Source organism: Wolbachia endosymbiont (group A) of Trypoxylon clavicerum (assembly GCF_947251665.1).
Lineage (GTDB): Bacteria > Pseudomonadota > Alphaproteobacteria > Rickettsiales > Anaplasmataceae > Wolbachia > Wolbachia pipientis.
In genome coordinates this window covers 230,687-346,029 of the sequence record NZ_OX366374.1, presented here as the reverse complement: position 1 = coordinate 346,029, position 115,343 = coordinate 230,687, and the positions used below count along the sequence as shown (strand labels likewise).

Here is a 115,343-nt window from a genome sequence, read left to right as displayed (position 1 = left end):
GATAGCAATGCCTTTGTTACAAGTCTTGAAGACAAGGGATGTACAGTAGTTATTCCGCCAAAACGGAATCGAAAAGTGCAAAGGTATTACGATGAGCATATCTACAAAGAACGTCATTTGATTGAGTGTTTTTTTGGTAAAATTAAAAATTTTAGGCGCATTTTTTCCAGATTTGATAAAACTGCTGAGGTTTTTATTGGTTTTCTCAATTTTGTTGGAGCTCTTGTATGGCTTCTCTAAAATTTTGTCCACAGAGCCTAAAATATCATTCAAAAAATGTATGAGAATATTCTTATTTTTTTCAGTGCCAAATATTTTTTTGAAGGTCAAGTCCAGCTTAGGGTCGAGAAACTTAAGACCTGCTGCAAAAGGTGATTGAAAAAATGATGTGAGAGGGGTAGAAGAAGAATAAGCAGATCAAGTAAGGAAAAAAAATGAGCTTTAGTTACTATAATATGAAAAAACACCCAAGAAACTTTCGTAATATAACAGGTTTAAGTATAGAGGAGTTCGAAAAAGTAGTAGAAAAAGTGAGGTCTGGATGGAAAAAACTTGAAAAACAGAAAAAGTGTCATGGTAGAAGATCAAAACTACCAACTCTGGAAGATAAGTTGTTTTGCGTAATTTTGTACTATCGCACTTACATAACACATAGATTTTTAGGATGCCTATTCAATGTGCACAACGCAAATGTATGTAGGTTACTTAAGAGAATAGAGCCATTACTCGCCAAAAAAGTGACTATAACAAAAGATAGAAGTATGACGCCAGAAAAAATACTGAAGATTTTGGCTGATGTTACAGAACAGCAAATACAGAGGCCAGAAGATAGTAAAAAACGGAAGAAATCATATTCAGGAAAAAAAAGAACCAACACTATGAAAACTGAGATTATTATCGAAGAAGGAGGAAGAATTTTATCAGTGTCAAAGTCATACCGTGGTAGAATTAGTGATTTTCGCATAAGGAAACAAGAAAAATATTTACCACTTGATAGCATAAAACATGCTGATTCTGGATATCAAGGTTGGCAAAAATTGCAAAGCAATGTTATAATTCCATATAAAAAGTATCGTAAAAAGCCATTAACTCCAGAGCAGAAAGAGCATAATAGAAGGTTAGCATCATTTAGAATGAGAGTAGAAAATAAGATCCGAGAGATAAAGATATTTAAGATTATGTCGAATGTTTATCGCAATTTTCAGAAAAAATATAACTTGAGGTTCAATATTATTGCTGGTATTGTAAATCTTAAGCACGCCTTTTAGTTAACCTTGATTTTATTCACCCTCCTTTCCTTTTTTTTATCGCTTGATTCGCAGCAGGTCTTATGTTATTTATTGTGATGTAACCGGTAAATAACAATACAATTAAGAACCAACCTATGTACTTTTGCTGAGTATCATTCATAACGTAGTACCTCCGCAGGATCTTGTGCAGCTGCCTGCAATGCAGGAGCAATTGTCGCTAAAAATGATAAGAATAATGCAAGTGCAGAAATGTTCACTACATCTTGAGGAACTAATATCATTGGCAAACTTGAAAAAAAGTATATCATAGGATCAAACAGCTTGACGTTAGTAATGTTTTCTAAAAACACTCTAATATTTTCGATATTGAGAGAAAAAACGACACCTATAATACAGCCAAGACAAGTTCCCGTAAAACCGATTAATAGACCACAAGCGCAAAATATACGCATAATGCTTCCACTTGTTGCACCAAATGTACGCATAATTGCAATCGTGGATTTCTTTTCTTGCACTATCATCATTAAATTTGAGATAATATTAAACGCTGCTACAACTATAATCAAAGTGAGAATTAAAAACATCACATTTCTTTCAGTTTTTAAAGCACTAAAATAATGGCTTTGCTGTGATTGCCAACTTTCAGCTTCCATTCCTATTTCTTTTTCTATAGCATCTGCCAGCTTATCAGCTCTAGTAACGTCGTCTACAAGTACTTCTATATTTTTTATGCTATTTTTATAATTAAAAAAGGCTTGTGCTGATTTTAGAGGCATATATATCAAGGTATTATCATACTCAAACATACCCATATCAAATATTGCTATAACTTTATATTTTTTCATTCGCGGTATTTCACCAAGTAATGCATCAAATTCTTCAGATGATATAAACGTAATTTCGTCGCCATAGTCAACGTTCAAAGCTTCTGCCAATCGTGCTCCTATTATTATCCCTTCATCAAATTTTTTTACATCACCTATAATTACATTATTTATAACGGCAGTACTATCAAGCAAATCTTTAGTTGACATACCTCGCACTACGCTACCTGCAATTTTACCATTTGCTACAATAATAACTTGATCATTGGTCATAGGAGTAGCTTTTAATATACCAGGAATTTTCTCAATAGATTTCGAAACTGTGCAGTAATCTGAATTTATGTTCCTATCAAAATAAACATTAATATGGCCATCAATGCCAAGTATTGAGTCAAGCAACTTTGCTCTGAATCCGTTCATCACAGACATCACCACTATTAGTGTTGCAACTCCAAGGGCAATACCGATAATAGAGAACAAAGTCATTATAGAGCAAAATCTGGCATTTTTCGCTCGCAAATAGCAAGCAGCCATAGTAATTTCAAAGGCAATGGACATTACAAAATATTTTGAGGTTAAACATTATATTTTTGAAACTTCGTATAATTGTAGACTTTTCTTTATTTGAAAACTAGGCTCTGTGGACAAAAAATATGAAAAGAGAGAAAAAGATGGTAGTTTAGCCTAATAGGTAAAAAATGGAGAAACTACCATATGCAATATTACATCAAAGAGGAAAATTGGAAACAAATTTTAGAGTTCATAAAAAGCGTAAAAGGAATGCACAGCAAAGATGAAAAACGTTTAAGAATATTCATAGAGGCAGTGTGGTACATAGTGCGAAGTGGTTGCCAATGGAGACTTTTATCAAAAACTTATGGTAATTACAGGAGTATACATAAGCGATTTAAAAGATGGTGTGAAAGAGATGTCTGGAAAAAATTGCTTGAATATACTAAACAAGAGCCTGATTTAGAAGTTGCTATAATCGACGGTATGATCATCCGAGCCCATCCATGTTCATCTGGATATACAAAAAACTCCAAGGATCAAGAAGCTTTAGGGAGGAGCAAAGGTGGCTTTACAACTAAAATACATGCGCTTGTCGATGCACTTGGAAATCCACTTAAATTTACTCTGACTCCTGGTCAAAGAAATGAAATTACGCAGGCACAAGTGTTGACCGAAAGTATCTATAACTCTACTGTAGTAGCTGACAAGGGCTACGATAGCAATGCCTTTGTTACAAGTCTTGAAGACAAGGGATGTACAGTAGTTATTCCGCCAAAACGGAATCGAAAAGTGCAAAGGTATTACGATGAGCATATCTACAAAGAACGTCATTTGATTGAGTGTTTTTTTGGTAAAATTAAAAATTTTAGGCGCATTTTTTCCAGATTTGATAAAACTGCTGAGGTTTTTATTGGTTTTCTCAATTTTGTTGGAGCTCTTGTATGGCTTCTCTAAAATTTTGTCCACAGAGCCTAAAAAGGACACATTTTAGACTTCTTTGTTGAAATAAAACAGAAACAAAAGTGCTGTTTATTGCAGCTTTTGGGTAATTTAATGGTAAAAATTTTAGAGAGAAATTTTATACACAATCTCTGACATTTTTCCTTAAGTTGACGCCATTGTCTGAACGGATACAACTTAATTTTTAATCTGCAGGAGTCAAGTTGAGAATGTCCAATTTTCCACTTTCTTTATAGCATAACATACTTCAGCGCCTCTTGCTCCTCTTGAAGTCCAATGGGCTTACCACTTATGTGTAAATTAATCGTTAATGTTGTACACGTTCTTTTCTTTTTCTACTCTCTCTTGCTCTTCAATACAATATATAGCAAGCGGATTAGCTTTAAGTCTTTCGACTCCTATTTCTTCTCCTGTTCCATCGCAGTAACCATAAGTGCCTAATTTTATTTTTTCTAACGCCTCCTTAATTTTTTCTTTTCTATCTTTTCGACGCTTGATTAATTCCTCGTTTCCACTATCTCCATCAGAATAGTATGTATCAATACTATTCTCTTCTAGTTCTTGTTTCTCCAGCTCAGCGAGTATTGGCTGTAACTTTAAGCTGAAGTATTCCAGTTGTTTTACGCTCATATATTCTTCATCTTCTGAAGAAGTGTAATCTTCTGGTGACTTTATTTTTGGTAACTTTTCCATAATTGCATTATCAAAAAAATAATAAAACCTATATAATTTATGAACAAAAAATTATACTACCTCAAAGTAAACACTATAATTTATAATAAACATTTAAAAGCCTAGTATGATCGACTCAGTAAAAAAATTAGTAATAGATGATAAGAACTTTACCTATATAGTATGTATTTTTATCATAATGTTAAGTTTGTCTTCATTTACACTTGAAAACAACAATAAACAAGAAGTTATGTTAACATTAACATGGATATGTGCTACATTTGTTTTGCAGATTTCTACAAATAATTTGTTTACATCTGATTATCATGATGGAATATTAGAGCAAATCTTTGTACAGCCACTCTCTTCTAGGCTTATAGTTGCTTATAAAATTTTCGCTCACTGGTTATTATTTGGGTTACCGATTTCAGTAATTTCTTCCATATTCAGCTTTGCAATTCTAGGCAATAGTATTGAACACTCAATAGCAGTTGGAGTGTCTTTATTATTTAATACGCTGATAATCATTAATATTTCAGCTACTGGAAATGCATTGATGATTGGTCAAAACAACTTAGCATCAGGAGTATCGCAAATTCTTGTTTTGCCAATGATAATGCCAACCTTTGTGTATTTTAAAATGCTAACTCAATTTGAAAATTTATCCTTGAATATTTATACACTACTAATCACCATCTTAGTTTTTGTTATTTTGATTGTTAACAGCACCATAACTACTCACATGGCACTAAAATTTGCTGTGGAACAGGATTGAAAAATCTTACTGTTATTCAGTAGACTTCTTGCATAACCTAGGCTCTGTGGACAAAATTTTAGAGAAGCCATACAAGAGCTCCAACAAAATTGAGAAAACCAATAAAAACCTAAGCAGTTTTATCAAATCTGGAAAAAATGCGCCTAAAATTTTTAATTTTACCAAAAAAACACTCAATCAAATGACGTTCTTTGTAGATATGCTCATCGTAATACCTTTGCACTTTTCGATTCCGTTTTGGCGGAATAACTACTGTACATCCCTTGTCTTCAAGACTTGTAACAAAGGCATTGCTATCGTAGCCCTTGTCAGCTACTACAGTAGAGTTATAGATACTTTCGGTCAACACTTGTGCCTGCGTAATTTCATTTCTTTGACCAGGAGTCAGAGTAAATTTAAGTGGATTTCCAAGTGCATCGACAAGCGCATGTATTTTAGTTGTAAAGCCACCTTTGCTCCTCCCTAAAGCTTCTTGATCCTTGGAGTTTTTTGTATATCCAGATGAACATGGATGGGCTCGGATGATCGTACCGTCGATTATAGCAACTTCTAAATCAGGCTCTTGTTTAGTATATTCAAGCAATTTTTTCCAGACATCTCTTTCACACCATCTTTTAAATCGCTTATGTATACTCCTGTAATTACCATAAGTTTTTGGTAAAAGTCTCCATTGGCAACCACTTCGCACTATGTACCACACTGCCTCTATGAATATTCTTAAACGTTTTTCATCTTTGCTGTGCATTCCTTTTACGCTTTTTATGAACTCTAAAATTTGTTTCCAATTTTCCTCTTTGATGTAATATTGCATATGGTAGTTTCTCCATTTTTTACCTATTAGGCTAAACTACCATCTTTTTCTCTCTTTTCATATTTTTTGTCCACAGAGCCTAGAGCCAAACTGTTGTATAATTTACTAAAGTTATCTTTTTTTGGCCCAACCTCAGGCAATTTATCCCCTAAATTTTTAGATAAACTTTTCACTGTTTTTCCTGCATCAATCGCACCTTCTTTTATTTTTCCCCCTGCCTTTCCTATACCTATTCCTACATAACGTGCTCCAATAGCTACAAGCGCTATTAATGTAGCAAGCACAATAAGCGGAGAAAATGCTACTCCTAATACCATTCCAGCAGAAGCTATTCCTATTTTTTCATTTGCAGATGCTGATTTAAAATAATTGACTAGATTATCCAGCGGACCTTTATTATTATTTATAACATTACTTATTGCTTGTTGGTTAACAGATTCTAACGCCTCTTCTATTATTTTTGAGTCAACGGTTTCAGAAGTTAACCCTTTAAGTGCTTCTTCAATGAGTTTTATAAATAATTCTTTATTTACCTCCTTTTGCAAGCCTTGGTCATTAATTGCTAAACCTAAATCTTTGAGGTTCATCTCTCTAACTTGTTCTGATAGGGCTTCAAACAACTTCCCTTTTTCTTCCTGTGGGAACTGTGCAATGCTTTCTATTATATCTGAAATAGCTTTTCTTAGTTCTGGGTAGTCAGTGTCAAAAAACGTACTGTTTGTAGGTGCCATATTCAACTTCATCAACTATCAATATGCCTAATTATATATACTAATTATTAATTATATTATAATAAATATGAGATAATTAATATAATAACCTCTTTCCAAATATAGAATTTGTATTAAAATATCTAGATTACATGAAATTAAGGTACTTTATGGGTGAAAAAAAATTAAAAGCTGCTGTGGTTTTATCAGGGTGTGGTCACCTTGACGGTGCAGAGGTAAGAGAAGCGGTTTTAAGTCTGCTTGTGCTTGATCAGCAGGATGTGGATGTTAAATGCTTTGCACCTGATATCAATATCACACAAGTTATGAATCATAAAACAAAGGAGGCAGTGAAAGAAAAAAGGAATGTGCTTGCAGAATCAGCAAGAATCGCAAGAGGCGAAATATATGACTTAAAAGAAGCCAAAGCTGAAAATTTTGACATGCTAGTTGTACCTGGTGGATACGGGGTTGCGAAAAATTTATCTGACTTAGCTGAAAGTAAAGACATGGTGACAGTAATGCCTGAATTTGAAAGATTAGTTTCAGAATTTTTTGTTACAAAAAAGCCAATAGGAGCGATATGCATATCTCCAGCCATCATTGTTTCAATTTTAAGTAGCAAGATAGGTAAAGAAGAAAGTAAGGTTAAGGTAACTATAGGAGATGACAGAGAACAGTTGATAGAAAGGCTTGGCGGCGAGCACATAAAATGCGATACAGAGTTATCAATAGAAGACGAAGAACATAATGTATTTTCCTGTTCTGCTTATATGCGTAGCGACGAAAGTACGTACTCTGTATATCAAGGGATAAAGCATATGATTGACAGCATGGTAAAAAAGATTAACAAAAAAACTAAACAGCCATTCCTCTAAGATATAGTAATTTAGACTTCCTTACACAATTAACTGTTGAATTTTACATTCTTAGCTGTATTATAGCTAAAGTGCTCTAGGTTTACTGACTATAACGGTATGGCGTAGGGCTTTAGCTCTTTTTTTATAAACGTAAGGTGTTTTATATGTCAGACCTTTTCTATATTGAAACTACGTGTTGTGTGGACGGTCAGTGTGATGTCTATACAGGGGAAGTGAGTTTTAATGATGTCATGTTAGGCAAGTTCAGTCTAAATTCGTGCAGCGGGAAAGAAGCTATGATAAATCTAGACATTATTACATTCGATATTAATATCGCTATTGATGGTCAAAATGGAAAGACAATAAAAAAAGACCTTAAAGGTCTTGAATTTGTAACTAAAGATGATGGTTCTTGGTATATTAATAAGGATTTTGGTGATGATAAATTTGAAGTTGTAGTAAAGCAATCATAATTTTACATCTCAGGTGTAACATTTAGTATAGGCGCTATTCTATTTATAATGTTCTTTACTATAGGCGCAGCAATTATTCCCCCGGTATGGTGCATCCCTTGAGGCTCATCAATAGCAATTAGCACTATGTACCTTGGGTCAAGCATAGTTAGCACTCCTATAAATGATGCTATGTTTGCATCTTTGCTATATTTACCATCTACAACTTTTTCCGCCGATCCAGTTTTTCCTCCTATTGAATATGCCTTTATTTTTGCTTTTCTGCCAGTGCCATCTGTTACTGCTGCGCGTAATAATTTTCTCATTTCCCTGGAGGTTTTTCTTGAGATAATTTGCTCTCCTATGCTTCTTTTATTCAATATCAAGGTTGCGTTATGAAATATTCCATTGTTGATTAATGCTGCTGCAGTTTGTGCAAGATGTATAGGAGTTACAGCTATGCCATAACCATAAGATGCTGTTATTAAAGTGTTTTCACTCCATTTATCCGGGATTATCGGTGTAGATTTTTCTGGTATTTCTATTTTCAAAGGAGAAAATAGCTTCATAGCTTTAAAGTATTCTACCTGTTTTTCAATACCTAGTTTGACTGCAATTTTTGCTGCACCAATGTTGGATGATTTTACAAATATATCTTGCACAGTAATTTTTGGAATTTTAGATTTATGAAAATCCTGAATTTTATACTTTCCAATGGTGATTGGTGTTGATACGTCATATAAATCGCTAGTTTTTGTAGCGTTCGCATCAAGCGCTGCGGCTATTGTAAAGTATTTTAATACCGACCCCATCTCATATACCCCAAGACTGGCGCGATTAAACTTTTGTACGTCTTCTGCCTTATTCTGTAAGTTGGGATTAAAATCAGGTAGGCTGACCATCGAGATAACTTCACTATTTCTCACATTTAAAACAATTCCTACTCCGCCAAGTGCCTGATATCTGCTTACAGCTTTAGTTAGCTCTTCATGCACTATGCTTTGCACTCGTGTATCTAAGGATAGTTGAACATATTGATCAGCAGAGCGTGACCATCCCTGTTGGATGACAGAAGATTGTGCAGAAGCTTGGTCTGGTGTCATTCCAGTGCACTGACACTGGAATCCAGTTTTATGCGCAATTTCATCACAAACATTGTTTTTGACATATGTTTCTGGAATCCGTTGTTCATCACGTAATTTGTCAGTATTTTTATATCTGGATCCCAGTGTCACGCACTGGATCTGTTGTGTGGGGAGTTGCTGTGTAGGAATTGCTTTCAAGTTGCAACATTCATACAACTGTATATCAGGTACTTGGATAACAGAATGTTGTTTGTTTTTACTTATATATGCCTCAACTCCTGCAATACCGTTGCCATCTATGTCAGTGTAACCAAGCACGTGTGAAAATAAATTACTGTGAGGATATATACGTTTTACATCGTTATAGAAGTTTATTCCTGGCACGCCGGCGTTTTTTATTGCTAACAGTTCTTTTGGAGTTAAGTGCCGCTTTATCCAAGCAAATTTCTTTTCTGAAGTAAGTACTCTATATAAGTTCTTGTATTCGAGGTCATGCAAAGTAGAACACAGTTGTGCTGCTATACTTTCCGGATTCTTTACTTTGGTTGCATCTATATATAATGATGTTGTGGGCACATTTGTTGCTACTACCACTCCATTTCTATCTAAAATATCGGGTTGTTTATGTACTATATTATCTTTTCTAAAATTTTCTGAAGTAGTAAGTTGATCAAATGTGAAAGAGAATATGCGAAAAATAATTATTATATAAAATATAAATAGTGGTACTATAAAATATAGTGAGCGGAGCTTATTTTTAAGTAATGCTTGCATATTTACTTGATTTGACAAAAATGGAAATCATTTTAGCTGAACCACGAGGTTTTTGTGCCGGGGTAAAAAGAGCTGTGGACATATTAGCTATTACTTTAGAAAAATACAAAAACGAGCGCCAAGTTTATGTGCTACACGAAATTGTTCACAATAAATATATAGTAGAGGACTTTAAGAGACAAGGAGTGGTTTTTGTGAACAGTATCGAGGAAATTGAAGATAATGGAGGAATACTGATCTTCAGCGCGCACGGAGTATCAAAAAATATAGAAGATGAGGCAAAAAGAAAGGGTATTCAAGTGATTGATGCAACATGTCCTTTAGTCAGCAAAGTGCATAAAGAGGCAAAAAGGTATGAAAACGGTGGTAAAGAACTAATTCTCATTGGGCATGAAAACCATCCAGAAGTTAAGGGAATTAGAGGAAGAGTAAATAATCCTATCATTTTAGTGCAAACTGTGCAGGACGTACGCAATTTAAAAGTTAAAGATCCAGATAATTTATCTTATGTTACACAAACCACGTTAAGCATCGACGACACCCGTGAAATTATTGTTGCTCTGAAGCTCAGGTTTCCAGGCATAACAGGTCCAGATTTAAAGGACATATGCTATGCAACGCAAAACAGACAAAATGCTGTTAAAAAGCTAGCTGAAATTGTAGACATGGTGTTAGTTGTAGGAAGTAAAAATAGCTCAAATTCAAACCGCTTATTAGATCTGTGCACTGCCAGAGGAAAAAAAGCCTACTTGATTGATAATTATAGCTGTGTGAATAAAAGCTGGTTTCAGGGCGTAGAAAAGATAGGAATCACCGCAGGTGCTTCCGCTCCTGACATATTAGTTGATGAATTAATAGACTACCTAAAAGTAAACCTGAGTGTAAAAATTTCAGTTATGCCAGGTGGTATTACTGAAAATGTTCAGTTTAAAATACCAAATCTGGTTTAAAACACAACTTATCTACTAAGCTTCTCTTGAAATCACACAAATCAGCATCTATAGCTAAGACGTCACACCGCGATTCATTAGACCTCTTGCATAACCATATAACAAACTTTTATTGGGAATAGAAACGAAAAAATTACTTTACAAGCTTCGCCAGCCCCCTTATCATTGTACTGAAGGTATTCAGTTATCTTCATCTGTGCAGATTAAACAGCAAGAAAACAACGTAGTTGGCGTCTTATTTTTAATTTTTTGCACTATGTGCACCTTATGTCTTCACAACATTTCTGGGTTTTTACCTATATAAGCTGAAACGCGCTTATAAGTCGTTTAAGACAGTATAGTACGCCAGTTTGCAGGATTAGAGAGTGAACACTAATTACCACGGGGTTTCTTTTGCCTTTTTTTCTGCTTAGTAAATTTCTTAAACATTTAAGCTAAGGTTAGTTGCACTTAAAAGCAGCTAAATTGCAGCGTTTAAGACTTAAAAAAACGCCAATACAGAAAATAGACAATGACCAGGGCTTCTTTTGCCTTTTTTTTCGTTTGGTAAATTTCTTAAATGTTTACGGCTAATATGAAGCTAAGTACGAACTTTGTTAAACACAACAAATGGTGTCATTCCAGTCTGGAATCCAGGAAAAAGAATGGTGTCATCCCAGTGCCCAAACACTGGGATCCAGTTTTCTTTACAAATTCACCAAAAGTGTTTCATTCTATAACATAAAACCCATACTCACCAAATCCAATGCATTACTTGCAATTAAGTTTCCTGGATCTCAGTGTCTGGGCACTGGGATAACAAAGGAGGACGTTATTCCAGTGCCAAGCACTGACCATTTCTGGTCTCTTAAATTGCAACTAATCTAAGTATTAAAAAATTTACCAAGCGAAAAAAAAGGCAAAAGAAGCCCGATGGTTGGCTAGGCTCTGTGGACAAAAAATATGAAAAGAGAGAAAAAGATGGTAGTTTAGTCTAATAGGTAAAAAATGGAGAAACTACCATATGCAATATTACATCAAAGAGGAAAATTGGAAACAAATTTTAGAGTTCATAAAAAGCGTAAAAGGAATGCACAGCAAAGATGAAAAACGTTTAAGAATATTCATAGAGGCAGTGTGGTACATAGTGCGAAGTGGTTGCCAATGGAGACTTTTACCAAAAACTTATGGTAATTACAGGAGTATACATAAGCGATTTAAAAGATGGTGTGAAAGAGATGTCTGGAAAAAATTGCTTGAATATACTAAACAAGAGCCTGATTTAGAAGTTGCTATAATCGACGGTACGATCATCCGAGCCTATCCATGTTCATCTGGATATACAAAAAACTCCAAGGATCAAGAAGCTTTAGGGAGGAGCAAAGGTGGCTTTACAACTAAAATACATGCGCTTGTCGATGCACTTGGAAATCCACTTAAATTTACTCTGACTCCTGGTCAAAGAAATGAAATTACGCAGGCACAAGTGTTGACCGAAAGTATCTATAACTCTACTGTAGTAGCTGACAAGGGCTACGATAGCAATGCCTTTGTTACAAGTCTTGAAGACAAGGGATGTACAGTAGTTATTCCGCCAAAACGGAATCGAAAAGTGCAAAGGTATTACGATGAGCATATCTACAAAGAACGTCATTTGATTGAGTGTTTTTTTGGTAAAATTAAAAATTTTAGGCGCATTTTTTCCAGATTTGATAAAACTGCTGAGGTTTTTATTGGTTTTCTCAATTTTGTTGGAGCTCTTGTATGGCTTCTCTAAAATTTTGTCCACAGAGCCTAGGAGATCCAGTACCTACATCAACTAACGAAATCCCTGGACAAGAAGATGGTACTCAAACTACCACCAGGCAGCAAGAACCGAATCCAATTCCAACACCTACACCGGTGCCAACGCCGAACCTAACACCAACACCGAATCCAATTCCAACACCTACACCGGCGCCAACGCCAGGACTGACACCGGATCTAACACAAGATCCAATTCTAACACCTACGCTGGTGCCAACACCGAATCTAACACCAACACCGAATCCAGTGCCAACACCAGAACCAGTGCCTTCAGTAGCTAACAACAAATCTGAGCAGGTGAATGATACTCAAACCAATGGCGGGTTGCCTAATAATTCAGGCAAAAATAATGCTATTCCACAAAATACAAAAAGTAGTAAGCTGCCTGTTATAGCTGCTTCTGCACTTGCAATAGCTGGTATTATTTCAGGGGTGGCTGTTGCAGTTTACTTGGAAATGTTAGCGGTAGGAATAGCAGTTGGAGCTGGTTGTCTTATTGTAGCTATAGTTACCTACTGCTATAGGCCTAAAACCTTAATTGAAAACGATAAGGTCGAAAAGGTTGATGATATGCAAAAAAGTACACCTTGCTGTAGCTGACGATGAATAAATATAGTAGTCTATCGTTTAATAATTTATTATAATTATGTTAATTATTAGTGAATAAAAACTTGGTAAACTACGAAGAAATATTCTTGAATAAAATAAAAGATATAAAAGATGAGGGGCGCTACCGTGAATTTACGCACTTTGCGTCATTACCAGGTAGGCTCCCCCACATTATGGACTATGAAAGAAATAGGGAAGTAATAGTCTGGTGCAGTAATAACTATTTGGGAATGTCACAAAATGAGAGTGTAATTGCCGCTATCCAAAATTCATCTGTTGGTGCTGGAGGAACAAGAAATATATCTGGTACAACAAAAGAGGTTGTCGAACTTGAAAAATCCTTAGCTTGTTTGCATAAAAAAGAGGCTGCTTTAACTTTTGCTTGTGGCTACCTCGCTAACCAGACAACACTTAGCACTTTATCGTCTGTTATTCCGGGCGTAGTAATTTTTTCAGACGAGAAGAACCATTCTTCGATGATAGAAGGCATAAAATCAGGAAAAAGGCCAAAACATATATTTAAACACAATGATGTTAATCATCTAGAGCAGTTACTCAAGTCTATAGACAAAAAGACACCAAAAATAATAGCACTTGAATCCGTATATTCAATGGATGGCGATATAGCGCCGCTTGAAGCGATATGTGATCTTGCAGATCAACATAATGCAATTACCTATTTGGATGAGGTGCACGCAGTTGGCATGTATGGTTCACATGGTGGCGGAATTGCAGAAAGAGAAGGTCTGATGGATAGAATAACCGTTATTCAAGGTACACTATCAAAGGCTTTTGGAGTGATGGGTGGGTATATAGCGTCTTCAAAGAGCTTGGTAGATGTAATAAGAAGTTCCGCTCCAGGATTTATTTTTACCACTGCTATGTCGCCTGTTTTAGCAGCGGCAGCAAAGGCAAGCGTTGAGCACCTAAAATCGAGCAACATTGAAAGGGAAAAGCAAAAGCAAGTCGTTGAAAAAGTAAAAAACTCACTGAGAAATGCAGGAATTAACTTCATTCCAACAGAAACTCATATAATTCCAATAATAATTGGCAACTCAGAGTTATCCAAAAAAGCATCAAAATTATTATTTGATGAGTATGGAATATATGTTCAACATATAAATTACCCGACAGTTCCAAGAGGAACTGAGCGTTTCCGTATTACCCCTACACCTTATCATACCGATGAAATGATAGAACATTTAACAGAGTCTCTTGTAAAAGTTTTCGAAAAGCTGTCTATTTCTGTAGCCTGTTTGCAATATCATCAGCAATAATTAACCCATTATTTTCTGTTAACCTTCCACCGCTTTCTTGCAGGAAAAGCTTACCGAGTAAAGCCTTATATTGATTAATTCCAGAGTAAATTATTCCACTGTGCCTTCCTGCCGCAAGGTATGCAAAGCCTAAAATTGTTGAACCTATGGAGCGTACATTACTATTGCCAGGCAGCAATTTATTTAACAAATTACCACTTACATCTATTAGACCCCCTTCACGGCTTTTCACTCGCATTTTTACATGACGAGATCTAAAATCCTCAAGAAAAGCACCTTTCTTTTCTTCTGCCCAAAAAGTTTCTCTAAGAGCCGGAGCATCAATTACAGCTGCCACAACTTTATTTTTATGAATGAGACAGACTGATACTGCAAAATAAACCATGCAACTAGAAAAGTTCTCCCTGCCCTCTATAGGCATAATAAACCAGGTATAAGTGTTATCTTTTACTTCTTGATCAGTATCATCTTCAAAAATAAAACCATAGTCTCGTTTGTAGTCGTGCAAGCAATCGTATATGGTTTGCTTGGATTTTGAATAAGTTTTATTAATAAAGTCTGCTGATTTAACATTAGAAATTTGCAATTCATTAAAATCGCGCATAAGCTGCTTGGAAGCATTACGCACAGAATCAAGCATCACATTAATTCGTGGTGATGAGAGGGACATTCTTCCTTTTACTCTTTCACTCTTTCATAATAGCTGTCACCTGGAGTATATACTACAATTTTATCCTCTTCTTTTATAAATTGAGGCACGTTAACGCGCATTCCGTTTTCCAAAATTGCAGGCTTATAAGAAGCAGTAGCAGTTTGTCCTTTAATAACAGACTCTGTTTCTTTCACAGCAAGTGTAACATAATCAGGCACATGCGCAGAAATTATTTTGTCTTGATAAGCTACAACTTTAATTTTCATGTTATCCTGTAAATAAATTTTTTTTTCTCCCAATAAGTCCAAATTTATAGTGATTTGCTCGTAATTACTTGGATGCATAAGATTTACAATGTTTCCTTCAGTGAAAAGGTAAACATATTCCTCTTCATCTAAAATTGCCCTTCTGATTGTTGCATCAGAACGAAATCTTTCATAGTGTTTTGCTCCGGTCTTGATATTTTTCATTTCAGCTTGTATGTATGCACCACCTTTACCAGGTTGAGTATGCATAATACCTACAACCAAAAATAATCCGCCGTTATGTTCCAACACCTGACCTGGTCTAATATCGTTAGCTCTTTCTGCCATAATTACATTTTTAGTTTGATCTTACAATTATAAATAGCTTTATATAAATATCAAAGTCTTTATTAGTCAATAAATTCTGGTATATTTAATACTATATACCTCCCCTTTATATTTATATGTGGAAATATCTCTTTAGTGAAAGACAGCATAATACGTTTTTTTGTGCTGATAACTAAAATTTCTAATATATCCCCTGAGCCGAAATTATACACAGATTTTACATAGCCATATAATTCATTACTTTTCAGCCTTACTTCCATATCTACAAGGTCACTTTGGTAAAATTCATCCTCATCATTTAGCTCTGGTAACTTGCTTCTTTCTATATATAGCTTCTTATTCCTTAAAAGCTCTGCTTCATTACGGGAATTTACTCCGCTTATTGTAGCTATTACTAAATTATCACCTATGACGGATACTGAGTCTATTTTATAATTCTCATCACCACTTATTAGCTTACCATATAAGGAGATATTTTCAGGCTTTTCAGTAAAGGTTTTTACTTTAACAGCTCCTTTAATTCCGTGAGGAGAGGTAATAATTCCTAAGCATACCAGATTGTCGTTCATATTAATGCAAGTATCTAATCAGAAGATTTCTCAGATAAATATTGAGTCAAAATCTCGATGCCTTCATCAATCTCTTTTTCGGTGATAATGAGTGGAGGTAAAATTCTCACAACGTTATCTGATGTTACCCCAACAGTAAGCAAGCCGCGATGACTTAACTCTTCTGCAAACTTTTGATTGTCTGCTTTCACTTTTATTCCAAGCATTAACCCTTTCCCTCTTACTTCCTCTATTATTGGAAATTTACTTGCTAAGTCTTCTAGTTTATTTTTTAAGTATTTACCTCTAATTTCAACATTTTTCAAAAAGCCGGGGCTGAGCAATTCTTCGAGCACAGCATTACCTACTGAGGTTGCAAGCGGATTGCCACCAAAAGTGGAACCGTGCATACCAACTGCCATATATTTAGCAGCCTTTTCAGTTGCAAGACAAGCCCCCAGCGGAAACCCCCCGCCTATTCCCTTTGCAAGAGCACATATATCAGGTTCCACTCCTATATGTTCGTATGCGAATAATTTTCCTGTCCTACCAGCACCGCATTGTACGCAATCAAAAAATAACAATATGTCATTTTCATCACACAGCCTTCTTAGTTCTTTCATAAAGACTTCATTCATTACTTTGATACCACCTTGCCCTTGTATTGGTTCTATTAATATAACGCCTATACCACTTGAAATTGCTTTCTTTACGCTCTCAATATTGGGCTCGATGTTATCACACCAATCAATGTAGGGATTTAGTAATTCAGAAAATTTCTGTTTATCGTTTGTAGCACAAGTTAAAAAGGTTCTTCCATGAAATGCACCATGAAATGTTAAAATTCTGTGACGATTTTTATTGCCTTTTCCATTTTGATAGATCCTAGCAATCTTAAGTCCACATTCTACTGCCTCTGATCCAGAATTTGAGAAAAATACAGTGTCAGCGAAACTATTGTTTATTAATTTTTCTGCAAAATTATTGGCAGCAGGTATATTATAGGTATTTGATATATGCCATAATTTTTCTCCTTGCAATTTAAGAGCACTAATTAATCGCGAATTAGTGTGACCTAAGCTACTAACGGCTATTCCGGAGTGAAAATCTACGTAGCGCTCACCATCAACATCATATAGGTAGATACCTTTGCCATGAGAAAAATTTATATTAACAGGAGAATAAACTGGCAAAATAGGAGAAATTGTCATAAAATATTATATGCTAAATTTTATTATTAATAACATAAAAACCGTTGTTTCACAATAAGAAGGATATGTATAAGCTAGGTAAATTGATGTTTTCTGCGTTGAAGAAAAACAAATACACAAAAGTTATTGTATTACTCTCATCGATCTTTATGATTTTATTCAGTGTGATATATTGTAATCATTTACTAAGGAGTAATTTCCTTTCTTCTTACCGTGATTCAAGTGTAAACTTAAAAAGCGTACTGGAAAATGGCATAATAAAAAAATACCATTATTTACTAATAGAAAAGCATCACATTAAATACAAAAATTTTGACTACATAAACCAACTAGTAAAACTACGTGCTGAATTATTACAATCAGTGAGCAAAGTAAAGGATTTCAGCTTAATACTGTATGATCAAAACGGCAGAATAATATTCAGTAATTTTAACACTCAAGATTATGATTATGAACAGTTACTTACAAACGATGAAATTGATAAACTATTAAGTAACCAAGAAATATTTTATACTACAGGAAATACATCAACTTCTATTTTCCCTATATTCCATGAAAATAGCGTTAAACCGTCGTTTTTTTTGAAGATTCTTCGAAACTACAATAATTCTTATGTTATAGCATATGGCCTGTTTTTAACATTTTTGGGCCTATTATTAATAATCTTAATATTAATAATGTTCTATTTGCACTTTTCTAATACCCAAATGCTAGCCAAGCAACATAAAACTAACATTGAATTACAGCAGATAAAAGAGACATTAGAGCAAGAAAATGCAAACAAGCTAAAGTTTTTTGCAAGCGTTACACATGAATTACGCACACCTCTTAATGCTATTATTGGATTTGCGGAGTTGATCAAAAATAAAACTTTAGGTTCAATGGATAATTCTCAATACAAGGAGTATGCAGACGATATATATAATGCAGGAACACACTTACTTACCTTAATTAATGATGTGCTCGATTTTTCTAAAGCTGAATCAAGTAGTTTAACAGTAGAAAAAGTGAAGTTTAACCTGAACAAAATAATGGATTCATGCGTAAATATGCTATTACCTAAATTAAAAGAAGCCGGGATTAATTTAAAAAAAGAGATGACTAATAAACAATTATTAGTCATTGCAGATCCCAAGAGAATGAAACAAGTTATAATAAATTTATTATCAAACTCAATCAAGTTTACTCCCAAAGATGGTTTAATAAGAATGGTGATAAAAGAAAATATAGAAAAAAACTTATTAACTATTGAGTTTCATGACAATGGAATAGGAATAATGCAGCAGGACATATATAAAGTTATGTCTGTTTTTGGCCAAGCAGATTCGGGGTATAGAAACGAAGGTACGGGCATCGGATTACCGCTAAGCAAGAAATTAGTAGAGTTAATGGGTGGAACTTTTGACATTAAAAGTGAAGCGAAACTTGGTACTACGATAACATTGAACTTCTTTTATGAAGAACAAACATGTGAAGATTCGATTGATTTTTAATAGGATCTATTTGATATGGCCTTACATCAGACGAAAACCACACTTTATCAAAAGCGGCAAGCCGAGAAGGTAGGCAGAAATTCATCAATAAGCCCCCATCAAGAATCTTATCTGTTAGCTATATATAAAATTTGATACTCTGACTACAATATACTACTATAGATGGAAGTGTTATTAATGGAGCAAGGTATGGAATTAGCAGTAGGAAATAATGCACCCGATTTTAGCTTGCCAGCAGATTCTGGTGAAAATTTATCACTGAGTGAATTTTTTGATAAAAAAAATGTAGTTCTTTATTTTTATCCTAAAGACGATACTCCGGGTTGTACAATGGAGGCAAAAGGCTTTAGAGATAAAATAGATGATTTTTCTTTCCTTGACACAGTGATAATTGGTGTATCAAAAGATAGTGTTAGATGTCACACTAACTTCAAAGCAAAATATTCTCTGCCGTTTTCTTTAGTTTCTGATGAGAATGCTGAAATGTTGGGAAAATATGGTGTTTGGGTAGAGAAAAGTATGTTTGGCAAAAAGTATATGGGAATAGAACGCACTACTTTTTTAATAGATAAAAAAGGTAAAATAGTGAAGATCTGGAAAAATGTAAAAGTTAGTGGACATGTTGATGAGGTTCTGGAAGAAGTAAAGAGAATATAAACTAAAGAATAGGTTAATGGCTACCCATTGCTACATAAAAAAGCTGAAATTACATAATTTTCGTAGCCACTCAAACTTTGAACTGGATTCAGATGATAGCTCAGTTGTAATAACTGGCAAAAACGGTATTGGTAAAACTAATATACTTGAAGCAATCTCGTTGCTTGCTAAAAGCAATGGAATGAAAAAAGCAAAAGCCAGTGAGATACAAAATAGATTCAGTAATGAAGATTTGGTAGTGCACTATGATTTTTTTAATGGGATGGATTTTAATTCAATTGGTATCGCAAAGAGTTTTGATAAGAAACTAATACAAATTGATGGAAAAACGCAATTGAGTTATTCATCTTTGTATAAGATATCCAATGTAATATGGCTGATTCCACAAATGGACTATGTTCTTCTTAATTCTCCAAGTGACAGATTAAAATTTTTAGACCGTATAGTCTCACTGTTTGAGGAAAATTACACTTGCTGCTACATGAAACACAGAAAAGCTAAACGTGAGCGAAGTAAACTGTTGAGAGAGAACACCTTGGACGAAAATTGGCTCTCTAGTCTTGAAAACATAATGGCCGTTAATGCAGTTAGTATTTTACGTATGCGATCGTCTGTTTTAAAGACACTACAAGACACAATTGATAACCATTCCAGTGAGTTTTTTCCGAAGGCAAGTTTGAAATTCAGCAGCCAGCTAACTTTGGACGATACTGCAGAATATTTTCAGAATCGTCTAAAGGAAAACAGAGAAAAAGATTCATTGACTGGTGGAGTAACCTTTGGTGTGCATAACGATAATTTTCGGGTTTTTTGTCAAAAAAGAAACGTACCAATAAATCTATGCTCCACTGGAGAACAAAAGTTATTACTGCTTTCTATTATTTTATCCAGTGTAAAAGCAAGGTGTATTCATTACAATAAGGCACCACTTCTTCTACTTGATGATATAATGTCTCATCTGGATAAACATTACAGAAAGGCGTTAATGGAGGAAGTGTTAAGTATTCAATGTCAAACTTGGATAACTGATGTAAATCAAGATAATTTCAATAGCTATCTTTATTCTTTCAAGTTTTTTGAATTATCAAATGAATAGTACCTCTTTCAAAGCTCATACAGGCAACTCCCAATTGTAAATTCCGGCAATTAAACCTCAAACCAAAACATTTCTGTTTTTTTTACTTTAAATTAAATGCAAAAGTTACTTTACAAACTTCGCCAGTCTCCTTATCATGAAACTGAAGCTATTTATTTATCTTCGCAATCTCTGCAGTGGATTAATGACAAAAAACTTAATGTATTTGGCGTAAATCATGCTTAATTTTTGCACTATGTGCACCTCATGTCTTTATAAAACTTCTAGGTTTCTACCTATATAAGCTGAAACGCGCTTACAAAGCGTTTAAGACAGCAAAAAACGTCAAATTGACAAGGGAGAATTTGAATGCTAGTCACCCTAGGCTCTGTGGACAAAAAATATGAAAAGAGAGAAAAAGATGGTAGTTTAGCCTAATAGGTAAAAAATGGAGAAACTACCATATGCAATATTACATCAAAGAGGAAAATTGGAAACAAATTTTAGAGTTCATAAAAAGCGTAAAAGGAATGCACAGCAAAGATGAAAAACGTTTAAGAATATTCATAGAGGCAGTGTGGTACATAGTGCGAAGTGGTTGCCAATGGAGACTTTTACCAAAAACTTATGGTAATTACAGGAGTATACATAAGCGATTTAAAAGATGGTGTGAAAGAGATGTCTGGAAAAAATTGCTTGAATATACTAAACAAGAGCCTGATTTAGAAGTTGCTATAATCGACGGTACGATCATCCGAGCCCATCCATGTTCATCTGGATATACAAAAAACTCCAAGGATCAAGAAGCTTTAGGGAGGAGCAAAGGTGGCTTTACAACTAAAATACATGCGCTTGTCGATGCACTTGGAAATCCACTTAAATTTACTCTGACTCCTGGTCAAAGAAATGAAATTACGCAGGCACAAGTGTTGACCGAAAGTATCTATAACTCTACTGTAGTAGCTGACAAGGGCTACGATAGCAATGCCTTTGTTACAAGTCTTGAAGACAAGGGATGTACAGTAGTTATTCCGCCAAAACGGAATCGAAAAGTGCAAAGGTATTACGATGAGCATATCTACAAAGAACGTCATTTGATTGAGTGTTTTTTTGGTAAAATTAGAAATTTTAGGCGCATTTTTTCCAGATTTGATAAAACTGCTGAGGTTTTTATTGGTTTTCTCAATTTTGTTGGAGCTCTTGTATGGCTTCTCTAAAATTTTGTCCACAGAGCCTAGAGAGAAATTTTATACACAATCTCTGACATTTTTCCTTAAGTTGACGCCATTGCCTGAACACTTACCTAATGATGAAGCTATCGAAAACATAGCAAAGAGACTTCAAAAATCTATAGACGATGCAAAAAAGCACAAGGTCATGTTTAGTGTTGATGTATTCCAAGGAGAAAAAAGTCATCAATAATAGATTATTCGATACTGATCTTATACCACCTCATGGAGCAAGATAAAAATGTTACTGAGACTGGAAAAGAAAAACTACGGCCTCTTATGTTAAGACCTGCTGCGAATCAAGCGATAAAAAAAAGGAAAGGAGGGTGAATAAAATCAAGGTTAACTAAAAGGCGTGCTTAAGATTTACAATACCAGCAATAATATTGAACCTCAAGTTATATTTTTTCTGAAAATTGCGATAAACATTCGACATAATCTTAAATATCTTTATCTCTCGGATCTTATTTTCTACTCTCATTCTAAATGATGCTAACCTTCTATTATGCTCTTTCTGCTCTGGAGTTAATGGCTTTTTACGATACTTTTTATATGGAATTATAACATTGCTTTGCAATTTTTGCCAACCTTGATATCCAGAATCAGCATGTTTTATGCTATCAAGTGGTAAATATTTTTCTTGTTTCCTTATGCGAAAATCACTAATTCTACCACGGTATGACTTTGACACTGATAAAATTCTTCCTCCTTCTTCGATAATAATCTCAGTTTTCATAGTGTTGGTTCTTTTTTTTCCTGAATATGATTTCTTCCGTTTTTTACTATCTTCTGGCCTCTGTATTTGCTGTTCTGTAACATCAGCCAAAATCTTCAGTATTTTTTCTGGCGTCATACTTCTATCTTTTGTTATAGTCACTTTTTTGGCGAGTAATGGCTCTATTCTCTTAAGTAACCTACATACATTTGCGTTGTGCACATTGAATAGGCATCCTAAAAATCTATGTGTTATGTAAGTGCGATAGTACAAAATTACGCAAAACAACTTATCTTCCAGAGTTGGTAGTTTTGATCTTCTACCATGACACTTTTTCTGTTTTTCAAGTTTTTTCCATCCAGACCTCACTTTTTCTACTACTTTTTCGAACTCCTCTATACTTAAACCTGTTATATTACGAAAGTTTCTTGGGTGTTTTTTCATATTATAGTAACTAAAGCTCATTTTTTTTCCTTACTTGATCTGCTTATTCTTCTTCTACCCCTCTCACATCATTTTTTCAATCACCTTTTGCAGCAGGTCTTTAGAAATGTTTAATCTAGTTTCAACAGGCACTGATGTGAGCCAAGAAGTTCGGAGATTATTGCCAGAAGATATACTGAAAGAACGCGGCGAATATTTGTCACGTCTAAAACAAATTGTAAGTGATAGTATTGAAAATGACAAAAAAAAAGAAATTGTAGTAGAAAGAGATAATAAATTTTATTATGTACAGTGTCCAGAAAAAAAGTGTGATCACTCCTGCAAAATTTATGAACTCCCCGGAATTTAAGGACTTAGAATATGGTGCATTGCGAATAGGAGAAGGAGATAATCTAATCTGAATAAAAAGCTGGCAATATCATGATATGCAAGGCAAAGTAAAAATGACCTTTAGGGTAGGCGATGAAAAGATCGAAATGATTTTATCTTCTGAAAAAGCTGAAAGTTTTGGTAAAATAATGGTACATATGGATGACAAAAGTTGTGAAATCTTCTCAAAGTAACTAAAAGAGCTAGAAAAAGAACCTCGTATAAGCAAGGTTGTTGAAGCTGCTAAAAGTTTTGCACAAACGAAAAGCAGTGCAGTTAGTCCACCTCTTTCTAATATGAAAAGTGTTGACACATCGCAACATTTTCAAAGTAGTGACCATGAATCACCAGAGCATTAACAATTATCATACATACATTGTTGCATATAGCAATAGTGTATGTGTATAGTTAGTAGGGTTTGTAAACTTAATAAAGTCTACAACTAATTTGAAAACTACTTTATTGTATGCAAGACTTTAAAATACTAGAAAATCTAAAAACCAAAGCACTAGAAGCTGAAAAAGGAGGCGGTTCTGACAGGATTACCAAACAACATGAAAAAGGGAAATTAACTGCTAGAGAAAGGCTCAGTATATTGCTCGATGAAAGTTCTTTTGCAGAATATGATAAATTCGTAAAACATCATGCAAATGATTTTGGCATGCAAAATGCTAATTTTTTAGGTGATGGGGTAGTGATTGGTCATGGTACTATTTATGGCAGAAAAGTTTTTGTTTATTCTCAGGATTTTACTGTCTTTGGTGGTTCACTTGGTGCGTCACATGCAAAAAAAATATGCAAAATTATGGATATGGCAATTAATGCCAGAGTTCCAATTATCGGACTAAATGATTCTGGTGGAGCCAGAATTCAGGAAGGAGTAAATTCTCTTGCTGGTTATGGAGAAATTTTTCAAAGAAACGTAAATGCATCGGGTGTTATACCACAAATTTCTTTAATTATGGGCCCATGTGCAGGAGGTGCAGTTTATTCCCCAGCATTAACTGACTTTACTTTCATGGTGAAAAACAGTTCATATATGTTTATAACCGGGCCAGATGTAGTAAAAAAGGTTACCTACGAAGATGTAAGTTTCGAAGACCTCGGTGGAGCAAAAATTCATACAAGCAAAACAGGAGTAGCGGATTTTGCATTCAATAATGATGTTGAAATGCTGCTAAAAATGCGTGAATTCTTTACTTTCTTACCAGCAAATAATCAAGAATCACCAAAATCTGCACCAATCTGTAATGATGTTGACGACATTGATGAATCCTTAAACACTCTAATTCCTACCAATCCTAATACTCCTTATGATATGTATGAACTCATTGAAAAAGTTTGTGATGAAAGGAATTTCTTTGAACTGAAACCTGATTTTGCTCGTAATATCATAACTGGTTTTGGTAGAATTGGAGGAAATACTGTCGGTATTGTTGCAAATCAACCTATGCACCTTGCAGGATGTTTGGATATTGATTCTTCAAGAAAAGCTGCGAGGTTTGTAAGGTTTTGTGACGCATTTAACATTCCGATCATCACACTTATTGATGTTCCAGGATTTTTGCCGGGTACAAATCAAGAATACAATAATATAATACAACACGGAGCGAAACTGCTTTACGCTTACGCTGAAGCGACCGTGCCGAAAATTAGCCTTATCACTAGAAAAGCGTATGGTGGTGCATACATTGTTATGAATTCGAAACATCTAAAAGGTGATATAAATTATGCCTGGCCAACTGCTGAAATAGCTGTGATGGGCCCTGAAAGTGCAGTTGAGATTATATTTCGACACGAAAAAGATCAGCAAACGTTAATTAAAGAATATAAAGAAAAATTTGCTAACCCATTTTTTGCTGCATCATATGGATACATTGATGACATTATAGTGCCAAGTAAAACAAGGTATCACTTTTGTAAAGCATTAGAGCTACTTAAAAACAAGAAGGTAGAAAGGATATGGAAAAAGCATGACAACTTACCTCTGTAACTTTCTTCTAAGCCTTGCTTGCAAGTTATGCGATATTATAAGAGTGTGCCGTTACCAAGACTCGAACTTGGGACCTCGTCATTACCAATGACGTACTCTACCACCTGAGCTACAACGGCAAGTTTATATATTATGATAATGAATAACACAAAAAAGAATAAGGAAAAAGAAGAGGAGAAAAAAAGATTAGCGAAAGCTTTAAAGCAAAATATTTTGAAAAGAAAAAAGCAGCAACAGAGTAGACAGAGAACCCTTTCAAAACTCGTTTGTGGTGAGGAATTTTTAGGAGAAAGCACCGCAGAATACTCGAATGTATTTGAGAACGACAAAATTACCATCAGAAACTTAAGTTTTGAAGGAGGTATCATGCCAGAACTACCGGAAGTGGAAGTAATCTCTAATTTTTTGCTTGATAAAATTAAAAACAAGCAAATCAGTAATGTTATAGTGAATAATTGGAATTTACGTGCCCCAATAACAAAAAATATTGATGATATGCTAAAGGGCAAAGTCATACGCAACATCAAGCGTAGAGGTAAGTATACCATCTGGAATACAGATGGTAGTGTGGCTGTAATCATACATCTTGGCATGAGCGGAAAGCTTATATATGCTGACCACGATCAAATGCGGAATAAGCACGATCACGTGGTATTTTTATTTTCTGACAATACTTCAATAATTTTTAATGACCCAAGAAGATTTGGATTAGTTATCATTTTAAATAAAGAACAAGAAACGGATTTTTTTAGCGATTTTGGAATAGAGCCCCTCACGGATGAATTCAGTGGAGACTATTTACAGGAGTTGCTGAAAAACAAAAAAGTGAATATCAAATCAGCGTTAATGGACAATAAATCAATAGTTGGCGTAGGCAACATATATGCTTCTGAGAGCTTGTTTAGAGCCCGTATATCACCACTCAGGTCAGCAAAAAACTTGACCTATAGAGAGTGCGAAAAACTTGCTGCTGAAATAAAAAATACTCTGAGTGATGCAATTGCTGCAGGCGGTTCAACACTGAAAGATTATGCACAGCCATCTGGATCTGCTGGATACTTTCAAAATAACTTTTACGTATATGGTAAAGTTCAAAAACCTTGCAAGATTTGCAATAATATCATAACACTTATACGACAAAATGGCCGTAGCACTTATTTTTGCAACGCGTGCCAGAATTAAGATTTTATTTTTTGATATGATATTTTCACTTGAAAAAGATCCATTTGATTTGTTTTCAAAGTGGTACAAAGCAGTACTTAATTCTCCGTGTGAACAACCAACTGCAATGACGCTAGCAACTTGTAGCAAAGACTGTATTCCATCTGCAAGAGTGGTATTACTAAAGGAATATAGCAAAGAAGGTTTTGTGTTTTTCACTAACGTAAACAGTAAAAAAGGGAAAGAATTGACTGAGAACCCCAAAGCTGCGTTAGTGTTTCATTGGATAGAATTTGCTAGGCAAGTGCGAATTGAAGGAGAGGTTAAACTTCTAAACGATGAAAGAACTGACAAATACTTCTCTTCTCGAGCGCTGGGTAGTCAAATTAGCGCATGGTGCTCAAAACAATCGAGCATTCTGAAAGATTGGCAGGATTTTGAGCAAGCTATAAAATTGAAGGAAAAAGAATTTCACAATACACAAGTTTCTCGTCCTGATTTTTGGGTGGGATTTTGCGTAATCCCAAAAGTAATTGAATTCTGGCAAGAAGGTGAATATAGGAAGCATATTAGATTTAGATACACCCTTGTTGAGGGAAGCGATTGGAAAGTGGAACAATTATATCCCTAGGCTCTGTGGACAAAATTTTAGAGAAGCCATACAAGAGCTCCAACAAAATTGAGAAAACCAATAAAAACCTCAGCAGTTTTATCAAATCTGGAAAAAATGCGCCTAAAATTTTTAATTTTACCAAAAAAACACTCAATCAAATGACGTTCTTTGTAGATATGCTCATCGTAATACCTTTGCACTTTTCGATTCCGTTTTGGCGGAATAACTACTGTACATCCCTTGTCTTCAAGACTTGTAACAAAGGCATTGCTATCGTAGCCCTTGTCAGCTACTACAGTAGAGTTATAGATACTTTCGGTCAACACTTGTGCCTGCGTAATTTCATTTCATTGACCAGGAGTCAGAGTAAATTTAAGTGGATTTCCAAGTGCATCGACAAGCGCATGTATTTTAGTTGTAAAGCCACCTTTGCTCCTCCCTAAAGCTTCTTGATCCTTGGAGTTTTTTGTATATCCAGATGAACATGGATGGGCTCGGATGATCGTACCGTCGATTATAGCAACTTCTAAATCAGGCTCTTGTTTAGTATATTCAAGCAATTTTTTCCAGACATCTCTTTCACACCATCTTTTAAATCGCTTATGTATACTCCTGTAATTACCATAAGTTTTTGGTAAAAGTCTCCATTGGCAACCACTTCGCACTATGTACCACACTGCCTCTATGAATATTCTTAAACGTTTTTCATCTTTGCTGTGCATTCCTTTTACGCTTTTTATGAACTCTAAAATTTGTTTCCAATTTTCCTCTTTGATGTAATATTGCATATGGTAGTTTCTCCATTTTTTACCTATTAGGCTAAACTACCATCTTTTTCTCTCTTTTCATATTTTTTGTCCACAGAGCCTAAGACCTGCTGCGAATCAAGCGATAAAAAAAAGGAAAGGAGGGTGAATAAAATCAAGGTTAACTAAAAGGCGTGCTTAAGATTTACAATACCAGCAATAATATTGAACCTCAAGTTATATTTTTTCTGAAAATTGCGATAAACATTCGACATAATCTTAAATATCTTTATCTCTCGGATCTTATTTTCTACTCTCATTCTAAATGATGCTAACCTTCTATTATGCTCTTTCTGCTCTGGAGTTAATGGCTTTTTACGATACTTTTTATATGGAATTATAACATTGCTTTGCAATTTTTGCCAACCTTGATATCCAGAATCAGCATGTTTTATGCTATCAAGTGGTAAATATTTTTCTTGTTTCCTTATGCGAAAATCACTAATTCTACCACGGTATGACTTTGACACTGATAAAATTCTTCCTCCTTCTTCGATAATAATCTCAGTTTTCATAGTGTTGGTTCTTTTTTTTCCTGAATATGATTTCTTCCGTTTTTTACTATCTTCTGGCCTCTGTATTTGCTGTTCTGTAACATCAGCCAAAATCTTCAGTATTTTTTCTGGCGTCATACTTCTATCTTTTGTTATAGTCACTTTTTTGGCGAGTAATGGCTCTATTCTCTTAAGTAACCTACATACATTTGCGTTGTGCACATTGAATAGGCATCCTAAAAATCTATGTGTTATGTAAGTGCGATAGTACAAAATTACGCAAAACAACTTATCTTCCAGAGTTGGTAGTTTTGATCTTCTACCATGACACTTTTTCTGTTTTTCAAGTTTTTTCCATCCAGACCTCACTTTTTCTACTACTTTTTCGAACTCCTCTATACTTAAACCTGTTATATTACGAAAGTTTCTTGGGTGTTTTTTCATATTATAGTAACTAAAGCTCATTTTTTTTCCTTACTTGATCTGCTTATTCTTCTTCTACCCCTCTCACATCATTTTTTCAATCACCTTTTGCAGCAGGTCTCTAGAAGTTTTATAAAGACATAAGGTGCACATAGTGCAAAAAATTAAACATGACACGCCAGATATACTAAGTTTTTTTGTCGTTTTATCTGCACAGACTGAAGATAAATAAATAGCTTCAGTTTCATGATAAGGGGACTGGCGAAGGGTGTCATGTAAGTTTTTTCGTTTCTAACGGTTGTTAACGTGTTGCCAAAAACTATGCAAGAAGTCTATTGAAATAGCGTATATCAATCGTTGTAAAATCACACAATTGCTCTGTAGAGCTATGCCCTGTAATAATTACTATACCATTTTGCTCAGAGCGTATTGAGATTAAGTTCAGCACTAATTCATACGTTGCACTATCAAGATTACAAAATGGTTCATCTATCAGCCAAACGTTTGCATTAGAAATCAAGAGGCGAGCAAGCGCAACTCTCCTTTTCCAGCCTGCAGAAAGTTCGCCATATCTAATATTAAGTACAGGTTGCAACTGCAAGCAACAAATAGCTGCCACAATCAATTCTCTAGTATTTCGTATTCCTGCCCAGAATTCTACGTTTTGAGCAACAGTTAAGCTATCTTTACAGGCATTCTTATGGCCTATATAGACCATAGAAGGTATATAGGATTTTGGATCATCATATATATCTTTTCCGCAGTGCCTTATATTGCCTGATACCGGCGGTAAAAGTCCAGATAAACTTCTAATTAAGCTGGTTTTACCACTACCATTTGGACCAGTGATTAGAATCTTTGATTTTAGCTCAGCTTTAAAACTGAGATTCTTAAATAGTACCTTATTATTACGAGCGCAGGATAAATTTTCACATTCAAGCATGGATTATCTGCCCTTCCCCTTATGTTTACCTTGAGTTGAAGCCTGAGCTTTTACAAACAGCTCCCAAAATCCTTTCTGTCCGCCTTCTCTATGTATCAATTGTGCAAAACGCTGCATTAAACCATTACCCATCATAACCATCTTTGTCCATTTACCTACCGGTTTTGCTATGTCAACTATTTCTGGATCTTCTTTATAAACTTGCACATCTTTTTGTTTCTCGCGTAGCGTTTCTTGTTGTTTCATCAACTCTTTTTGCTTATTTTTTTGATATAATTCATTGAATTTTCTGTCTTCTTCCCACTCTTCTTTAAAAACTTTTCTAGGAAATATGATTTTTCTAATGCGATTTTTGTATATTTTTCTCAAAAAGAGAAATACTGCAGCTACAGCAAGTAATGTTACGCTATATGTTATGATCTGTGTAAGTGGCATTTCCTGTATCTAATTCATTAAAAATACCCTTGTTATTATACCATAATTATAGAAATTGTGCAATTTTTTTGCGGGTAAAGACAATATAAAAGCAGTACTGCTCTATTTCGAAAATTGCGCAAATATCTGACGAACGGGCTTGTATGTAATAAGGTTTATTTCTATACTTCTTAAAGAATTTAGAAGTAAAACAAATATGAACTGCTATAAAACTCATACGTGCAATGAACTGAGGAAGAACGACGTAGAAAAGGAAGTTACCCTTTCTGGATGGTTATATCGTAAGCGCGACCATGGTAACCTAATTTTTGTTGATTTAAGAGACTTCTACGGAATCACTCAGCTAGTATTTAATAATGACAAAGACTTTTTTGATGAGATATCAAATTTAAAATTGGAGAGTGTAATTACTGTTACAGGAATAGTTGAAGCTAGAACTGAAGATACGGTAAACAGCTCTATTTCTACCGGAGAAATCGAGGTGATAGTCAACAATTTGCGCGTTGAGTCGGAAGTTGAGTTCCACTTTGATGAAGAAATAGCAAAAGAAGAAAGAAGTATATTGGCAAGCATTACCGGCGAGCAAGAATACCCAGAAAACATGAGATTTAAATATCGATTTCTTGACTTAAGACGTGAAAAAGTCCGCAACAATATTATTTTGCGCTCACAAATTATTGCAGAGCTCCGCAAGCTCATGATAGAGCGAGGATTTTTAGAGATTCAAACTCCAATACTCACTGCTTCCTCTCCTGAAGGAGCACGCGACTACCTAGTGCCAAGCAGGCTAAATCCTGGCAAGTTCTATGCATTGCCACAAGCTCCGCAGATTTTCAAACAGTTGCTCATGGTCTCAGGGTTTGATAAATATTTCCAAATCGCACCGTGTTTTCGTGATGAAGATGCAAGGGCTGACCGCTCTCCTGGGGAATTTTACCAGCTAGACCTTGAAATGTCTTTTGTGACTCAAGAGGACATATTTGACGTTATTGAATCTGCTTTATATAAAGTGTTCGCCAAATTTTCTCGCAAGTCTGTCGATAAAGATTTTCCACGCATTACATACAAAGAGGCAATGCTTAAGTATGGTTCTGACAAGCCAGATTTGCGTAATCCACTATTAATCAGCGATGTTACAGAAATTTTCCGTGATTCAGGGTTCAATATTTTCAAAAGCAATATTGAGCGTGGTATGGTAGTGAGAGCCATTCCTGCACCTAAAACAGCAGAGGAACCACGCAGCTTCTTTGATAAAAAGATAGAACATGCGCAAAAAGAATTCGGTGCTAAGGGTCTCGGATATATAACGTTTGATAAAGATGGAACTGCGAAAGGCCCAATTGCTAAATTTCTTGATGAAAATAGGCTAAACCACATAAGAGAAGCAACAAACATAGAGCCAGGAGATAGTGTATTTTTTGCTTCTGACAAAGAGAATGAGGCGGCAAACATTGCAGGAAAAGTACGCACTCTTTTAGGGTCAGAACTCAGTCTTATAGATGATAATATCTTCAAGTTTTGTTGGATCATTGATTTTCCATATTTTGTATATGACGATAAAAGTAAAAAAATCGATTTCTTTCATAACCCATTCTCCATGCCACACGGTGGTCTGAAAGATTTAGAGGACAAAAATCCACTGGATATCCTTGCTTACCAATATGATCTTGTTTGCAATGGAATAGAACTGTCAAGTGGGGCGATTCGTAATAACAAACTGGATATCATGTATAAAGCTTTTGCCATTGCAGGTTATAGCCGGGGAGAAGTTGATACAAGATTCAGTGCACTTGTACGTGCATTCAGATTTGGTGTTCCTCCTCATGGTGGAATAGCACCAGGAGTTGATAGAATAGTTATGCTGCTTGCTGATGAGCCAAATATTCGTGAAGTAATCTGTTTTCCTATGAACCAGCAAGGTGAAGATGTTCTAATGGGTGCTCCTTCCAAGGTGGAGGATAAGCATTTACGTGAGTTGTCTTTGCAGATCATTGAGTGAAAAATCTTATAGCAAGGAGCACCGGTTAATGATATATTAGGTTATATTAAATCGAAAGATTATGACTAACATCCAAAAGGCAATACTATCGGGCATAATCTGCAACATGATTATATGGTATGAATTAACTCTATTTGGAGTTTTAACACATATAATAAGCAATGTTTTTTTTCCTTCAGAAAGCGATTATTTAAGCACAATCAAATTTCTTGGTAGTTTTGCAATTGGATTTGGATTTAGACCACTTGGTGCATTTATTTTTGGTTACATTGGAGATAAATACGGCAGAAGGAAAATTTTGCTGACTTCCGTAATATTAGCTTCGATATCATCTACTGCAATTGCGATTATACCAAGCTTTAAAGAAATAGGAATATTTTCTCCTATACTGCTTCTGCTTTGTAGAATAACACAAGGAATGGCAGCAGGTGGAGAAACAAGTATCAATTCAGCTTTTTTAATAGAGCATTCAAGCGATAAAAAAAATCTAGGCTTTTTAGGTAGCATGAAAGCTTTTAGTGGTGCTCTTGGTTCTATTACATGCTTTGTAATGATAGCTGTTTGCAAAAAGTTTACAGGTGAAAATTATGAAATTTGGGGCTGGAGGTTGCCCTTCTATTTCTGCTTCATTATGGGCATAATAGGCTTTTTAACAAGATATATAATGGAAGAGAGCTTAGCATATAAAGTGCACGATCAAAATAAAAGCTTATCTAATTCTCCATTTTTAGAGTTAATCAGGGACTATAAAAAAGCATTTGTGATAGCAATTGGACTTGGTATTGCTCAAAATGCAATCGTTTATTCAGCAATCATGTTTTACAACATATCTGTAAAAGAATTTACCCTGTCAGGCATCGATATTAAAAATGTAGTAAGAATTATAAGCGAAATTATATTTGGAACATCTGCAGTGTTGTTCGCAACGTTATCTGATAAAGTTGGGAGGAAAAACGTGATGGTTCCTGTACTAATAGTATTAGCTTGCGCTAGCTTACCGGCATTTTCGCTACTGTCCTATGATAACCACTATGTTATAACGCCCACTTATTGGCTAATAACCATACCAATAAGTGCATCTTTTGGAATATATAATTCTCTTGCTTGCAAGTTATTTCCAACGAAAGTTAGGTGCACGGGCTTTAGCCTCGCACATAACATATCTGCAGGAATATTTGGTGGCCTTTCTCCATCCATATGCATGTGGCTTATAGAAAAAACCGAAACAAAACTTGCAGCAGGCATTTATCTTACTGCCTGCGCATTAATTAGCCTAATATCTGTGCTTCAAATTAAAGCCAAAGACAGAAAAGTTGATTGGTGAAATCGTTTCAGTCGAAAAATAGCGCTTCAATGGATTTTTCGATGTGTTTAGTGATAGGAGCGGTGATAGTGATTTCTTTATTGTTTGGCAGTTTTAAAGATAAAGAATGCGAATGAAGGTGAATTTTATTTGCTATCCCATCAATAAAAGCTTTTTTACCACCATATTTACCGTCACCAAGAATAGGGCAATTTATATGAGCTAAATGTGCACGTAACTGATGGGTTCTGCCGGTAATTGGTTGTAATTTTAAATAAGCAACATTGTGTTTGGATTTTGCTATAATTGAAAAATGCGTAGTGGCATTCTGAGGTGAATTTTCATCAACGACCACTTTTTCTTGACCTGAAACATATTTTTTCACCAATGGATAGTCTATTGTTCCACTATCCTTGCTCGGTATGCCAGAAGTTAATGCTAAATAAGTTTTTTTTACTCTTCGTCCTTTAAATTCTTCCATAAGGTATCTGGCAACATTAGCGTTGCGTGCGAATATTATCACTCCACTCGTATCTCTATCTAGCCTATGGACAATTTTAAATGTTTCTCCCTCTCTTATTTGGTCAAGCAAATCACTCATGCTAATCTTTACTTTTACGCCACCTTGAACGATGACCCCTGCGGGTTTGTTTATAGCTAGTATATATTCGTCTTCATATAATATGTTCTCTCTTAGTAGATTCACTAACTTTTCATTATATTTGCGATCAGAATTAGCGTTTTCAATATAATTCAAGTGCTTCAGCGTTATAGTTTGCCCAGAATTTACTCTATCACTGGACTTTGCTTTGCAATCATCAACTTTGATTAATCCTTTCCTTAAAGATTTTTCAATTACAGATTGCTTTAAATCAGGAAAGATTCTTCTGATGTACCTATCCAGCCTAACGTTATCGTCTTCTATTAATATGGTTTTTATACTTTGTAGCATTCCATTCTTTATAATGAATATCTAGGCTCTGTGGACAAAAAATATGAAAAGAGAGAAAAAGATGGTAGTTTAGCCTAATAGGTAAAAAATGGAGAAACTACCATATGCAATATTACATCAAAGAGGAAAATTGGAAACAAATTTTAGAGTTCATAAAAAGCGTAAAAGGAATGCACAGCAAAGATGAAAAACGTTTAAGAATATTCATAGAGGCAGTGTGGTACATAGTGCGAAGTGGTTGCCAATGGAGACTTTTACCAAAAACTTATGGTAATTACAGGAGTATACATAAGCGATTTAAAAGATGGTGTGAAAGAGATGTCTGGAAAAAATTGCTTGAATATACTAAACAAGAGCCTGATTTAGAAGTTGCTATAATCGACGGTACGATCATCCGAGCCCATCCATGTTCATCTGGATATACAAAAAACTCCAAGGATCAAGAAGCTTTAGGGAGGAGCAAAGGTGGCTTTACAACTAAAATACATGCACTTGTCGATGCACTTGGAAATCCACTTAAATTTACTCTGACTCCTGGTCAAAGAAATGAAATTACGCAGGCACAAGTGTTGACCGAAAGTATCTATAACTCTACTGTAGTAGCTGACAAGGGCTACGATAGCAATGCCTTTGTTACAAGTCTTGAAGACAAGGGATGTACAGTAGTTATTCCGCCAAAACGGAATCGAAAAGTGCAAAGGTATTACGATGAGCATATCTACAAAGAACGTCATTTGATTGAGTGTTTTTTTGGTAAAATTAAAAATTTTAGGCGCATTTTTTCCAGATTTGATAAAACTGCTGAGGTTTTTATTGGTTTTCTCAATTTTGTTGGAGCTCTTGTATGGCTTCTCTAAAATTTTGTCCACAGAGCCTAGGCTCTGTGGACAAAAAATATGAAAAGAGAGAAAAAGATGGTAGTTTAGCCTAATAGGTAAAAAATGGAGAAACTACCATATGCAATATTACATCAAAGAGGAAAATTGGAAACAAATTTTAGAGTTCATAAAAAGCGTAAAAGGAATGCACAGCAAAGATGAAAAACGTTTAAGAATATTCATAGAGGCAGTGTGGTACATAGTGCGAAGTGGTTGCCAATGGAGACTTTTACCAAAAACTTATGGTAATTACAGGAGTATACATAAGCGATTTAAAAGATGGTGTGAAAGAGATGTCTGGAAAAAATTGCTTGAATATACTAAACAAGAGCCTGATTTAGAAGTTGCTATAATCGACGGTACGATCATCCGAGCCCATCCATGTTCATCTGGATATACAAAAAACTCCAAGGATCAAGAAGCTTTAGGGAGGAGCAAAGGTGGCTTTACAACTAAAATACATGCGCTTGTCGATGCACTTGGAAATCCACTTAAATTTACTCTGACTCCTGGTCAAAGAAATGAAATTACGCAGGCACAAGTGTTGACCGAAAGTATCTATAACTCTACTGTAGTAGCTGACAAGGGCTACGATAGCAATGCCTTTGTTACAAGTCTTGAAGACAAGGGATGTACAGTAGTTATTCCGCCAAAACGGAATCGAAAAGTGCAAAGGTATTACGATGAGCATATCTACAAAGAACGTCATTTGATTGAGTGTTTTTTTGGTAAAATTAAAAATTTTAGGCGCATTTTTTCCAGATTTGATAAAACTGCTGAGGTTTTTATTGGTTTTCTCAATTTTGTTGGAGCTCTTGTATGGCTTCTCTAAAATTTTGTCCACAGAGCCTAGTGAAATGTCAATTATTGGTGTCATTCCAGTGTCAAGCACTGGAATGACACCGAAGGGGCTACTGCCGTCATAAAGGAACCAGTGTCAGCTACTCGGATGACAGGAGAAGGAGACTACTGAGATGACAGCTAGCCTGACAACCGTCATCCCGCTGCTTGTTAGCGGGATCTAGAGATACCGCGAATGAATCGCGGTATGACGGTTCGCGGCGGCATGATGTAGAGCTTGCGTTAGCTATACTTTTATACTCACCAACTCAGCTGGATCCAAGTAGTTAGAGCACTGGGATGACAAAAAAAGGAGGGCACTTGGATGACGGGAGAAGGAGCTATTTGGATGACATCATTTACTATACAATGTTTGTACAGTTCTGGATAAAAAAATTAGCTAACAAATTTATAAATATCAGTATACAGCTCATCAACGCTTGGTTCTTTACTATTTTTGGCAAAATCTTCCGACTTTTTTACTAAATCACGTATTTCCTTATCAATTACTTTGCACTCTTCTTCTGAAGCCATTTTATTATCTGTCATGTATTTCTTTAAAGTGCTTATAGGGTCATGATTTTGCTTCATATCTTCAACTTCTTCTTTTAAGCGATAAGTAGCAGGATCTGACATTGAGTGACCGCGATATCGATATGTCTTCATTTCAAGCAGGATAGGCCCTTTTCCGCTGCGTGTGTGTTCCGCTGCTTCGCTTGTAGCCTCATAAACAGAGAAAAAATCCATTCCATCAACTTGTTTTCCAGGAATACTAAAACTTTCTCCTCTTTTATATAACTCTGTTACTAAAGTTGATCTTTGCACGGAGGTTCCCATTGCGTATTCATTATTTTCTATGATGTAAACCACAGGCAACTCCCACAAAGATGCCATATTAAACGATTCATATACTTGTCCTTGATTTGCAGCACCGTCGCCAAAATATGTAAATACCACATTATCTTTTTTCTTATATTTATTAGCAAATGCTATTCCTGTGCCAATTGGAACTTGTGCTCCCACTATTCCATGCCCGCCGAAGAATTTTTTTTCAACGTCAAATACGTGCATCGAACCACCTTTACCTTTCGAGCATCCTGTTTCTTTGCCGGTAAGCTCTGCCATTACAACATTTGGATCAGAATCACATGCGAGCATTAAGCCATGGTCTCTATAACTTGTGATAAAAGCGTCACCTAATTTTGATGCAGCTTGAGTTCCAACTGCAACTGCTTCTTGTCCTATTGATAGGTGACAGAACCCGCCTATTAATCCCATCCCATATAATTGTCCTGCTTTTTCCTCAAATCTGCGTATGAGTAGCATTTTCCTGTAGAATCCAATTATCTGTTCTTTAGTGAAATTTTCTGCTTTCATATCGATTTCTTTTTCATTAAACTAACACAATACCAGGAATTTTAAATTTTTGCTAATGAACTATTACCACTGGCTTGAGGCTTTTCACGTTATCTCTGTTATCATGTGGATGGCAGGTATGCTTTATTTACCCAGGCTTTATGTCTACCATGCAACTGTAAAACCGGGATCGGAAAATGATAGCTTGCTTCAAACAATGGAAAAGAGGCTACTTAGATATATCATAAACCCTGCAATGCTTTTCTCACTTGGTCTTGGAATTACACTAATGGTTATTAGGGAAGCATATCGTGAAGGATGGTTTCATGTAAAAGCATTTGCAATACTTTTGATGTTAATTATTCATATGCTACTTGCAAAATATAGGAAAAATTTTGCAATGGGTTCGAATAAGAAGTCACATATTTATTTTCGCGTTTTAAATGAAGCAGTTACAGTATTGATAATAGTTATAGTTACTATGGTTGTTGTAAAACCTTTTTGACTGACCTTACCCAAAAAAAGCAGAAAGCTCGTACCTGTTCAGATGCATGGCTAATGTACAATACTGAAATAAAAATTCCAGTGCTCCCTTTCTTGTCATCCCAGTGCTTGACACTGGGATCCAGTTTTTCGTATAATTTTGTCAAAATCTATTGTGCTAGCAAGTTCACTAGCGTCACGCGCTGGTCTGTTAGACATTTACGTGTAGGGTGAAGAAATTTTGAAAAAGACATACCAAATATGAAAGGCCTATATATTAAAACTTACGGCTGTCAGATGAACGTTTATGACTCCGTTTTAATGGAAAATGTAATTAAACCTTTGGGGTTCAACGTTGTTAGTGATGCAGGGAAAGCCGATTTAGTGATACTGAATACTTGTCACATTAGAGAGAAGGCAGCAGAAAAACTTTACTCAGAGCTTGGGAAGATTCATTCGTTACGAAAAGAAATGACTATAGTGGTGGCTGGGTGTGTAGCGCAAGCAGAGGGAGAAGAAGTGTTCAGAAGGGCTCCTTTTGTTGATATTGTTGTTGGTCCGCAGAGTATCGCTATCTTACCGGAGCTGATAGTCAAAGCAAGCAGAAGTAAAGGTCATGTAATAAACACTGATTTTCCTGAAGTTGCAAAGTTTGATAAATTGCCAGATGAATGCTATGGCAATAGCCAGGGGTCTTCTGCATTTCTTGCCATACAAGAGGGTTGTGATAAATTTTGTACGTTTTGTGTAGTGCCCTATACTCGTGGAGCTGAGTATTCACGGCCAGTAAATGAAATATTTCGTGAAGCATTGAAATTAGTTGCAAATGGGGCAAATGAGATCAATTTGCTTGGTCAGAACGTCAATGCTTACCATGGGGAGTGCGAAGGGGAAGTGTGGGATTTAGGAAAATTAATTAGTCATATTGCTAAAATTGAAAAGCTAGAGAGGATTCGTTATACAACTTCTCATCCAAGAGATATGCATGAATCTCTCTACTTGGCACATGCGGAAGAGCCAAAGCTCATACCGTTTGTTCACCTGCCTGTGCAGTCTGGTTCGAATAAAATATTGCACGCGATGAACAGGAAACACACTGCAGAGGAGTATTTGGAAATAATAGACAGATTTCGCAAATTGAAACCTGAAATCGAATTTTCTTCTGATTTTATTGTTGGTTTTCCTGGAGAAACCGAAAAAGATTTTGAAGAAACTATGAAATTAGTAGAAAAAGTTAGATATGCTCAGGCTTATAGTTTTAAATACAGCCCAAGACCAGGCACACCGGGAGCAGAAAGAAAAGATCAAGTACCAGAAGAGGTTAAAACAGAGCGCCTTCTTCGTTTACAGAAATTAATTAGTAAGCAACAACTTGAGTTTAACCAGAGTATGGTAGGCAAAACTATACCTGTTCTATTTAGCGATAAAAAAGGTAAACACCAAAACCAAATTATTGGTAAAAGCCCATATATGCAATCAGTGTGCATTGATGACCCTGAAGATAAATACAGGGACAAAATAGTAAATGTGAAAGTGTTGGAAGCTCGGCAGAGTAGTTTGCTGGGGTGTGCATTTCACTGATTTTAAGCAGCGTTAAATATAAGTCTTAAGCAAAGAGCATTGAAAAAATGCAATCATAATCTTTTTCAAAAGTTACAAAGTTTAATTGCTACCTCTGCTGAACGGGTACCTTAAACCTAGGCTCTGTGGACAAAATTTTAGAGAAGCCATACAAGAGCTCCAACAAAATTGAGAAAACCAATAAAAACCTCAGCAGTTTTATCAAATCTGGAAAAAATGCGCCTAAAATTTCTAATTTTACCAAAAAAACACTCAATCAAATGACGTTCTTTGTAGATATGCTCATCGTAATACCTTTGCACTTTTCGATTCCGTTTTGGCGGAATAACTACTGTACATCCCTTGTCTTCAAGACTTGTAACAAAGGCATTGCTATCGTAGCCCTTGTCAGCTACTACAGTAGAGTTATAGATACTTTCGGTCAACACTTGTGCCTGCGTAATTTCATTTCTTTGACCAGGAGTCAGAGTAAATTTAAGTGGATTTCCAAGTGCATCGACAAGCGCATGTATTTTAGTTGTAAAGCCACCTTTGCTCCTCCCTAAAGCTTCTTGATCCTTGGAGTTTTTTGTATATCCAGATGAACATGGATGGGCTCGGATGATCGTACCGTCGATTATAGCAACTTCTAAATCAGGCTCTTGTTTAGTATATTCAAGCAATTTTTTCCAGACATCTCTTTCACACCATCTTTTAAATCGCTTATGTATACTCCTGTAATTACCATAAGTTTTTGGTAAAAGTCTCCATTGGCAACCACTTCGCACTATGTACCACACTGCCTCTATGAATATTCTTAAACGTTTTTCATCTTTGCTGTGCATTCCTTTTACGCTTTTTATGAACTCTAAAATTTGTTTCCAATTTTCCTCTTTGATGTAATATTGCATATGGTAGTTTCTCCATTTTTTACCTATTAGGCTAAACTACCATCTTTTTCTCTCTTTTCATATTTTTTGTCCACAGAGCCTACAAATTTGAGCTTACCTATATCAATTTTTTGTGCAAGATGAGTTAGTAACAACTTTATGTATAAAATTGAAGAAGAATAAAAATACAATAACGAGCATTAAATTAAATATTCCCACCTTTAAAAAACCCTCTTTATATATTTCTAAAGATTCTAAATAATTTATTTTACCATTTACTGAAGGAACTGACATAAATTTTGATATTGCAACTCCGGCTAGGTTAGAAAACGCTAATGACAGCATTACTATACCCATCACTACTCCTCTAAGGTTTTTGGGGGCTAGTGTAGTTGCTTGTTCTTGGACTAATGGAGCAATACATAATTCTCCCAGTCCCATAAAGGAGATAGCAATTATTAAATATAAGTATTCTACTTTACCTTCAATGTTAGAGTTTAAACATCCTATGTACAGTGTGAAAAAACACATAGCCATTGTCAGAAGGCCAAGGGTAAACATGGAAGTTGCATATTTTTGCTTAAACTTCATGTATGTTCCAAAAAGAAAGCCAAATATTATAATTGACAAAGGATTTATGGCTTGAGAAACTGAAGCTGGAATTGTTATACCTAATACATTGTTAATAACGTTTCTTTCGGTGAATAAGTTAACCAAAGAGCCAAGCTGCATTTCTAAAGCAAAAAAACACAAGAAAAATACCACAAGAATAGATAATGCCACTAATTTTCGTCTTTGTTCTGCTGATAATTTAGATATTATATAAGTAAATATGCCCAGAGCTGTTATTCCAACAAATATGAGCATATTAGTAAAAAATTCACTATGTATAAGCATTTTAGCAATTATTGATGATGACAGAAAGCTTCCTATCAATACTATACCAAAAATTTTAATCCCTAATATGCGCTTATTCATAAGCTCTGGGTAAGGAGAAAGGCCGCTATCTCCTAAAAGATTCTGAAATTTGAGAAAAAAGATTAGCCCTATAGACATCCCAATACCAGCTAAACCAAAGCCGTAGTGCCAGCCAAACAAGTGGGCTACATAACCACATGAAATAGAAGCCAATATTGCTCCAATATTCACGCCTACGTAAAATAAAGTAAAGCCTCTGCTACGTTCAGGATCGTCTTTGCCATAGCATGAACTAAGTAAGTTAGTTACGTTCCCTTTAAACATACCAGTACCTATGGCTATTAGAGATAAACCTAAATATAATAAACCTGGTTCAAAGTCAACTAATGACATGCAAGCATGACCTGCTATCATCACTATCCCTCCAAGCAACACCATGTTGCGGAACCCCATCAACTTATCAGCTAAAAAACCTCCAAGTATTGGTATAGCATAACCTGTTGCAGCAAATAATGAGTAAATAGTAAAGGCCCTCTCATCAGTGAAACCTAAGTGAGAAGTCAAAAATAGGACCAAAAGTGCCCTCATTCCATAGTAAGAGAAACGTTCCCACATTTCAACAAAGCACAACATTTTTAAAAATTGTGGAAACTTATCTGTCTTCTGATCCATAAAATACCCCTAAAGCTTGGGTTAATGTTAAGTAAAACAATAAAAACTGCAAGTAAAACTTAAAAAAAGGTATTGGAAGCTCGGCAGAATAGTTTGTTGGGGTGTGAGCTACGGAAATATTTTTGAATTTGTAATTTTTCAGAAAGCCCTATATTCTTTAGTTTTACATAGCGAACATGAAGTCAAAGCATTATCCTGATACAGTAAGTAGTCCTGATTTTTCATCGTTAGAAAAGGAAATCATAAAATTTTGGCAGGAAAACAAAGTTTTTGAGCGGTCAGTTGAAGAACGTTCCAAGGATAATTGTTTTGTCTTTTACGATGGGCCTCCGTTTGCAAATGGACTTCCGCATTATGGACATTTACTCACTGGTTTCATCAAAGACGCATTTGCAAGATATCAAACTATGCTTCAAAAAAGGGTTGAACGTAGATTTGGCTGGGATTGCCATGGATTGCCGGCTGAGATGGGAGCAGAAAAGGAACTTGGAATATCTGGTAGAACTGAGATAGAGAAGTTTGGTATAGATAAATTTAACGATCATTGCCGTACTTCTGTGATGAAATTTTCATCAGAGTGGGAGAAGTATGTAAATAGGCAAGCAAGGTGGGTAGACTTTCACAATGACTATAAGACTATGGATAAATCATTCATGGAGTCGGTCATGTGGGCATTCAAGCAGCTTTATGATAAGGGTCTGGTGTATGAATCAGTGCGCGTTGTACCATATAGCTGGGCATGCGAAACTCCATTATCTAATTTCGAAACAAGGCTTGATAACGCGTATAGAGAAAAAGTTAGCAAAGCTGTAACTGTTGCATTTGAGCTTTTAGAAAACCCACAGCAATTTAAAAGTGTTAAACGAAAGTGTAAATTACTTGCTTGGACTACAACTCCTTGGACGTTGCCGAGCAACTTGGCTTTAGCAATAGGAAAAGATATTAAGTATTGTGCAGTGTCAGTCCACCCTTTGATGTCATTCCAGCGCGTGACGCTGGAATCTATTTCTGGATCCCAGTGTCTGGGCACTGGGATAAAAGGGAGTAGTGAAGGAAGTTCAATGAATGGTGAAATATACATTTTTGCTGAAAGCTACTTAGAGAAATTTATCAGCCACTCTGAACAAAGCAATATTCCATATGAAAACTGCAATATAAAACTTAAAGCGAATGATCTTGCAGGTCTTTCTTACAAACCACTGTTTGACTATTTTAAAGACACAAAAAATGCATTTCGCGTTTTTATTGCTGATTATGTGACGGAAGAAGATGGTACTGGCGTTGTGCACACTGCTCCTGGATTTGGTGAGGAAGATTTTTACCTTTGCCAAAGCCATGATATTCCAGTTATTTGTCCAATTGATAACAGTGGAAAATTTACTGCTGAAGTTTCGGATTTAGCGGGAGTTCATGTTTTTGATACCAATGATACAGTAATAAAAAAATTGAAAGAACAAGGAAACTGGTTCAAAACTGAGCAATATATTCACAATTATCCACACTGCTGGAGAACTGACACTCCTTTGATCTATCGCACTATGCCTTCTTGGTATGTTGCTGTTACAAAATTCAAAAGCAGAATGGTAGAGCTAAATAAGAGAGTTAATTGGATACCAAACCACATTAGAGATGGTCAATTTGGAAAATGGCTTGAAGGGGCACACGACTGGTCAATTTCACGCAATCGATTCTGGGGTACGCCGATCCCTGTATGGAAATCAGACGATGCGAGATATCCAAGAGTAGATGTATATGGTTCAATAGAAGAACTGGAGAGAGATTTTAATGTTAAAATAGACGACTTGCACAGACCATTTATCGATACTTTAACAAGACCAAATCCTGATGATCCAACAGGAAAATCAGTTATGCGCCGTGTACCTGACGTGTTTGACTGCTGGTTTGAATCTGGCTCGATGCCATTTGCGCAAGTCCACTATCCGTTTGAAAATAAGGAGTGGTTTGAATCTGCGGATTTTATCACTGAATACATAGCGCAAACCAGGGGGTGGTTTTATACGCTCTTTGTATTGTCCACTGCTTTGTTTGATAGGGAACCATTTAAGAACTGCATATGCCACGGTGTTGTTTTGGATGTAAAAGGGCAAAAATTGTCCAAACGTTTGAATAACTATGCAGATCCAATGGAGGTTTTTGATAGATACGGTTCTGATGCACTGCGTTTTCTTATGCTTTCTGGATCCATTGTTTGTGGTGGTAATTTGCTACTCGATAAAGAAGGAAACTCAATACGAGATGTTCTGAAAAACGTAATAAAACCTATGTGGAACAGTTATCACTTTTTTACTATGTATGCAAATGCAGATGGAATTAAAGCTGAAGTGTGTAAGGATTATCAAAGTACTATTGATCGCTACACGATTTCCAAATGTTTTGAAGCTGTAGAAAGTATCCAAGCTTCTATGAACAGCTATAACTCCCAAGAGGCTTGCAAAATTTTAATGAACTTTTTTGAAGTGCTAAATAATTGGTATATTCGTCGCAGTCGCGAGCGTTTTTGGAAAAGTGATTTGGATCAGGATAAAACTGATGCTTATAATGTTCTATATACGGTTTTTTATTACATACTTCGTGCTGCAGCTCCTTTGTTGCCACTTATAACAGAGACTATATGGCAAGGGCTTAAGTACGAAGAAACATCTGTTCATTTGGCTGATTTCCCACAATTAGAGAAGTTTGATAGTCAGCTCATTGCCAAGATGGATTTGGTGAGAGAGATGTGCAACTCTGCACTCTCTATTAGAAACACTTTTAATATACGTATCAGGCAGCCACTTGGCAGTATGAGGATTTATCATCAGTCTTCCTGCGGTTTTCTTGAAGATGAATATCAAGAGATGATAAAAGATGAGGTAAATGTAAAAAAACTGGAGTTAGTAAACAGACTTGAAGATATTGCATCACTAGAGTTAAAACTCAACTTCCCTATGCTTGGAAAGAGAGTTCCGGAGAAGATTAAGACACTGGTTCAATATGTTAAACAAGGAAAGTGGAAACAAGTTGAATCCGGTGTCATCCGAGTAAATGACACTGGGATCCAGACGCAGATTCCAGCGTCACGCGCTGGAATGACAGAAAGAGGTCTCATATTTTTGGGGGACGAGTCAGAAAATTACATCATAGAAAAAGGCGAATATGAACTATTATTAAAAGCAAACAGTGAATTTTCCTCCGTGTTTGATACCAACAAAGGGATTGTGATTCTGAACACCACTTTAAATGATGAATTGATTCTAGAAGGGCTTGCAAGAGATGTTGTGAGGCTCATTCAGGAAACCAGGAAACAAGCTGATTTTCATATGTCCGATAGAATCAGAGTAATAATCAAAACAGGAGATGAGAAAATTAAGGAAGCAATAAATACGTGGATTGAATATATAAAAGAGCAGACCCTTACCTTATCTTTGGACATTAATACAGAAATTGGAACTAACTTTTATTCTAAAGAATATCAGGATTTAAGTGTTGGTATTAGGTTAAATTATTAGTAGTTGAAAGTTGTCATTGTTTATGCTATACTTAGGTTACTTGAGGTAAGGTTATAATATGAATAAGGCTGTTGCAGATGATTATGGAAAAGTTGTTGATTTGAATAACAATAGTGATGATTTAGGTAAAGTAGAACCTGTTGCTACTTTGGAGGAGGAAGAAGAGTTTTTTGATGCTATGGAAGAACAGGAACCTGTTTCTAATGTAGAAGAAGGGAATAATTTAGGTCTTGCTACTTCAGAAGAGGAAGAAGAATTTTTTGATGCTGTGGAAGAACAAGAGCCGTTAGCTAATTTTAACGTTCCACTCAGTATATTTCATTATAAAGATTATAACTCTGATTTTTTTACTTCTTGGTATAATATATCAAGTAGAATATTTAAAGAGGTAAATCGAGCTTGCCCAGAAAAGAAAATATTAAATTTAGCTCTATCAGTTTTAATGTTTCCTTATATAGTTTTCACTGCGTTAGGATTAGCCGTATATAATAAATTAAAAACAAATGATAAGACACAAATCAGTTCAGAGGAGAATAAAACAAAAAAAAGTGAAGTAAGTGAAAGTACAGCAAAAAGATTGGCATATGGTGTTCTTGCTGCAATAGCAATTTTTGTTAATATGGCTGTACTTGTAGCCTTAGTTGTTCCTGCAACAATTGCTTTGGCTACTTTTTATCTTTTAAATAGAGATTTATCTCACTCTTTAGTTACTGCTCTTAAAATAAGTATGGGGCGGTATTCTAATAAGCATCAAAATATTGAGGTGTCTTTTCATGAAAAGGAAGTTACTGGACCAAATATTGCGTGGGATATGGAAATAGAATTTCCACCGCAATTTAAACGATTGCTTAGAGATTTGTATGAAAATGAAAATAACAAGTGGTTTGATGTGACGCGGGATTCAGAGCATAGCATCGTACTGAAATTGTCAACTAACATCAATTTAAAAAATGGTCTTAAGCCCTTACGCAATGAAATCAAGGATGTGCTTGCAACTTCTATTCAGGAATTTGCGAAGACTATGGAAGAACTGATAAAGCTAGAAAAGAAAGAGATTACATATGATAAATTGAAGGAATTGTTGGACGAATTCAGGTTAAAAGTGGTAAGTAGCATAGATTTTAAGTTGACAACTCACTTAATATACAACGCCTATCAAGTTGCCTTTATACAAGCAGTTAGGTTTCATCTGGATAGACGGAAAGAAGGTTTTTCACTGGAAGATGAGATAAAAAATTCTTTAGTGAGACAGGAATTAGAGAGTCAAGGTAAGGAATTACCAGGTGAGAAAGAAGTGATAATAAGAGATCTGAAAAAAGCAGGAGCAAAAGTACCGGATGTTTTAGATGATAGTGAGCTTCCTATATTTAAAGCAGAATGGAAGCGGCTTAAAGAAGAAGGGAAGATAGCTAAGAGAACAATTATTGATGTTTATAAATATATACATAGTAGAGAAACAGAGACAGCTCTAGGTAATGCTAAAGAAGAGATTGATCTTTTAAAAAAAGAAGGACAAAAAAGATATATTAGGATACATGAAAAATTGAAAGAAATATATGGAGATGTAAAAAAGAATAATTTAGCAGGTGATGTTTTAAGAAGAAGGTTAGAAGGTCTTTTTAAGTTCGAGTATGATGATCAAGAAGTTGAGCAAAGGCTAGTAAAATCAGTAATGAAAAAAGCCAAGGGTGAGTTAGGCCTATTAGGCATGCTCAGCTTAATAGACCAGTTTCGGGATTTAGAAAAGGAGATAAAAGGTTCTTTGAGTGAGAATTTAAAAGAAGCTTCAGATAAAGTAAATGCTTTTGTAGCAAACATATATTTAGAAATAACGAAATGCAACATACAAAATGTACTCAAAGGCCAAGCAAAGGGTATAGAGGATTCATGTAAGCTGTTAGAGGAAAAGGAGCCAGATTTAGTACAGAGGATTAATGCGCACCGAGCGGAAATTGCAGAATGCTTAGAGCAACCTATATCGTTAAGGAAAGTAATAGAAGAAAATGAGGATTTAAACAAATATTTAGAAGGTGAGCGAAATAGGAAAGGAGAACAGCATCCAAGTACAATATTAATAGAGAAGCATTTGAAAAATAACCAAGAAATTCTCAAAGCATTAAAACAGTTAGAATTAGAAGAAAAAGGATTGTTGATAAATGAAGAAACAAAAAATGATTATATAGAAGAACTAGAATCTCGCGAAAAAATAAAGTTTGCAATAATAGAGGATGATTTACTGAAGGAGTTCGAGCGTGAAACTTTTAACACAGAAGCAGTTAAGAAGTTGTTAGAGGAAGCGGAACTTGAATACTATTTGGCAGAAAAATGCATAAAAAGTCCTGTGATAAAAACAAAAAATAATATCAAGCACTTTTATCAAGGTTTATTGTCTCCTTTGATAGATAATTTGACAAAAGATATAATAAATAATATACCAGGAAATAGTGAAGGTTGTATACAGAAAGTTAAGAACTGGAGTAAAGTTATGTTTGGTGCAATAAAGATTGGAGCATCAAATGCTTATAAAGAGACTACAGAGAGAAAAGCGTTAAATGTGGCACATAATACTTATAAAGAAGGAGAGACATTTCTTCAATGTTTTCAGTCAAATTATGAAGGTGTTGGAGCCTTTTTAGGTGATTTATTTTCTGATGATGGGGTAACATTTAAAAATGATGTGTGGCCTAAAATAGAAAAGCATTTGCATGGAATGTGGGATAGATTTTTCAAGGATATTGAATTCAATATTGGAAATAAATTGGATGAAGTAAGTGTGACACAGCAACGGCAGGAAACTATGATTGTGACTCAACGATAAGTTCTCAAAGTTCCTCCGGTATTTTCACATACTAAATTAACTATAGCACTTGATTCTTTTTGGATCTCTTTTTCAGTTAAAGTGTGAGTTGGAGAGCAGAAAGTAACTGACAATGCTATAGACATCTTATTCGATTCTATATTATTTCCATGGTGTACGTCAAATACTAAAACTTCTGTGATGAGCTCTGAGCTTTTTTTTACCACATTGATTATGTTACCTACTTCCACATCCTTATTTACAATAAATGCGAAATCACGTTTTACACTTTGGTATTTATAATCGATAAATTTCTTTCTACTTACAGGTAAATTTCCGATATTTTCTAATATTACCTCAAAGCCTACAACTTTTTGTTTGATATCAAAAAAATCCAGTATACTTGGATGCAGTTCTCCAAAATAACCAACTATTTTACTTCTAAAAGATAAGGTGCCTGACTTTCCTGGATGATAATATTCTTTTTCTGCTCTCTCTATCGTTAAATTATCGCAATTGACGTTAAAAAACTCCAAAGCTGCTATGCAATCAGCCTTTGCGTCAAAAACATCTACTTTCCTATCAGTATTATAATGGTTTCGCGGTAAATTATTTCCTGTTCTTATTCCACTTAAGACATGTTTAGACTGAGCTTCACCATCGTAAATCGGCCCGATTTCGAAGATTGCAAGATCAGATATTCCATGGGCAATATTATCAGCAGTAACTTGCAATAAATTTGGCATAATACTTGGTCTCATTATATTAAAGTTATTGTTAAACGGATTATCGATGATAAATAACTTATTCGAGTAACCAAATTTTTCAGCTGTTGATTCACTCATAAACGACCAGGTTAGCACTTCATGAAACCCTCTGTTTGTCATCAAAATACGCAAATTGTCGTATGTACTATCTACTTCTTCAACATTATTTGGTAGTGGTTCTTCTTTTATTTTGTCATAGCCGTATATCCTTGTTACTTCTTCGATTAGGTCAGCCGGTATTGTCACGTCCGGTCTCCAGCTTGGTACTTGTACATTCCAATTGCCTTCGGTTTTTTTATCAATACTAAACCCTAGTTTCGTTAAGATATCAAGCACCTCATCAGGCGATACAGACACACTTCCAAACTTGTTCACATCCTGATAATCAAAGCTCACCTTGGTGTCAGCACTATCTAAACTGCCAGCAGACACTACGCTTGAGGTTTCTCCACCACATAAGTCCAGAATCATTTTAGCTGCAAGGTTGAGTCCATCAAAAGTAAATCCAGGATCAACTGAACGTGCAAATCTGTAACTAGCGTCTGTGGAGATGCTCAGCTCCCTTGAGGATTTAGCAATAGAGATTGGATCGAGCAAAGCTAATTCCAAAAAAATATTGGTAGTTTCAAAAGTACATTCACTGCACTTACCACCTATAATTCCAGCAACTCCATGAATATTTTTATCATCAGAAATAACGCTCATGTCTTTGTTTAATAAGTATTCTTTACCGTTTAAACCAGCAAATTTTTCTCCGTCGTTTGCTTTGCGTACTGTGAGCTCTCCTTCTATTTTTTTTGCATCATACGCGTGCATTGGGCGGCTGAAAGATATCATAATATAGTTCGTGATATCAACTATTGCAGAAATGGAGCGCATTCCTATCGATTCCAGCCTATCTTTTAACCATTTTGGGCTTTCTTGATTTTTTACATTGGCGATGTATATTCCACTAATAAAACTTTCCCCGTCAGTAACTTCAACATCGATTGGTGAATTTATGGAGCTGGTAAGTTGTGGAATGCTTAAAGTCTTTAATGTCCCAATTCCAGTTGCAGCAAGGTCGCGAGCTATTCCATAAATGCCTAAGCAATCTCCACGGTTTGGGGTAACATTTATATCAATTACAGGGTCACAATTGAAAAATTTATCCCCTACTTTATAATCATCGGAAAGCTCGATTATTCCTTCACTTTCCTCTTGAACCAGCGCAAGTTCAGAAGCAGAGCAGAGCATCCCTTCACTTAGCACTCCTCGTATTTTTGTGGGCTTGATTGTGAAATCACTTTCTGGCAATGTGCTACCAAGAGATGCAAGCACAGTTTTCATACCTTCTCTAACATTGTTTGCTCCGCAAACTATTTGTAGAATTTTACTCCCGTCATCTACTTTACATAATTTTAATTTATCAGCATTTGGATGCTGTATCACCTCTAATACTTCTGCAACAATAAGACCAGCTAATTTGGTATTGTCGATCACATCTTCTACTTCCAACCCTATGTGAGTTAACTTATCGGTAATTTCTTCTAAACTAGCATTGGTTTCTAAGTGTTCTAATAACCAAGATAATGTGAATTTCATGAACCTTTAAAGAAATAAAAGAGTTATTGTAATATAAAATGTAGTGCTTTTAAAGCTTGTTGTAATGGAATAAAAGGTAACTTCTGTATCACAAGCACAACTGTACGAACATTGTGATACAAGAAACTAAGAAAGATGTCATCCCAGTGCCCTGACTACTTGGATCCAGAAAACTTAATTTTAAATGAGTACACCAGGTGGTTGTACAATAAAAACTGGATTCCAGTGTCAAGCACTGGAATGACACCACCTACTACGCAAATTATCTACAAATTGCAATGTTTGTACACTAGAGCATTACAAGCAACGATGTAGAAGCTTTTGTAACTTTATATCTTCTTGTAAAGAGAAAGAATTTTTTCTATGTCACCTTCTAGGCTCTGTGGACAAAAAATATGAAAAGAGAGAAAAAGATGGTAGTTTAGCCTAATAGGTAAAAAATGGAGAAACTACCATATGCAATATTACATCAAAGAGGAAAATTGGAAACAAATTTTAGAGTTCATAAAAAGCGTAAAAGGAATGCACAGCAAAGATGAAAAACGTTTAAGAATATTCATAGAGGCAGTGTGGTACATAGTGCGAAGTGGTTGCCAATGGAGACTTTTACCAAAAACTTATGGTAATTACAGGAGTATACATAAGCGATTTAAAAGATGGTGTGAAAGAGATGTCTGGAAAAAATTGCTTGAATATACTAAACAAGAGCCTGATTTAGAAGTTGCTATAATCGACGGTACGATCATCCGAGCCCATCCATGTTCATCTGGATATACAAAAAACTCCAAGGATCAAGAAGCTTTAGGGAGGAGCAAAGGTGGCTTTACAACTAAAATACATGCGCTTGTCGATGCACTTGGAAATCCACTTAAATTTACTCTGACTCCTGGTCAAAGAAATGAAATTACGCAGGCACAAGTGTTGACCGAAAGTATCTATAACTCTACTGTAGTAGCTGACAAGGGCTACGATAGCAATGCCTTTGTTACAAGTCTTGAAGACAAGGGATGTACAGTAGTTATTCCGCCAAAACGGAATCGAAAAGTGCAAAGGTATTACGATGAGCATATCTACAAAGAACGTCATTTGATTGAGTGTTTTTTTGGTAAAATTAAAAATTTTAGGCGCATTTTTTCCAGATTTGATAAAACTGCTGAGGTTTTTATTGGTTTTCTCAATTTTGTTGGAGCTCTTGTATGGCTTCTCTAAAATTTTGTCCACAGAGCCTAGCTATACAAGCTGAAACGCGCTGTTCAAGACATCACCCAACGTCAAATTTTAAAATAGAGAGTGAATAACTAGCACGGGTTTTCTTTGCCTTTTTTTCATTTGGTAAATTTCTTAAATATTTATGGCTAAACGACAACCGTCATCCCGCTACTTGTTAGCGGGATCTAGAGATACCGCGAATGAATCGCGGTATGACGGTTAATTATTCTGCGGCGGTATGACGTAGAGCTCGCGTTAGCTATACTTTTATACTCACCAACTCAGTATCCAACCTGGATCCAAGTAGTCAGCTACTCGGATGACATCTTTGTGTTTGAAGCAAAACCAGCTATAACATTTCTTCGCAAACAAATGTTCGTACAGTTGTGCGCGTGATGCTGGAATCTAGACAACAATTAGATCCTATTGTCAAGCAATAAGCTACATGTGCTATTTATTTAGTAGATTAAATATGAAGTTTAAAACTCTGCTATTGACTTCCTGTAGAACTAGTGAAAACTAAACTTGCTTAAAACCACTTAATTAGTTATAGTTATAAGTTTAGGTACAGTAAAATGACAGCTTTTGTCCCCTTGATTATTTTTTTAATCTTGTATCTTGGAAGTGGTGCTTATTTTTCTTTTATCGGAACTGATAATCCACTTCATCAGGTTTCACCAGTAATCTGCTTATTGCCAGCACTATTTTTTGCTGTCTCACGTGGTACAAATAAAATTCAGCATAACATCGATACTGTTATCAAGGGCATGGGTGACAAAAACACCCTTACTATGTGTTTAATTTTTTTATTTTCTGGAGCATTTTCTGCGGTGACTCAATCAATCGGTAGCGCAGACACTGTTGCTAATTTAATTCTTAATTTCCTTCCAGCAAGATTACTGCTGCCTGGAGTATTTTTGGCTTCTGCTTTTATTTCAACTGCAATTGGCACATCTATGGGAGTTGTTGCGCTGATGGTACCTATAGCTGTTAATCTGGCAAAAAGTGGAGCTTTTGGTCTCGAAATAGGAACTGCAACTGTAGTAGGTGGTGCCGTGTTTGGCGATAACCTTTCGATGATATCTGATACCACCATTGCATCTGTTTCTTCACAGGAAGCTTCAGCAAAAGATAAACTTAAAATGAACTCTAAAGTTGCACTTATTGCCAGCATTATAACACTCATCTACCTAGCAGTTGCCTCAAATAGTACAAAAATTATTTCTATATCAAATTTAGATTATTATTCTATAATAAAAATTATTCCTTACATTTCTTTAATAATCATGGGGCTGCTTGAAGTCGCCACTTTAGTAACAATAACTATAAACATAATTATTGCTGGTGTGCTAGGAATAACTTTTTTTGACTATGCTATCATTCAATTTCCTCATGACGTGTATGACGGTTTCAAAAAAGTAAACGAAATAGTGATATTTGCTCTATTTATCGGTGGATTGAGCCATATAATGTACAAGCAAGGTCAAAAAGCGTTGCATAAACTCATCGATGAAAGCAATATCACAAAAACTAAAGCTGAATTTGTGATAGCAGGAATTGCGTCTATGTTTACTACCTTAGTTGCCAATAATACCATTGCTATTTTACTAAGTGGTGGCATTGCAAAAAGGCTTGCACAAAAACACAGTATTGCGCCACATCGCAGCGCATACTTATTAGATGTTTTTGCTTGTGCTACAAAAGGTATCTTACCTTATGGTTCCCAACTATTGCTAGCAGGTAGCATCGCCTCTGTATCACCTATTTCTTTATTAACACAGGTATATTATTGCTTTATTCTAGCGGCAGTTACAATAGGCGAAATAATCATCAACAGCAGAAAAGAGAAATATTGTGCGGCTGCAACTTAGAGTTTCTCTTTTTTTACCCATAAGGAACGGAATTACTTGACACCCTTCGCCAACCCCCTTATCATGAAACTGAAGCTATTTATTTATCTTCTCTGTACAGATTAAATGACAAAAAAACTCAACGTATTTGGTGTCTCATGTTTAATTTTTTGCACTATGTGCACCTCATGTCTTTATAAAACTTCTAGCTATACAAGCCGAAACGCGCTGTTCAAGACATCAAAAGACGTCAAATAGAACAAGGGAGAATTTGAATACTGGCTACCCTGGGGATTCTTTGCCTTTTTTCCTGCTTAGTAAATTTCTCAAACACTTGCGGTGTAGGTTAGTTGCAAGTTAAAAGCAGCTAAATCGCTTTTAATCAAGCGTTTTAGAATAAAAAAAACGCCGATATTTTAGGCTCTGTGGACAAAATTTTAGAGAAGCCATACAAGAGCTCCAACAAAATTGAGAAAACCAATAAAAACCTCAGCAGTTTTATCAAATCTGGAAAAAATGCGCCTAAAATTTTTAATTTTACCAAAAAAAACACTCAATCAAATGACGTTCTTTGTAGATATGCTCATCGTAATACCTTTGCACTTTTCGATTCCGTTTTGGCGGAATAACTACTGTACATCCCTTGTCTTCAAGACTTGTAACAAAGGCATTGCTATCGTAGCCCTTGTCAGCTACTACAGTAGAGTTATAGATACTTTCGGTCAACACTTGTGCCTGCGTAATTTCATTTCTTTGACCAGGAGTCAGAGTAAATTTAAGTGGATTTCCAAGTGCATCGACAAGCGCATGTATTTTAGTTGTAAAGCCACCTTTGCTCCTCCCTAAAGCTTCTTGATCCTTGGAGTTTTTTGTATATCCAGATGAACATGGATGGGCTCGAATGATCGTACCGTCGATTATAGCAACTTCTAAATCAGGCTCTTGTTTAGGCTCTGTGGACAAAATTTTAGAGAAGCCATACAAGAGCTCCAACAAAATTGAGAAAACCAATAAAAACCTCAGCAGTTTTATCAAATCTGGAAAAAATGCGCCTAAAATTTTTAATTTTACCAAAAAAACACTCAATCAAATGACGTTCTTTGTAGATATGCTCATCGTAATACCTTTGCACTTTTCGATTCCGTTTTGGCGGAATAACTACTGTACATCCCTTGTCTTCAAGACTTGTAACAAAGGCATTGCTATCGTAGCCCTTGTCAGCTACTACAGTAGAGTTATAGATACTTTCGGTCAACACTTGTGCCTGCGTAATTTCATTTCTTTGACCAGGAGTCAGAGTAAATTTAAGTGGATTTCCAAGTGCATCGACAAGTGCATGTATTTTAGTTGTAAAGCCACCTTTGCTCCTCCCTAAAGCTTCTTGATCCTTGGAGTTTTTTGTATATCCAGATGAACATGGATGGGCTCGGATGATCGTACCGTCGATTATAGCAACTTCTAAATCAGGCTCTTGTTTAGGCTCTGTGGACAAAAAATATGAAAAGAGAGAAAAAGATGGTAGTTTAGCCTAATAGGTAAAAAATGGAGAAACTACCATATGCAATATTACATCAAAGAGGAAAATTGGAAACAAATTTTAGAGTTCATAAAAAGCGTAAAAGGAATGCACAGCAAAGATGAAAAACGTTTAAGAATATTCATAGAGGCAGTGTGGTACATAGTGCGAAGTGGTTGCCAATGGAGACTTTTACCAAAAACTTATGGTAATTACAGGAGTATACATAAGCGATTTAAAAGATGGTGTGAAAGAGATGTCTGGAAAAAATTGCTTGAATATACTAAACAAGAGCCTGATTTAGAAGTTGCTATAATCGACGGTACGATCATCCGAGCCCATCCATGTTCATCTGGATATACAAAAAACTCCAAGGATCAAGAAGCTTTAGGGAGGAGCAAAGGTGGCTTTACAACTAAAATACATGCGCTTGTCGATGCACTTGGAAATCCACTTAAATTTACTCTGACTCCTGGTCAAAGAAATGAAATTACGCAGGCACAAGTGTTGACCGAAAGTATCTATAACTCTACTGTAGTAGCTGACAAGGGCTATGATAGCAATGCCTTTGTTACAAGTCTTGAAGACAAGGGATGTACAGTAGTTATTCCGCCAAAACGGAATCGAAAAGTGCAAAGGTATTACGATGAGCATATCTACAAAGAACGTCATTTGATTGAGTGTTTTTTTTGGTAAAATTAAAAATTTTAGGCGCATTTTTTCCAGATTTGATAAAACTGCTGAGGTTTTTATTGGTTTTCTCAATTTTGTTGGAGCTCTTGTATGGCTTCTCTAAAATTTTGTCCACAGAGCCTAAAATATCGGCGTTTTTTTTATTCTAAAACGCTTGATTAAGAGCGATTTAGCTGCTTTTAACTTGCAACTAACCTACACCGCAAGTGTTTAAGAAATTTACTAAGCAGGAAAAAAGGCAAAGAAACCCCGTAGTAGCTAGCATTCAAATTCTCCCTTGTCAATTTGACGTTTTTTGCTGTCTTAAACGCTTTGTAAGCGCGTTTCGGCTTATATAGGTAAAAACCTAAAAATTTTTAAAGACATGCGATGCACGTAGTGCGAAAAATTAAACATGAGACGCCAAATACCCTAAGTTTTTTGTCATTAACCTGCACAGATTGCGAAGATAAATAAATAGCTTCACCACCATGATAAGGGCGCTGGCGGAGTTTGTCAAGTGGTTTTTTAGCCACGTTTCCCTGTTATAATGTTCGTTTACTTGACCTAAGATCCAGGAGTATTTAAACTGAACCCTACATAGTACTAAAAATGATAGGAAATCTAAGCGGAATAGTTGATGAAGTGCGTGGTGATCACATAATCCTGAATGTAAATGATGTTGGCTATATGGTGTATCTTTCAGCCAAAACTCTAAATGCATGTTCCATCGGAAGTAGAATCAAATTACTTATCGAAACCTATGCAAATAACAGAGAAAACACTACTCAGCTATATGGTTTTATAAGCAAAGAAGAACAACAGTGCTTGAGGTTGCTAGTTAAAGTAAGCGGTGTTAGCTATAAAACTGCAATGTCAATTTTGAGTAAATTAACTCCAGAACAGCTATTTTTGGCAATTATGAATGAAGATAAAGTAACACTCAAGATGAGTGGACTTGGCCTGAAACTCATAAATCGAATCATCACTGAATTAAGTGGCAAAGTGAGTAAACTAGAAATAAATAACAATAATTTTCATCCAATCAATGAAGATGCACTTTCAGCATTGATCAATCTTGGGTATGAAAAAATGAAAGCTTATGATACGATAAAAAAAATACAAGACAAATCGTCAAACCTGGACACTAAGGATATTATTCGCATGGCGCTTAAAACACTATGAAATCAATATCGTGCGATAAAGAATATACTGAAGATGTGCGCAATATCAACATCAGGCCTGAGCAACTTGATGATTTTGTCGGGCAAAAAGACTTAATACAAAATTTAAAAGTGTTTATAAACGCTGCACAGACGAGAACTGAAGCCTTAGATCACGTCTTATTGTACGGTCCTCCAGGGCTTGGCAAAACAACTTTAGCACAAATTGTTTCTAAAGAATTAAGAGTTAGCTTTCGCGCAACTTCTGGTCCTTTACTTAGTAAAGCTGGGGACTTGGCTGCAGTGCTTACCACTTTAAATGCAAAAGATGTTCTATTTATCGACGAAATCCATAGATTAAATCGCAGCATCGAAGAAGTTTTATATACTGCTATGGAAGATTTTTGCTTGGACATATTAGTAGGTGAAGGTCCATCTACTCGCACTTTAAGGATAGATCTACCACCATTTACGCTAATTGGAGCAACTACACGGCTTGGATTACTTTCTGCGCCACTCAGAGATCGTTTTGGCATTCCTTTGCATCTTGAGTTTTATTCTTTTGAGGAGCTAGTCGATATTATAAAAAGAGGCGCAAGAGTTCTTTCTGCTGAAATTGAAGAGGGTGCTGCACGGGAAATTGCCTGCCGTGCGCGCGGTACTCCAAGAATTGCTTTGAGGTTACTCAGAAGGATAAGGGATTTTGTTGAAGTGAAAGATGATAAAAAAATCACTTATGAAGTCGCTGATTCTGTATTGCTAAAATTGGGTGTAGATAAAATGGGACTCAATAAACTTGATGTGCATTATCTAAGATTTTTATTCAACACCTCAGGACCTGTTGGAATTGACACTATATCTATTGCGCTATCTGAAGATGCCGGCAATATCGAAGAAACAGTGGAACCTTATTTAATCAAAATTAGTTTTGTAAAGCGCACACCAAGAGGACGCGTTCTAACCGACCAAGCAAGGGAGTATTTGAGCTTCCAATATTAAACACCATAATTAAATATTGGCTAATTGAGATAATGCTCGTATGTTGACATTTGTGTGTTAATAATAATGGAGGCATATATGTTAAATAGTACTGAAACTGTAATTCAAATTAAAACTTCTCCATTTCGTACTCGCTAGTTATGCTATTCTAACTAATTAAGCTACGGTTTGGGTAATAGGAAAAAACTGGATTCCAGCGTCACGCGCTACCCTATGGGTGCTGCTCGCGTATATTCTCTCTTTCACCATCTCAGTGTTTCTTTCTTATTATGCCAGTACCATTTTCTTGTCATTCAAGTAGCTACCCTTCTTGTCATCCCAGTGCTTGACACTGGGATCCAGAAATTCTTAAACTGAATTCTATATAGAACCTCAGAACAAAAATAAAAAATGGGTAGCACAATACTACCAAGAAATTTCTACGAGCGGCCGACCTTAACTGTAGCTGGAGAGTTATTGGGAAAAGTCCTCAAATTTTCTAACTTTAGTGGAATAATAACCGAAGTTGAAGCCTATATAGGAATGAGTGACCCAGCTTGTCATGCAGCTAAGGGTTATACTAACCGAACCTCAGTAATGTTTGGTATGCCGGGGTTTTCATATGTGTACTTTATATATGGAATGTATTACTGTTTAAATATTGTAACAGAAGCAGAAGGGTTCCCAGCAGCAGTGTTAATACGGGGATTAAAGCTCATTGAACCGCTTGAGGCAAATTTAGGTGGGCCAGGAATATTGTGTAAAAGATTAAATATTACAAAAGAACATAACAAACAGGACCTTACTATAAGCCACGAATTTTGTGTTTATGAATCTTACCTCAAACCAGATTATATTTGCACCCCGAGAATCGGAATTAGTAAAGGCCAAGAGAAATTTTGGCGGTTTAAGATTTTCTAAACTTAAGACCTTGCGTAGACTATTTGCCAATCGGATAATCACCAGTGAAACAAGCATCACAATATTGTGGTGTAGCATTGTTACGCTTTTCTGCTTTAACAGCCTGATATAGTCCATCAATACTCAAGAAGGCTAGGCTATCTACTCCTATAACTTCCTTAATTTCCTCTACAGATTTATTTGCAGCAATTAAATCTTTGCACTCTGGCGTATCTATTCCATAAAAACAAGAATGCTTAATTGGTGGGCTTGAAATTTTGAGGTGAATCTCTTTTACTCCTGCATCCTTTAACATAACTATTATATTTGTTAACGTACTACCACGCACTATACTATCATCTATTAAAATTATGTTTTTACCTTTCAAAATGTGCTTATTAGCATTGAATTTTAATTTTATTCTAACTTTACGTACTTCAGCGGTTGGTTGTATAAAAGTTCTTCCTATGTAATGATTACGAATTATTCCCAGTTCCATAGGTAACCCTGAATGCTTTGCATATCCAATAGCTGCAGGTATTCCAGAATCAGGTATTGGTACAACCATATCCATATTGTTTTTTGGTGGGCTCTCTTCTGCAAGTATTCTTCCTATTTCTTTTCTTATATCATATATGGACCTATTCTCCATTATGCTGTCTGGTCTTGAAAAATAAACGTATTCAAAAATACAAAAACTTGATTTTTGCTGTGGGAAAGGAAATGCTGAAGCTAGATTACCATTTCGATCAATGGTAACTAACTCACCTGGTTCTATTTCTCTAACAAACTCTGCATTTACTATATCAAGAGCACAAGTTTCAGATGCAAGAACATAAGAACCGTTTAACTTCCCTAAAACAAGAGGCCTGATTCCAGACGGATCACGTACTCCAATAACTACTTCTTGATTGATTGCCACAAAAGAATAAGCACCTTGTATTTGCTTTAATGCATATATAAAACTCTCTAAGAAGCTATCTTTTTCACCGCTTGCTGTCAGATGCACTACTACTTCTGTATCAATATCTGACTGAAAAACGCACTCTTGTTTAATTAATTGTTCGCGTATTGGAGAAATATTAATTAAATTACCATTATGTGCTATGGCAAAATCCCCAAATTTGCCACTTTTGCCAAGCATGGGCTGCACTCCAAACTTATTACCACTTGTTGAGTATCGAACGTGACCTATTGCACAATCTCCAGGTAAGGATTTCTTTATTTCATCTATATCATCAAATACGCTGCTCACTTGACCTTGAAAGTGATAAGAGTGCAGCTTATCGTTGTTACTGGTTACTACACCAAAAGACTCTTGACCTCTATGCTGCAAAGCGTGGAGAGCAAGTATAGAGTTAAAAGCAGCACTTTGGTTGCAACTTATGCCAAATACCCCACACTCCTCACGCATTTCATCTAGCATAAAAACTATTAAGTAAAGTTTAATTTTACTTTAGCATAGGTAAAATACAAGCATTTTGTTGTTCATCTGCTTTTATTGCTAGCAATAGCCCTATACATATTAAGCTTGCAGCAGTTGTACTTCCTCCATAGGACAGAAATGGCAATGGGTCGCCTATTACAGGTAAGAGGCCCATTGTCATTCCGATGTTTATAAAGAAATGAGCACTAAAAAAGGCAAAAATGCCGATAGATACCGACTTAGAAAAATAATTTTTTGACCTATAAGCAATAGAGAGCATTATAGCAAGCAATGTAGTATAGAGTAAAATTAAAGCCATGCTACCTAAAAATCCCCATTCCTCACTCAGCACTGCAAAAGCAAAATCTGTACGTTTCTCCGGCAAAAATCCAAGTTGAGTTTGACTTCCGTTAACAAAGCCCCTACCAAGCAAACCTCCTGAACCAATAGCTATTTGAGATTGCTGCGCATTATAACCTATTCCAAGTGGATCCACTGATGAATCCAAAAATGACAATATCCTTTGCTTGTGATAAGGACGTAAAAAAGGCCAAATAGCTGGTACTGCAAAAATGCCAAGCGTTCCACATATTATCGAATGAGATCTTTTTATTATTGCTGTGAATATAATTGACATCCCTATAAATAACATTATCATAGCTGTGCCTAAATTAGGTTGCTTTAACACCAAGAACACGGGTAAGAAAATAATTATAAGTGCCTTAAGCAATCTTTTAAATTCCATCATTTTATACATACTCTGCTTATCAAAATAGCGAGCAAGCGCAAGTATTAAGCCTACTTTTGCAAATTCTGATGGTTGCAAACTAATTGATCCAATTCTTATCCACCTTGTTGCACCCATTATGTGTGAGCCAAAAAAATTTACTGCTAATAGTGAAATCGCTGCTGCTGTATAAAAAAAGTAGGCGTACTTCAAATAAAAATCTAGCTCTATGAATGACATAGCTATAGCGAGTAGGAAAAAGAAGGAAAATATGACCAGTTGGTGAATCGCAAATGGCACCCACTTTCCTCCAGCGGAAGAGTATTGAACAACAATGCCAACGCAAAACAGCGCTATCACGTTAATGACTAATAACCAATGAATCTTCTTCAGCCTACCCACAATAAAGACCTTATAACCTTAAAGTACAGTAAAATATGAAACAAAGATAAAAATCAAAAAACCAACTTCTCAACTACTAACCGAATTGGAGTGCTATATATTCCAGTTACTACTGTTAAAGCTGCCATAAACAATAGACAGAAAAGCATAGGAAATGGCACATCATTAATTTTGCCTAGTGTCATTCTAGTGCGTGACGTTGCATCATTTTCAAAATACATTTTCTCTACCATCTTCCACATGTATATTAGTGCAAGAAAAGAACCGGCAGCAAAAGCTATCAGGGAAATCCACGCGCGAGATTCGATAATTGCTTTCATTATATACCACTTGCTTACAAAGCCATTTGTTAAAGGCACACCGATTAATGCTAAACTGAGTAGAGTGAACGCAAGTGCTGTATAAGGCATTGATTTCTTGAGTCCCGATAAATTCTCTATTTTTGTTGTATCAAATTTGTAAGAAATACATCCTGCAGCCATAAATAAAGATGTTTTTATTATGCTGTGGTTTACTATGTGAAGAATTGCTGCAAATACACCTGTTTTTGAGTTAAAACTCAGTGCTAAAATTATATAACCAATTTGGCTAATACTAGAGTGAGCAAGCAGTCTTTTTATGTCTTTTGCGGTTATTGCAAATATCGACCCAAATACAATAGCGCAAAGTGCGAGGATAATTATCACATTGTCCAGTAGCGGCTTAAACAAGAAAAAATTTTGATGAAAAACAGTATAAAAGATTCTGATGAAAACATATATCATCACTTTTGTCACTGTGCCTGAAAAGAATATGCTAATGAAACTTGGCGCCTCACTATATGCATTAACCAGCCACCTGCTTAATGGAAACAGTGCCATTTTGATTGAGAGACCAACAAAAATGAACAACGTGCCAAGTTTTATGATGTTGTTATCGTATAATGGAACTATTCTTTCAGCCATGTCAGACATATTGAGCGTTCCAGTCATTGAATACAAGAGCCCGATGCCAAATAAATAAAATGTTGCACCTATTGTTCCACTAATTAGATATTCAAATGCTGCAACCAAGGCTTTTTTATCCCTTCCCATTGAAACTAATACATAAGAAGAAAGAGATGAAATTTCCAAGAAAACGTAAAGGTTAAATATGTCGTTTGTTACTAGAATCCCGAGCAGTCCGCTTAAGCACAGTAGAAATAGAGAGTAAAAACCAGTGATTTTGTTTTTGCTAATCTCTTTTTCGTTAATATAAAAGCTATAAAGCACACTAATCAGCGCTATAAAATTCACTAGGGTTAGAATTAAGGAATTTAACACGTCGATTCTTAACTCTATTCCATACGGAGGAGCCCAATTTCCAAGGTGATAAGTTATAATTTCACCTTTATATGTTTTAATGAGTAGTATTGATGAAATGATAAGAGTGATTGTTGTTGCAATAAAAGAAATAAACCAAGATACCTTGTGTTTCTTGGCAAGAAAGCAAAACATTGATGCAATTATTGGGATAATAACTTGTAAGATTGGTAATTGCATTAAATTGTTGTTAATATATCGTTAAAGTATTAGTATATATAATACTTTTTGTTTTAATACCCTTATGTTATCTAAAATTTGTAATGCAATAAAACGCCTATTACGAAGAGAAGATAAATTTGTAGGAAGAGATGAAAATGGAAATTCTTACTATGAATCAAGTAAAGGAAAAAGGTGGGTTATGTATAGCAGTGTTTCTGAGCCTACAACAGTGCCTCCGGAATGGCATATATGGCTTCACTATACTGATAATGTAGTACCAGTTAATAATAAAAAAAGAAAAGTAAAACATACTCCTAATTTAACGGGTACAAAAGATGCATACTATCCAAACCAAAAAGTGAAAAATTACTATAAAAGCTGGAGTCCTGATAACTAAAGATGCGAAGGTCAAATATACTTGAAATAACCGCTGGATTATTTGTATTAATTTTTACTATTTTTCTGATTTTCTTTGCTATTGATAAGCTATCTTACATAAAGAAAAACTATAAGGACTGCTATAAAATATATGGTCTTTTTGCTAACGCTAACGGTATAGGAGTTGGTGATAGTGTCAAGATCTCTGGTGTAGATGTTGGAAGCATAACTGGTGTATCACTTGACAAAGCTACCTACGTAGCACGAATCGATATGTGTATAAGCAAAGACATAAAATTGCCAATTGATAGTTCAGCTCTGATCACTAGCAGTGGAGTTGTTGGCAGTAAATTTGTTAATATATCACCTGGATCAGATATTAAACTACTCTTGCATGGTGGTAAAATAGAGTATACTCAAGCTGAAGCAAATATGGGTGGAATAATGGACAGAATTCTTGGTATGTTTACAAAGTGAAAATGGCAGGATTCCAAGTATATCCGTTCAGGTAAAGCCTCCTGTAGTTCTAAAGTATTTAAGGAGTTTGCCTTATTTCTTGCCTTTTCTACCGCTTGCTTTGGGGTTTATAGTATAGAAAGTGCCTTAACAGTTGCAGTGCATGTCTATTAATGATAAAATGAAGATTAATTCATTTTGATATTATGATTGGTTTACTGTTTGCCGTACTATTGTTCCTCTGTGGTAGTGATGCACTTGCAAAACAGGAGCCACGTTCAATAGCTGGAGATAATCACATAAAGGTAATAAATTATAACCCACAGGCTATACATAAGTATACGGGTTTTTATGGTTATCAGTCCAGTATATTGTTTGAACCAGGGGAGGTAATACAAAACCTTTCAATGGGTGATTCAACTGGTTGGCAACTCCTTCCTCAAGGTAACAGATTGTTTATTAAGCCTATAGATGATATTGCCGATACCAACGCAACTATAATTACCAATAAAAGAGTTTATTACTTTGAACTTCATGCTGAAGAAGCAACTGGACTAGATGATCCAAGATTAGCATATGAAGTAAGGTTTCTTTATCCACTATTTAGCAGTGATGAGATTTACACAACAAATAACGGTGATATCCTCGAACAAGCTAGTCATACCATTATTCCTGATATAAACGATATTGAAGTTGTAAAGAAGGGTTTAAATTTTAATTATTCCATCTCGCACGTTAAAGGCAGTCAGTCAATAATACCAATCAAGGTTTTTGATGATGGAAAATTTACATATCTACAATTCAATAAAATAAACTCTGATTTCCCGGCAGTTTTTATGGTTGATTCTGCAGGATATGAGTCTTTAGTAAATTTCCGTACAGTTGACAACTATCTGATAATCGAAAGGGTAAGTTCAGTGTTTACCTTAAGGAATGGATCGAGTACAGTTTGCCTATTTAATGAAAACATGCCTTTCAAAAAAGGTAAGTGATTACTATCTAAAGGCTATAATGCCCGAGATATGGGTGCAAAGTTTTTTCTATGATGTTCTGTAATTCCATAAAGGCCAATAGCGTTAAGGTGCTCTTTTGTCCCATATCCTTTATTTTTATACCAATTATATTCAGGATGCTTATTGTGCAATTCTTGCATAAGCCGATCTCTCGTAACTTTTGCAACGATTGAAGCTGCTGCAATTGATGTACTCAAATTATCACCATTTACTATGGATTTCACTTGCCATTTCACTTCAGGTGGTTGATTACCATCAACTAGCACATAATCTAACTCTAGGTCCAAGTCTATCAACGCACGTTTCATTGAAAGTTTTGTTGCTTGCAAGATATTGTATGAATTTATTTCTTCTACGCTTGCCATTCCTATACCAAATTTTGCAACGGATATTATTTTTTCATATAGGACTTGCCTACATTGAGGAGTCAACTTTTTCGAGTCGTTGATTCCATCAATAATTGTATTTCTATCAATAAACACTACGGCTGCGGATATTACTGGACCAGCTAGCGGACCTCTTCCAACTTCATCCACTCCTGCTATCACTCCTGATAATTTATTTTCTAATGTAAAGTCTGGGTATTTCATAGGTTTTTATAATAAGAAAGTTATAGTAAAAACTGAACAGATAATAGAAATTATCCAAAATTTCATAACGATTGCATTTTCTGACCATCCCTTCTTCTCAAAGTGATGATGTATTGGTGCCATAAGAAAAACTCTTTTTCCTTCTCCATATTTAAACTTTGTATATTTAAAATATGATATCTGAATAATAACAGATAGAGTCTCTATTACAAAGATTATTCCAATAATAGCAAAAAGCATTTCTCTTTTAATTAGGACACTAGTTAACCCTAAAGCCGCACCTACCGACAAGCTACCAACATCACCCATAAATATTTTTGCTGGATGTGTGTTAAACCACAAGAAACTTAGAATAGCTCCTATAAATGCAATGCAGAATAAAGTAATATTCATATCTGCCTGAGTTATATATGCAATTAGCCCCAAAAAAGCAAAGGAAGTGATAACTTGAGTTGCAGCAAGGCCATCCAAACCATCTGTGAGATTCACAGCATTAGAAGAGCCGACAATTACAAACGCAGCAAACGGAACATATAGATAGCCAAAATCTATTATTACTCCTTTAAATAGGGACGTTTTTGTAAAACCTTCAGCAGAGTATAGCTTAAGTATAAACACACCAACCAGAGCAACAATAAACTGAATAAGTATTTTGGTTTTTGCACTTAAACCTCGATAGTGATTTGTCTTCAATTTTAAATAATCATCAATAAATCCAAGTAGAGCAAAAAATAGAGTTATCAATATCAGCAGCAAAATTTCTGGTGTTAACTGAGCCCAGAGTAAAATTGGTAATAAAGAAGAAATCAGTATTATTATTCCGCCCATAGGTGGTACATTCTTTTTTGTTATTAAATGACTTTCTGGTCCACATGATCTAATTGGTTGCCCATCTTTGCTTATTTTTTTTAGAAGCTTTATAAAATAGGGAAAAAGAATAAACCCAAAAACAAATGAGGTAAAAAATACTTTTGTAGCTAAGATCATCTGCTTACTTAAATTGACTAAGTGTCATACCACCTATAGCTAATAAAGTCAACTTCTGTCATCCTATAGCCTGACCCACAACTGTACGAACATTGTGATTTGGGCCCATCAGTAGGGTGTCATCCCAGTCTGGAATCCACAACTGTACGAACGTTGTAGTTTGGACCACCAGTGGGGTGTTATCCCAGTGCCCAGACACTGGTTCTATGCAACTTAATTAAAAACGTTTGTTTTAGTGTAAGACAATTACCTTTAGCTTATCAGCTCAGTTATAAGCAAAATTTCTGGATTCCAGACTGGAATGACACCATTTGCTGTGCAATTTACCTTCAAAAATGAATGTTCGTACAGTTGTGAACCTGTGGCAGGTATTACATAAGAGCATTTCCCTCTTCTAAATTAAAACGCACTTTTGCCTCCTTTGCAGTCTATACTTTAGATGTATTTAATTTACAAATACTAATTATTTATTAATAATGGTGATATGTAAATATAGTTATAAAATAATTGTTACACTTGAATTCCTTCCTGGTTTCTGTTGTTATCAGAACATTTAAAACACTTTAAGAAAGCTGCTTAGTTAAATTAACTTAGACAAGTAAATAGCAGTTTTGCAGCCTGTTTTTATGAATGATGATAAAATGTTGTAGCCAAATGCGCTTTCAGCATTGTGCTGAATTGCAATATCTTTGTGCTCTAACTCCTCGTCGCGAAATTTACTTATAGTTTCTCTTAATTCCCCATCTTCTAAATGTGAAACTTGCTCTTTGTAGTGCTCCCCGATAACTTCTTCAACTGCAGCAGTGCAAGCCATAGCAGCTTTTTTGCCCATAATGGCAGTTGCAACGCCAAGCGACACTCCTAAAACACGCCAAACAGGCAACAAAACAGTAGGACGAACTTTTTGCTCTTTGATTTTCTCATTAAAATAGTGAAAATGCTTTTTTTCCTGCTCTTCCATTTCAATTATTTCATTGATTATAGAAGATTTCTTAAGAATAAATTTTTGACCAGAATAAATGCAAATAGCTCCATATTCTCCAGCGTGATCTACTCTAATTGCCTGTTGCAAGAACTGATTGTTGCTGTACCTTAAATTATTTAGATTTCTTTCTTTCTCCACAATACACCTTACCTGATACGAACAGAGCTACTATGAGATAAATTAGATTCCATGTTGCTAAGGAAACACCTAGAACGTAATGAGGTCTGTCACAAGATGGAGAGTAATTAGGATTTAGTAGATTATTTCTGAGCTCTTCTATACTAACGTTACCACTTGCTTGCTCTGTACAACCTAAAACATCATGAAATAAGTGGAGTTCAAGACCTACATGATAAAAAGATATTACTGCACCTATGAGGTAGCTGCAAAACATTGCATAGATTAGAATTTTGTTGTCTTTAAGCATGCACGCTACTGCAAGTAATCCGGCGATATAGTAAACTATTCGCTCGTATGTACATAACTTGCATGGCAGCATGTTGAAAAAATATTCTAGCACATATGCAAAAATTAGAGCAGCGGCACTCGACAGCAGAAAGATTGCAGGAATTCTGGAATTATTACTCATAACTTTAAGTAAATTATCCCTGAAAGTATAAAGCAGAGTATTCATTTTACATAGGGATTTTTATTTTTTTTCAAAAGCAATCTAACTGGCACACCGTCTGCAAAGAAATTTTTTCTGAGATCGTTAATTAAATAGCGTTTGTAACTTTCATCAACACTTTCAGGTATGTTACATATCAAAGAAAAAGCTGGAGGTTTAGTACCAATTTGAGCGATATACTTCATTTTAACTGCTTTGCCTTTTACAAGAGGGTGAGAATGTTTTCCTACAGCATCTATGAGCCACTTATTCAGTTTTGCAGTGCTGATCTTCTTGTTCAAGGATTCACTCACTTCAAGACACTTATCTATCACATCACCGCAGCGCATGCCTTTCAACGCAGAAACTGTTATAGTTGGCACTTCCAAGAATAACCGAGTCACTTCCTGTTGTTTGACAAATTTTATTAACTTACTTCTGTCATCCTTACCTATTAAATCCCACTTATTTAAAACAACAATAATCCCTTTCCCTCCCTTAATTGCAGCTTCACCAATTGATAAATCCTGTTGCTCAATACCAAGCAGGGAGTCTAGCATTAAAACTACCACATGAGAGCGCTTGATTGATTCTAAGCTTTTCTCAACAAATCTTGATTCTAATTCATCTGTAACATTAGCCTTTCTTCGAATTCCTGCAGTATCAATAAGAGTAATTAGCTCTCCATTATGATCATATACAATATCTACAGAATCACGTGTTGTGCCTGGCTCTGAATTCGCTATTACTCTGTTTTCTGTAAGCAAGCTGTTTAAAAAAGTTGATTTTCCGACATTCGGACGGCCGATGATCGCGATCCTCAGCCTACTCAGTTCATTGTTAGGTAACTCAGTGTTCTCGTTAAAATTTTCAATAACACCAGCTAATGCATCATAAAGATCAACCATGCCAAGATTATGCTCGGCAGAGATATACACCGGGCCAAGAAAATCAAAAAACTGCAAATAATCAACATTTTCGGATTTATGACTCTCGCATTTATTTGCTACTAGTATTACAGGTTTATTTATTTTTCTCTTCAGCCACTTTGCAAACTCTTCATTTCGCTCATTTTGCACTTTTGCATCAACAAGAAAGAAAATTATGTTTGAATTGGATAAAGAAAATTCGATTTGTTCAATAACTTGTAGTGAAAAATTAGTTTGGTCGTTCCATCCTCCTGTATCTATAACTTTAAACTCCAAATCGCTAATTCTCCCTATTCCCTCACGTCTATCCCTTGTCACTCCTGGAATATTACTAACTACTGCTGCTTTTCTTCCCACTAATCTGTTGAATAGGGTCGATTTTCCAGCATTTGGTAGGCCTACTATGGCGATTTTTAGCATAATTCAAGGGCATGTTCTATATGAAGTAAATTATAACCGAAACTTTTCAATTTAACTATTGACTTCGTAGATTATATAAGCATACTACAGTTAGAATTTTTTTATTTCGTTATGTAAAATATGGGGTAGTTATGCTAGTGTCAGAGCAAATAGAGAGTGTAGATAGAGAAGAATTAAAGCAACAAAATCATATACATAAAGATACAGAGTGTTCGGAAGAGACGACAATATATGGGCATATTAATCAACATATGGAAAAAAATATCTCAAATACATTGCATGAAATATATGATGCTCTTATGTCATATAACGAATCGGAACAGTCAATGACGTCAACTTAAGAACTTTCATTAGCAAACTCTCCTAAAGACATGATGGCGTTTAGGCTTATCTACTTTATTGCGGCTGTCCCGGTCGGATTTTAACTTTAGCGCGTATACTTAAAAAGGGCTTGAAAGTTTTTTGGCGCAATAAGTACCTGATAGAGTTTCTGCCTCATTACACCAAATAAAACTGAAAAATTTAAACGATACTCAGTAATTTGATCTGGGTTCCAAGGCCCTTGTGCATCACACATATGAAGCGATAATATATTGCACATGACCAAGTTTGCCCAAAATTCTTGTATACAGCCTCTCCAGAAAAATTCTCTAACTCTGCTCCTACTTTGAGTCGTTTCCTCTATGTGCCACCTTAACACATCAGCTTTGCTCCAAAGTCTCGGTCAAAAGCTCTGTTTCTCAGTTGGCTAATGTCAGCACTATAACTCTTACTTTCTGTCCTTTCATTTTATTTTTTAGCTTTTCATTTTCTAATATAAAATCAAAATCTAATTCGCCAGCGTTCCCATAGCTTACTATAATTTCTTTTTTGCAAGCGAAAAATAAAATCTACTTCCAAATCATAATGCTGCTGAATGAATTTTACTGAAGACGATCATAGATAAATAATAATTTCTCTTGATTTAATAAACGCATTTGAGTGATAACTTCGGGTAATTGCTCTGCCGCCAACGTTTGTTCACCTATATTCCAAGCCGCAAGACGAGCACTACAAATCAGCGAAGTACACAAATCAACAAACAAATTGCCAATGGTGCCTGTTGTTCCATTTGGTTCAAACTCGGATACAATTTCCCCAGAGCTGGGTACCAGAACCATCTGCTGCAATAAGTCTATAGCCTCTCCAACTCAGGTTCATCCTGATAGGCTGTTTGGATGCTTAAATTCTTGAAAGCCTGTATGGCAAATCTTATACCTTGCTTTAGGCTCTGTGGACAAAATTTTAGAGAAGCCATACAAGAGCTCCAACAAAATTGAGAAAACCAATAAAAACCTCAGCAGTTTTATCAAATCTGGAAAAAATGCGCCTAAAATTTTTAATTTTACCAAAAAAACACTCAATCAAATGACGTTCTTTGTAGATATGCTCATCGTAATACCTTTGCACTTTTCGATTCCGTTTTGGCGGAATAACTACTGTACATCCCTTGTCTTCAAGACTTGTAACAAAGGCATTGCTATCGTAGCCCTTGTCAGCTACTACAGTAGAGTTATAGATACTTTCGGTCAACACTTGTGCCTGCGTAATTTCATTTCTTTGACCAGGAGTCAGAGTAAATTTAAGTGGATTTCCAAGTGCATCGACAAGTGCATGTATTTTAGTTGTAAAGCCACCTTTGCTCCTCCCTAAAGCTTCTTGATCCTTGGAGTTTTTTGTATATCCAGATGAACATGGATGGGCTCGGATGATCGTACCGTCGATTATAGCAACTTCTAAATCAGGCTCTTGTTTAGTATATTCAAGCAATTTTTTCCAGACATCTCTTTCACACCATCTTTTAAATCGCTTATGTATACTCCTGTAATTACCATAAGTTTTTGGTAAAAGTCTCCATTGGCAACCACTTCGCACTATGTACCACACTGCCTCTATGAATATTCTTAAACGTTTTTCATCTTTGCTGTGCATTCCTTTTACGCTTTTTATGAACTCTAAAATTTGTTTCCAATTTTCCTCTTTGATGTAATATTGCATATGGTAGTTTCTCCATTTTTTACCTATTAGGCTAAACTACCATCTTTTTCTCTCTTTTCATATTTTTTGTCCACAGAGCCTAGAAAAAGCTTGCTTTGAGGGTACATGTCAATGGCTCCATAAGTTCACATTCTATTCCCAAACTTTTTTTAACTAACTTTAAAATCATAAGACCTGCTGCGAATCAAGCGATAAAAAAAAGGAAAGGAGGGTGAATAAAATCAAGGTTAACTAAAAGGCGTGCTTAAGATTTACAATACCAGCAATAATATTGAACCTCAAGTTATATTTTTTCTGAAAATTGCGATAAACATTCGACATAATCTTAAATATCTTTATCTCTCGGATCTTATTTTCTACTCTCATTCTAAATGATGCTAACCTTCTATTATGCTCTTTCTGCTCTGGAGTTAATGGCTTTTTACGATACTTTTTATATGGAATTATAACATTGCTTTGCAATTTTTGCCAACCTTGATATCCAGAATCAGCATGTTTTATGCTATCAAGTGGTAAATATTTTTCTTGTTTCCTTATGCGAAAATCACTAATTCTACCACGGTATGACTTTGACACTGATAAAATTCTTCCTCCTTCTTCGATAATAATCTCAGTTTTCATAGTGTTGGTTCTTTTTTTTCCTGAATATGATTTCTTCCGTTTTTTACTATCTTCTGGCCTCTGTATTTGCTGTTCTGTAACATCAGCCAAAATCTTCAGTATTTTTTCTGGCGTCATACTTCTATCTTTTGTTATAGTCACTTTTTTGGCGAGTAATGGCTCTATTCTCTTAAGTAACCTACATACATTTGCGTTGTGCACATTGAATAGGCATCCTAAAAATCTATGTGTTATGTAAGTGCGATAGTACAAAATTACGCAAAACAACTTATCTTCCAGAGTTGGTAGTTTTGATCTTCTACCATGACACTTTTTCTGTTTTTCAAGTTTTTTCCATCCAGACCTCACTTTTTCTACTACTTTTTCGAACTCCTCTATACTTAAACCTGTTATATTACGAAAGTTTCTTGGGTGTTTTTTCATATTATAGTAACTAAAGCTCATTTTTTTCCTTACTTGATCTGCTTATTCTTCTTCTACCCTTCTCACATCATTTTTTCAATCACCTTTTGCAGCAGGTCTATAGTAAAAACATGATTATAAATTTCAAATTTTTTGATAATTTGAATTACGTAAAAATCTATGCAAAGTGGATATACCAAGCTAATCAGAATACGTTTCAAAACGCAGAAGTCATAATTCCTATACCGTTACATAAAATGCGCTTGTTTAAACGTAAATATAATCAAGCAGCGTTGCTCGCAAAAGAGTTGAGTAAGTTGTCCAATTTATCCTATACGCCATTTGCAATAAAACGCCTTCGCCATACCACATCTCAAGCTGGTCTTTCACTTAAACAGCGTGAAAAAAACTTAAAGAAGGCTTTTAAAATAAGCAACAAGAAAATTATCGAAAATAAAATCGTGATATTAGTTGATGATGTGGTAACAACCGGAGCAACTGTAAGATCTTGCTCTCAAGAAATTTTAAACTCCGGTGCAAGAGAAGTGAGAGTGCTATCGCTTGCAAGAACGGTAGCATGTTAAAACGTGATTTTTAATAACCTCAACATCACTAAATTCAAAAGTTTGATTCCCTATGATTTGAAATTTCTCATGTCCTTTTCCTGCAACTAGCAGAATCATACCCTCGTTATAGGCAATATCTACGCCTTTCTCTATAGCTTCTCTCCTACCTCCTATCTCCAGTGCATCAGGGCAATGTAGCAAAATATCGTGGCGAATTTTTGCCGGATCTTCATCACGCGGATTATCATCTGTAATTATTACTTTGTCTGCATACATTTGTGCTATTTTGCCCATTTCTAAACGTTTCGTCTGATCGCGATTTCCACCGCATCCAAAAACTAGAATTATTTTTTTGTTGATATGCCATTTTAAAGACAACAGGGCTTGTTTAAGCGCACTTGGAGTGTGTGCGTAATCCACGAATGTAAAAGGTTTCACTTTTTCCATTCTTCCTGGTGGAGAAATGAGTTTTTCTACGCATATTTCTCTGTAATTTAATCCAGATATACCAATTGCACATAGCAGATTATATGCTTGAAATTTTCCTAAAACTGGGAAAAATGTATTGTAAATTTGGTTATCAATTTTTACTGTAAGATGTTGACCATTAGGGGTTGGTGTTTGCTCTAATAAAGTAATATCAGAGCCTGTTTTTCCATAGGTGATAATTTTGTTGCTGCGTTTTTCAGCTATTTTAAGCAATGCGCAGTATTCATCTATATCCGCATTTAAAATCGCTGTTTTTCCTTCTGGTAATACTTCGTAAAATAACCTTTTTTTAGTTTCTAAATATTCACCAAGACTTTTATGGTAATCTAAATGATCTTGCGAGAAATTAGTAAAAGCTGCAGCACTCAACTTTAATCCATGGATTCTGTATTGATCAATCCCATGACTTGATGATTCCAACACTAAGTGTTCTATACTTATACCACGCAATGTTGCGTAAAGGTCTTCTGCACCTGGAGTGGTAAGGCTGTTGCTATTACCTTTTCTGCCATTATTGATGCATGTTCCAAGTGTTCCAATAGACGCAGCATTATAGCCAGAGTTTTGCCAGATCTGGCGGCAAAATTCTACTACTGAAGTTTTACCATTTGTACCAGTTACAGCAGCAACATATTTGGGCTGTTTGAATTGATAAAACCTGCTGACTATTTCGCTGTATATTTCTTGAGGGTTTGGGTGTTCAAGCACTGCAAAGCTCGAAGTATCTGTCATTCCAGTGTGTGACACTGGAATCCAGTTTTTATTATACAACTGCCTAGTGTGCTCATTTGCAATTAAATTTTCTGGATCCAAGTAGTCAAGCACTGGGATGACATCTTTCTTGGCCCCTTGTATCACAACGTCTACACAGTTGTGTACGTAACACTGTGATTCAGTAGGAAGGATATGGATTCCAGTATCGCATGTAGCGTATTCTTTACTCCTTTCTGACACACAAACAAAAAGATAACCTTCCTTGACTCTCTTGGGATTACATGTAACGCCCTTGATTTCAACATCAAAGTCAACATCAATAATGTTATGCAGTAATTCTCTCAGTTTCATCTGCCAGCTTTGATATTCAAATATGGCAACCTTGCTAGTGCAGCATTTAAATCAGAGATTAAATCTTCAGGATCTTCCAGTCCACAAAATATCCGTATAAAACTTCCACCATAATCTGAATTCATTACAGATCTTGACATAGATCTACGATCTATTGGTAATATCAAACTGTCGCACCCTCCCCAAGAAGCACCAATACTAAAAATTTTCATATGATCAACCATGCAGCTTAGTTCTTCACATGAATATTCTCTATCCAGTATTATACTGAATACGCTACTTGCTCCTTTGAAGTAACTTTTCCATAATTCGTGTTGAGGATGGGAGGGAAGTGCTGGGTACAAAACTTTTTTGATTTTTAAATGTTTTTCTAGCCACTTTGCCATTTCCATTGCTGTATTTTGGTGCCTTTTCATACGTGTGTGCAGTGTTCTTAGTCCCCTATGTGCAAGGTAGCAGTTGTGCGATTGAATGGTTACCCCATAATTTTTATGGCTCTCATAAAGCAATTTAAAAGTTTCACCTTCAGCAACCATAGCTCCCATCACTAAATCTGAGTGACCGGCTAGATACTTTGTCACCGCATATAGTGCAACATCAACTCCATAATCAAGCGGCTTAAATAACAAAGGAGTAGCCCATGAATTGTCACAAACGGTCACAATTTTATGTTCCTTAGCAACTTTTACTATATGCTCTATATTCGAAATCTCAAACGTTACAGAACCAGGAGTCTCGATCATTATCAATGAAGTATTACTCTGAATTAAATCAGTTATATCCTGTGTTGGATCATAAAAAGTTACTTCTGTTCCTCTTTTTGGTAGCTCATTTTCTGCAAACCTCCTAAGCCTATAATAACTATTATCTTGAATTAAAACGTGCGAGCCTGCTTTAGCGAAAGTTAGAATAGCAAAAGTAAGTGCAAATAGTCCGGAAGGATAAATAAGCGCTTGTCCACTCCCTTCAATTTCAGCCAGTGCATTTGAAAGATAATGAACAGTAGGAGTACCAACATTACTGTAGCTATAATCTCTTGCAACACCATCGTTGATTACATCGTATATACTTTCTCCATTTGCTGCATTTAAGTAGTCCTTGTAAGTAGGAAATAATATGGTAGAAGAATGATAAACTGGCGGGTTCATGGAACCTTTATAGTCATTAAATTTTCTTCCTGCTTTAACTAATATAGACTCTTCCTTCACATTTTTATTATTTATTTTTTAAATTGTACTCATCTTGCGTATACAAGTGAAGAGAAATTGCATGTATTAGCTCTATCTCACCCTTCAATAACTCATAAATCAACTTGTGTCTTTTTAGAACGCTCATTCCAATAAAGCCGTCAGATATTAATATTAATTTAATGTGCGAAGGTAATATTGAAGATGAAGCAAAATAATGATCAGCATGCTTTGCTGATTCATCGATAATGTTGATATCAATTACATCTATCGAATCGCGTATCTTTTCTTCTATTGTTTTAATAATATCCATAATGGCTTCTTTAAGCAACAATATGCTCCTCTTGTCATCCCAGTATCAGCTACTTGGATGACAATCGCAATTACTTATTCTCTTCTTTATTATCTATGTCTTGATAATCAGAATCTACTACTTTTTCCTCTTTATCATTTGGATTTCCTTCTGATGAAAAGCCATTTTCAGCACTATTTTGTTGAGATGTTTGATACATAGCTTCTCCAAGTTTCATAGATAATTGAGAAAGATTAGTGACTTTCTGCTGTATTGAATCAGCGTCATCAATGTTATCAGATTTACTAACTTCTTTTAATTCGTTAACTGCATTTTCAATAGCAGATCTATCTTCTGGTGAAACTTTATCACCATACTCTGTCAGAGACTTTTCTGTAGAATGGACTAAGCTATCTGCTTGATTCTTCACTTCAATAAACTTTTTGCGCTTTTCATCTTCTTGCGCTTTTTCTTCAGCTTCTTTTACCATGCGATTTATTTCATCATCAGATAAACCACCTGAAGATTGAATGCATATTTTTTGCTCTTTTCCAGTAGCTTTATCTTTTGCAGAAACGTGTGCTATTCCATTTGCATCTATATCAAATGTCACTTCAATTTGTGGCCTTCCGCGCGGAGCAGGAGGTATCCCTTCCAAACTAAACTGACCGAGTAGCTTATTATCAACTGCCAGTTTTCTTTCACCCTGATGCACCTTAATTGTAACAGCTGTTTGGTTATCTTCTGCAGTTGAAAACACCTGAGATTTTTTAGTAGGAATTGTAGTATTACGTTCAATAAGTGGAGTGAATACTCCTCCTAGAGTTTCAATACCAAGAGAAAGTGGAGTCACATCAAGTAGCAACACATCTCTTACATCACCTTGAATGATCCCCGCCTGTATTGCAGCTCCAATTGCTACAACTTCATCAGGGTTAACTCCTCTATGTGGATCTTTGCCAAAGAATTCTTTAACTTTCTCTATGACTTTTGGCATACGAGTCATGCCACCAACGAGAACCACTTCGCCAATTTGACTAGCAGACAAACTAGCATCCTCAAGAGCTTTTTTACAAGGAGCCATAGTTCTTTCGATTAAATCATTCACTAAGCTTTCAAGTTTTGCTCTCGTTAATTTCATATTTAAGTGTTTTGGACCACTTGCATCAGCTGTAATAAACGGTAGATTTATTTCCGTTTCCATTGCACTTGATAATTCAATTTTCGCTTTTTCAGCAGCTTCTTTGATTCTTTGCATAGCCATTGGATCATTTTTCAAATCAATGCCATTACTTTTCTTGAATTCATCTAGTAAATAACTCACTACTCCATTATCAAAGTCTTCACCTCCAAGATGAGTGTCACCATTTGTAGCCTTTACTTCAAAAACCCCTTCACCTATTTCAAGTATTGAAACATCAAATGTACCACCACCAAGATCATACACCACTATTGTGTGTCCATGTTTTTTATCAAGACCATAAGCAAGCGCTGCAGCAGTTGGTTCATTTACTATTCTGAGTACATTTAATCCGGCGATTTTTCCTGCATCTTTTGTTGCTTGACGTTGAGAGTCATTGAAGTATGCTGGTACTGTTATCACAGCATCTTTTACTTCCTCTCCAAGATAAGCTTCTGCTGCTTCTTTCATGTTTTGTAGTATAAATGCACCAATTTGACTAGGAGAGTATTCTTTATTATCAGTGGTTTTAATCCATGCATCACCATTTTTTGCCGCAAACACTTTATACGGCACGTTTAGATTTTTTATTTCAGAATCACCGTATTGACGGCCTATTAATCTCTTAGTAGCAAAAAAGGTATTACTTGCATTGGTGGTTGCTTGCCTTTTTGCTGGAGCACCAATCAATTTTTCTCCTGATGAAGTAAATGCAACTATAGATGGAGTAGTTCTTGCTCCTTCTTTATTCTCTATTACCTTTGTGTCTTTGCCCTGCATTATTGCAACACAAGAATTTGTTGTTCCGAGATCTATACCTATTGCTTTTCCCATAATGAGTACCCCATTGTAAATATTATCTGATATAAGAATATATAAGCATAGGGCTCATTAATTACAAGCCCAATTTAGGTTTCTAATTAGTTATTAGAACTTAAAAGGCGCGAAAGCCACTTAGTCAGCCAAAAATTGCCTCGTAGTTTATTTGAATGATCAGCTTCTTCATTGCTGCTATCCCCAATTTGGTATCCAGAGTTCTGTAATGGCTTATAACCGTTTAAATTAACATCATCTCCTTGTTTTAAAACAAATGCATTTACATCTAAACTGTTATCAATACTGACGTTCAATGTAATATTAAACTCTTTTTCGATTGTAGAAACTGTATTCCGTTTATTATTAAAAATATGTGCTATAACTGCACTGTGCGCTACTAAATCAAAAGACTTATTTCGATTCTTGTTAGCAATATGTTGTAAATCCCTTAGTATTGATGAAACAATTACTTCGTTTGATTTTACTCTTCCAATACCCTTGCAGTGTAAACACTCTGTAGTATTAATTTCTTGTATGTTTGGTTTAATTCTTTGTCTTGAAAATACCATTAAACCAAAGTCATTTATGTAGCTAAATTGAACTTTAGCTTTATCGTCTTTAAACGCTTGCTTTATAGCAGACTCAACAGCTCTGCAATACTGATATTTCAACATGTCAATAAAATCGACTACTATTAATCCTGATAGGCCCCTAAGATTCACCTGTCTTGATATTTCAGGTACTGCTTCCATATTGGTTCTATAAGCTGTTTCTTCTATGCTATCTTCTCCTGTCATCTTTCCTGAATTTACGTCTATTGAAACAAACGCCTCAGTTAAAGTTATTATCAAAGACCCACCAGATGGCAATTCTACTCTATTGCTATATAACTCAGAAATTTGATCTTCGATTCCGTAGTAAGTAAAGATCGGAACATAACCTCTATACAATCTATAGCGCAACTTACTACCTTTTAGTGCATTGTTAGCATATTGCCTAACTGCTTCAAAAGCTTCCTTTCCAGACACTATAACTTCTACACCATCGCTACAAAAATCACGAACAGATCTCATAATTACATCTGCTTCGTTGTAAATTAATGATGGAGCATTTACAGAGAAGGCATTTTTTTGAATGCTCTGCCATAATGAGGATAAATAATTGTAATCCTGCTCAATTTCTTTCTTATTTTTTCCTGAACCAACAGTTCTTACTATTAAACCTGATCTTTTTGGCAAGTTTATTGAACTCAGTATCTCCTTTAACTGCTTTCTGACATTAACATCTTCAATTCTGCGAGACACTCCACCTTTACTCATGGAATTTGGCATGAAAACACAGTATCTACCCACTAAAGTTATGTATGTTGTAAATGAAGCTCCTTTATTGCCTCGTTCCTCTTTAGTTAGCTGAACCAATACTTTTTGATTTACTGAAATAACATCTTGTAATTTGTATTTTTTATATAAAGGTACCTCTCTTACAAAACCGCTACCTGACTCGTTAACATTCTTACTAGCTGCAGAATCTAAAGAGACACTTGCTGGGACTTCTTCTGTACAATCGTCATTTGAGTAGCCCTCAAAGATAATTTCCTTTTCTGGAATATTGAAGTAATCTAGAGATATCTCGGAAAAAGACAAAAAACCTTGCTTATTTTTTCCATATTCAATAAATACGGCTTGCAAAGAAGGCTCTATACGCTTTATATAAGCAACGTATATATTACCTCTTAATTGTTTTTTTTCCTTGAATTCTTGTTCAAATTCTACAACCTTGTTATTAATTGACAAGGCAACTCTTACCTCATTAGAACAGATAGAATTTTCTATCAATAATACCCTTTTACCACTATTTGTCACTTATTTACCGTTTGCTTTTTATTCTGAAGTTAACTTTATGCTACTTAATGCACTGTTGATTGTCAAGGATTTTGCAATCTGCATTATTCGATTGACTTTTAGTATTTTGCGTAATAAACTCGCATAGAATTTATTATATCATTATAAGTATGGCGAAAAAAAATGCTTCTTTGCTTGTTAAGTTAGTCAGCACTGCAATCAAGACAACAAGAGCTGGTGAAGAAAAATCAACAGGCTATTTTTATGTAAAAAAGCGTAATCCAAAAAAGCTCACCAGAAAACTGGAGTTTAGAAAGTATGACCCAGTAGTCAGAAGGCATGTGCTATTTAAAGAAGAAAAATTAAAGTAGTTTTTTTATAGGAAAGTTTATTATTATGCAAAATTTACAATTAAGTTATCCTGTAATAATAGAGTTGGACAATGTAAAGGATACAAAACTGAAATTAATAAAGGTCATTGCACAATTAATAGGTAAGAGATACACAACACAGAAAAAAGCAGCAAACGCTCTAAAGATTGATCAGCCTAAAGTATCTCAAATCAATAGATCAAAAATCGAAGGGTTCTCCTTAGAATACTTGCTTAACTTATTGGTTGCATTGGACCAAGACATAAACGTAAGAATAAAGCATAATTCTAAACCTGCATAATATGTAAAGGACAAATGGTAATTTAAAAATTGCAGAACAATAAAACGGTAAGCTAAAAGGGAGCTTATTACTCAACAAAACAAGACTTAAAATTTTGTGCAATGCTATCGATTATAGCTAGATATGTATCTTTTCCAGGCTCTATGTCTGATCCAATAGGATCAAGAACTACCATTTTTGCGTCATTAGAAAGGGTATTAGGCTTTATGCTATCTTCTTGTGAATGAGCAAATATACATTTAACGTTTTCTTCCTTCATTATCTTTTTTAGCTTCATTAAACTCTTCATACCTATGTAAGAATCCTCTTCTATAGAAAGAATAGCGCTTGGATGATTTAGACCGAAATATTTTTCAAAATATTGATAAGCATCATGAGTAACGATGTATTTTTGATTTTTAAAATCATTCAGTTCTTTCATAATTTCTTTTACTTCTTGGTCTATTTTCTTTATAGCTTTTGTTGCATTAGAGTTGTATCGATGGAAATTTTCTTTATCTATGTTAGACAATGTTGCACTTATAAAAAGTATCATGCTCTTTGCATTTTCGGGACTCAGCCAAATGTGTAAATCTTTTTCATCTTGAATGTGAGTGATTTTTCTAGAAAATGAATGTGGCCGAGCAGGAAGTAGGTTGATTGCCTTTGACAATTGTACTAGTTCTTTATTATTTTTGGCAAAAGTTTGAACAAACGTTTCTAAGTTATCGTCAACATAAAATATAACGTCACTTGATTCCAAATTACTCGCATCAGATGGCTTTAATATATAATTATGCGCAGATGTTGCATAGCCAAGCAATTCTGGTTCTAAAATCCCTTCTGTCACAGAAGCCACAAGTGAGTGGATAGGTTTAATTATAGCTACAACTTTTAAATTGGATGAAAAGGCAATATTATAGTATAGTGTAAATGAAAGTAATAGAAAAAAAGTCAGTAAATGTCTCATATAAACGTTGAGAAGAAGTTAAATTTTGTCAATAAATTGAATAATGTCAATAATCGTGTTCTAAAAATAGAAAATCTTGCTCTCACATATGATGGTAAAAGAATCCTTGACAATATCAATATGTTCATGGAAAGAGGAGACGTAATTACAATACTTGGTCCAAATGGTGGAGGTAAAACCTCTTTAGTGAAAGCAATTGCTGGTATAAATAAAAATTATACTGGAAATATTGTGTTAGCTGAGAACACAAAAATTAGCTACATGCCGCAAAATTTTAGTGTTAGTAATTTGATGCCAATAACAGTTGAGTATTTTCTTTTAAATAGCTCCTTGAAAAGACTAAAGAAAAATCAATCCATTATTACAGAAACGATAGAGTTGGCTGGTATTGGTAACATTTTGAAAAATCAAGTATTAGAAATTTCTGCAGGGCAAGCACAATTATTATTGCTTGCACGTTGTTTAATTGCAGAACCTGACTTGATCATTCTAGATGAGCCAGTTAGTGCAATGGATATTAACGCACGGGCTAAGTTCTATGATATTATAAGCAAAATGGCAAAAACCCGATTAGTGTCGATTCTTATGACTTCTCATGATCTTAACTCTGCTCTACCATGCTCAGATTACATAATTTGTATAAATAATACTGTCTACTGCCAAGGTAAGCCTGGTGAGATTATGAAGAATAAAACCCTAAATGAAATATTTAGCAGTTACGCAGCGAAATGATTCAAAATATTTTGCGTCTTCTGCACATAACTACGGTGCTGACGCGTTACAATATATTACCTTATTTACTTCCACCATCAAAAAAATCAATAAATAAAATACAAGGCCACAAGCTAAAGTGTGCTCTTGAAAAATTAGGTCCGGTGTTCATTAAGTTTGGGCAGTCTATCTCATCACGTACTGATGTTTTAAATGAGGATATAACAAATAACTTGTTATTGATATGTGATAGATTGCCATCATTTTCACACAAAATAGCAGTTAAAACTATAGAAAGTGAGTTTAATTGTAAATTGAGCGACATTTTTTCAAGCTTTTCTGAAAAGCCAATTGCAGCAGCATCGATTTCTCAGGTGCATAAAGCGGTTACAACTGAGGGTAAGGAAGTTGCTGTGAAGGTTTTAAGGCCAAATATTGAGAAGACATTCTCAAGGGATATAAAAATGCTTTCTTGGCTTGCAGAAATTGCAGAAAAATTTAGCGAACAATCAAAAAGGCTGAAGCCGATTGAATTAGTCAAAACTTTTGCTGAAATTTGCCGATTAGAGTTAGATCTACGTTTTGAAGCTGCTCACTCTTCAGAACTAAAGGAAAACACAAAAAATGACAGAGGTTTTTACGTACCTGAAGTAGATTGGAATAGAACTTCGAAAAAGGTTTTAACATTAGAATGGATAGAAGCAACGCCAATATACGAAGTTGAAAAACTGAATAATCGTAAGCAAATAGCTATCAATCTTATAGAATCGTTTTGCAATCAAGTATACAGAGATTGTTTTTTTCATGCTGATATGCATCCTGGAAATCTAATGGTTGATAGTAATAACAATATTATTGCCCTGGATTGTGGAATCATGGGTAGAATAGATCGTGAGACATGCTATTACGTTATAGAGATACTCAAAGGCTTTTTAAATCGGGATTATGATCACGTTGCAAAAATGCATTTTAGAGCTGGTTATGTCTCATCACAGCATAGAAATTTTGTCACAGCTTGCAGGGCAATAGGTGAACCCATTATTGGGCAGCCTATACAGAAGATTTCATTTGCTAGTTTACTTGCTCAGCTATTAAAAATAACGGGTGATTTTGATATGAAAGTTCAAACACAATTGTTATTGCTGCAGAAAACTATGATTTTACTGGAAGGAACATGTAGAAAGATCTGCTCAGAAATCAATATGTGGAAAGTAGTTGAAGCGTGGATAAGCAGTCAACATGAAAATAAAATAGGGTATAGGGAAAAAATTAGAAGTTCTTATCCCATAAAAACAATCCAAGGAATATTTAGCCTTATAGAAAAATTGAACCTAATAGCTGATGAAAAATTAGAAAACATCCAAATTAAAAATAAATCAAATGGAAAAGTCTATTTTTTGCTGTGGTCTGTAATTATAATTCTAATTGTTAAATTTTTAATTTCTTAAACTGTGAGAAAAAACTGCATCAAGCCCAATTTTTATTCAACTTAATTTTTAATCTGCAGGAGCCGAGTTGAGAATGTCCAATTTTCCACTTTCTTTATGTATCTGTTCAGCAGAGTGGCAAAATAAGGTAGACGAGAAAAGACAACTATAGGAACAAATGGGTGTCATGCCAGTGCGTGACACTGGCCTCTTGTTTCAATAGACCTGCTGCGAATCAAGCGATAAAAAAAAGGAAAGGAGGGTGAATAAAATCAAGGTTAACTAAAAGGCGTGCTTAAGATTTACAATACCAGCAATAATATTGAACCTCAAGTTATATTTTTTCTGAAAATTGCGATAAACATTCGACATAATCTTAAATATCTTTATCTCTCGGATCTTATTTTCTACTCTCATTCTAAATGATGCTAACCTTCTATTATGCTCTTTCTGCTCTGGAGTTAATGGCTTTTTACGATACTTTTTATATGGAATTATAACATTGCTTTGCAATTTTTGCCAACCTTGATATCCAGAATCAGCATGTTTTATGCTATCAAGTGGTAAATATTTTTCTTGTTTCCTTATGCGAAAATCACTAATTCTACCACGGTATGACTTTGACACTGATAAAATTCTTCCTCCTTCTTCGATAATAATCTCAGTTTTCATAGTGTTGGTTCTTTTTTTTCCTGAATATGATTTCTTCCGTTTTTTACTATCTTCTGGCCTCTGTATTTGCTGTTCTGTAACATCAGCCAAAATCTTCAGTATTTTTTCTGGCGTCATACTTCTATCTTTTGTTATAGTCACTTTTTTGGCGAGTAATGGCTCTATTCTCTTAAGTAACCTACATACATTTGCGTTGTGCACATTGAATAGGCATCCTAAAAATCTATGTGTTATGTAAGTGCGATAGTACAAAATTACGCAAAACAACTTATCTTCCAGAGTTGGTAGTTTTGATCTTCTACCATGACACTTTTTCTGTTTTTCAAGTTTTTTCCATCCAGACCTCACTTTTTCTACTACTTTTTCGAACTCCTCTATACTTAAACCTGTTATATTACGAAAGTTTCTTGGGTGTTTTTTCATATTATAGTAACTAAAGCTCATTTTTTTTCCTTACTTGATCTGCTTATTCTTCTTCTACCCCTCTCACATCATTTTTTCAATCACCTTTTGCAGCAGGTCTACTTTTGTTTCTGTTTTATTTCAACAAAGAAGTCTAAAATGTGTCCTTTTTAGGTGAAATATGCAAAAAGGAAAAAACCTTATTCTACAAATTAAAAATATAATATACTCGAAAACTTTTCAGAAAATCCATTGTGTTGAGTTTTACACGAACAAGCTTTTTCGACAGTATTTTCTATGATTTTAAAGTTAGTTAAAAAAAGTTTGGGAATAGAATGTGAACTTATGGAGCCATTGACATGTACCCTCAAAGCAAGCTTTTTCTAAAGCAAGGTATAAGATTTGCCATACAGGCTTTCAAGAATTTAAGCATCCAAACAGCCTATCAGGATGAACCTGAGTTGGAGAGGCTATAGACTTATTGCAGCAGATGGTTCTGGTACCCAGCTCTGGGGAAATTGTATCCGAGTTTGAACCAAATGGAACAACAGGCACCATTGGCAATTTGTTTGTTGATTTGTGTACTTCGCTGATTTGTAGTGCTCGTCTTGCGGCTTGGAATATAGGTGAACAAACGTTGGCGGCAGAGCAATTACCCGAAGTTATCACTCAAATGCGTTTATTAAATCAAGAGAAATTATTATTTATCTATGATCGTCTTCAGTAAAATTCATTCAGCAGCATTATGATTTGGAAGTAGATTTTATTTTTCGCTTGCAAAAAAGAAATTATAGTAAGCTATGGGAACGCTGGCGAATTAGATTTTGATTTTATATTAGGCTCTGTGGACAAAAAATATGAAAAGAGAGAAAAAGATGGTAGTTTAGCCTAATAGGTAAAAAATGGAGAAACTACCATATGCAATATTACATCAAAGAGGAAAATTGGAAACAAATTTTAGAGTTCATAAAAAGCGTAAAAGGAATGCACAGCAAAGATGAAAAACGTTTAAGAATATTCATAGAGGCAGTGTGATACATAGTGCGAAGTGGTTGCCAATGGAGACTTTTACCAAAAACTTATGGTAATTACAGGAGTATACATAAGCGATTTAAAAGATGGTGTGAAAGAGATGTCTGGAAAAAATTGCTTGAATATACTAAACAAGAGCCTGATTTAGAAGTTGCTATAATCGACGGTACGATTATCCGAGCCCATCCATGTTCATCTGGATATACAAAAAACTCCAAGGATCAAGAAGCTTTAGGGAGGAGCAAAGGTGGCTTTACAACTAAAATACATGCGCTTGTCGATGCACTTGGAAATCCACTTAAATTTACTCTGACTCCTGGTCAAAGAAATGAAATTACGCAGGCACAAGTGTTGACCGAAAGTATCTATAACTCTACTGTAGTAGCTGACAAGGGCTACGATAGCAATGCCTTTGTTACAAGTCTTGAAGACAAGGGATGTACAGTAGTTATTCCGCCAAAACGGAATCGAAAAGTGCAAAGGTATTACGATGAGCATATCTACAAAGAACGTCATTTGATTGAGTGTTTTTTTGGTAAAATTAAAAATTTTAGGCGCATTTTTTCCAGATTTGATAAAACTGCTGAGGTTTTTATTGGTTTTCTCAATTTTGTTGGAGCTCTTGTATGGCTTCTCTAAAATTTTGTCCACAGAGCCTAGGCTCTGTGGACAAAAAATATGAAAAGAGAGAAAAAGATGGTAGTTTAGCCTAATAGGTAAAAAATGGAGAAACTACCATATGCAATATTACATCAAAGAGGAAAATTGGAAACAAATTTTAGAGTTCATAAAAAGCGTAAAAGGAATGCACAGCAAAGATGAAAAACGTTTAAGAATATTCATAGAGGCAGTGTGGTACATAGTGCGAAGTGGTTGCCAATGGAGACTTTTATCAAAAACTTATGGTAATTACAGGAGTATACATAAGCGATTTAAAAGATGGTGTGAAAGAGATGTCTGGAAAAAATTGCTTGAATATACTAAACAAGAGCCTGATTTAGAAGTTGCTATAATCGACGGTACGATCATTCGAGCCCATCCATGTTCATCTGGATATACAAAAAACTCCAAGGATCAAGAAGCTTTAGGGAGGAGCAAAGGTGGCTTTACAACTAAAATACATGCGCTTGTCGATGCACTTGGAAATCCACTTAAATTTACTCTGACTCCTGGTCAAAGAAATGAAATTACGCAGGCACAAGTGTTGACCGAAAGTATCTATAACTCTACTGTAGTAGCTGACAAGGGCTACGATAGCAATGCCTTTGTTACAAGTCTTGAAGACAAGGGATGTACAGTAGTTATTCCGCCAAAACGGAATCGAAAAGTGCAAAGGTATTACGATGAGCATATCTACAAAGAACGTCATTTGATTGAGTGTTTTTTTGGTAAAATTAAAAATTTTAGGCGCATTTTTTCCAGATTTGATAAAACTGCTGAGGTTTTTATTGGTTTTCTCAATTTTGTTGGAGCTCTTGTATGGCTTCTCTAAAATTTTGTCCACAGAGCCTAATAGGTTTAATAAAAATTCACATATACAGGAAAGATTGGTAACATTACTTGAATAGAGACCGTTATTGTAATTATGCCGAAACGCACAGATATAGAATCTATATTAGTAATAGGAGCAGGCCCAATAGTTATAGGTCAGGCATGCGAGTTTGATTATTCTGGAACGCAAAGCTGTAAAGTATTAAAAAGTGAAGGTTATAAAGTCATTTTGGTTAACTCCAACCCCGCAACTATAATGACAGATCCTGAATTCTCTGATGCAACTTATATTGAGCCGGTACTGCCTGAAATCATAGAGAAAATTATAATTAAGGAGAGGCCAGACGCAATATTGCCAACAATGGGCGGGCAAACAGCACTCAATTGCGCAATAAAACTTGCAGATGATGGAGTGTTAGACAAATACAACGTAGAATTAATAGGGGTAAACAGAGAAGCAATAAAAAAAGCAGAGGATAGAGAGTTATTCCGTCAGTCCATGGATAGAATAGGACTGAAATACCCCAAAAGTATCATTATAAAAAATCAAGAACAAATAAAAAAGGCTTTGGATTACGTTGGATTACCAGCAATTATCCGCTCATCATTCACTCTTGGTGGCGCAGGTAGTGGCATAGCATATAATAAAGAGGAGTTTTTCAATATCGCAGAAAGTGCTCTCAAAATTTCGCCAATAAATGAAGTTCAGATAGATGAATCAATTATCGGCTGGAAAGAATATGAAATGGAAGTTATCCGCGATTGTAAAGATAACTGCATAATAGTCTGTTCGATAGAAAATGTTGATCCAATGGGAGTGCACACTGGGGATAGCATAACTGTTGCTCCTGCTTTGACTCTGCGTGACGTAGAATACCAACAGATGAGAAATGCATCTATAGCAGTGCTGAGAGAAATTGATGTTAGTGCCGGTGGTGCAAATGTTCAGTTTGCAGTGAATCCTAAAGAAGATGGAAGCCTTGTTGTAATTGAAATGAATCCAAGGGTTTCTCGCTCTTCTGCACTTGCCTCAAAAGCAACAGGCTATCCTATTGCAAAAGTTGTAACTAAACTTGCTATTGGCTATTCGCTCGATGAAATACGTAACGACTGCGCTCCAATAATACCAGCAGCATTCGAACCAGTGATTGATTATATCGTCACTAAAATTCCTCGATTTGAGTTTGAAAAATTTAAGGGGACGAATTGTGAATTATCAACTTCCATGAAATCAGTGGGAGAGGTAATGTCAATCGGCCGCACTTTTAATGAGTCACTACAGAAAGCTTTCCGTTCACTTGAAACTGATCTTACAGGACTTGATGAAGTATTTCCTGAGAACATTGATATTGATCACGTAAAATCTCAATTAGCAAAATTGCTGCCAAACAGATTACTGATTGCTGCTGACGCAATGCGCCACGGAATTAGCATAGAAGAAATAAATTCGATTACAGGATATGACTTATGGTTTCTGCAAAATATACAGCAAATTATATTAGCTGAACAAAAAATCAAGGAAAATGGCCTTCCTGAAACTGCATATGAAATATTAGAACTAAAAAAGATGGGATTCTCGGATGCAAGGTTGGCAAAGTTAAGTAATAGACCTACCTCTGTCATCCCAGTACTCTCTAATGTCATCCCAGTGCGTGACACTGGGATCCAGCCAGCGTTACACGCTGGAGATCGAGTAAAACAAATCGAAGAAATAAGAAAAAAATTTGGCATTAAACAAGTTTATAAACGCGTAGACACCTGTGCAGCTGAATTTGAATCGAGCACTGCTTATATGTATGGCTGCTATGAGGGTGATGTTGAAAATAAAACGGAATGTGAGGCGAATATTTCTGACCGAGAAAAGGTTGTCATTTTAGGAAGTGGTCCAAATCGCATTGGTCAAGGTATTGAGTTTGATTATGCATGCGTACATGCAGCTTCTGCCGCCAAAGAAATGGGGTATGAAACAATAATGATCAACTGTAATCCCGAAACTGTCTCAACTGACTACGATACCGCTGATCGTTTATATTTTGCACCACTCATTGCAGAGAATGTGCTTGAAATACTAAGTAAAGAGCAAGAAAATGGCACACTGGTTGGTGTAATAGTTCAAATAGGCGGTCAAACACCTTTAAAGTTAGCCAAAGTGCTTAACGAGAGAGGTTTCAAAATTCTGGGAACTTCGTTTGATTCTATTGACCTTGCAGAAGATCGCATGAGGTTTAAAAACCTTGCTTTGCAACTTAATTTAAAACAACCTGAAAATTCTATCTGCCATTCAGTAGAAGAAGCGTTAACCAACGCAGAAAAGGTGGGGTTTCCACTAGTAGTCAGGCCATCATATGTCCTTGGCGGTCAGTCTATGTCGATTAGACACGATACTCAGAGCTTCAAAGAGTATGTCTTGAATCAAACCAAAATTTTTGAACACGGATCGCTGCTTCTTGATAAATTTTTAGTCAATGCAGTTGAGGTTGACGTTGATGCTGTATGTGATGGGGAAAAAGTTTTCATTGCAGCGGTCATGGAGCATATTGAAGAAGCTGGTATCCACTCTGGTGATTCAACATGCTCAATACCGACAAATACATTGAGTGACGAAGTAATAAAAGAGATTAAGCTACAAACTGAAAGAATAGCTCTTGCACTAGAAGTGAAAGGTCTGATAAACATTCAGTTTGCTGTTCAAGAGAATAGACCTCTTGCAGAACCTGTTTGTGATGAGAAATTTTTAGAAAAAATGCAGATGAGCACCACAGAATACTCGAATGTATTTGAGGAGCGCAGACAAGCTTTGACGACAAAATTGCCTTCAGGAATCGAGTTATGCAAGAGGTCTAGTGATGTATACATACTTGAAGTGAATCTAAGGGCTAGTCGCACAGTTCCTTTTATTTCCAAAGTAATTAACATCCCTATTGCAAAACTTGCCACTCAAGTTATTTTGGGTAAAAAATTGAATCAGGAAAACGAGCCTTTCAATCATTTTGCAGTTAAAGCTGCTGTTTTTCCATTCACGCGCTTTTCGGGAATTGATATTCTACTTGGTCCTGAAATGAAATCAACAGGAGAAGTGATGGGAATTGACTCATCTTTCGAAGCTGCACTTGCAAAAGTGCATATGGCTGCGGGATACAAGTTACCAACAGAAGGAGCAGCTCTGGTTTCAGTAAAAGATGATGATAAAGAGTATATATTGCCTGTTGTACGAATGTTGAAAGAACTGAGTTTTGAAATATATGCAACCAAAGGTACAGCTTCTTATCTGAATAATAATGGCATTGCTGCACAAACTGTAAATAAAGTGAGAGAAGGCAGACCCCACATAGTTGATATGCTCAAAGATGGAAAAATAAATCTAGTGATCAATACTTCAAAAGGTGTGAAATCAGTCTCAGATAGCAAAGATATCAGGAGAACTGCTATTTTGCAAAATATAGCTTACAGTACCACAGCTTCTGGGAGTAAAGCGTTAGTGCTTGCAATTCAATATGTAAAGAATAGCAAATTGGAAGTGAAATCATTACAGCAGATACAAAACGTTTAAATATCAAAACTAGAATAATTCACTCTCAAAATGCTAAAGAGAACATAATAAAAAGATGGAAATTTTGAAGGAAATAGTATACCTAAAGAATCAACTAGCGTAATTGAACAGCCAAATGCTACAATGAATACTCCACAATCTTACCTAGGCTCTGTGGACAAAAAATATGAAAAGAGAGAAAAAGATGGTAGTTTAGCCTAATAGGTAAAAAATGGAGAAACTACCATATGCAATATTATATCAAAGAGGAAAATTGGAAACAAATTTTAGAGTTCATAAAAAGCGTAAAAGGAATGCACAGCAAAGATGAAAAACGTTTAAGAATATTCATAGAGGCAGTGTGGTACATAGTGCGAAGTGGTTGCCAATGGAGACTTTTACCAAAAACTTATGGTAATTACAGGAGTATACATAAGCGATTTAAAAGATGGTGTGAAAGAGATGTCTGGAAAAAATTGCTTGAATATACTAAACAAGAGCCTGATTTAGAAGTTGCTATAATCGACGGTACGATCATTCGAGCCCATCCATGTTCATCTGGATATACAAAAAACTCCAAGGATCAAGAAGCTTTAGGGAGGAGCAAAGGTGGCTTTACAACTAAAATACATGCGCTTGTCGATGCACTTGGAAATCCACTTAAATTTACTCTGACTCCTGGTCAAAGAAATGAAATTACGCAGGCACAAGTGTTGACCGAAAGTATCTATAACTCTACTGTAGTAGCTGACAAGGGCTACGATAGCAATGCCTTTGTTACAAGTCTTGAAGACAAGGGATGTACAGTAGTTATTCCGCCAAAACGGAATCGAAAAGTGCAAAGGTATTACGATGAGCATATCTACAAAGAACGTCATTTGATTGAGTGTTTTTTTGGTAAAATTAAAAATTTTAGGCGCATTTTTTCCAGATTTGATAAAACTGCTGAGGTTTTTATTGGTTTTCTCAATTTTGTTGGAGCTCTTGTATGGCTTCTCTAAAATTTTGTCCACAGAGCCTAGAGGACACTTCCCTTATATGTTAAGAACAAGTCTTTATAAATATCAAAGTAGTGATATTAAAGACACACAGAGAAGAGGAACCGTCACGCCCCTTGATTATAAGAATCGTTGTTCAGCAAGGTTCTCTTCTCTGGTTTATTATACTGAAAGTTCCGAACAACTGATTGAGCTTTTAGGCTCGTATATAAGGCTGGAAAATGCAGTATATGTTATTATTACGGAGGAATTATGAATTCATCAAACATTATTGCTGGCATTGATGTTAGCAAAAGTAAATTAGATCTCCACATTCACCCACTTGAGCATTATAAAATATTTGAAAACAATGTACAATCCATTGATGAAATGCTGGACTTTTTACGTTTGCATAATGTAACCAAAGTTGGTCTTGAGGCAACTGATGGATACGAAAAATTATATGCCTATACTTTACTAAGCAATGGTTTTGAGGTGTACGTCATTCAACCTAGATGGGTTAGAGACTATGCTAAAAGCCTTGGTATTACTACAAAAACTGATAAAATAGACTGCAGTATCATTTCACGTTATATCAATAATACAGATATGCGTGTTACTCCTTTAACAGTTGATAATGGTAATATTGATTGCTTGAAACAAAAATTATCTCGTAGAAACCAACTTGTAGAAATAGCAAAAATACAAAAAACCCAAATCCAACAGGTAACTGATACATCTATAATCAAACAAATAGAGGAACTTCTTGCAATTTTACGTAATCAAATTAAAACTTTAGAAGATGAAATGATTACATTTATCGATCAAAACCAAGAGCTTAAAAGAAAATATATATCAATAACTATATAGTAGCGGGATGACGGTTTTTCAAATTGTCAGTAAATCTAAATCAGTTTAGCTATAGGCAGCAATTTTCTGTATTTATTTTAAATTGAAGAAAGCTCAAATGAAAGATCGTGTTTTGCTAAAAATCACAGAATGCAGTCTGGTTACTATTTAAAAGGATATGTTCAAAAAAACTGTGTCAAATCAACTCATACACTTCATTACCAACTTCATGATGAAGTTCCGCAGTTGGATGGAAATAATCAAAAAAGAAATAATCCTTTAGTGTTTCTTTTCTACACCCAGGGTTATAGTGAACGTCAAGTTCCCCTTTAAATATCAACTTTAAGAGTATTTTTATATTTTCTTTAAATCTTCCAACTTGGTCTGCAATGTTCGATGTGCATGCATCTTGACAATTTAAACCTTTGCTCTTGTATTCGCTAAATATACTTCTCATTTTAGAGTTAAGATCAAATGCTTTTATTTCAAGATTTGTACTTTTCTTCATATAATCTAAGCCTTTAGCCAGTTTTGCATTGAAACTCTCCGTGAGCTTTGTAGCTAGTTCCCTTGCTTCTTCATCTCTATTAAAAGCTGGTATTAAGCCAACTTCAGGTGCGTTTGCAACAACTACATGCTTAACACCATGTTCATTTAGAACCTTAAGTGCATTACATATTTCACTCACTGCTTGTTCCAACACTTCTTCCGCTTTAGTATCGTCATAAGCAGTGGCAACCATAACATCATTTCCGCCGATTATGATGCAAAATAAATCTTCTTTACCTATATCTGGATGATGTTTAATTACCGCATCTAGCTGGTTAGCTAAACGAAATTTATTGAAGAAATAAGAAAAAATAGGGTCAAAAATTTCAGATGCTGTTGCATATGAAACTGCGTAATTCTGACCTTGCTGTTCGTGGCATCTCCCAAAAAATGAATAACTCCACCCAGGTTTAAATTCATCTAAATCTAAATATTTTGCTATATATTCAACAGCAGTAGGGCCATTGCTAAAAGATCCTCCTTGATAAAAAGGGTCATCAAACTTTACGCTTTTTGCAAAGGATAAGTTATTTAAAATTCCAATGATTGCGCCATTATCGGATAAACTATCACCCAGAACATAAAAATTTCTATACTTTGAATTAGAATTGTCATTTTTGTTTGTCATAATATTTACCGTAGATTAGCATGTTGTTTCATTAGATCCATAAAAAAAGAAAAATAGCGGTGAAATTATACAACTTTGGCCTAACTTGCTCTCCATTTTTTCCGGGCAAAATCAGCTTCTTCTTAACTTGACACGTATACTTAAAAGAACCCTCTAAGTTTTCTAGCGCGGCTTGGATGTTTCAACTTGCGCAGTGCTTTTGCCTCTATTTGCCTAATTCTCTCACGTGTTACATTAAAAATTTTTCCTACTTCTTCTAAGGTATGTTCCTTCCCATCTTTACCAAGGCCAAAACGCATTCTTAGAATTCTTTCTTCCTTTGGTGTTAAAGTTGCAAGAACATTGGTTGTAATGCCACGCAAATCAGCAAGTATTGCAGCATCCTCTGGTCTGGAGACTCGCTTATCTTCTATACAATCACCGAAGGTACTACTATCATCTTTTCCTGTTGGAGCTTCAAGACTTACTGGATCCCTTGCTATTTTCATAACTTTGCGTATTCTTTCCAGTGGCATTGTCAGTTCTACACTCAATTCCTCTAACGTCGGCTCTCTTCCCATCTCATGAGTCATCTTTCTTAATGCTCTGTTGATTTTACTGATAATTTCCACCATATGAACTGGTATTCTAACTACTTTAGACTGCTCAGGTATTGCCCTAGTGATTGATTGTCTTACCCACCAAGTGCCATAAGTTGAAAATTTATATCCACGTTTGTAATCAAACTTATCCACGGCCTTCATAAGACCAATATTGCCTTCTTGTATCAAATCAAGCAGATCAAGACCTCTTTTTGAATACTTCTTAGCAATGGAAACTACTAGCCTTAAGTTAGCCTTAATCATCTCTTGCTTTGCTTCAGAGACTTCTCGTTCGTGTTTTTGTATTCTCCTGATTAGCTCCTTAAATTCTTGTACGTTATCTTCCTGTATATGCTGCTTAATACCGTTCAAGGTACTAGCTATATGTTCAGAGTTATCGTCTATAAACCTTAAAAATTTGTTTTTTAATTCACCTGTAAAAGAGGACTGATTTTCATTGATCTTTAAAAGACTTATCTCTTTCAACTCGTGCTTTAAAAGCACGTCATCATAAACTTTATAGAAACTTTCTCTATCGATATTGTATTTTCTAGCCTCAGCAATAAGATTAGCCTCTTCAAGCGTGACGGATCTATTTATCTTATAAAGTTCTTGTGTAATTCTGGCAACAGCAGCATCACTTAACTTAATTTGTAATGCTATAGACCATATTTGATTATACAAATTTTCTAGCTCATTAGAGAAATTTTTAGAATTTTTTCTTAATATCAACGCTTCATTTGTTAAAGTAATTACCTCATCCAATGCAACTATGACCTTTGGCAATAAGTCACTTTCCATTTCAAGAATAGAAACATTTAAATTGACTGAACTTATATCTTCATTATTACCGTCTTTCTCATCATCACTTTTTTTACTATCTTTCTCATCATCACTACAGTACTCAGCATCTTCAGAAACATCCTCAGAATCCTCAACATCTTCAGCACTTTCTTCACTCTCTTCACTTTCTTCTTTGGGTACCACATTAAAATCAGAGTTATAAATTGCATCCAGATCTATAATTTCTCTCAGTAAGAGAGCTCCATTACTTAAATCATCACGCCATACTTTTATCACCTTTAATGTTACTGATGTTTCAATTATTGCACGTAACATGTTATGCTTTTCAGATTCAATTTTTTTTGCTATCTCGATTTCATCTGCCCTTGATAAAAGCTTTACGGAGCTCATGTCTTGTAAATAAATCCTCACTGGATCATCATTTTGTACTAAAGTTGCAGTAACATTTGGCGATGTGTCATCATCATCAAGTTTACTATCATCACTGTTGGAAGGAATATCTTCTTCATCTTCGCTACTTTCAAGCACATTAATTCCGGAATCCTGCAATAAAGATATAGCATCATCTATAAAGTCAGACGAAAAATTTTCATCTGATAATTTATCATTTATATCATCAAAGGTGATAAAACCACCCTTTTTTATACTCTTAGTTACCAGATCTTTGATAATTTTTTTCTTATCTTCTGCATCATTAATAGTTGACATCATTACCTTTATAGTTTATAATTTTATTTCTTATTAACAAACAAACTTACAACGAGCAAGTCTATAATTTTACTTTTAACTTGTGGCTATTTGTTACTTCATATAGTTTAAGATACTGTTAATTTATGTACACTTGTCTTAATCAATTGTTCCATACTTTTCTTCCATTTTTACTGCTATGGATAATCCAACTGAAAATGTTGCAATTCCAACCACTATAGCAGTAAGCATTAAAACATGGGGTATAGGATTGCTATATGAATAAAAATTTGAAACCAATATAGGAGGCAAGGAACTTTTTATATATCCTAGAGATATGTAAAATAACAAAACAGATGCTTGGAAGACGCTTACCCCTATCATTTTCTTGATTAAATTTTTATCGTTTATAATAATATATAAACCTAGCACCATTAATACAATAATAATCGTATAATTATATAAAGTCATTGTTTTTTCCTACGAGCAAAATTTATATATATAATTAACATAGAGGAGCAGACAGTAAATGCTACACCTAATTCCACCAAAAAAATACCTAATTTTTGACCGGTTCTATTATTGGTTAACAAGATATCATAAGATAAAAAATTTTGGCCAAGTAAAGTTGTTGCAACGCCCGTTCCTCCATAAATTAAAATACCTAACACGTTAGTCAATCTAATTACAGAATAAGGTATTGCTTTTAGAGTTGTAGATACACCAAATAGCATTGAATATAATATTATCCCGGAGGCAATAATTATTCCTGCTTGAAAACCTCCACCCGGAGTGTAATCACCGTGAAATTGTATGTATAAACCAAATAAAATGATAAAAGGTATCATCAAAAATGTTACTGCATTTAATATCGGATCTTTAATCATTTTCTTTTTCTTCTTTTAATATCAACGTTATACAAAGCGCAGCAGTAAAAACTACTATAGTTTCTCCAAACGTGTCATAACCACGAAAGCTTGCCAAAATAGCTGTCACTATATTAGGAATACCGGTAGCTTTTTCGGTATTTTCCACATAATAAGGAGCAACATGCAAGTGGATCGGAGCATTGTGGCTGCCAAAATCTGGCAATTGAATCATAAAATATGACAAACATACAGCCAGAAATAACATAAAAAAAAGCGTTATAGGGTTATGAGATAGATTTACTTTATGATTCTTTATCAAGGAGAGTGCTGCAAACGTAAAAACTGTACTGAGCCCCGCACCAACAGAAGCTTCAGTAATTGCAACATCAGGTGCATTCATAATTAAGTATATAAGCGCAATCAGTGAACTAAATACACACATTAGAACAGCACTTACGACTAAATGTCGCGAGAAAACTATAAAAACCGTAACTGTTAGTAACAACAAAAATAACACTACATTTAATATTTCTAACACCTTAGCCTTCTTTAACAGTTTTTTTCTTAACTTTATAATGAGTGCGCGCTAAAATATAGCTATTAGTTGAGTTAGCTACCCATATTATAAAAATTAATAATACTATTTTAACAGTATTGATTGAAAATCCATTCTGCAAAGCAAAACCAATTAACAATAACGTTGCACCGCTAGAATCTGTAATACCTGCTGCATGTAACCTAGTATAGAAATCAGGAAATCTGATCACCCCTATATTTGAAATAATTATCAAACAAATACCTAAAAATATGAAAATGGATCCTATCATAAATTATCAAAACAACATTAATCTCATTAGTGCTATAGTTGATATAAAGCTAACGCTAGCATACAACAATGCTATATCAATTAAAAAAAAATTATTCAGAATGATTGATATTGCTGTTATAAGTACAACTACTTGCGTTGAGAAATTATTGAACGCTAAAACCTTATTGTACACATCATTTGACTTAGACACTATGCAACACAACATTACACTCATACAGAACAACAGTGTATAGATAGCAATGCAAATCATTTAAAGACTATGTAACTTCAGTAGATTTCTAAACGGATACTTCTTCATCGCCATCTTGATCATTTATTTCATCATCTATTTCACCATCCACTTCATAATCTTGGCTTTCTTGACTTGCATCAAGATCTGTGTTATCAGAAAAATTTAATAAATTCGCTAGCTTACTTGTATTACTGCTGTAAACATTATTCATATTTCCTTTCATGTATTCCTTGCATCTACCTACCAAAAGGCTAAACAGCTCATGAGTATCCACCTGTTTTCCTGCTATTTCATGTAAGGAAACTATGGTATTTTTATGACCTTTAAACTTAGCTGCTTGAATTGGATTACTTGCCCCTGTATTTAAATCATGTGTTCTTTGACTTGCCAACAGAACCAATTTGAAACGGTTACTTACCCGTTCTATACAGTTTTCTACAATAGACTCAGCCATAAGATACTACCTTAATAAGTTTTATACTATATCACAAAAAACAAGTTGTCAACTTTGTATCTATTGCGATTCAACTTCATGTTTTACTTTTTCTGCCTCAGATTTTATTTCTTGGCTTTCTGTCATCGTGATTGTTATCTCATGATCAAGTTTTTTTAGAAATCCTAACAATCGCTCTAAAGAAAAACCATCTATTTTACCATTTTTAATTTGCGATACCTTTGGCTGATCAATACCAAGTTTCTCAGCTGCAAAAGCCTGAGTCCAAGCATTTTTTTCTACAATTTTATTTATTATATAAAGCAACTTTGTTTTTATTCCTGCACTGTCTAAGTTATTTAACGATATTATTTCCATAATTCTTACACTCACATATCAATTAACTTTATTAAACATTATAACATAATATTTAATATACCAAGATATTAATATCATGTAACTTGTCAATAATTATATGATAAGACCTGCTGCAAAAGGTGATTGAAAAAATGATGTGAGAGGGGTAGAAGAAGAATAAGCAGATCAAGTAAGGAAAAAAAATGAGCTTTAGTTACTATAATATGAAAAAACACCCAAGAAACTTTCGTAATATAACAGGTTTAAGTATAGAGGAGTTCGAAAAAGTAGTAGAAAAAGTGAGGTCTGGATGGAAAAAACTTGAAAAACAGAAAAAGTGTCATGGTAGAAGATCAAAACTACCAACTCTGGAAGATAAGTTGTTTTGCGTAATTTTGTACTATCGCACTTACATAACACATAGATTTTTAGGATGCCTATTCAATGTGCACAACGCAAATGTATGTAGGTTACTTAAGAGAATAGAGCCATTACTCGCCAAAAAAGTGACTATAACAAAAGATAGAAGTATGACGCCAGAAAAAATACTGAAGATTTTGGCTGATGTTACAGAACAGCAAATACAGAGGCCAGAAGATAGTAAAAAACGGAAGAAATCATATTCAGGAAAAAAAAGAACCAACACTATGAAAACTGAGATTATTATCGAAGAAGGAGGAAGAATTTTATCAGTGTCAAAGTCATACCGTGGTAGAATTAGTGATTTTCGCATAAGGAAACAAGAAAAATATTTACCACTTGATAGCATAAAACATGCTGATTCTGGATATCAAGGTTGGCAAAAATTGCAAAGCAATGTTATAATTCCATATAAAAAGTATCGTAAAAAGCCATTAACTCCAGAGCAGAAAGAGCATAATAGAAGGTTAGCATCATTTAGAATGAGAGTAGAAAATAAGATCCGAGAGATAAAGATATTTAAGATTATGTCGAATGTTTATCGCAATTTTCAGAAAAAATATAACTTGAGGTTCAATATTATTGCTGGTATTGTAAATCTTAAGCACGCCTTTTAGTTAACCTTGATTTTATTCACCCTCCTTTCCTTTTTTTTATCGCTTGATTCGCAGCAGGTCTATATCAATATTTAAAACTTTAAGTTGATTATATATTAATATTTTTATCAAATTTCTAGTAATTTTAAATTACCATTTTACCATCAGTCTATCTGAAAAAACCATTTATAGAAAGAACAAGCTAAGATTACAAAGCTTGAAATACAAAAATAATTATTTTATAAATTTATCTTACATAAGAAGTTTATATCTCTATATCTTAATATAAATATTTATTTAAATTTTTAAAATTTCTATTTTAACGAGAATTCTATATATTATATTTATAATATAATTTAAATATTTGTTGCTTTTTAGCTGGAACATTATTTAGTTAGTAAGTAAAATTGTGTTGAATATGACAAAAATAAAAAAAGATGTTGCTGTTATTATGGGAAGTGAGTCAGATTACACCACTATGGTCCATACTGTTGATATGTTAAAAGCATTAGAAGTTTCACATGATATATTCATAATATCTGCACATAGAACACCAGAAAGGCTCTTCAATTTTGCTAAATCTGCACAAGAAGAAGGTTTTAAGGTTATTATAGCTGGTGCAGGAGGTGCAGCTCATTTACCTGGTATGGTTGCGTCACTAACTTGTTTGCCAGTTATCGGCGTTCCTGTGCATAGTAAACAATTAAATGGGCTGGACAGTCTACTCTCTATAGTTCAAATGCCAAAGGGTGTTCCAGTTGCAACCATGTCTATAGGAGAAAATGGAGCATATAATGCTGCCATTACTGCCGTATCTATATTGTCAATTTCCAACAGTGAAATTGCAGGTAGGTTAAAAAAGTGGAGAGAGAAACAGACCAAAGAAGTAAAAGAAAAACCAGTTTCATAATAAATCTATGGCAATAATTCTTTTAGACATAAAAACCATAAACCGTATAGCAGCGGGGGAGGTGATAGAAAGGCCAGCAAGTGTAGTAAAGGAATTAGTGGAAAATGCAATAGATGCTGGAAGTTTAGAAATAGAGATTAAAATAGAAAGTGGTGGGCGTAACCTTATTATTGTGACAGATGATGGTAACGGAGTAGAAAAAAACGATTTAGAACTTGCGTTTATGCGCCATGCTACTTCAAAATTGAGCGACAATGAGTTGATAGAAATCAAGCATCTTGGCTTTAGAGGAGAAGCTCTGCCTTCAATAGCAGCAGTAAGTAGGATAAAATTATCGTCTAAGGCAAGAGAAGCAAATGAAGCATGGTCTATAAGTTATGAGGGTGGAGAGAAAATAGGGGAGCAAACTCCTTACTCTTTATCACAAGGCACACATATTGAAGTACGAGATTTATTTTTTGCCACTCCAAATAGACTAAAATTTCTAAAAACTGAAAGAGCAGAAACTCAAAGCATTGTTGATATTGTAAACAACCTAGCAATGATTAACTATCATATAGGGTTTACTCTCACTTCAGGTAATAAAAAGCTCTTAAAATACGCTAAGCAGACTTCGTTATTTCATAGATTGTGTGAAGTAGAAGAAGAATTTCAGGGCAGTTCTCTGGAGATTAATGAAGAAGAAGACGGCATTAAACTTACGGGACACATCTGTAAACCGACCGTCAATCGTGGTAAGTCAACTCAGATCTATACGTTTGTTAATGGAAGGCCAATCAAAGATAATCTACTTATTGGCGCAGTTAGGTATGCATATCATGATTTTATTCCAAGCGATAGGTATCCTTTCGCAGCGTTACATTTAGAGATACCTTATGATCAAGTAGATGTAAATGTGCATCCAAATAAGTCAGAAGTAAGGTTTCAGAATAAGAAGCTCATATATGAGATAGTGACAAGAGGATTAATTAAAGCATTGTCAAGAAGGATAGGCACCTTTCTAGCGCATGACCAGAAAATGGATTCAACATTGCCAGATCCTTTTGATAAACCTAATGTTCAAAATGAAAGAAGGCCAAGTCCTTTTGAAAATCAACTAATAAAAGAATTTGCTTCTCCAAATGAAAGAGTAAAAAGCTTATCAGAACAGTCAAAATCGTTTGATTATACCGGCATACAGAAATTACCATCACAAGCGGAGACTATGGTTCTAGAAAAAAAGGTGTTAGAGCAAGTTGATTTGATAGAGAGCCACCCGCTCGGGTTTGCACGCTGTCAGGTCTATAATACTTACATTATTGCCGAGGTAAGAGACAAATTGATTATAGTCGACCAGCATGCAGCCCACGAAAGGCTAGTATATGAATGCTTAAAACAAAAATCAAGTGTAAAAAGACAAAAACTACTTCTTCCTGAAACGGTTGAAATCAAAAATCAAGCCGGAATGGAGATGATTGAAGTTTATAAAGATAAGTTATTTGAAATGGGTTTTGATATTGAGATCAAATCAGAAAATAAAGTGATAGTAAAAGAAATCCCTGCAATTTTGGGAGCAATAGATGTGAAAGAGATGCTAATTAATATAGTCGATAGATTAACGGAAATAGAAGATACATTGCCAGTAGAAGATAAAGTGAACAAAATATTGGCCACTATCGCTTGTCATGGATCAATTAGAGCGGGTAGAAAAATGAGGTTAGATGAAATGAATGAGCTGCTGAGACAAATGGAAAAAACCCCATATTCCGGGCAATGCAACCACGGAAGACCAACTTATATAGAAATGAAACTCAGTGATATTGAAAAACTTTTTGAGCGGAGGTAAGAGGTTGCCATAAATATGTAAGTGCTCCTTTCTCGTCATCCAAGTAGCTCATAGAAACGAAAAAACTTCCTTGACAAACTCCGTCAGCCCCCTTATCATGAAAGTGAAGCTATTTATTTATCTTCTCTGTACAGATTAAATGACAAAAAAACTCACGAATCTGGCGTCTCATGTTTAATTTTTTGCACTATGTGCACCTTATGTCTTTATAAAATTCTAGGTTTTTACCTAATATAAGCTAAAATGCGCTTATAAAGCATTTAAAACATAAAAAACGCCAACTTAAAAAATGGATAGTGAATAATTAGCTACCCTAGGGTTTCTTTTGTCTTTTTTTCTGTTTAGTAAATTTCTTAAACATTTATGACTAAAGGTTAGTTGCATTAAAAAGCAGCTAAATCGCGGTTATTAAGCGTTTAGAATAAAAAAACGCCATACTTGAAAGTATAATGTAAGTAATTAGCCAACCACGGGGCTTCTTTTGCCTTTTTTTTCGCTTAGTAAATTTCTTAATGTTTATAGCTAAACGACAACCGTCATCCCGCTACGTGTTAGCGGGATCTCTTGTTAGCGCCGCGGCGGTATGACGTCTCGCTTGCAACCTATAGCTTTGTCATTCCAGTGCTCCTTTTTTTGTCATCCCAGTGCCTTGACTATTTGGATCCAGAAAACTTAGCTTCGAGTCAAGTAGGCTGCAAATAAAAACTGGATTCCAGCGTCACGCGCTGGAATGACACCCTGACAATCGTTATCCCGCTACGTGTTAGCGGGATCTATGTTAAGAGATACCGCGAATGAATCGCGGTATGACGTATAGAAACTAAAAAAGTTCTTTTTTAAAAAACTTAAGTTATACTTATAAGTATTTGATACTTTTTATAGTGATTATGTCGAGTTTAAGTTGCCTTTATGGTGATAATGCAGAATTTGTGGAAGAAATGTATAGCCGTTATCTACAGGGCGATAAATCAATCGGGGAAGATTGGTATAGAATTTTTTCAAGCAATTTAGAAGTTAAGAAAACGGAGACCTGCAGTCCGCAGCATGTAACCAAGACGGATGATTCGGCTTTCGATTTGGCAAATTTTTTCAGGTCTTATGGTCATTTTTTTGCAGATCTTGATCCATTATCACCAAATGGAAATAAACAAATAGATTATCAGAAATATTCGAATCTATCTCCGGCAAGTGACACTGGAATCTATAGAGATATTTACTGCAAGAATATCGGTTTTGAATTTATGCATATCTCCTCTTATGAGGAGAGAATATGGCTGCAGGAAAAGATCGAAAATCAAACCTATACGCTGAGCTCACAAGACAAAAAAGAAATACTGAGGCACTTGGTCGAATCCGAAATGTTCGAGCAATTCCTCCATATGAAATTTCCTGGGTATAAGCGTTTCTCTATCGAAGGTGGAGAGTCAGCTATCGTTGCAATTGAGAGAATCATTAGTGATTCTGCAGCTTTTAGTATTGAAGAAATAGTCCTTGGCATGGCTCACCGCGGACGACTCAATGTTCTAACCAAAGTGATGGGGAAAGAATATGCGGCAATGCTGTCTGAATTTCAAGGCAATCTTGCATACCCAAGTGGTCTTGAGGTGTCCGGTGATGTTAAATATCACCTTGGTTATTCTTCTGATCGAGCACTTGCCGGTGGTAAAAAAATACATTTAAGTTTATGCCCTAATCCATCTCATCTTGAAGCGGTAAATCCGGTTTTGGCTGGAAGAATAAGAGCAAAACAGAATATAAGATCTGTGCTTGGAATATCAATTCATGGTGATGCGGCTTTCATTGGTCAAGGAGTGGTTGCTGAAACTCTGACCTTAAGCAATATTGAAGGCTATAAAGTGGATGGCATTGTGCACATTGTCATTAATAACCAAGTTGGTTTTACTGCTAATCCGTGTTGTGCGCGGTCCTCTTTTTACTGTACTGATGTAGCAAAATCAATAGAAGCTCCAGTGTTTCACGTTAATGGAGATAACCCTGAAGCTGTGAGTTTTGTTGCGAATTTGGCGATGGAATATAGGCAGAAATTTAAAAAGGACGTAGTGATTGATATAATATGCTACCGCAAATATGGCCATAATGAAGGCGATGAGCCGAATTTCACTCAGCCACTTATGTACAAGGTAATATCAAAGCATAAAACTCCAGGAACACTGTATGAAGAGAAGTTGATCGCAGAGAAAGTATTAGATGGCGATGAAGTAAATAAATTGCGCAGTGAGTTCAGGGCAAGATTGGATAAAAGTCTCGCTGAATCAGTGACTTATACTCCAAAAAAAGCTGACTGGTTTTATGGAGTGTGGTCAAAATTAAGAAGGGCAAAGTTGAACGATTTGAGCGAATACTATACGGATTCTGGTGTCTCGCCTAGTGAGCTGAAAAAATTGGGTGTGCATATAAATAGCAATATCCCAAGTAACTTTAACATTAACAATAAGATTAGAAAAATACTCGATGGCAGAATAGACAGCATAAATTTTGGTAGTAATATAGACTGGGCAACTGCCGAAAGTCTTGCATTTGCATCGTTACTCGTAGAAGGAATAGGAGTACGTTTATCAGGACAAGATTCCGGTCGTGGAACTTTTTCGCACCGTCATTCAAGGCTTGTTGATCAGGTAACAGAAGAAGCGTTTATTCCGCTAAATAATATAAACAAAGAACAGGCTCACTTTGAGGTCATAGATAGCGCTTTATCAGAGTATGCTGTAATGGGCTTTGAATATGGATATAGCCTTGATTCCCCGTATTCACTGATGCTCTGGGAAGGACAATTTGGTGATTTTGCAAATGGTGCACAAATTATGATCGACCAGTTTATCGCATCTGCAGAAACAAAGTGGTTGCGATCAAGCGGTCTAGTTTTGTTGCTGCCTCATGGTTATGAAGGGCAAGGACCTGAGCATAGCTCCGCGCGTATAGAGAGATTTTTGCAACTCTGCGCAGAAGATAATAAGCAGGTAGTTAATTGTTCCACTCCGGCAAATTACTTCCATGTCTTACGCAGACAAATGCATAGAGACTTTCGTAAGCCTCTGGTAGTATTTACACCTAAATCGCTACTGCGTCATAAAAGAGCAGTTTCTAACCTATCTGACTTTGAAGGAAAATTCCTCACGGTAATCCCAGAATATAGAACAGATTTGGTTCTAAATGATAAAATACGTAAAGTTGTAATATGCAGTGGTAAAGTTTACTACGACATAATTGAAGTATGTGAAGCACAAAAAATAAACGATATAGCAGTGATACGTTTGGAGCAATTCTATCCGTTTCCGGCCGATAAATTAAGTAATGAACTTGAGAAATACGAGAACGCTGAAATTGTATGGTGTCAAGAAGAACCAAAAAATATGGGAGGGTGGTTTTTTGTAAACCCATTGATAGAAGAAGTGTTGTCCAATCTCGATATTCAAGCAAAAAGACCTAAGTGTATCGCAAGACCTGCTGCCGCATCTCCTGCATGTGGTTATGCTAGTGTCCATGCTCAGCAACAGGAGGAGATTTTAAAGCAGGTTATGCAGGGGATCTAGCACAATTGTGCAAATATTGAAGCGAAAGCTGGCAAGTGAACATTGTTCATCAGATCTTGACGCTGGGCACTGCAGCCAGGCGCGATAGAAAACGTATCACACCAATCAAACCTCTTTGATGCTCAGACAAATATAAAAAGACTTTTATTCTATTGAAAAAGCTACAATTTTTATTAAAATTTTCATTTATTTTTATTTAAAAAGTAAATATCATTAATATTTACTTTAATTAATATAGAATATATATGAATACAGAAATATTTGAGAGGTTAATAGGGCAAACTAGTCTACGCAGCAATAGCAAAGCTGAGATCATACAGTTAAATAGAAATGAAAAAGCTTTTGTAGATGAGGATAAAGAATCTATCGAATTAGCTGAGGCCATTTTTGAAGAGAATAATATGTTTCATTTCCGCAAACCAGGTCCTGCTATGGATTACATTTTGCACAAATTAATAAATGATAGGAAGCTTTTCGAGGAAATGAAAGATAGAGGTACAAGTATAATACGTCTTTTTTCTTTGTTATCAATGTATCATGGTCGTCTCAATTGCTGTGTTATAAGAAAAGGAGGGTGTATTACTGAGTGTGGCATACTTGATTACGCTGGCACCTATCCAGAACTAGTGCCTTTAGAGGACTTTATACTTATTGAGCCTTGCTCGTACCTCGAGTACACTGTGCTTGATAATGATAACATCAGAAATAGGTTAGCTAGGCTCTGTGGACAAAAAATATGAAAAGAGAGAAAAAGATGGTAGTTTAGCCTAATAGGTAAAAAATGGAGAAACTACCATATGCAATATTACATCAAAGAGGAAAATTGGAAACAAATTTTAGAGTTCATAAAAAGCGTAAAAGGAATGCACAGCAAAGATGAAAAACGTTTAAGAATATTCATAGAGGCAGTGTGGTACATAGTGCGAAGTGGTTGCCAATGGAGACTTTTACCAAAAACTTATGGTAATTACAGGAGTATACATAAGCGATTTAAAAGATGGTGTGAAAGAGATGTCTGGAAAAAATTGCTTGAATATACTAAACAAGAGCCCGATTTAGAAGTTGCTATAATCGACGGTACGATCATCCGAGCCCATCCATGTTCATCTGGATATACAAAAAACTCCAAGGATCAAGAAGCTTTAGGGAGGAGCAAAGGTGGCTTTACAACTAAAATACATGCGCTTGTGGATGCACTTGGAAATCCACTTAAATTTACTCTGACTCCTGGTCAAAGAAATGAAATTACGCAGGCACAAGTGTTGACCGAAAGTATCTATAACTCTACTGTAGTAGCTGACAAGGGCTATGATAGCAATGCCTTTGTTACAAGTCTTGAAGACAAGGGATGTACAGTAGTTATTCCGCCAAAACGGAATCGAAAAGTGCAAAGGTATTACGATGAGCATATCTACAAAGAACGTCATTTGATTGAGTGTTTTTTTGGTAAAATTAAAAATTTTAGGCGCATTTTTTCCAGATTTGATAAAACTGCTGAGGTTTTTATTGGTTTTCTCAATTTTGTTGGAGCTCTTGTATGGCTTCTCTAAAATTTTGTCCACAGAGCCTAGATCTATGCTTGCTCATAACTAAAATTTCACTTCCACCAAGGGGATATTATTCCAGCTATTGCTTCCATAGTCATCAATAGAAGCGTTTAAGTAATCTGTATCAAAGCGTACGGGCACATCAAATTCGAAGCTCGCAGTGATTATCGCATCTTTTACTGGTGGCTTCATAAATGTTATTTCTCCCGTTGAATAATTTACTGAATATTCACTCTCTTCTTTACCATTTAAATAAATCTTTACTGTCCCATGTACTGGCTTTTTGATCATGCGTATATGCTTATCTTCCCCACTTACATAAGTTTTGATTAGCTGAAAAGTCGTTTTTTTGTTATCTCCTATACCAATCTCTTGATTGATGGCTATAAAATCCGACCAGTCCTTAAAACGAAACCCTATTGCTTTACCTTTTCGTGCATGAAAAAATGTTATTAGTTCTAATAGCTGCTCGTTTGATCTGACTCCGTAAGCTATATTGTATCTAGTGCGTGCATGAGACCAATTGATGTTGCGCTGTTCACAACCATTGTGAGTTGTTACAACGTCAGTGGAAAATTCCGGTCCTCCAGCGGAACCATAAGATATATTTTCTGGAAATCTAATTTCTGTGAATGACATATGCCCTCCTGTGAAAGTAAAATAGTTTGGTTGAAGAAAATGTTGTAATTTGAAAGCATTTCACATAGTAAATGACGCTATGGAAAGTGGATGAGACCACTGAGTTAAACTGCTGTCATACCCACAACTACTGTACTAAGGTTCATTTGAGTTGTCAAGCAAAAAAATAAAATTTTATGGCAAACTGTAACTAGCCTTGCTTGTGACTTAATTCATCTACTTTTTTGCGTAATACATTCAAATCAGTTGCTCCTACAAACAGGCTATCTCCAATTATTAAAAAAGGTGTACCACCTACTCCCAAATCTCTTACTAGGAGCTTACTGCCATTTATCATTTGCTCAATTTTGTCTGCATTATTTTTCATGGAATTATTAAAATCGTCCTCATCAATCCCTATGTTTTTCACTATATCCAATATGCTTTCGTCTGAAAATTCTCCTTTGTGACTTAAAGCAGCATGGTGAAAATCGAAATATTTTTCTTTATCGAGAAAATAGACAGCTAAAGCACTTTTTGCTGCCTTTAAAGAAGCGTTACCAAGTATTGGAGCATCCCTAAAGATATACTTAATTTTGCCGTCGTTAATTAACTGCTTTATATCATTCTTTATAGCTTTGCAATGTCCACAAGAATAGTCAAGGAAGCCTACAGCTATAACACTACTATTTTCATTTCCGGAGTAAGGATAAGTAAGGTCAAATATTTGATCCTTGTATTGTGAAATTTTACTTTTGGTTACATTATCTCGAGCAGCGTAACTACTTTTAATCGACTCCTCTTTGAGAGTTTTTATGATCTTATCAAAATTTCTACTTATATAATTATCTAATTTCTCACCTATATAATCATCGTTTAGCATTTGGCTGCGATTTGAGAGCCAATTATTTATTATCGGCAAGCTTGCTATTGCTATTATTAAAATTAATAAAAACGATACCCTAGACATACAATTTATTTAAAAACCTACAACATAAAACTTTTAGTACACATTTATCTGTATATTAAAAGAAGCATCTAATGTTAATACATAAAAACATTTGTATCAAGTGTATTTTATAGCCAATTTTGCTGCAAGTACAAACTTTACGTACAATGAAACTCAAGCACATTACTGAAAAGCTCATCAGAAGGCTTGGTAGCAGAGGCGCGCGGAGCGTAGATTTAAGTTGTTTCCGCTGTGTATAATTTTCCGTGGAATAAACATATGAACGAGCCAATAATTGGTAGAGAAAAAGAAATAGCTATTCTACAAGACAAACTTCTTTCTCAATCAGCCGAATTTATTGCTGTTTATGGTCGGCGTCGTGTAAATGTTGTATTATCTGCATTTTATCAGCATAATATAGAAATAATGTAATGCAGATATTATGCCGATGCCAAATTATACGATTACTTCTAAAATTGCTAATTGCCTTATGAAGATTGAAGCAGCAAAAGAAAAAGTGTTACATTTGCCACTCACTGTATCGATGCTCTCGTCCCTTCGTGAAACTGCACGGCTCTATACAACACACTACTCTACTATGATTGAAGGAAATCGACTTGAGCCTAAACAGATTGAAGAGGTTTTAAGTGGTAAAAGCCACTTTCCAAAATATAGGAGAGATGAAAATGAGGTTAAAGGATATTATGCAGCTTTAACCCAAGTTGAACAATGGGCAGCGAGAACGATCCCTATTACTGAGAAAGCCATTCAAACGCTTCATGCCCTAGTAATGGCAAGTGGAAAATCTAAAGTGAAGCCAACCTCTTATCGTAATGGTCAAAACGTTATTCGTGATAGCCGTACACGTGCAATAATTTATATGCCACCTGAAGCAAAGGATATACCAAAGCTCATGAGCAGTATGATTGATTGGATTTGTGACAGTGAGCAAGTGCCTTGCCCAGTTATTGCAGGTATTGCTCATTATCAATTTGTAACAATTCACCCCTACTATGACGGTAATGGTCGTACTGCAAGATTGTTGACTACATTAATTTTACACCTTGGTGGATATGACCTAAAAGGGCTTTACTCATTGGAAGAATATTATGCTAAAAATCTAGGGGCTTATTATGAAGCAATAACATCGCACAATTATTACATGGGACGAGCTGAAGCAGATATCACTAAGTGGGTGGAGTATTTCGTAGAAGGTATGGCAAATTCATTTGAGAACGTTTTACAACGTATAAATGAAGAAGAATACCACACTGATCAGACTGATCTTATACGTAAGCTTGATCCTAAACAACGCAAAGCTCTTGAGCTCTTCCAGGAGTTTTCCGCTATTACAGCTAGTCAGGTTGGCGAACTATTTAATTTTAAGCCTCGTACCAGTGCGCAACTTTGTAAAAAGTGGGTGGAAATGGGGTTTATCAAGATTGTAGATTTTTCCAATAGAGGAAGGAAATACAAACTTAGTAAGCAATATGAGGATTTGATCTCAAATTAACTGAAAGCTCGCTAGGCAGGAAAGTAGTGCATAGGTCAAATTTCAATAAAGTGCTTGAAAACTAAATGTAAACTTAAAATTTTAAAAACTGGAATATGTACAACAACTTACGTGACTTCATTAAAGCCTTAGAGGAAAAAAAAGATCTGATTAGGATTAAGGAGGAGGTTTCAACTGTTCTTGAAATGACAGAAATTCACCGCAGAGTTTTGTCAAACAAAGGACCAGCTATCATCTTTGAAAATGTTGTCACAGAAAACGGCAAAAATTCGATTCCAGTTTTAGTGAATTTATTCGGTACTATTGAAAGAATTGCCTTGGGACTGAACATAAATCCTGGTGAGCTAAGAGATCTTGGTAAACTTTTAGCATTTTTGCAATCACCTGAGCCGCCAAAAAACTTTAAAGATGCTATGAAGATGTTTCCTCTGCTAAAAGTCGTGTTATCGATGCGAAGTAAAGTCGTGAACAAAGCTCCATGTCAAGAGGTAGTGCTAACCGGAGATGAAGTGGACCTAAGTCTACTGCCCATTCAAACATGCTGGCCAAATGAACCTGCACCACTTATCACCTGGCCGATTGTGGTAACAAAAGGCCCCACGAGAGACAAACAAGATAATTTCAATCTTGGAATATATCGTATGCAGGTCATAGATAAAAAAACGACTCTAATGCGTTGGCTTGCACATCGTGGTGGTGCAGGTCACCACAAACGATGGAAAGAGAAGGAACAAAATATGAAATTTCCTGCTGCTGCTGTGATCGGTAGTGATCCTGCAACGATTATTGCTGCAGTAACCCCAGTGCCAGAAACATTGTCAGAATACCAATTTGCTGGACTACTGCGAAAGAAGCCGCTTGAGCTTGTAAATTGTAAGACTATTCCACTTCAAGTGCCAGCTCACGCGGAAATCGTTCTGGAAGGCTATGTGAGTTTGGATAGATATCAAGACGAAGGGCCATACGGAGACCACACTGGCTACTATAATTCTGTTGAGCAATTTCCAGAATTTAACATTACTGCAATTACAATGCGTAAAAACCCGATATATCTTAGCACTTTCACTGGCAAGCCACCTGATGAACCATCGATTCTTGGTGAAGCACTCAATGAAATTTTCGTGCCCATTCTTATTAATCAATTTCCAGAGATAGTGGATTTTTATCTGCCGCCGGAAGGTTGCTCATATAGAATAGCGGTAGTGTCGATAAAAAAATCCTATCCAGGGCAGGCAAAAAGAATTGTTATGGGCATACTTTCTTTTCTAAAGCAGTTTTTATACACGAAGTTTATTATCGTTGTTGATGATGATATAAATATACGTGATTGGAAGGAAGTGATGTGGGCAATGTCAACAAGGATGGACCCTGTGCGTGATACAATCATGATAGAAAATGCACCTATTGATTATTTAGACTTTGCTTCCCCTGAAAGCGGCCTGGGAGGTAAAATGGGATTTGATGCGACAAACAAAATTCCGCCTGAAACCAAACGAGAGTGGGGAAAGAAAATTGGGATGAGTGAGGAAATAGTAAGAAAAGTTACGGAGAAGTGGGAAGAATATATGGACTAGGCTTCTTGCATAAAAGCAGAAAAAAGTTTGGCGTTTTTTGTAATGCCGCGATTAGTATTAACTGATAATTGTGATTTAAGTCCGTCACAGTGCCCTTTTTTTTGTCATCCTAGGCTCTGTGGACAAAATTTTAGAGAAGCCATACAAGAGCTCCAACAAAATTGAGAAAACCAATAAAAACCTCAGCAGTTTTATCAAATCTGGAAAAAATGCGCCTAAAATTTTTAATTTTACCAAAAAAACACTCAATCAAATGACGTTCTTTGTAGATATGCTCATCGTAATACCTTTGCACTTTTCGATTCCGTTTTGGCGGAATAACTACTGTACATCCCTTGTCTTCAAGACTTGTAACAAAGGCATTGCTATCGTAGCCCTTGTCAGCTACTACAGTAGAGTTATAGATACTTTCGGTCAACACTTGTGCCTGCGTAATTTCATTTCTTTGACCAGGAGTCAGAGTAAATTTAAGTGGATTTCCAAGTGCATCGACAAGCGCATGTATTTTAGTTGTAAAGCCACCTTTGCTCCTCCCTAAAGCTTCTTGATCCTTGGAGTTTTTTGTATATCCAGATGAACATGGATGGGCTCGGATGATCGTACCGTCGATTATAGCAACTTCTAAATCAGGCTCTTGTTTAGTATATTCAAGCAATTTTTTCCAGACATCTCTTTCACACCATCTTTTAAATCGCTTATGTATACTCCTGTAATTACCATAAGTTTTTGGTAAAAGTCTCCATTGGCAACCACTTCGCACTATGTACCACACTGCCTCTATGAATATTCTTAAACGTTTTTCATCTTTGCTGTGCATTCCTTTTACGCTTTTTATGAACTCTAAAATTTGTTTCCAATTTTCCTCTTTGATGTAATATTGCATATGGTAGTTTCTCCATTTTTTACCTATTAGGCTAAACTACCATCTTTTTCTCTCTTTTCATATTTTTTGTCCACAGAGCCTAGTAGAAACGCTTTTGTAATTGCAACATTCGTGTAATCTTTAGCCATAAACGTTAAGAAATTTACCAAACGAAAAAAAAGGCAAAAGAAGCCCCGTGGTGGTTGGCTATTTACTATGTACTAAAATATCGGCGTTTTTTTTATTCTAAAACGCTTGATTAAGAGCGATTTAGCTGCTTTTAACTTGCAACTAACCTACACCGCAAGTGTTTAAGAAATTTACTAAGCAGGAAAAAAGGCAAAAAAACCCCGTAGTAGCTAGCATTCAAATTCTCCCTTGTCAATTTGACGTTTTTTGCTGTCTTAAACGCTTTGTAAGCGCGTTTCGGCTTATATAGGTAAAAACCTAAAAATTTTTAAAGACATGCGATGCACGTAGTGCGAAAAATTAAACATGAGACGCCAAATACCCTAAGTTTTTTGTCATTAACCTGCACAGATTGCGAAGATAAATAAATAGCTTCAGTTTCATGATAAGGGCGCTGGCGGAGTTTGTCAAGGAAGTTTTTTCGTTTCTGCGGGCTACCTGAGTCTATTGATTTCATTAGAGCCGAAACTCTTGAGACCTAGGTGATAATTCTATCTAAAAGAATGCCGAAAAAGAGCAGCAACCCTACGTAGAAATTATTTTTAAATATGGACATGCATTGACTGGGATCGTCAGGATTGAAATTTTTGTGTTGGCGGTGAAATATGAACCCTACGGCAAGTAGAGCAATATAAAAAATGTTATTTAATGATGATAAGATACCAGCATATAGCCACGTCATAAGAGATATTAAATAAAATCTTTTCAACCAAGATTTTGTTGTATCACCAAAATATAATGCGGTAGATTTCATTCCGAGTTTTTCATCATCTTTTTTATCTTGATGAGCGTATATGGTGTCATAGCTAAGTGTCCAGAAGACGCATCCTATATAAAACAGCAAGGATTCTATACTGATCTGGTTTGTTATTGCTGCTGAGCCCATGAGCGATCCCATATTGAAGGTAAACCCTAAGAACAATTGTGGCCACCAAACATACCGCTTTAATAAAGGGTAAGTAGCTATCATACACATTGAGATTATTCCAAGTATAAGTGTAGTTTTATTAGTTAATAATAAGATTACCAGGGCAATAGACAGTAACAGTGAAAGTAAAGCCAAAGCCTGCTTTATGTTTAATGCACCACTTGCAAGTGGCCTATATTTTGTTCGTTCAACGTGCGCATCTATTTTTCTATCGAAGATATCATTGATTATGCACCCTGCGGGTCTCATTAAAAATGCACCTATAGTAAACAAAACAAGGAGAAAAAGAGCCTGATATGATAGAGAAGTTGAGGCTAAAAGAATACCGCTCAAACTAGGAAATAGCACAAGCCACAAACCTGTTAAACTGTGCAACCTCATTAATGAAAAGTAATGGTTGAAATACATTAATTAAGTGTGATTATGTAATATTTTGCTTACATTAACAAAATTATCGAACGCTAAATCAGGCTTGAAAACTAACTCAGGTATAAATCGCAAATCAACATAACACAGTATAGATTTACGTATTGACCATGCAGATTGGTTCATTTCATTAACAACAGTGTTAAGATCACAATTATTCTCAGAAGGATCTCCAGTGCGTCTTTTTTCTGGATCTAAGTAGTCAGCTACTTGGATATTCAATGAAGATAACACAATATATACATCTGCTTTTTTCAAATCTTTACTTAATTTTACGTCAGATACCGCTATATTTTTATTGAACACCTTACCTTCCATTAGAACTCTTGATATTGCTCTATGCAATACCGATGCTATCTTTAGGTTTCTAATTTCCTTTTTCATATCCAGCTACTATAACACCCTTTCTTCTTGCACTAATTGATAAGCTTCCAAAATATCTCCAACTTTAATATCGATATTACCCTCTAGTGATACTCCGCATTCAAAGTTTACACCTACTTCTTTAACATCATCTTTAAATCTACGTAGTGCTTTTAACTTTCCTTCATGCACCAATTTGCCACCACGCACTACCTTAATTAAAGAATCTTTTTTTATGACTCCATCACTTACATAACATCCAATGATATTACCAGCTTTAGATACATTAAATATTTGCCTCACAGATGCAAAGCCAACACGAACCTCTCGTGTAACAGGCTTTAACATTTTAGTTAAATACATTCTCATGTCGTCAATGAGCTCGTATATTATGTTATAAGTATGTATTTCTACACCTTTTTGTTTTGCCAAGTCCCTTATTTTTGAGTCCACTTTTACATTAAAAGCTAAAATTACTGCACTTGATGCTTCTGCAAGCAGCACATCTGAATCTGTT

General features: G+C 35.3%; 109 protein-coding genes, 1 tRNA gene and 6 pseudogenes (2 of these 116 running past the window's edge). 59 read left to right on the top strand and 57 right to left on the bottom strand.

Annotation, left to right across the window (positions count from 1 at the left end):
* Nucleotides 1-240, top strand: partial view of an IS5 family transposase gene (locus tag OPR60_RS01780; RefSeq protein ID WP_265039632.1) — the end only. Its footprint begins 513 nt before the window's first position; only the last 240 of its 753 coding nucleotides appear in the window; the start codon falls outside the window, past its left edge; it ends in the stop codon at nucleotides 238-240.
* A 15-nt stretch (nucleotides 241-255) separates the two neighbouring features.
* Here OPR60_RS01780 and OPR60_RS01775 read toward each other — a convergent pair.
* Nucleotides 256-336 (bottom strand): annotated as a pseudogene (locus OPR60_RS01775) (PD-(D/E)XK nuclease family transposase); the annotation flags it as partial.
* A gap of 119 nt (nucleotides 337-455) precedes the next feature.
* On the opposite strand from OPR60_RS01775, the gene OPR60_RS01770 reads away from it, so the two are divergent.
* Nucleotides 456-1,268 carry a transposase gene (locus tag OPR60_RS01770; protein WP_265040287.1) on the top strand — a complete coding sequence of 271 codons (813 nt, stop codon included), beginning with the start codon at nucleotides 456-458 and terminating at the stop codon, nucleotides 1,266-1,268.
* A 134-nt stretch (nucleotides 1,269-1,402) separates the two neighbouring features.
* On the opposite strand, the gene OPR60_RS01765 is transcribed toward OPR60_RS01770, so the two are convergent.
* Nucleotides 1,403-2,632 carry a lipoprotein-releasing ABC transporter permease subunit gene (locus OPR60_RS01765; protein WP_265039841.1) on the bottom strand — a complete coding sequence of 410 codons (1,230 nt, stop codon included), beginning with the start codon at nucleotides 2,630-2,632 and terminating at the stop codon, nucleotides 1,403-1,405.
* 156 nt (nucleotides 2,633-2,788) lie between these two features.
* Between OPR60_RS01765 and OPR60_RS01760 the strand changes: the two genes are divergently transcribed.
* Nucleotides 2,789-3,541: an IS5 family transposase gene (locus OPR60_RS01760; RefSeq protein WP_265039839.1), complete on the top strand. Its 753-nt coding sequence runs from the start codon at nucleotides 2,789-2,791 to the stop codon at nucleotides 3,539-3,541.
* Between the two features lie 306 nt (nucleotides 3,542-3,847).
* On the opposite strand, the gene OPR60_RS01755 is transcribed toward OPR60_RS01760, so the two are convergent.
* Entirely contained in the window at nucleotides 3,848-4,240 is a 393-nt protein-coding gene (locus OPR60_RS01755; RefSeq protein ID WP_265039837.1) for a TraR/DksA family transcriptional regulator, read from the bottom strand.
* Between the two features lie 106 nt (nucleotides 4,241-4,346).
* On the opposite strand from OPR60_RS01755, the gene OPR60_RS01750 reads away from it, so the two are divergent.
* On the top strand, nucleotides 4,347-4,994 hold the full coding sequence (locus OPR60_RS01750) for a heme exporter protein CcmB (RefSeq protein ID WP_065095344.1): 648 nt from the start codon (nucleotides 4,347-4,349) through the stop codon (nucleotides 4,992-4,994).
* A 109-nt stretch (nucleotides 4,995-5,103) separates the two neighbouring features.
* Here OPR60_RS01750 and OPR60_RS01745 read toward each other — a convergent pair whose 3' ends face one another.
* Entirely contained in the window at nucleotides 5,104-5,805 is a 702-nt protein-coding gene (locus OPR60_RS01745) for an IS5 family transposase (RefSeq protein WP_265039835.1), read from the bottom strand.
* Between the two features lie 26 nt (nucleotides 5,806-5,831).
* Nucleotides 5,832-6,536, bottom strand: coding sequence for a hypothetical protein (locus OPR60_RS01740; protein WP_265039833.1), 705 nt, complete (start codon nucleotides 6,534-6,536; stop codon nucleotides 5,832-5,834).
* 149 nt (nucleotides 6,537-6,685) lie between these two features.
* Between OPR60_RS01740 and elbB the strand changes: the two genes are divergently transcribed.
* Both elbB and OPR60_RS01730 read left to right on the top strand, forming a co-directional pair.
* Nucleotides 6,686-7,393, top strand: a complete 708-nt coding sequence (elbB, locus tag OPR60_RS01735; RefSeq protein WP_065094717.1) for an isoprenoid biosynthesis glyoxalase ElbB — start codon at nucleotides 6,686-6,688, stop codon at nucleotides 7,391-7,393.
* A 146-nt stretch (nucleotides 7,394-7,539) separates the two neighbouring features.
* On the top strand, nucleotides 7,540-7,848 hold the full coding sequence (locus OPR60_RS01730; protein ID WP_010081942.1) for a hypothetical protein: 309 nt from the start codon (nucleotides 7,540-7,542) through the stop codon (nucleotides 7,846-7,848).
* Between the two features lie 2 nt (nucleotides 7,849-7,850).
* On the opposite strand, the gene OPR60_RS01725 is transcribed toward OPR60_RS01730, so the two are convergent.
* Nucleotides 7,851-9,686 carry a peptidoglycan D,D-transpeptidase FtsI family protein gene (locus tag OPR60_RS01725; RefSeq protein ID WP_065094719.1) on the bottom strand — a complete coding sequence of 612 codons (1,836 nt, stop codon included), beginning with the start codon at nucleotides 9,684-9,686 and terminating at the stop codon, nucleotides 7,851-7,853.
* Between the two features lie 20 nt (nucleotides 9,687-9,706).
* Here OPR60_RS01725 and ispH point away from each other — a divergent pair, with 20 nt between their 5' ends.
* The 4 genes from ispH to hemA all read left to right on the top strand — a co-directional run bounded on the left by ispH (nucleotide 9,707) and on the right by hemA (nucleotide 14,307).
* On the top strand, nucleotides 9,707-10,636 hold the full coding sequence (gene ispH / locus OPR60_RS01720; RefSeq protein WP_065094716.1) for a 4-hydroxy-3-methylbut-2-enyl diphosphate reductase: 930 nt from the start codon (nucleotides 9,707-9,709) through the stop codon (nucleotides 10,634-10,636).
* Between the two features lie 1,003 nt (nucleotides 10,637-11,639).
* On the top strand, nucleotides 11,640-12,392 hold the full coding sequence (locus tag OPR60_RS01715) for an IS5 family transposase (protein ID WP_265039828.1): 753 nt from the start codon (nucleotides 11,640-11,642) through the stop codon (nucleotides 12,390-12,392).
* On the top strand, nucleotides 12,380-13,021 hold the full coding sequence (locus tag OPR60_RS01710; protein WP_265039826.1) for a TomO hydrophobic C-terminal domain-containing protein: 642 nt from the start codon (nucleotides 12,380-12,382) through the stop codon (nucleotides 13,019-13,021). Before OPR60_RS01715 ends, OPR60_RS01710 begins: the two co-directional genes overlap by 13 nt.
* A gap of 71 nt (nucleotides 13,022-13,092) precedes the next feature.
* Nucleotides 13,093-14,307, top strand: a complete 1,215-nt coding sequence (gene hemA / locus OPR60_RS01705) for a 5-aminolevulinate synthase (protein ID WP_265039825.1) — start codon at nucleotides 13,093-13,095, stop codon at nucleotides 14,305-14,307.
* Here hemA and OPR60_RS01700 read toward each other — a convergent pair.
* The 4 genes from OPR60_RS01700 to OPR60_RS01685 form a co-directional block, all read right to left on the bottom strand.
* The gene (locus OPR60_RS01700; RefSeq protein WP_065094479.1) at nucleotides 14,270-14,977 is read right to left on the bottom strand and encodes an inositol monophosphatase family protein; all 708 of its coding nucleotides are present in this window, start codon (nucleotides 14,975-14,977) and stop codon (nucleotides 14,270-14,272) included. The two genes, hemA and OPR60_RS01700, sit on opposite strands and share 38 nt — an antisense overlap.
* Nucleotides 14,978-14,985: 8 nt before the next feature.
* Nucleotides 14,986-15,552, bottom strand: coding sequence for an elongation factor P (efp, locus tag OPR60_RS01695; RefSeq protein ID WP_006279719.1), 567 nt, complete (start codon nucleotides 15,550-15,552; stop codon nucleotides 14,986-14,988).
* 62 nt (nucleotides 15,553-15,614) lie between these two features.
* The gene (gene rimM, locus OPR60_RS01690) at nucleotides 15,615-16,121 is read right to left on the bottom strand and encodes a ribosome maturation factor RimM (RefSeq protein ID WP_006279718.1); all 507 of its coding nucleotides are present in this window, start codon (nucleotides 16,119-16,121) and stop codon (nucleotides 15,615-15,617) included.
* A gap of 14 nt (nucleotides 16,122-16,135) precedes the next feature.
* Nucleotides 16,136-17,311, bottom strand: coding sequence for an aspartate aminotransferase family protein (locus OPR60_RS01685; protein WP_065094478.1), 1,176 nt, complete (start codon nucleotides 17,309-17,311; stop codon nucleotides 16,136-16,138).
* A gap of 65 nt (nucleotides 17,312-17,376) precedes the next feature.
* Between OPR60_RS01685 and OPR60_RS01680 the strand changes: the two genes are divergently transcribed.
* The 5 genes from OPR60_RS01680 (at nucleotide 17,377) to OPR60_RS01660 (ending at nucleotide 21,958) form a co-directional block, all read left to right on the top strand.
* Nucleotides 17,377-18,804 (top strand): sensor histidine kinase, encoded by a 1,428-nt coding sequence (locus OPR60_RS01680; protein ID WP_065094477.1) that lies wholly within the window; start codon nucleotides 17,377-17,379, stop codon nucleotides 18,802-18,804.
* A gap of 189 nt (nucleotides 18,805-18,993) precedes the next feature.
* Complete coding sequence (gene bcp, locus OPR60_RS01675; RefSeq protein WP_065094483.1) at nucleotides 18,994-19,461, top strand: thioredoxin-dependent thiol peroxidase; 468 nt, start codon at nucleotides 18,994-18,996, stop codon at nucleotides 19,459-19,461.
* Nucleotides 19,462-19,477: 16 nt separating this feature from the next.
* Nucleotides 19,478-20,557: a DNA replication/repair protein RecF gene (gene recF / locus OPR60_RS01670; protein ID WP_265039823.1), complete on the top strand. Its 1,080-nt coding sequence runs from the start codon at nucleotides 19,478-19,480 to the stop codon at nucleotides 20,555-20,557.
* A gap of 443 nt (nucleotides 20,558-21,000) precedes the next feature.
* On the top strand, nucleotides 21,001-21,753 hold the full coding sequence (locus OPR60_RS01665; RefSeq protein ID WP_265039804.1) for an IS5 family transposase: 753 nt from the start codon (nucleotides 21,001-21,003) through the stop codon (nucleotides 21,751-21,753).
* Nucleotides 21,754-21,757: 4 nt separating this feature from the next.
* Nucleotides 21,758-21,958, top strand: coding sequence for a hypothetical protein (locus OPR60_RS01660; RefSeq protein WP_265039821.1), 201 nt, complete (start codon nucleotides 21,758-21,760; stop codon nucleotides 21,956-21,958).
* Between the two features lie 153 nt (nucleotides 21,959-22,111).
* Here OPR60_RS01660 and OPR60_RS01655 read toward each other — a convergent pair whose 3' ends face one another.
* Entirely contained in the window at nucleotides 22,112-22,924 is an 813-nt protein-coding gene (locus OPR60_RS01655; RefSeq protein WP_265040287.1) for a transposase, read from the bottom strand.
* A 106-nt stretch (nucleotides 22,925-23,030) separates the two neighbouring features.
* On the opposite strand from OPR60_RS01655, the gene OPR60_RS01650 reads away from it, so the two are divergent.
* The 3 genes from OPR60_RS01650 (at nucleotide 23,031) to OPR60_RS01640 (ending at nucleotide 25,286) form a co-directional block, all read left to right on the top strand.
* On the top strand, nucleotides 23,031-23,273 hold the full coding sequence (locus OPR60_RS01650) for a hypothetical protein (protein WP_265039819.1): 243 nt from the start codon (nucleotides 23,031-23,033) through the stop codon (nucleotides 23,271-23,273).
* A 76-nt stretch (nucleotides 23,274-23,349) separates the two neighbouring features.
* On the top strand, nucleotides 23,350-23,487 hold the full coding sequence (locus OPR60_RS01645) for a hypothetical protein (protein WP_245611085.1): 138 nt from the start codon (nucleotides 23,350-23,352) through the stop codon (nucleotides 23,485-23,487).
* A gap of 272 nt (nucleotides 23,488-23,759) precedes the next feature.
* On the top strand, nucleotides 23,760-25,286 hold the full coding sequence (locus tag OPR60_RS01640) for an acyl-CoA carboxylase subunit beta (RefSeq protein ID WP_015589410.1): 1,527 nt from the start codon (nucleotides 23,760-23,762) through the stop codon (nucleotides 25,284-25,286).
* 46 nt (nucleotides 25,287-25,332) lie between these two features.
* On the opposite strand, the gene OPR60_RS01635 is transcribed toward OPR60_RS01640, so the two are convergent.
* Nucleotides 25,333-25,405, bottom strand: a tRNA-Thr gene (locus OPR60_RS01635).
* A 247-nt stretch (nucleotides 25,406-25,652) separates the two neighbouring features.
* Between OPR60_RS01635 and mutM the strand changes: the two genes are divergently transcribed.
* Nucleotides 25,653-26,468 carry a bifunctional DNA-formamidopyrimidine glycosylase/DNA-(apurinic or apyrimidinic site) lyase gene (mutM, locus tag OPR60_RS01630; RefSeq protein WP_065095114.1) on the top strand — a complete coding sequence of 272 codons (816 nt, stop codon included), beginning with the start codon at nucleotides 25,653-25,655 and terminating at the stop codon, nucleotides 26,466-26,468.
* A gap of 16 nt (nucleotides 26,469-26,484) precedes the next feature.
* Nucleotides 26,485-27,078 (top strand): pyridoxamine 5'-phosphate oxidase, encoded by a 594-nt coding sequence (gene pdxH, locus OPR60_RS01625; RefSeq protein ID WP_022626142.1) that lies wholly within the window; start codon nucleotides 26,485-26,487, stop codon nucleotides 27,076-27,078.
* A 17-nt stretch (nucleotides 27,079-27,095) separates the two neighbouring features.
* Here the strand turns inward: pdxH and OPR60_RS06750 are convergent, their stop codons facing one another.
* From OPR60_RS06750 to OPR60_RS01605, 5 genes are all read right to left on the bottom strand, one after another.
* Nucleotides 27,096-27,401: a transposase gene (locus OPR60_RS06750; RefSeq protein ID WP_406829820.1), complete on the bottom strand. Its 306-nt coding sequence runs from the start codon at nucleotides 27,399-27,401 to the stop codon at nucleotides 27,096-27,098.
* Between the two features lie 6 nt (nucleotides 27,402-27,407).
* Nucleotides 27,408-27,848, bottom strand: a complete 441-nt coding sequence (locus OPR60_RS06745; RefSeq protein ID WP_406829617.1) for an IS5 family transposase — start codon at nucleotides 27,846-27,848, stop codon at nucleotides 27,408-27,410.
* Nucleotides 27,849-27,991: 143 nt separating this feature from the next.
* The gene (locus tag OPR60_RS01615; RefSeq protein WP_265040287.1) at nucleotides 27,992-28,804 is read right to left on the bottom strand and encodes a transposase; all 813 of its coding nucleotides are present in this window, start codon (nucleotides 28,802-28,804) and stop codon (nucleotides 27,992-27,994) included.
* Nucleotides 28,805-29,102: 298 nt separating this feature from the next.
* Nucleotides 29,103-29,726, bottom strand: a complete 624-nt coding sequence (gene ccmA / locus OPR60_RS01610) for a heme ABC exporter ATP-binding protein CcmA (protein ID WP_265039817.1) — start codon at nucleotides 29,724-29,726, stop codon at nucleotides 29,103-29,105.
* A 3-nt stretch (nucleotides 29,727-29,729) separates the two neighbouring features.
* Nucleotides 29,730-30,161 (bottom strand): hypothetical protein, encoded by a 432-nt coding sequence (locus OPR60_RS01605; protein WP_065094728.1) that lies wholly within the window; start codon nucleotides 30,159-30,161, stop codon nucleotides 29,730-29,732.
* Between the two features lie 196 nt (nucleotides 30,162-30,357).
* Here OPR60_RS01605 and aspS point away from each other — a divergent pair, with 196 nt between their 5' ends.
* Together aspS and OPR60_RS01595 are read left to right on the top strand one after the other, a co-directional pair.
* Complete coding sequence (aspS, locus tag OPR60_RS01600; protein WP_265039814.1) at nucleotides 30,358-32,160, top strand: aspartate--tRNA ligase; 1,803 nt, start codon at nucleotides 30,358-30,360, stop codon at nucleotides 32,158-32,160.
* 61 nt (nucleotides 32,161-32,221) lie between these two features.
* On the top strand, nucleotides 32,222-33,484 hold the full coding sequence (locus tag OPR60_RS01595) for an MFS transporter (protein WP_265039812.1): 1,263 nt from the start codon (nucleotides 32,222-32,224) through the stop codon (nucleotides 33,482-33,484).
* 7 nt (nucleotides 33,485-33,491) lie between these two features.
* On the opposite strand, the gene OPR60_RS01590 is transcribed toward OPR60_RS01595, so the two are convergent.
* On the bottom strand, nucleotides 33,492-34,415 hold the full coding sequence (locus tag OPR60_RS01590; RefSeq protein WP_006279888.1) for an RluA family pseudouridine synthase: 924 nt from the start codon (nucleotides 34,413-34,415) through the stop codon (nucleotides 33,492-33,494).
* Between the two features lie 104 nt (nucleotides 34,416-34,519).
* Here OPR60_RS01590 and OPR60_RS01585 point away from each other — a divergent pair, with 104 nt between their 5' ends.
* Both OPR60_RS01585 and OPR60_RS01580 read left to right on the top strand, forming a co-directional pair.
* Nucleotides 34,520-35,272, top strand: a complete 753-nt coding sequence (locus tag OPR60_RS01585; protein WP_265039632.1) for an IS5 family transposase — start codon at nucleotides 34,520-34,522, stop codon at nucleotides 35,270-35,272.
* A gap of 100 nt (nucleotides 35,273-35,372) precedes the next feature.
* The gene (locus OPR60_RS01580; RefSeq protein WP_265039632.1) at nucleotides 35,373-36,125 is read left to right on the top strand and encodes an IS5 family transposase; all 753 of its coding nucleotides are present in this window, start codon (nucleotides 35,373-35,375) and stop codon (nucleotides 36,123-36,125) included.
* A 404-nt stretch (nucleotides 36,126-36,529) separates the two neighbouring features.
* Here OPR60_RS01580 and pdhA read toward each other — a convergent pair whose 3' ends face one another.
* Complete coding sequence (gene pdhA / locus OPR60_RS01575) at nucleotides 36,530-37,510, bottom strand: pyruvate dehydrogenase (acetyl-transferring) E1 component subunit alpha (protein WP_265039811.1); 981 nt, start codon at nucleotides 37,508-37,510, stop codon at nucleotides 36,530-36,532.
* Between the two features lie 55 nt (nucleotides 37,511-37,565).
* Here pdhA and hemJ point away from each other — a divergent pair, with 55 nt between their 5' ends.
* Nucleotides 37,566-37,994 carry a protoporphyrinogen oxidase HemJ gene (gene hemJ, locus OPR60_RS01570; RefSeq protein ID WP_265039809.1) on the top strand — a complete coding sequence of 143 codons (429 nt, stop codon included), beginning with the start codon at nucleotides 37,566-37,568 and terminating at the stop codon, nucleotides 37,992-37,994.
* Between the two features lie 239 nt (nucleotides 37,995-38,233).
* Nucleotides 38,234-39,553 (top strand): tRNA (N6-isopentenyl adenosine(37)-C2)-methylthiotransferase MiaB, encoded by a 1,320-nt coding sequence (miaB, locus tag OPR60_RS01565; RefSeq protein ID WP_265039806.1) that lies wholly within the window; start codon nucleotides 38,234-38,236, stop codon nucleotides 39,551-39,553.
* A gap of 137 nt (nucleotides 39,554-39,690) precedes the next feature.
* On the opposite strand, the gene OPR60_RS01560 is transcribed toward miaB, so the two are convergent.
* Together OPR60_RS01560 and OPR60_RS01555 are read right to left on the bottom strand one after the other, a co-directional pair.
* Nucleotides 39,691-40,443 carry an IS5 family transposase gene (locus OPR60_RS01560; protein WP_265039804.1) on the bottom strand — a complete coding sequence of 251 codons (753 nt, stop codon included), beginning with the start codon at nucleotides 40,441-40,443 and terminating at the stop codon, nucleotides 39,691-39,693.
* Between the two features lie 102 nt (nucleotides 40,444-40,545).
* A complete protein-coding gene (locus OPR60_RS01555; RefSeq protein ID WP_065094722.1) occupies nucleotides 40,546-42,012 on the bottom strand; it encodes a peptide MFS transporter in 1,467 nt (488 codons plus the stop codon).
* Nucleotides 42,013-42,188: 176 nt separating this feature from the next.
* Here OPR60_RS01555 and OPR60_RS01550 point away from each other — a divergent pair, with 176 nt between their 5' ends.
* Complete coding sequence (locus tag OPR60_RS01550; protein ID WP_265039802.1) at nucleotides 42,189-45,521, top strand: isoleucine--tRNA ligase; 3,333 nt, start codon at nucleotides 42,189-42,191, stop codon at nucleotides 45,519-45,521.
* 58 nt (nucleotides 45,522-45,579) lie between these two features.
* On the top strand, nucleotides 45,580-48,339 hold the full coding sequence (locus OPR60_RS01545) for a coiled-coil domain-containing protein (RefSeq protein WP_265039800.1): 2,760 nt from the start codon (nucleotides 45,580-45,582) through the stop codon (nucleotides 48,337-48,339).
* Here the strand turns inward: OPR60_RS01545 and pheT are convergent.
* Complete coding sequence (gene pheT / locus OPR60_RS01540) at nucleotides 48,330-50,669, bottom strand: phenylalanine--tRNA ligase subunit beta (RefSeq protein WP_065095485.1); 2,340 nt, start codon at nucleotides 50,667-50,669, stop codon at nucleotides 48,330-48,332. The genes OPR60_RS01545 and pheT overlap by 10 nt on opposite strands.
* 156 nt (nucleotides 50,670-50,825) lie before the next feature.
* On the opposite strand from pheT, the pseudogene OPR60_RS01535 reads away from it, so the two are divergent.
* The 3 genes and pseudogenes from OPR60_RS01535 to OPR60_RS01525 form a co-directional block, all read left to right on the top strand.
* A pseudogene (locus OPR60_RS01535) lies at nucleotides 50,826-50,981 on the top strand (WPE palindromic element domain-containing protein); the annotation flags it as partial.
* Between the two features lie 144 nt (nucleotides 50,982-51,125).
* The gene (locus OPR60_RS01530; RefSeq protein ID WP_265039632.1) at nucleotides 51,126-51,878 is read left to right on the top strand and encodes an IS5 family transposase; all 753 of its coding nucleotides are present in this window, start codon (nucleotides 51,126-51,128) and stop codon (nucleotides 51,876-51,878) included.
* Nucleotides 51,879-52,453: 575 nt separating this feature from the next.
* The gene (locus OPR60_RS01525) at nucleotides 52,454-53,749 is read left to right on the top strand and encodes a Na+/H+ antiporter NhaC family protein (protein ID WP_065094730.1); all 1,296 of its coding nucleotides are present in this window, start codon (nucleotides 52,454-52,456) and stop codon (nucleotides 53,747-53,749) included.
* Nucleotides 53,750-54,265: 516 nt separating this feature from the next.
* Here the strand turns inward: OPR60_RS01525 and OPR60_RS01520 are convergent.
* Together OPR60_RS01520 and OPR60_RS01515 are read right to left on the bottom strand one after the other, a co-directional pair.
* The gene (locus OPR60_RS01520; RefSeq protein ID WP_265039793.1) at nucleotides 54,266-54,691 is read right to left on the bottom strand and encodes an IS5 family transposase; all 426 of its coding nucleotides are present in this window, start codon (nucleotides 54,689-54,691) and stop codon (nucleotides 54,266-54,268) included.
* 4 nt (nucleotides 54,692-54,695) lie between these two features.
* Nucleotides 54,696-55,220, bottom strand: coding sequence for an IS5 family transposase (locus tag OPR60_RS01515; protein ID WP_265039791.1), 525 nt, complete (start codon nucleotides 55,218-55,220; stop codon nucleotides 54,696-54,698).
* Nucleotides 55,221-55,286: 66 nt separating this feature from the next.
* On the opposite strand from OPR60_RS01515, the gene OPR60_RS01510 reads away from it, so the two are divergent.
* From OPR60_RS01510 to OPR60_RS01495, 4 genes are all read left to right on the top strand, one after another.
* Nucleotides 55,287-55,940 carry an IS5 family transposase gene (locus OPR60_RS01510; protein WP_406719998.1) on the top strand — a complete coding sequence of 218 codons (654 nt, stop codon included), beginning with the start codon at nucleotides 55,287-55,289 and terminating at the stop codon, nucleotides 55,938-55,940.
* Between the two features lie 588 nt (nucleotides 55,941-56,528).
* Nucleotides 56,529-57,101, top strand: coding sequence for a Holliday junction branch migration protein RuvA (gene ruvA, locus OPR60_RS01505; protein ID WP_065094855.1), 573 nt, complete (start codon nucleotides 56,529-56,531; stop codon nucleotides 57,099-57,101).
* Nucleotides 57,098-58,078, top strand: coding sequence for a Holliday junction branch migration DNA helicase RuvB (gene ruvB / locus OPR60_RS01500; protein WP_065094854.1), 981 nt, complete (start codon nucleotides 57,098-57,100; stop codon nucleotides 58,076-58,078). The genes ruvA and ruvB overlap by 4 nt, the downstream gene beginning before the upstream one ends.
* Nucleotides 58,079-58,468: 390 nt before the next feature.
* On the top strand, nucleotides 58,469-58,978 hold the full coding sequence (locus tag OPR60_RS01495) for a DNA-3-methyladenine glycosylase (RefSeq protein WP_065094853.1): 510 nt from the start codon (nucleotides 58,469-58,471) through the stop codon (nucleotides 58,976-58,978).
* A 19-nt stretch (nucleotides 58,979-58,997) separates the two neighbouring features.
* Here the strand turns inward: OPR60_RS01495 and purF are convergent, their stop codons facing one another.
* Genes purF through OPR60_RS01480 form a run of 3 tightly spaced genes read right to left on the bottom strand, consistent with a single transcriptional unit; the run spans nucleotide 58,998 to nucleotide 63,032 of the window.
* Nucleotides 58,998-60,383: an amidophosphoribosyltransferase gene (gene purF / locus OPR60_RS01490; RefSeq protein WP_065094852.1), complete on the bottom strand. Its 1,386-nt coding sequence runs from the start codon at nucleotides 60,381-60,383 to the stop codon at nucleotides 58,998-59,000.
* A 25-nt stretch (nucleotides 60,384-60,408) separates the two neighbouring features.
* The gene (gene rodA, locus OPR60_RS01485; protein ID WP_065094851.1) at nucleotides 60,409-61,512 is read right to left on the bottom strand and encodes a rod shape-determining protein RodA; all 1,104 of its coding nucleotides are present in this window, start codon (nucleotides 61,510-61,512) and stop codon (nucleotides 60,409-60,411) included.
* A gap of 53 nt (nucleotides 61,513-61,565) precedes the next feature.
* A complete protein-coding gene (locus OPR60_RS01480; protein WP_065094850.1) occupies nucleotides 61,566-63,032 on the bottom strand; it encodes a proton-conducting transporter transmembrane domain-containing protein in 1,467 nt (488 codons plus the stop codon).
* A gap of 64 nt (nucleotides 63,033-63,096) precedes the next feature.
* On the opposite strand from OPR60_RS01480, the gene OPR60_RS01475 reads away from it, so the two are divergent.
* The 3 genes from OPR60_RS01475 (at nucleotide 63,097) to virB9 (ending at nucleotide 64,840) form a co-directional block, all read left to right on the top strand.
* Nucleotides 63,097-63,411 carry an NADH-ubiquinone oxidoreductase subunit NDUFA12 family protein gene (locus OPR60_RS01475; RefSeq protein WP_007548590.1) on the top strand — a complete coding sequence of 105 codons (315 nt, stop codon included), beginning with the start codon at nucleotides 63,097-63,099 and terminating at the stop codon, nucleotides 63,409-63,411.
* Nucleotides 63,412-63,413: 2 nt separating this feature from the next.
* Nucleotides 63,414-63,869 (top strand): outer membrane lipid asymmetry maintenance protein MlaD, encoded by a 456-nt coding sequence (mlaD, locus tag OPR60_RS01470; protein ID WP_065094849.1) that lies wholly within the window; start codon nucleotides 63,414-63,416, stop codon nucleotides 63,867-63,869.
* A 185-nt stretch (nucleotides 63,870-64,054) separates the two neighbouring features.
* Nucleotides 64,055-64,840, top strand: a complete 786-nt coding sequence (gene virB9 / locus OPR60_RS01465; protein ID WP_064125428.1) for a P-type conjugative transfer protein VirB9 — start codon at nucleotides 64,055-64,057, stop codon at nucleotides 64,838-64,840.
* A gap of 14 nt (nucleotides 64,841-64,854) precedes the next feature.
* Here virB9 and OPR60_RS01460 read toward each other — a convergent pair whose 3' ends face one another.
* The 8 genes and pseudogenes from OPR60_RS01460 to OPR60_RS01425 form a co-directional block, all read right to left on the bottom strand.
* Nucleotides 64,855-65,451 carry a ribonuclease HII gene (locus tag OPR60_RS01460; protein WP_015589381.1) on the bottom strand — a complete coding sequence of 199 codons (597 nt, stop codon included), beginning with the start codon at nucleotides 65,449-65,451 and terminating at the stop codon, nucleotides 64,855-64,857.
* Nucleotides 65,452-65,457: 6 nt separating this feature from the next.
* Nucleotides 65,458-66,438, bottom strand: a complete 981-nt coding sequence (gene mraY, locus OPR60_RS01455; protein WP_065094848.1) for a phospho-N-acetylmuramoyl-pentapeptide-transferase — start codon at nucleotides 66,436-66,438, stop codon at nucleotides 65,458-65,460.
* 580 nt (nucleotides 66,439-67,018) lie between these two features.
* Complete coding sequence (locus OPR60_RS01450; protein WP_006279362.1) at nucleotides 67,019-67,561, bottom strand: demethoxyubiquinone hydroxylase family protein; 543 nt, start codon at nucleotides 67,559-67,561, stop codon at nucleotides 67,019-67,021.
* On the bottom strand, nucleotides 67,536-68,057 hold the full coding sequence (locus OPR60_RS01445; RefSeq protein ID WP_406829608.1) for a disulfide bond formation protein B: 522 nt from the start codon (nucleotides 68,055-68,057) through the stop codon (nucleotides 67,536-67,538). Before OPR60_RS01445 ends, OPR60_RS01450 begins: the two co-directional genes overlap by 26 nt.
* A complete protein-coding gene (gene der / locus OPR60_RS01440; RefSeq protein ID WP_065094846.1) occupies nucleotides 68,054-69,379 on the bottom strand; it encodes a ribosome biogenesis GTPase Der in 1,326 nt (441 codons plus the stop codon). Before der ends, OPR60_RS01445 begins: the two co-directional genes overlap by 4 nt.
* Before the next feature lie 350 nt (nucleotides 69,380-69,729).
* A pseudogene (locus OPR60_RS01435) lies at nucleotides 69,730-70,644 on the bottom strand (transposase); the annotation flags it as partial.
* Between the two features lie 19 nt (nucleotides 70,645-70,663).
* On the bottom strand, nucleotides 70,664-71,416 hold the full coding sequence (locus OPR60_RS01430; protein ID WP_265039632.1) for an IS5 family transposase: 753 nt from the start codon (nucleotides 71,414-71,416) through the stop codon (nucleotides 70,664-70,666).
* Nucleotides 71,417-71,647: 231 nt separating this feature from the next.
* Nucleotides 71,648-72,460 carry a transposase gene (locus tag OPR60_RS01425; RefSeq protein ID WP_265040287.1) on the bottom strand — a complete coding sequence of 271 codons (813 nt, stop codon included), beginning with the start codon at nucleotides 72,458-72,460 and terminating at the stop codon, nucleotides 71,648-71,650.
* A 98-nt stretch (nucleotides 72,461-72,558) separates the two neighbouring features.
* Here OPR60_RS01425 and OPR60_RS01420 point away from each other — a divergent pair.
* Nucleotides 72,559-73,023 (top strand): annotated as a pseudogene (locus OPR60_RS01420) (ComF family protein); the annotation flags it as partial.
* On the opposite strand, the gene murE reads toward OPR60_RS01420, so the two are convergent.
* From murE to OPR60_RS01395, 5 genes and pseudogenes are all read right to left on the bottom strand, one after another.
* Nucleotides 72,994-74,559, bottom strand: coding sequence for a UDP-N-acetylmuramoyl-L-alanyl-D-glutamate--2,6-diaminopimelate ligase (murE, locus tag OPR60_RS01415; RefSeq protein WP_265039786.1), 1,566 nt, complete (start codon nucleotides 74,557-74,559; stop codon nucleotides 72,994-72,996). The pseudogene OPR60_RS01420 and the gene murE sit on opposite strands and share 30 nt — an antisense overlap.
* Nucleotides 74,534-75,767, bottom strand: a pseudogene (gene metC / locus OPR60_RS01410) (cystathionine beta-lyase). The gene murE and the pseudogene metC overlap by 26 nt, the downstream one beginning before the upstream one ends.
* Before the next feature lie 7 nt (nucleotides 75,768-75,774).
* Entirely contained in the window at nucleotides 75,775-76,059 is a 285-nt protein-coding gene (locus tag OPR60_RS01405) for a BolA family protein (RefSeq protein WP_065094920.1), read from the bottom strand.
* A gap of 70 nt (nucleotides 76,060-76,129) precedes the next feature.
* The gene (dnaK, locus tag OPR60_RS01400) at nucleotides 76,130-78,052 is read right to left on the bottom strand and encodes a molecular chaperone DnaK (protein WP_265039784.1); all 1,923 of its coding nucleotides are present in this window, start codon (nucleotides 78,050-78,052) and stop codon (nucleotides 76,130-76,132) included.
* An 86-nt stretch (nucleotides 78,053-78,138) separates the two neighbouring features.
* Nucleotides 78,139-79,896: an Rne/Rng family ribonuclease gene (locus tag OPR60_RS01395; RefSeq protein ID WP_065094917.1), complete on the bottom strand. Its 1,758-nt coding sequence runs from the start codon at nucleotides 79,894-79,896 to the stop codon at nucleotides 78,139-78,141.
* A 149-nt stretch (nucleotides 79,897-80,045) separates the two neighbouring features.
* On the opposite strand from OPR60_RS01395, the gene rpmG reads away from it, so the two are divergent.
* Together rpmG and OPR60_RS01385 are read left to right on the top strand one after the other, a co-directional pair.
* A complete protein-coding gene (gene rpmG / locus OPR60_RS01390; RefSeq protein WP_006279743.1) occupies nucleotides 80,046-80,246 on the top strand; it encodes a 50S ribosomal protein L33 in 201 nt (66 codons plus the stop codon).
* Between the two features lie 25 nt (nucleotides 80,247-80,271).
* The gene (locus tag OPR60_RS01385; RefSeq protein ID WP_065094916.1) at nucleotides 80,272-80,547 is read left to right on the top strand and encodes a helix-turn-helix domain-containing protein; all 276 of its coding nucleotides are present in this window, start codon (nucleotides 80,272-80,274) and stop codon (nucleotides 80,545-80,547) included.
* Nucleotides 80,548-80,614: 67 nt separating this feature from the next.
* Here OPR60_RS01385 and OPR60_RS01380 read toward each other — a convergent pair whose 3' ends face one another.
* Nucleotides 80,615-81,496, bottom strand: a complete 882-nt coding sequence (locus OPR60_RS01380) for a zinc ABC transporter substrate-binding protein (protein WP_265039783.1) — start codon at nucleotides 81,494-81,496, stop codon at nucleotides 80,615-80,617.
* Here OPR60_RS01380 and OPR60_RS01375 point away from each other — a divergent pair.
* A complete protein-coding gene (locus OPR60_RS01375) occupies nucleotides 81,488-82,228 on the top strand; it encodes a metal ABC transporter ATP-binding protein (protein ID WP_065094914.1) in 741 nt (246 codons plus the stop codon). The genes OPR60_RS01380 and OPR60_RS01375 overlap by 9 nt on opposite strands.
* On the top strand, nucleotides 82,225-83,655 hold the full coding sequence (gene ubiB / locus OPR60_RS01370) for a 2-polyprenylphenol 6-hydroxylase (RefSeq protein WP_065094913.1): 1,431 nt from the start codon (nucleotides 82,225-82,227) through the stop codon (nucleotides 83,653-83,655). Before OPR60_RS01375 ends, ubiB begins: the two co-directional genes overlap by 4 nt.
* A gap of 261 nt (nucleotides 83,656-83,916) precedes the next feature.
* Here the strand turns inward: ubiB and OPR60_RS01365 are convergent, their stop codons facing one another.
* Nucleotides 83,917-84,729: a transposase gene (locus tag OPR60_RS01365; RefSeq protein ID WP_265040287.1), complete on the bottom strand. Its 813-nt coding sequence runs from the start codon at nucleotides 84,727-84,729 to the stop codon at nucleotides 83,917-83,919.
* A gap of 160 nt (nucleotides 84,730-84,889) precedes the next feature.
* Between OPR60_RS01365 and OPR60_RS01360 the strand changes: the two are divergent.
* From OPR60_RS01360 to OPR60_RS01330, 7 genes and pseudogenes are all read left to right on the top strand, one after another.
* Nucleotides 84,890-85,546: pseudogene (locus OPR60_RS01360) on the top strand (transposase); the annotation flags it as partial.
* Between the two features lie 203 nt (nucleotides 85,547-85,749).
* Complete coding sequence (locus OPR60_RS01355; protein WP_406829603.1) at nucleotides 85,750-86,379, top strand: IS5 family transposase; 630 nt, start codon at nucleotides 85,750-85,752, stop codon at nucleotides 86,377-86,379.
* 100 nt (nucleotides 86,380-86,479) lie between these two features.
* Nucleotides 86,480-87,232, top strand: coding sequence for an IS5 family transposase (locus OPR60_RS01350; protein ID WP_265039650.1), 753 nt, complete (start codon nucleotides 86,480-86,482; stop codon nucleotides 87,230-87,232).
* 93 nt (nucleotides 87,233-87,325) lie between these two features.
* Nucleotides 87,326-90,781 (top strand): carbamoyl-phosphate synthase large subunit, encoded by a 3,456-nt coding sequence (carB, locus tag OPR60_RS01345; RefSeq protein ID WP_265039782.1) that lies wholly within the window; start codon nucleotides 87,326-87,328, stop codon nucleotides 90,779-90,781.
* Between the two features lie 227 nt (nucleotides 90,782-91,008).
* Nucleotides 91,009-91,761, top strand: a complete 753-nt coding sequence (locus tag OPR60_RS01340; RefSeq protein ID WP_265039632.1) for an IS5 family transposase — start codon at nucleotides 91,009-91,011, stop codon at nucleotides 91,759-91,761.
* A 4-nt stretch (nucleotides 91,762-91,765) separates the two neighbouring features.
* Entirely contained in the window at nucleotides 91,766-92,014 is a 249-nt protein-coding gene (locus tag OPR60_RS01335) for a hypothetical protein (protein ID WP_265039781.1), read from the top strand.
* Nucleotides 92,011-92,607 carry an IS110 family transposase gene (locus OPR60_RS01330; RefSeq protein ID WP_245611006.1) on the top strand — a complete coding sequence of 199 codons (597 nt, stop codon included), beginning with the start codon at nucleotides 92,011-92,013 and terminating at the stop codon, nucleotides 92,605-92,607. Before OPR60_RS01335 ends, OPR60_RS01330 begins: the two co-directional genes overlap by 4 nt.
* 175 nt (nucleotides 92,608-92,782) lie before the next feature.
* Here the strand turns inward: OPR60_RS01330 and OPR60_RS01325 are convergent, their stop codons facing one another.
* The 9 genes from OPR60_RS01325 to OPR60_RS01285 all read right to left on the bottom strand — a co-directional run bounded on the left by OPR60_RS01325 (nucleotide 92,783) and on the right by OPR60_RS01285 (nucleotide 98,576).
* Complete coding sequence (locus tag OPR60_RS01325; protein ID WP_265039780.1) at nucleotides 92,783-93,763, bottom strand: SGNH/GDSL hydrolase family protein; 981 nt, start codon at nucleotides 93,761-93,763, stop codon at nucleotides 92,783-92,785.
* Between the two features lie 140 nt (nucleotides 93,764-93,903).
* Complete coding sequence (gene rpoD, locus OPR60_RS01320) at nucleotides 93,904-95,856, bottom strand: RNA polymerase sigma factor RpoD (RefSeq protein ID WP_265039779.1); 1,953 nt, start codon at nucleotides 95,854-95,856, stop codon at nucleotides 93,904-93,906.
* A 138-nt stretch (nucleotides 95,857-95,994) separates the two neighbouring features.
* On the bottom strand, nucleotides 95,995-96,306 hold the full coding sequence (locus OPR60_RS01315) for a cation:proton antiporter subunit C (RefSeq protein ID WP_006279706.1): 312 nt from the start codon (nucleotides 96,304-96,306) through the stop codon (nucleotides 95,995-95,997).
* Nucleotides 96,303-96,722 (bottom strand): Na(+)/H(+) antiporter subunit B, encoded by a 420-nt coding sequence (locus OPR60_RS01310; protein WP_006279705.1) that lies wholly within the window; start codon nucleotides 96,720-96,722, stop codon nucleotides 96,303-96,305. The genes OPR60_RS01315 and OPR60_RS01310 overlap by 4 nt, the downstream gene beginning before the upstream one ends.
* Nucleotides 96,715-97,242, bottom strand: a complete 528-nt coding sequence (locus tag OPR60_RS01305) for a DUF4040 domain-containing protein (protein WP_065094471.1) — start codon at nucleotides 97,240-97,242, stop codon at nucleotides 96,715-96,717. Before OPR60_RS01305 ends, OPR60_RS01310 begins: the two co-directional genes overlap by 8 nt.
* Nucleotide 97,243: 1 nt before the next feature.
* The gene (gene mnhG, locus OPR60_RS01300) at nucleotides 97,244-97,531 is read right to left on the bottom strand and encodes a monovalent cation/H(+) antiporter subunit G (protein ID WP_006279703.1); all 288 of its coding nucleotides are present in this window, start codon (nucleotides 97,529-97,531) and stop codon (nucleotides 97,244-97,246) included.
* Between the two features lie 6 nt (nucleotides 97,532-97,537).
* The gene (locus OPR60_RS01295; RefSeq protein ID WP_007548527.1) at nucleotides 97,538-97,783 is read right to left on the bottom strand and encodes a monovalent cation/H+ antiporter complex subunit F; all 246 of its coding nucleotides are present in this window, start codon (nucleotides 97,781-97,783) and stop codon (nucleotides 97,538-97,540) included.
* Between the two features lie 28 nt (nucleotides 97,784-97,811).
* A complete protein-coding gene (rpoZ, locus tag OPR60_RS01290; RefSeq protein WP_065094470.1) occupies nucleotides 97,812-98,219 on the bottom strand; it encodes a DNA-directed RNA polymerase subunit omega in 408 nt (135 codons plus the stop codon).
* A 60-nt stretch (nucleotides 98,220-98,279) separates the two neighbouring features.
* Nucleotides 98,280-98,576, bottom strand: coding sequence for a helix-turn-helix domain-containing protein (locus tag OPR60_RS01285; protein WP_012673420.1), 297 nt, complete (start codon nucleotides 98,574-98,576; stop codon nucleotides 98,280-98,282).
* Nucleotides 98,577-98,779: 203 nt separating this feature from the next.
* On the opposite strand from OPR60_RS01285, the gene OPR60_RS01280 reads away from it, so the two are divergent.
* From OPR60_RS01280 to OPR60_RS01255, 6 genes are all read left to right on the top strand, one after another.
* Nucleotides 98,780-99,592 carry a transposase gene (locus tag OPR60_RS01280; protein WP_265040287.1) on the top strand — a complete coding sequence of 271 codons (813 nt, stop codon included), beginning with the start codon at nucleotides 98,780-98,782 and terminating at the stop codon, nucleotides 99,590-99,592.
* A gap of 397 nt (nucleotides 99,593-99,989) precedes the next feature.
* Nucleotides 99,990-100,481 carry a 5-(carboxyamino)imidazole ribonucleotide mutase gene (gene purE, locus OPR60_RS01275; protein ID WP_006280351.1) on the top strand — a complete coding sequence of 164 codons (492 nt, stop codon included), beginning with the start codon at nucleotides 99,990-99,992 and terminating at the stop codon, nucleotides 100,479-100,481.
* Between the two features lie 7 nt (nucleotides 100,482-100,488).
* Nucleotides 100,489-102,306: a DNA mismatch repair endonuclease MutL gene (gene mutL / locus OPR60_RS01270; protein WP_265039778.1), complete on the top strand. Its 1,818-nt coding sequence runs from the start codon at nucleotides 100,489-100,491 to the stop codon at nucleotides 102,304-102,306.
* Between the two features lie 887 nt (nucleotides 102,307-103,193).
* Nucleotides 103,194-105,857, top strand: coding sequence for a 2-oxoglutarate dehydrogenase E1 component (locus OPR60_RS01265; protein WP_265039777.1), 2,664 nt, complete (start codon nucleotides 103,194-103,196; stop codon nucleotides 105,855-105,857).
* A 245-nt stretch (nucleotides 105,858-106,102) separates the two neighbouring features.
* Nucleotides 106,103-106,597, top strand: a complete 495-nt coding sequence (locus OPR60_RS01260) for a hypothetical protein (RefSeq protein ID WP_265039776.1) — start codon at nucleotides 106,103-106,105, stop codon at nucleotides 106,595-106,597.
* Nucleotides 106,598-106,654: 57 nt separating this feature from the next.
* The gene (locus OPR60_RS01255) at nucleotides 106,655-107,407 is read left to right on the top strand and encodes an IS5 family transposase (protein ID WP_265039632.1); all 753 of its coding nucleotides are present in this window, start codon (nucleotides 106,655-106,657) and stop codon (nucleotides 107,405-107,407) included.
* A gap of 39 nt (nucleotides 107,408-107,446) precedes the next feature.
* Here OPR60_RS01255 and OPR60_RS01250 read toward each other — a convergent pair whose 3' ends face one another.
* Both OPR60_RS01250 and OPR60_RS01245 read right to left on the bottom strand, forming a co-directional pair.
* A complete protein-coding gene (locus OPR60_RS01250) occupies nucleotides 107,447-108,043 on the bottom strand; it encodes a TIGR02217 family protein (RefSeq protein ID WP_065095104.1) in 597 nt (198 codons plus the stop codon).
* Nucleotides 108,044-108,233: 190 nt separating this feature from the next.
* Nucleotides 108,234-108,992, bottom strand: a complete 759-nt coding sequence (locus tag OPR60_RS01245; RefSeq protein WP_065095105.1) for a DsbA family protein — start codon at nucleotides 108,990-108,992, stop codon at nucleotides 108,234-108,236.
* Nucleotides 108,993-109,250: 258 nt separating this feature from the next.
* Between OPR60_RS01245 and OPR60_RS01240 the strand changes: the two genes are divergently transcribed.
* The 3 genes from OPR60_RS01240 to OPR60_RS01230 all read left to right on the top strand — a co-directional run bounded on the left by OPR60_RS01240 (nucleotide 109,251) and on the right by OPR60_RS01230 (nucleotide 112,058).
* Nucleotides 109,251-109,403, top strand: a complete 153-nt coding sequence (locus tag OPR60_RS01240) for a hypothetical protein (RefSeq protein WP_167347041.1) — start codon at nucleotides 109,251-109,253, stop codon at nucleotides 109,401-109,403.
* 16 nt (nucleotides 109,404-109,419) lie between these two features.
* Nucleotides 109,420-110,484: a Fic family protein gene (locus OPR60_RS01235; RefSeq protein WP_245611738.1), complete on the top strand. Its 1,065-nt coding sequence runs from the start codon at nucleotides 109,420-109,422 to the stop codon at nucleotides 110,482-110,484.
* A gap of 95 nt (nucleotides 110,485-110,579) precedes the next feature.
* Nucleotides 110,580-112,058 carry a UbiD family decarboxylase gene (locus OPR60_RS01230; RefSeq protein ID WP_065095405.1) on the top strand — a complete coding sequence of 493 codons (1,479 nt, stop codon included), beginning with the start codon at nucleotides 110,580-110,582 and terminating at the stop codon, nucleotides 112,056-112,058.
* A gap of 130 nt (nucleotides 112,059-112,188) precedes the next feature.
* On the opposite strand, the gene OPR60_RS01225 is transcribed toward OPR60_RS01230, so the two are convergent.
* The 4 genes from OPR60_RS01225 to infB form a co-directional block, all read right to left on the bottom strand.
* The gene (locus OPR60_RS01225) at nucleotides 112,189-112,941 is read right to left on the bottom strand and encodes an IS5 family transposase (protein WP_265039632.1); all 753 of its coding nucleotides are present in this window, start codon (nucleotides 112,939-112,941) and stop codon (nucleotides 112,189-112,191) included.
* Nucleotides 112,942-113,587: 646 nt separating this feature from the next.
* Nucleotides 113,588-114,445, bottom strand: a complete 858-nt coding sequence (gene ubiA, locus OPR60_RS01220) for a 4-hydroxybenzoate octaprenyltransferase (protein WP_265039772.1) — start codon at nucleotides 114,443-114,445, stop codon at nucleotides 113,588-113,590.
* Nucleotides 114,446-114,448: 3 nt separating this feature from the next.
* Nucleotides 114,449-114,847 carry a ribosome-binding factor A gene (locus OPR60_RS01215; protein WP_065095048.1) on the bottom strand — a complete coding sequence of 133 codons (399 nt, stop codon included), beginning with the start codon at nucleotides 114,845-114,847 and terminating at the stop codon, nucleotides 114,449-114,451.
* Nucleotides 114,848-114,856: 9 nt separating this feature from the next.
* A protein-coding gene (gene infB / locus OPR60_RS01210; RefSeq protein ID WP_265039770.1) for a translation initiation factor IF-2 crosses the window boundary here: on the bottom strand, nucleotides 114,857-115,343 show its 3' end. Its footprint extends 1,838 nt past the window's final position; 487 of the gene's 2,325 nt are visible here — the last part of the coding sequence; the start codon falls outside the window, past its right edge; its stop codon occupies nucleotides 114,857-114,859.

Bases quoted from the DNA above. Each gene is read 5' to 3' on its own strand.
- OPR60_RS01770 (WP_265040287.1), top strand. From the start codon at position 456: ATGAAAAAACACCCAAGAAACTTTCGTAATATAACAGGTTTAAGTATA.
- OPR60_RS01765 (WP_265039841.1), bottom strand. From the start codon at position 2,632: ATGTCCATTGCCTTTGAAATTACTATGGCTGCTTGCTATTTGCGAGCG.
- OPR60_RS01760 (WP_265039839.1), top strand. From the start codon at position 2,789: ATGCAATATTACATCAAAGAGGAAAATTGGAAACAAATTTTAGAGTTC.
- OPR60_RS01755 (WP_265039837.1), bottom strand. From the start codon at position 4,240: ATGGAAAAGTTACCAAAAATAAAGTCACCAGAAGATTACACTTCTTCA.
- OPR60_RS01750 (WP_065095344.1), top strand. From the start codon at position 4,347: ATGATCGACTCAGTAAAAAAATTAGTAATAGATGATAAGAACTTTACC.
- OPR60_RS01745 (WP_265039835.1), bottom strand. From the start codon at position 5,805: ATGCAATATTACATCAAAGAGGAAAATTGGAAACAAATTTTAGAGTTC.
- OPR60_RS01740 (WP_265039833.1), bottom strand. From the start codon at position 6,536: ATGGCACCTACAAACAGTACGTTTTTTGACACTGACTACCCAGAACTA.
- elbB (WP_065094717.1), top strand. From the start codon at position 6,686: ATGGGTGAAAAAAAATTAAAAGCTGCTGTGGTTTTATCAGGGTGTGGT.
- OPR60_RS01730 (WP_010081942.1), top strand. From the start codon at position 7,540: ATGTCAGACCTTTTCTATATTGAAACTACGTGTTGTGTGGACGGTCAG.
- OPR60_RS01725 (WP_065094719.1), bottom strand. From the start codon at position 9,686: ATGCAAGCATTACTTAAAAATAAGCTCCGCTCACTATATTTTATAGTA.
- ispH (WP_065094716.1), top strand. From the start codon at position 9,707: ATGGAAATCATTTTAGCTGAACCACGAGGTTTTTGTGCCGGGGTAAAA.
- OPR60_RS01715 (WP_265039828.1), top strand. From the start codon at position 11,640: ATGCAATATTACATCAAAGAGGAAAATTGGAAACAAATTTTAGAGTTC.
- OPR60_RS01710 (WP_265039826.1), top strand. From the start codon at position 12,380: ATGGCTTCTCTAAAATTTTGTCCACAGAGCCTAGGAGATCCAGTACCT.
- OPR60_RS01700 (WP_065094479.1), bottom strand. From the start codon at position 14,977: ATGTCCCTCTCATCACCACGAATTAATGTGATGCTTGATTCTGTGCGT.
- efp (WP_006279719.1), bottom strand. From the start codon at position 15,552: ATGGCAGAAAGAGCTAACGATATTAGACCAGGTCAGGTGTTGGAACAT.
- rimM (WP_006279718.1), bottom strand. From the start codon at position 16,121: ATGAACGACAATCTGGTATGCTTAGGAATTATTACCTCTCCTCACGGA.
- OPR60_RS01685 (WP_065094478.1), bottom strand. From the start codon at position 17,311: ATGACAATTTCTCCTATTTTGCCAGTTTATTCTCCTGTTAATATAAAT.
- OPR60_RS01680 (WP_065094477.1), top strand. From the start codon at position 17,377: ATGTATAAGCTAGGTAAATTGATGTTTTCTGCGTTGAAGAAAAACAAA.
- bcp (WP_065094483.1), top strand. From the start codon at position 18,994: ATGGAATTAGCAGTAGGAAATAATGCACCCGATTTTAGCTTGCCAGCA.
- recF (WP_265039823.1), top strand. From the start codon at position 19,478: ATGGCTACCCATTGCTACATAAAAAAGCTGAAATTACATAATTTTCGT.
- OPR60_RS01665 (WP_265039804.1), top strand. From the start codon at position 21,001: ATGCAATATTACATCAAAGAGGAAAATTGGAAACAAATTTTAGAGTTC.
- OPR60_RS01655 (WP_265040287.1), bottom strand. From the start codon at position 22,924: ATGAAAAAACACCCAAGAAACTTTCGTAATATAACAGGTTTAAGTATA.
- OPR60_RS01650 (WP_265039819.1), top strand. From the start codon at position 23,031: ATGTTTAATCTAGTTTCAACAGGCACTGATGTGAGCCAAGAAGTTCGG.
- OPR60_RS01645 (WP_245611085.1), top strand. From the start codon at position 23,350: ATGCAAGGCAAAGTAAAAATGACCTTTAGGGTAGGCGATGAAAAGATC.
- OPR60_RS01640 (WP_015589410.1), top strand. From the start codon at position 23,760: ATGCAAGACTTTAAAATACTAGAAAATCTAAAAACCAAAGCACTAGAA.
- mutM (WP_065095114.1), top strand. From the start codon at position 25,653: ATGCCAGAACTACCGGAAGTGGAAGTAATCTCTAATTTTTTGCTTGAT.
- pdxH (WP_022626142.1), top strand. From the start codon at position 26,485: ATGATATTTTCACTTGAAAAAGATCCATTTGATTTGTTTTCAAAGTGG.
- OPR60_RS06745 (WP_406829617.1), bottom strand. From the start codon at position 27,848: ATGCAATATTACATCAAAGAGGAAAATTGGAAACAAATTTTAGAGTTC.
- OPR60_RS01615 (WP_265040287.1), bottom strand. From the start codon at position 28,804: ATGAAAAAACACCCAAGAAACTTTCGTAATATAACAGGTTTAAGTATA.
- ccmA (WP_265039817.1), bottom strand. From the start codon at position 29,726: ATGCTTGAATGTGAAAATTTATCCTGCGCTCGTAATAATAAGGTACTA.
- OPR60_RS01605 (WP_065094728.1), bottom strand. From the start codon at position 30,161: ATGCCACTTACACAGATCATAACATATAGCGTAACATTACTTGCTGTA.
- aspS (WP_265039814.1), top strand. From the start codon at position 30,358: ATGAACTGCTATAAAACTCATACGTGCAATGAACTGAGGAAGAACGAC.
- OPR60_RS01595 (WP_265039812.1), top strand. From the start codon at position 32,222: ATGACTAACATCCAAAAGGCAATACTATCGGGCATAATCTGCAACATG.
- OPR60_RS01590 (WP_006279888.1), bottom strand. From the start codon at position 34,415: ATGCTACAAAGTATAAAAACCATATTAATAGAAGACGATAACGTTAGG.
- OPR60_RS01585 (WP_265039632.1), top strand. From the start codon at position 34,520: ATGCAATATTACATCAAAGAGGAAAATTGGAAACAAATTTTAGAGTTC.
- OPR60_RS01580 (WP_265039632.1), top strand. From the start codon at position 35,373: ATGCAATATTACATCAAAGAGGAAAATTGGAAACAAATTTTAGAGTTC.
- pdhA (WP_265039811.1), bottom strand. From the start codon at position 37,510: ATGAAAGCAGAAAATTTCACTAAAGAACAGATAATTGGATTCTACAGG.
- hemJ (WP_265039809.1), top strand. From the start codon at position 37,566: ATGAACTATTACCACTGGCTTGAGGCTTTTCACGTTATCTCTGTTATC.
- miaB (WP_265039806.1), top strand. From the start codon at position 38,234: ATGAAAGGCCTATATATTAAAACTTACGGCTGTCAGATGAACGTTTAT.
- OPR60_RS01560 (WP_265039804.1), bottom strand. From the start codon at position 40,443: ATGCAATATTACATCAAAGAGGAAAATTGGAAACAAATTTTAGAGTTC.
- OPR60_RS01555 (WP_065094722.1), bottom strand. From the start codon at position 42,012: ATGGATCAGAAGACAGATAAGTTTCCACAATTTTTAAAAATGTTGTGC.
- OPR60_RS01550 (WP_265039802.1), top strand. From the start codon at position 42,189: ATGAAGTCAAAGCATTATCCTGATACAGTAAGTAGTCCTGATTTTTCA.
- OPR60_RS01545 (WP_265039800.1), top strand. From the start codon at position 45,580: ATGAATAAGGCTGTTGCAGATGATTATGGAAAAGTTGTTGATTTGAAT.
- pheT (WP_065095485.1), bottom strand. From the start codon at position 50,669: ATGAAATTCACATTATCTTGGTTATTAGAACACTTAGAAACCAATGCT.
- OPR60_RS01530 (WP_265039632.1), top strand. From the start codon at position 51,126: ATGCAATATTACATCAAAGAGGAAAATTGGAAACAAATTTTAGAGTTC.
- OPR60_RS01525 (WP_065094730.1), top strand. From the start codon at position 52,454: ATGACAGCTTTTGTCCCCTTGATTATTTTTTTAATCTTGTATCTTGGA.
- OPR60_RS01510 (WP_406719998.1), top strand. From the start codon at position 55,287: ATGCAATATTACATCAAAGAGGAAAATTGGAAACAAATTTTAGAGTTC.
- ruvA (WP_065094855.1), top strand. From the start codon at position 56,529: ATGATAGGAAATCTAAGCGGAATAGTTGATGAAGTGCGTGGTGATCAC.
- ruvB (WP_065094854.1), top strand. From the start codon at position 57,098: ATGAAATCAATATCGTGCGATAAAGAATATACTGAAGATGTGCGCAAT.
- OPR60_RS01495 (WP_065094853.1), top strand. From the start codon at position 58,469: ATGGGTAGCACAATACTACCAAGAAATTTCTACGAGCGGCCGACCTTA.
- purF (WP_065094852.1), bottom strand. From the start codon at position 60,383: ATGCTAGATGAAATGCGTGAGGAGTGTGGGGTATTTGGCATAAGTTGC.
- OPR60_RS01480 (WP_065094850.1), bottom strand. From the start codon at position 63,032: ATGCAATTACCAATCTTACAAGTTATTATCCCAATAATTGCATCAATG.
- OPR60_RS01475 (WP_007548590.1), top strand. From the start codon at position 63,097: ATGTTATCTAAAATTTGTAATGCAATAAAACGCCTATTACGAAGAGAA.
- mlaD (WP_065094849.1), top strand. From the start codon at position 63,414: ATGCGAAGGTCAAATATACTTGAAATAACCGCTGGATTATTTGTATTA.
- virB9 (WP_064125428.1), top strand. From the start codon at position 64,055: ATGATTGGTTTACTGTTTGCCGTACTATTGTTCCTCTGTGGTAGTGAT.
- OPR60_RS01460 (WP_015589381.1), bottom strand. From the start codon at position 65,451: ATGAAATACCCAGACTTTACATTAGAAAATAAATTATCAGGAGTGATA.
- mraY (WP_065094848.1), bottom strand. From the start codon at position 66,438: ATGATCTTAGCTACAAAAGTATTTTTTACCTCATTTGTTTTTGGGTTT.
- OPR60_RS01445 (WP_406829608.1), bottom strand. From the start codon at position 68,057: ATGAATACTCTGCTTTATACTTTCAGGGATAATTTACTTAAAGTTATG.
- der (WP_065094846.1), bottom strand. From the start codon at position 69,379: ATGCTAAAAATCGCCATAGTAGGCCTACCAAATGCTGGAAAATCGACC.
- OPR60_RS01430 (WP_265039632.1), bottom strand. From the start codon at position 71,416: ATGCAATATTACATCAAAGAGGAAAATTGGAAACAAATTTTAGAGTTC.
- OPR60_RS01425 (WP_265040287.1), bottom strand. From the start codon at position 72,460: ATGAAAAAACACCCAAGAAACTTTCGTAATATAACAGGTTTAAGTATA.
- murE (WP_265039786.1), bottom strand. From the start codon at position 74,559: ATGAAACTGAGAGAATTACTGCATAACATTATTGATGTTGACTTTGAT.
- OPR60_RS01405 (WP_065094920.1), bottom strand. From the start codon at position 76,059: ATGGATATTATTAAAACAATAGAAGAAAAGATACGCGATTCGATAGAT.
- dnaK (WP_265039784.1), bottom strand. From the start codon at position 78,052: ATGGGAAAAGCAATAGGTATAGATCTCGGAACAACAAATTCTTGTGTT.
- rpmG (WP_006279743.1), top strand. From the start codon at position 80,046: ATGGCGAAAAAAAATGCTTCTTTGCTTGTTAAGTTAGTCAGCACTGCA.
- OPR60_RS01385 (WP_065094916.1), top strand. From the start codon at position 80,272: ATGCAAAATTTACAATTAAGTTATCCTGTAATAATAGAGTTGGACAAT.
- OPR60_RS01375 (WP_065094914.1), top strand. From the start codon at position 81,488: ATGTCTCATATAAACGTTGAGAAGAAGTTAAATTTTGTCAATAAATTG.
- OPR60_RS01380 (WP_265039783.1), bottom strand. From the start codon at position 81,496: ATGAGACATTTACTGACTTTTTTTCTATTACTTTCATTTACACTATAC.
- ubiB (WP_065094913.1), top strand. From the start codon at position 82,225: ATGATTCAAAATATTTTGCGTCTTCTGCACATAACTACGGTGCTGACG.
- OPR60_RS01365 (WP_265040287.1), bottom strand. From the start codon at position 84,729: ATGAAAAAACACCCAAGAAACTTTCGTAATATAACAGGTTTAAGTATA.
- OPR60_RS01350 (WP_265039650.1), top strand. From the start codon at position 86,480: ATGCAATATTACATCAAAGAGGAAAATTGGAAACAAATTTTAGAGTTC.
- carB (WP_265039782.1), top strand. From the start codon at position 87,326: ATGCCGAAACGCACAGATATAGAATCTATATTAGTAATAGGAGCAGGC.
- OPR60_RS01340 (WP_265039632.1), top strand. From the start codon at position 91,009: ATGCAATATTATATCAAAGAGGAAAATTGGAAACAAATTTTAGAGTTC.
- OPR60_RS01330 (WP_245611006.1), top strand. From the start codon at position 92,011: ATGAATTCATCAAACATTATTGCTGGCATTGATGTTAGCAAAAGTAAA.
- OPR60_RS01325 (WP_265039780.1), bottom strand. From the start codon at position 93,763: ATGACAAACAAAAATGACAATTCTAATTCAAAGTATAGAAATTTTTAT.
- rpoD (WP_265039779.1), bottom strand. From the start codon at position 95,856: ATGTCAACTATTAATGATGCAGAAGATAAGAAAAAAATTATCAAAGAT.
- OPR60_RS01315 (WP_006279706.1), bottom strand. From the start codon at position 96,306: ATGACTTTATATAATTATACGATTATTATTGTATTAATGGTGCTAGGT.
- OPR60_RS01310 (WP_006279705.1), bottom strand. From the start codon at position 96,722: ATGATTAAAGATCCGATATTAAATGCAGTAACATTTTTGATGATACCT.
- mnhG (WP_006279703.1), bottom strand. From the start codon at position 97,531: ATGATAGGATCCATTTTCATATTTTTAGGTATTTGTTTGATAATTATT.
- OPR60_RS01295 (WP_007548527.1), bottom strand. From the start codon at position 97,783: ATGATTTGCATTGCTATCTATACACTGTTGTTCTGTATGAGTGTAATG.
- rpoZ (WP_065094470.1), bottom strand. From the start codon at position 98,219: ATGGCTGAGTCTATTGTAGAAAACTGTATAGAACGGGTAAGTAACCGT.
- OPR60_RS01285 (WP_012673420.1), bottom strand. From the start codon at position 98,576: ATGGAAATAATATCGTTAAATAACTTAGACAGTGCAGGAATAAAAACA.
- OPR60_RS01280 (WP_265040287.1), top strand. From the start codon at position 98,780: ATGAAAAAACACCCAAGAAACTTTCGTAATATAACAGGTTTAAGTATA.
- purE (WP_006280351.1), top strand. From the start codon at position 99,990: ATGACAAAAATAAAAAAAGATGTTGCTGTTATTATGGGAAGTGAGTCA.
- mutL (WP_265039778.1), top strand. From the start codon at position 100,489: ATGGCAATAATTCTTTTAGACATAAAAACCATAAACCGTATAGCAGCG.
- OPR60_RS01265 (WP_265039777.1), top strand. From the start codon at position 103,194: ATGTCGAGTTTAAGTTGCCTTTATGGTGATAATGCAGAATTTGTGGAA.
- OPR60_RS01260 (WP_265039776.1), top strand. From the start codon at position 106,103: ATGAATACAGAAATATTTGAGAGGTTAATAGGGCAAACTAGTCTACGC.
- OPR60_RS01255 (WP_265039632.1), top strand. From the start codon at position 106,655: ATGCAATATTACATCAAAGAGGAAAATTGGAAACAAATTTTAGAGTTC.
- OPR60_RS01250 (WP_065095104.1), bottom strand. From the start codon at position 108,043: ATGTCATTCACAGAAATTAGATTTCCAGAAAATATATCTTATGGTTCC.
- OPR60_RS01245 (WP_065095105.1), bottom strand. From the start codon at position 108,992: ATGTCTAGGGTATCGTTTTTATTAATTTTAATAATAGCAATAGCAAGC.
- OPR60_RS01240 (WP_167347041.1), top strand. From the start codon at position 109,251: ATGAACGAGCCAATAATTGGTAGAGAAAAAGAAATAGCTATTCTACAA.
- OPR60_RS01235 (WP_245611738.1), top strand. From the start codon at position 109,420: ATGCCAAATTATACGATTACTTCTAAAATTGCTAATTGCCTTATGAAG.
- OPR60_RS01230 (WP_065095405.1), top strand. From the start codon at position 110,580: ATGTACAACAACTTACGTGACTTCATTAAAGCCTTAGAGGAAAAAAAA.
- OPR60_RS01225 (WP_265039632.1), bottom strand. From the start codon at position 112,941: ATGCAATATTACATCAAAGAGGAAAATTGGAAACAAATTTTAGAGTTC.
- ubiA (WP_265039772.1), bottom strand. From the start codon at position 114,445: ATGTATTTCAACCATTACTTTTCATTAATGAGGTTGCACAGTTTAACA.
- OPR60_RS01215 (WP_065095048.1), bottom strand. From the start codon at position 114,847: ATGAAAAAGGAAATTAGAAACCTAAAGATAGCATCGGTATTGCATAGA.